This window comes from Cupriavidus neocaledonicus, assembly GCF_000372525.1.
Lineage (GTDB): Bacteria > Pseudomonadota > Gammaproteobacteria > Burkholderiales > Burkholderiaceae > Cupriavidus > Cupriavidus neocaledonicus.
The window spans coordinates 1-111558 of sequence record NZ_AQUR01000088.1 but is presented as its reverse complement, the minus strand read 5'-3'; the positions used below and the strand labels follow the sequence as shown (position 1 = coordinate 111558).

The 111558-nt window shown below is 67.9% G+C and carries 105 protein-coding genes and 2 tRNA genes (1 of these 107 only partly in view); 56 read left to right on the top strand and 51 right to left on the bottom strand.

Annotation, left to right across the window (positions count from 1 at the left end):
• Both A3AG_RS0110730 and dnaG read left to right on the top strand, forming a co-directional pair.
• A protein-coding gene (locus A3AG_RS0110730) for a GatB/YqeY domain-containing protein (RefSeq protein WP_018005400.1) crosses the window boundary here: on the top strand, positions 1 to 123 show its 3' portion. The gene continues 327 nt to the left of window position 1, outside the view; only the last 123 of its 450 coding nucleotides appear in the window; its start codon lies beyond the left edge, outside the window; it ends in the stop codon at positions 121 to 123.
• 199 nt (positions 124 to 322) lie between these two features.
• Positions 323 to 2134 (top strand): DNA primase, encoded by a 1812-nt coding sequence (gene dnaG / locus A3AG_RS0110725; RefSeq protein WP_018005399.1) that lies wholly within the window; start codon positions 323 to 325, stop codon positions 2132 to 2134.
• Positions 2135 to 2240: 106 nt separating this feature from the next.
• Here the strand turns inward: dnaG and A3AG_RS34550 are convergent, their stop codons facing one another.
• Positions 2241 to 2648: a hypothetical protein gene (locus A3AG_RS34550; protein ID WP_240619824.1), complete on the bottom strand. Its 408-nt coding sequence runs from the start codon at positions 2646 to 2648 to the stop codon at positions 2241 to 2243.
• On the opposite strand from A3AG_RS34550, the gene rpoD reads away from it, so the two are divergent.
• Together rpoD and A3AG_RS0110710 are read left to right on the top strand one after the other, a co-directional pair.
• On the top strand, positions 2638 to 4911 hold the full coding sequence (rpoD, locus tag A3AG_RS0110715; protein WP_018005397.1) for an RNA polymerase sigma factor RpoD: 2274 nt from the start codon (positions 2638 to 2640) through the stop codon (positions 4909 to 4911). The two genes, A3AG_RS34550 and rpoD, sit on opposite strands and share 11 nt — an antisense overlap.
• A 10-nt stretch (positions 4912 to 4921) precedes the next feature.
• Positions 4922 to 5000 (top strand) — tRNA-Ile (locus tag A3AG_RS0110710).
• Between the two features lie 70 nt (positions 5001 to 5070).
• Here A3AG_RS0110710 and A3AG_RS33340 read toward each other — a convergent pair.
• Complete coding sequence (locus A3AG_RS33340; RefSeq protein ID WP_018005396.1) at positions 5071 to 6069, bottom strand: phage integrase; 999 nt, start codon at positions 6067 to 6069, stop codon at positions 5071 to 5073.
• 6 nt (positions 6070 to 6075) lie between these two features.
• Positions 6076 to 6567, bottom strand: a complete 492-nt coding sequence (locus A3AG_RS33975) for a hypothetical protein (RefSeq protein WP_147310024.1) — start codon at positions 6565 to 6567, stop codon at positions 6076 to 6078.
• Positions 6568 to 6683: 116 nt separating this feature from the next.
• Here A3AG_RS33975 and A3AG_RS0110705 point away from each other — a divergent pair, with 116 nt between their 5' ends.
• The 10 genes from A3AG_RS0110705 to A3AG_RS33970 all read left to right on the top strand — a co-directional run bounded on the left by A3AG_RS0110705 (position 6684) and on the right by A3AG_RS33970 (position 14336).
• Positions 6684 to 6869, top strand: a complete 186-nt coding sequence (locus A3AG_RS0110705; protein ID WP_018005395.1) for a hypothetical protein — start codon at positions 6684 to 6686, stop codon at positions 6867 to 6869.
• A 373-nt stretch (positions 6870 to 7242) separates the two neighbouring features.
• On the top strand, positions 7243 to 8433 hold the full coding sequence (locus A3AG_RS0110700) for a phage/plasmid replication protein, II/X family (RefSeq protein WP_018005394.1): 1191 nt from the start codon (positions 7243 to 7245) through the stop codon (positions 8431 to 8433).
• 9 nt (positions 8434 to 8442) lie between these two features.
• Positions 8443 to 8769 carry a hypothetical protein gene (locus A3AG_RS0110695; protein ID WP_026164099.1) on the top strand — a complete coding sequence of 109 codons (327 nt, stop codon included), beginning with the start codon at positions 8443 to 8445 and terminating at the stop codon, positions 8767 to 8769.
• 81 nt (positions 8770 to 8850) lie between these two features.
• Entirely contained in the window at positions 8851 to 9156 is a 306-nt protein-coding gene (locus A3AG_RS31570; RefSeq protein WP_018005392.1) for a hypothetical protein, read from the top strand.
• Positions 9157 to 9206: 50 nt separating this feature from the next.
• Positions 9207 to 9446: a hypothetical protein gene (locus tag A3AG_RS0110685; RefSeq protein WP_018005391.1), complete on the top strand. Its 240-nt coding sequence runs from the start codon at positions 9207 to 9209 to the stop codon at positions 9444 to 9446.
• A 160-nt stretch (positions 9447 to 9606) separates the two neighbouring features.
• Entirely contained in the window at positions 9607 to 11136 is a 1530-nt protein-coding gene (locus tag A3AG_RS0110680; protein ID WP_018005390.1) for a hypothetical protein, read from the top strand.
• Positions 11137 to 11143: 7 nt separating this feature from the next.
• Positions 11144 to 11437 carry a DUF2523 family protein gene (locus A3AG_RS0110675; RefSeq protein WP_018005389.1) on the top strand — a complete coding sequence of 98 codons (294 nt, stop codon included), beginning with the start codon at positions 11144 to 11146 and terminating at the stop codon, positions 11435 to 11437.
• A 3-nt stretch (positions 11438 to 11440) separates the two neighbouring features.
• Positions 11441 to 12559 carry a zonular occludens toxin domain-containing protein gene (locus A3AG_RS0110670; protein ID WP_018005388.1) on the top strand — a complete coding sequence of 373 codons (1119 nt, stop codon included), beginning with the start codon at positions 11441 to 11443 and terminating at the stop codon, positions 12557 to 12559.
• Positions 12556 to 13842 (top strand): type II secretion system protein GspD, encoded by a 1287-nt coding sequence (locus A3AG_RS0110665; RefSeq protein ID WP_018005387.1) that lies wholly within the window; start codon positions 12556 to 12558, stop codon positions 13840 to 13842. The genes A3AG_RS0110670 and A3AG_RS0110665 overlap by 4 nt, the downstream gene beginning before the upstream one ends.
• Positions 13843 to 13994: 152 nt before the next feature.
• Positions 13995 to 14336, top strand: coding sequence for a hypothetical protein (locus A3AG_RS33970; RefSeq protein ID WP_147310022.1), 342 nt, complete (start codon positions 13995 to 13997; stop codon positions 14334 to 14336).
• A 93-nt stretch (positions 14337 to 14429) separates the two neighbouring features.
• Here A3AG_RS33970 and A3AG_RS0110660 read toward each other — a convergent pair whose 3' ends face one another.
• Positions 14430 to 14735 carry a hypothetical protein gene (locus tag A3AG_RS0110660; RefSeq protein ID WP_018005386.1) on the bottom strand — a complete coding sequence of 102 codons (306 nt, stop codon included), beginning with the start codon at positions 14733 to 14735 and terminating at the stop codon, positions 14430 to 14432.
• A 411-nt stretch (positions 14736 to 15146) separates the two neighbouring features.
• On the opposite strand from A3AG_RS0110660, the gene A3AG_RS0110655 reads away from it, so the two are divergent.
• Complete coding sequence (locus A3AG_RS0110655; RefSeq protein WP_116344637.1) at positions 15147 to 15725, top strand: DUF6037 family protein; 579 nt, start codon at positions 15147 to 15149, stop codon at positions 15723 to 15725.
• A 259-nt stretch (positions 15726 to 15984) separates the two neighbouring features.
• On the opposite strand, the gene A3AG_RS0110650 is transcribed toward A3AG_RS0110655, so the two are convergent.
• From A3AG_RS0110650 to A3AG_RS0110630, 5 genes are all read right to left on the bottom strand, one after another.
• Complete coding sequence (locus A3AG_RS0110650) at positions 15985 to 16524, bottom strand: glycoside hydrolase family 19 protein (RefSeq protein ID WP_020384448.1); 540 nt, start codon at positions 16522 to 16524, stop codon at positions 15985 to 15987.
• 50 nt (positions 16525 to 16574) lie between these two features.
• Positions 16575 to 17405, bottom strand: coding sequence for a bestrophin-like domain (locus A3AG_RS0110645; RefSeq protein WP_018005383.1), 831 nt, complete (start codon positions 17403 to 17405; stop codon positions 16575 to 16577).
• Positions 17406 to 17409: 4 nt separating this feature from the next.
• Complete coding sequence (locus tag A3AG_RS0110640) at positions 17410 to 18294, bottom strand: hypothetical protein (protein ID WP_018005382.1); 885 nt, start codon at positions 18292 to 18294, stop codon at positions 17410 to 17412.
• A 70-nt stretch (positions 18295 to 18364) separates the two neighbouring features.
• Positions 18365 to 20068: a S8 family serine peptidase gene (locus tag A3AG_RS31565; protein ID WP_051073506.1), complete on the bottom strand. Its 1704-nt coding sequence runs from the start codon at positions 20066 to 20068 to the stop codon at positions 18365 to 18367.
• A 140-nt stretch (positions 20069 to 20208) separates the two neighbouring features.
• Complete coding sequence (locus A3AG_RS0110630) at positions 20209 to 20964, bottom strand: hypothetical protein (protein WP_018005381.1); 756 nt, start codon at positions 20962 to 20964, stop codon at positions 20209 to 20211.
• Positions 20965 to 21473: 509 nt separating this feature from the next.
• On the opposite strand from A3AG_RS0110630, the gene A3AG_RS33330 reads away from it, so the two are divergent.
• The 4 genes from A3AG_RS33330 (at position 21474) to A3AG_RS0110615 (ending at position 23774) form a co-directional block, all read left to right on the top strand.
• The gene (locus tag A3AG_RS33330; RefSeq protein WP_081610716.1) at positions 21474 to 21749 is read left to right on the top strand and encodes a response regulator transcription factor; all 276 of its coding nucleotides are present in this window, start codon (positions 21474 to 21476) and stop codon (positions 21747 to 21749) included.
• Entirely contained in the window at positions 21683 to 21916 is a 234-nt protein-coding gene (locus tag A3AG_RS32205) for a response regulator transcription factor (protein ID WP_018005380.1), read from the top strand. The genes A3AG_RS33330 and A3AG_RS32205 overlap by 67 nt, the downstream gene beginning before the upstream one ends.
• A gap of 158 nt (positions 21917 to 22074) precedes the next feature.
• On the top strand, positions 22075 to 23139 hold the full coding sequence (locus A3AG_RS0110620; RefSeq protein WP_018005379.1) for an extracellular catalytic domain type 2 short-chain-length polyhydroxyalkanoate depolymerase: 1065 nt from the start codon (positions 22075 to 22077) through the stop codon (positions 23137 to 23139).
• Between the two features lie 56 nt (positions 23140 to 23195).
• Positions 23196 to 23774: a hypothetical protein gene (locus A3AG_RS0110615; RefSeq protein ID WP_018005378.1), complete on the top strand. Its 579-nt coding sequence runs from the start codon at positions 23196 to 23198 to the stop codon at positions 23772 to 23774.
• A 29-nt stretch (positions 23775 to 23803) separates the two neighbouring features.
• Here A3AG_RS0110615 and A3AG_RS0110610 read toward each other — a convergent pair whose 3' ends face one another.
• The 3 genes from A3AG_RS0110610 to A3AG_RS0110600 all read right to left on the bottom strand — a co-directional run bounded on the left by A3AG_RS0110610 (position 23804) and on the right by A3AG_RS0110600 (position 26929).
• Positions 23804 to 26047, bottom strand: coding sequence for a phosphocholine-specific phospholipase C (locus A3AG_RS0110610; RefSeq protein ID WP_018005377.1), 2244 nt, complete (start codon positions 26045 to 26047; stop codon positions 23804 to 23806).
• Positions 26048 to 26085: 38 nt separating this feature from the next.
• Complete coding sequence (locus tag A3AG_RS0110605) at positions 26086 to 26280, bottom strand: hypothetical protein (RefSeq protein WP_026164097.1); 195 nt, start codon at positions 26278 to 26280, stop codon at positions 26086 to 26088.
• Between the two features lie 139 nt (positions 26281 to 26419).
• Positions 26420 to 26929 carry a nucleoside deaminase gene (locus A3AG_RS0110600; RefSeq protein WP_018005375.1) on the bottom strand — a complete coding sequence of 170 codons (510 nt, stop codon included), beginning with the start codon at positions 26927 to 26929 and terminating at the stop codon, positions 26420 to 26422.
• Between the two features lie 193 nt (positions 26930 to 27122).
• Here A3AG_RS0110600 and A3AG_RS0110595 point away from each other — a divergent pair, with 193 nt between their 5' ends.
• Positions 27123 to 27476, top strand: a complete 354-nt coding sequence (locus A3AG_RS0110595; RefSeq protein WP_018005374.1) for a DUF1428 domain-containing protein — start codon at positions 27123 to 27125, stop codon at positions 27474 to 27476.
• A gap of 529 nt (positions 27477 to 28005) precedes the next feature.
• Here A3AG_RS0110595 and A3AG_RS0110585 read toward each other — a convergent pair.
• Entirely contained in the window at positions 28006 to 28785 is a 780-nt protein-coding gene (locus tag A3AG_RS0110585) for an IclR family transcriptional regulator domain-containing protein (protein ID WP_018005372.1), read from the bottom strand.
• Between the two features lie 189 nt (positions 28786 to 28974).
• Between A3AG_RS0110585 and A3AG_RS0110580 the strand changes: the two genes are divergently transcribed.
• Entirely contained in the window at positions 28975 to 30603 is a 1629-nt protein-coding gene (locus A3AG_RS0110580) for an acyl CoA:acetate/3-ketoacid CoA transferase (RefSeq protein WP_018005371.1), read from the top strand.
• Positions 30604 to 30777: 174 nt separating this feature from the next.
• Entirely contained in the window at positions 30778 to 31776 is a 999-nt protein-coding gene (locus A3AG_RS0110575; protein ID WP_018005370.1) for a Bug family tripartite tricarboxylate transporter substrate binding protein, read from the top strand.
• A gap of 35 nt (positions 31777 to 31811) precedes the next feature.
• Here A3AG_RS0110575 and A3AG_RS34225 read toward each other — a convergent pair whose 3' ends face one another.
• Complete coding sequence (locus tag A3AG_RS34225) at positions 31812 to 31961, bottom strand: hypothetical protein (protein WP_018005369.1); 150 nt, start codon at positions 31959 to 31961, stop codon at positions 31812 to 31814.
• Positions 31962 to 32284: 323 nt separating this feature from the next.
• Here A3AG_RS34225 and A3AG_RS0110565 point away from each other — a divergent pair, with 323 nt between their 5' ends.
• The gene (locus tag A3AG_RS0110565) at positions 32285 to 33787 is read left to right on the top strand and encodes a DEAD/DEAH box helicase (RefSeq protein WP_051073505.1); all 1503 of its coding nucleotides are present in this window, start codon (positions 32285 to 32287) and stop codon (positions 33785 to 33787) included.
• A gap of 60 nt (positions 33788 to 33847) precedes the next feature.
• Here A3AG_RS0110565 and gluQRS read toward each other — a convergent pair whose 3' ends face one another.
• A complete protein-coding gene (gene gluQRS / locus A3AG_RS0110560) occupies positions 33848 to 34756 on the bottom strand; it encodes a tRNA glutamyl-Q(34) synthetase GluQRS (RefSeq protein ID WP_018005368.1) in 909 nt (302 codons plus the stop codon).
• Between the two features lie 10 nt (positions 34757 to 34766).
• On the bottom strand, positions 34767 to 35687 hold the full coding sequence (locus A3AG_RS0110555; RefSeq protein ID WP_026164095.1) for a LysR family transcriptional regulator: 921 nt from the start codon (positions 35685 to 35687) through the stop codon (positions 34767 to 34769).
• Between the two features lie 152 nt (positions 35688 to 35839).
• Between A3AG_RS0110555 and A3AG_RS0110550 the strand changes: the two genes are divergently transcribed.
• Together A3AG_RS0110550 and A3AG_RS0110545 are read left to right on the top strand one after the other, a co-directional pair.
• Positions 35840 to 36538: a pirin family protein gene (locus A3AG_RS0110550; RefSeq protein WP_018005366.1), complete on the top strand. Its 699-nt coding sequence runs from the start codon at positions 35840 to 35842 to the stop codon at positions 36536 to 36538.
• Between the two features lie 191 nt (positions 36539 to 36729).
• Complete coding sequence (locus A3AG_RS0110545; protein WP_018005365.1) at positions 36730 to 37734, top strand: CobD/CbiB family protein; 1005 nt, start codon at positions 36730 to 36732, stop codon at positions 37732 to 37734.
• A gap of 42 nt (positions 37735 to 37776) precedes the next feature.
• Here the strand turns inward: A3AG_RS0110545 and A3AG_RS0110540 are convergent, their stop codons facing one another.
• The 3 genes from A3AG_RS0110540 to A3AG_RS0110530 are packed head-to-tail and all read right to left on the bottom strand — an operon-like array spanning position 37777 to position 40330.
• On the bottom strand, positions 37777 to 38082 hold the full coding sequence (locus A3AG_RS0110540; protein ID WP_018005364.1) for a putative signal transducing protein: 306 nt from the start codon (positions 38080 to 38082) through the stop codon (positions 37777 to 37779).
• A 32-nt stretch (positions 38083 to 38114) separates the two neighbouring features.
• Positions 38115 to 39086, bottom strand: a complete 972-nt coding sequence (gene rsgA / locus A3AG_RS0110535) for a ribosome small subunit-dependent GTPase A (protein ID WP_018005363.1) — start codon at positions 39084 to 39086, stop codon at positions 38115 to 38117.
• Positions 39083 to 40330: a M48 family metallopeptidase gene (locus A3AG_RS0110530; protein WP_018005362.1), complete on the bottom strand. Its 1248-nt coding sequence runs from the start codon at positions 40328 to 40330 to the stop codon at positions 39083 to 39085. The genes rsgA and A3AG_RS0110530 overlap by 4 nt, the downstream gene beginning before the upstream one ends.
• 218 nt (positions 40331 to 40548) lie before the next feature.
• Between A3AG_RS0110530 and orn the strand changes: the two genes are divergently transcribed.
• Complete coding sequence (gene orn / locus A3AG_RS0110525; protein ID WP_018005361.1) at positions 40549 to 41175, top strand: oligoribonuclease; 627 nt, start codon at positions 40549 to 40551, stop codon at positions 41173 to 41175.
• An 81-nt stretch (positions 41176 to 41256) separates the two neighbouring features.
• Positions 41257 to 42138, top strand: a complete 882-nt coding sequence (locus tag A3AG_RS0110520; RefSeq protein ID WP_018005360.1) for an AEC family transporter — start codon at positions 41257 to 41259, stop codon at positions 42136 to 42138.
• A gap of 45 nt (positions 42139 to 42183) precedes the next feature.
• Here A3AG_RS0110520 and mog read toward each other — a convergent pair whose 3' ends face one another.
• The gene (gene mog / locus A3AG_RS0110515) at positions 42184 to 42822 is read right to left on the bottom strand and encodes a molybdopterin adenylyltransferase (RefSeq protein WP_018005359.1); all 639 of its coding nucleotides are present in this window, start codon (positions 42820 to 42822) and stop codon (positions 42184 to 42186) included.
• Entirely contained in the window at positions 42819 to 43433 is a 615-nt protein-coding gene (gene yjgA / locus A3AG_RS0110510) for a ribosome biogenesis factor YjgA (protein ID WP_276307886.1), read from the bottom strand. Before yjgA ends, mog begins: the two co-directional genes overlap by 4 nt.
• Positions 43434 to 43491: 58 nt before the next feature.
• Here yjgA and pmbA point away from each other — a divergent pair, with 58 nt between their 5' ends.
• Positions 43492 to 44859 (top strand): metalloprotease PmbA, encoded by a 1368-nt coding sequence (gene pmbA / locus A3AG_RS0110505; protein WP_018005357.1) that lies wholly within the window; start codon positions 43492 to 43494, stop codon positions 44857 to 44859.
• A gap of 61 nt (positions 44860 to 44920) precedes the next feature.
• Here pmbA and A3AG_RS0110500 read toward each other — a convergent pair whose 3' ends face one another.
• The 3 genes from A3AG_RS0110500 to A3AG_RS0110490 form a co-directional block, all read right to left on the bottom strand.
• Positions 44921 to 45421, bottom strand: a complete 501-nt coding sequence (locus tag A3AG_RS0110500) for a dihydrofolate reductase (RefSeq protein WP_018005356.1) — start codon at positions 45419 to 45421, stop codon at positions 44921 to 44923.
• Positions 45418 to 46212 carry a thymidylate synthase gene (locus tag A3AG_RS0110495; RefSeq protein ID WP_018005355.1) on the bottom strand — a complete coding sequence of 265 codons (795 nt, stop codon included), beginning with the start codon at positions 46210 to 46212 and terminating at the stop codon, positions 45418 to 45420. The genes A3AG_RS0110500 and A3AG_RS0110495 overlap by 4 nt, the downstream gene beginning before the upstream one ends.
• 141 nt (positions 46213 to 46353) lie before the next feature.
• Positions 46354 to 47061 (bottom strand): TerC family protein, encoded by a 708-nt coding sequence (locus A3AG_RS0110490; protein WP_018005354.1) that lies wholly within the window; start codon positions 47059 to 47061, stop codon positions 46354 to 46356.
• Between the two features lie 571 nt (positions 47062 to 47632).
• Between A3AG_RS0110490 and egtD the strand changes: the two genes are divergently transcribed.
• Together egtD and A3AG_RS0110480 are read left to right on the top strand one after the other, a co-directional pair.
• On the top strand, positions 47633 to 48727 hold the full coding sequence (egtD, locus tag A3AG_RS0110485) for an L-histidine N(alpha)-methyltransferase (RefSeq protein WP_018005353.1): 1095 nt from the start codon (positions 47633 to 47635) through the stop codon (positions 48725 to 48727).
• A 129-nt stretch (positions 48728 to 48856) separates the two neighbouring features.
• Positions 48857 to 50113 (top strand): SUMF1/EgtB/PvdO family nonheme iron enzyme, encoded by a 1257-nt coding sequence (locus A3AG_RS0110480; RefSeq protein WP_018005352.1) that lies wholly within the window; start codon positions 48857 to 48859, stop codon positions 50111 to 50113.
• Between the two features lie 83 nt (positions 50114 to 50196).
• Here A3AG_RS0110480 and A3AG_RS0110475 read toward each other — a convergent pair whose 3' ends face one another.
• The 5 genes from A3AG_RS0110475 to A3AG_RS0110455 form a co-directional block, all read right to left on the bottom strand.
• Positions 50197 to 52074, bottom strand: a complete 1878-nt coding sequence (locus A3AG_RS0110475) for a DEAD/DEAH box helicase (protein WP_026164093.1) — start codon at positions 52072 to 52074, stop codon at positions 50197 to 50199.
• 808 nt (positions 52075 to 52882) lie between these two features.
• A complete protein-coding gene (locus A3AG_RS0110470) occupies positions 52883 to 53125 on the bottom strand; it encodes a hypothetical protein (RefSeq protein ID WP_018005351.1) in 243 nt (80 codons plus the stop codon).
• A gap of 104 nt (positions 53126 to 53229) precedes the next feature.
• Positions 53230 to 53502, bottom strand: coding sequence for a hypothetical protein (locus A3AG_RS0110465; protein WP_018005350.1), 273 nt, complete (start codon positions 53500 to 53502; stop codon positions 53230 to 53232).
• A gap of 90 nt (positions 53503 to 53592) precedes the next feature.
• Positions 53593 to 53862, bottom strand: a complete 270-nt coding sequence (locus A3AG_RS0110460; RefSeq protein WP_018005349.1) for a hypothetical protein — start codon at positions 53860 to 53862, stop codon at positions 53593 to 53595.
• 56 nt (positions 53863 to 53918) lie between these two features.
• A complete protein-coding gene (locus A3AG_RS0110455) occupies positions 53919 to 54188 on the bottom strand; it encodes a hypothetical protein (RefSeq protein ID WP_018005348.1) in 270 nt (89 codons plus the stop codon).
• Positions 54189 to 54596: 408 nt separating this feature from the next.
• On the opposite strand from A3AG_RS0110455, the gene A3AG_RS0110450 reads away from it, so the two are divergent.
• Positions 54597 to 56681, top strand: coding sequence for a serine/threonine protein kinase (locus A3AG_RS0110450; protein ID WP_018005347.1), 2085 nt, complete (start codon positions 54597 to 54599; stop codon positions 56679 to 56681).
• A gap of 48 nt (positions 56682 to 56729) precedes the next feature.
• On the opposite strand, the gene A3AG_RS0110445 is transcribed toward A3AG_RS0110450, so the two are convergent.
• Positions 56730 to 57842 (bottom strand): formylglycine-generating enzyme family protein, encoded by a 1113-nt coding sequence (locus A3AG_RS0110445; protein WP_370866987.1) that lies wholly within the window; start codon positions 57840 to 57842, stop codon positions 56730 to 56732.
• Between the two features lie 422 nt (positions 57843 to 58264).
• Between A3AG_RS0110445 and A3AG_RS0110440 the strand changes: the two genes are divergently transcribed.
• The 10 genes from A3AG_RS0110440 (at position 58265) to A3AG_RS0110395 (ending at position 71346) form a co-directional block, all read left to right on the top strand.
• Entirely contained in the window at positions 58265 to 58690 is a 426-nt protein-coding gene (locus tag A3AG_RS0110440; RefSeq protein WP_018005345.1) for a DUF4399 domain-containing protein, read from the top strand.
• A 58-nt stretch (positions 58691 to 58748) separates the two neighbouring features.
• Positions 58749 to 59177 (top strand): DUF4399 domain-containing protein, encoded by a 429-nt coding sequence (locus tag A3AG_RS0110435; protein ID WP_018005344.1) that lies wholly within the window; start codon positions 58749 to 58751, stop codon positions 59175 to 59177.
• A 340-nt stretch (positions 59178 to 59517) separates the two neighbouring features.
• Positions 59518 to 59787, top strand: a complete 270-nt coding sequence (locus tag A3AG_RS0110430; protein ID WP_018005343.1) for a hypothetical protein — start codon at positions 59518 to 59520, stop codon at positions 59785 to 59787.
• Between the two features lie 56 nt (positions 59788 to 59843).
• Positions 59844 to 60113, top strand: coding sequence for a hypothetical protein (locus A3AG_RS0110425; RefSeq protein ID WP_018005342.1), 270 nt, complete (start codon positions 59844 to 59846; stop codon positions 60111 to 60113).
• A gap of 183 nt (positions 60114 to 60296) precedes the next feature.
• The gene (locus A3AG_RS0110420) at positions 60297 to 61760 is read left to right on the top strand and encodes an efflux transporter outer membrane subunit (protein ID WP_035848343.1); all 1464 of its coding nucleotides are present in this window, start codon (positions 60297 to 60299) and stop codon (positions 61758 to 61760) included.
• A 228-nt stretch (positions 61761 to 61988) separates the two neighbouring features.
• Complete coding sequence (locus tag A3AG_RS0110415) at positions 61989 to 64715, top strand: FHA domain-containing protein (protein WP_018005340.1); 2727 nt, start codon at positions 61989 to 61991, stop codon at positions 64713 to 64715.
• Entirely contained in the window at positions 64712 to 66094 is a 1383-nt protein-coding gene (locus A3AG_RS0110410; protein ID WP_018005339.1) for a beta-barrel domain-containing protein, read from the top strand. Before A3AG_RS0110415 ends, A3AG_RS0110410 begins: the two co-directional genes overlap by 4 nt.
• A gap of 77 nt (positions 66095 to 66171) precedes the next feature.
• Positions 66172 to 66924: a peptidylprolyl isomerase gene (locus A3AG_RS0110405; protein ID WP_018005338.1), complete on the top strand. Its 753-nt coding sequence runs from the start codon at positions 66172 to 66174 to the stop codon at positions 66922 to 66924.
• Positions 66905 to 70018, top strand: a complete 3114-nt coding sequence (locus tag A3AG_RS0110400) for a peptidase domain-containing ABC transporter (protein ID WP_018005337.1) — start codon at positions 66905 to 66907, stop codon at positions 70016 to 70018. Before A3AG_RS0110405 ends, A3AG_RS0110400 begins: the two co-directional genes overlap by 20 nt.
• Positions 70015 to 71346 carry a sigma-54 interaction domain-containing protein gene (locus A3AG_RS0110395; RefSeq protein WP_018005336.1) on the top strand — a complete coding sequence of 444 codons (1332 nt, stop codon included), beginning with the start codon at positions 70015 to 70017 and terminating at the stop codon, positions 71344 to 71346. The genes A3AG_RS0110400 and A3AG_RS0110395 overlap by 4 nt, the downstream gene beginning before the upstream one ends.
• 27 nt (positions 71347 to 71373) lie before the next feature.
• Here the strand turns inward: A3AG_RS0110395 and A3AG_RS0110390 are convergent, their stop codons facing one another.
• Complete coding sequence (locus A3AG_RS0110390; RefSeq protein WP_018005335.1) at positions 71374 to 72150, bottom strand: PP2C family protein-serine/threonine phosphatase; 777 nt, start codon at positions 72148 to 72150, stop codon at positions 71374 to 71376.
• 65 nt (positions 72151 to 72215) lie between these two features.
• Complete coding sequence (locus tag A3AG_RS0110385) at positions 72216 to 72509, bottom strand: hypothetical protein (RefSeq protein WP_026164092.1); 294 nt, start codon at positions 72507 to 72509, stop codon at positions 72216 to 72218.
• Between the two features lie 317 nt (positions 72510 to 72826).
• Here A3AG_RS0110385 and A3AG_RS0110380 point away from each other — a divergent pair.
• Together A3AG_RS0110380 and A3AG_RS33325 are read left to right on the top strand one after the other, a co-directional pair.
• A tRNA-Arg gene (locus A3AG_RS0110380) sits at positions 72827 to 72901 on the top strand.
• Between the two features lie 177 nt (positions 72902 to 73078).
• Positions 73079 to 73357, top strand: coding sequence for a DUF2188 domain-containing protein (locus tag A3AG_RS33325; RefSeq protein ID WP_018005333.1), 279 nt, complete (start codon positions 73079 to 73081; stop codon positions 73355 to 73357).
• Here the strand turns inward: A3AG_RS33325 and A3AG_RS0110375 are convergent.
• The gene (locus A3AG_RS0110375) at positions 73305 to 73637 is read right to left on the bottom strand and encodes a DMT family transporter (protein ID WP_018005332.1); all 333 of its coding nucleotides are present in this window, start codon (positions 73635 to 73637) and stop codon (positions 73305 to 73307) included. The genes A3AG_RS33325 and A3AG_RS0110375 overlap by 53 nt on opposite strands.
• Before the next feature lie 262 nt (positions 73638 to 73899).
• Between A3AG_RS0110375 and A3AG_RS0110370 the strand changes: the two genes are divergently transcribed.
• Positions 73900 to 74424 carry an HlyD family secretion protein gene (locus tag A3AG_RS0110370; RefSeq protein ID WP_018005331.1) on the top strand — a complete coding sequence of 175 codons (525 nt, stop codon included), beginning with the start codon at positions 73900 to 73902 and terminating at the stop codon, positions 74422 to 74424.
• Between the two features lie 20 nt (positions 74425 to 74444).
• On the opposite strand, the gene A3AG_RS0110365 is transcribed toward A3AG_RS0110370, so the two are convergent.
• Entirely contained in the window at positions 74445 to 75623 is a 1179-nt protein-coding gene (locus tag A3AG_RS0110365; RefSeq protein WP_035848354.1) for a benzoate/H(+) symporter BenE family transporter, read from the bottom strand.
• A gap of 351 nt (positions 75624 to 75974) precedes the next feature.
• Here A3AG_RS0110365 and A3AG_RS0110360 point away from each other — a divergent pair, with 351 nt between their 5' ends.
• Entirely contained in the window at positions 75975 to 77909 is a 1935-nt protein-coding gene (locus tag A3AG_RS0110360) for an ATP-binding cassette domain-containing protein (RefSeq protein ID WP_026164090.1), read from the top strand.
• A 92-nt stretch (positions 77910 to 78001) separates the two neighbouring features.
• Here the strand turns inward: A3AG_RS0110360 and A3AG_RS34220 are convergent, their stop codons facing one another.
• Both A3AG_RS34220 and A3AG_RS0110350 read right to left on the bottom strand, forming a co-directional pair.
• Positions 78002 to 78142, bottom strand: coding sequence for a hypothetical protein (locus tag A3AG_RS34220; protein WP_018005328.1), 141 nt, complete (start codon positions 78140 to 78142; stop codon positions 78002 to 78004).
• On the bottom strand, positions 78142 to 79353 hold the full coding sequence (locus A3AG_RS0110350; protein ID WP_018005327.1) for an MFS transporter: 1212 nt from the start codon (positions 79351 to 79353) through the stop codon (positions 78142 to 78144). Before A3AG_RS0110350 ends, A3AG_RS34220 begins: the two co-directional genes overlap by 1 nt.
• Positions 79354 to 79697: 344 nt before the next feature.
• On the opposite strand from A3AG_RS0110350, the gene A3AG_RS0110345 reads away from it, so the two are divergent.
• The 3 genes from A3AG_RS0110345 (at position 79698) to parC (ending at position 85014) form a co-directional block, all read left to right on the top strand.
• Positions 79698 to 81689 (top strand): DNA topoisomerase IV subunit B, encoded by a 1992-nt coding sequence (locus A3AG_RS0110345; RefSeq protein WP_018005326.1) that lies wholly within the window; start codon positions 79698 to 79700, stop codon positions 81687 to 81689.
• 96 nt (positions 81690 to 81785) lie between these two features.
• Positions 81786 to 82595 (top strand): lytic transglycosylase domain-containing protein, encoded by an 810-nt coding sequence (locus A3AG_RS0110340; protein ID WP_018005325.1) that lies wholly within the window; start codon positions 81786 to 81788, stop codon positions 82593 to 82595.
• Between the two features lie 79 nt (positions 82596 to 82674).
• A complete protein-coding gene (parC, locus tag A3AG_RS0110335) occupies positions 82675 to 85014 on the top strand; it encodes a DNA topoisomerase IV subunit A (RefSeq protein ID WP_018005324.1) in 2340 nt (779 codons plus the stop codon).
• 161 nt (positions 85015 to 85175) lie between these two features.
• Here parC and A3AG_RS0110330 read toward each other — a convergent pair whose 3' ends face one another.
• Positions 85176 to 87005 carry an ABC transporter ATP-binding protein gene (locus A3AG_RS0110330; protein WP_018005323.1) on the bottom strand — a complete coding sequence of 610 codons (1830 nt, stop codon included), beginning with the start codon at positions 87003 to 87005 and terminating at the stop codon, positions 85176 to 85178.
• Between the two features lie 179 nt (positions 87006 to 87184).
• Entirely contained in the window at positions 87185 to 88867 is a 1683-nt protein-coding gene (locus A3AG_RS0110325) for an L-lactate permease (protein WP_018005322.1), read from the bottom strand.
• Positions 88868 to 89280: 413 nt separating this feature from the next.
• Here A3AG_RS0110325 and A3AG_RS0110320 point away from each other — a divergent pair, with 413 nt between their 5' ends.
• Positions 89281 to 89934: a LysE family translocator gene (locus A3AG_RS0110320; RefSeq protein ID WP_018005321.1), complete on the top strand. Its 654-nt coding sequence runs from the start codon at positions 89281 to 89283 to the stop codon at positions 89932 to 89934.
• 27 nt (positions 89935 to 89961) lie between these two features.
• Here the strand turns inward: A3AG_RS0110320 and A3AG_RS0110315 are convergent, their stop codons facing one another.
• From A3AG_RS0110315 to A3AG_RS0110285, 7 genes are all read right to left on the bottom strand, one after another.
• Positions 89962 to 90606, bottom strand: a complete 645-nt coding sequence (locus tag A3AG_RS0110315) for a glutathione S-transferase family protein (protein WP_018005320.1) — start codon at positions 90604 to 90606, stop codon at positions 89962 to 89964.
• A 49-nt stretch (positions 90607 to 90655) separates the two neighbouring features.
• Positions 90656 to 91840 carry an aminotransferase-like domain-containing protein gene (locus A3AG_RS0110310; RefSeq protein WP_018005319.1) on the bottom strand — a complete coding sequence of 395 codons (1185 nt, stop codon included), beginning with the start codon at positions 91838 to 91840 and terminating at the stop codon, positions 90656 to 90658.
• A gap of 75 nt (positions 91841 to 91915) precedes the next feature.
• On the bottom strand, positions 91916 to 92383 hold the full coding sequence (locus A3AG_RS0110305) for a RidA family protein (RefSeq protein ID WP_018005318.1): 468 nt from the start codon (positions 92381 to 92383) through the stop codon (positions 91916 to 91918).
• A gap of 11 nt (positions 92384 to 92394) precedes the next feature.
• Positions 92395 to 93393 (bottom strand): DMT family transporter, encoded by a 999-nt coding sequence (locus A3AG_RS0110300; RefSeq protein ID WP_018005317.1) that lies wholly within the window; start codon positions 93391 to 93393, stop codon positions 92395 to 92397.
• 39 nt (positions 93394 to 93432) lie between these two features.
• On the bottom strand, positions 93433 to 94107 hold the full coding sequence (locus tag A3AG_RS0110295; RefSeq protein WP_018005316.1) for a LysE family translocator: 675 nt from the start codon (positions 94105 to 94107) through the stop codon (positions 93433 to 93435).
• A complete protein-coding gene (locus A3AG_RS0110290) occupies positions 94104 to 94817 on the bottom strand; it encodes an alanyl-tRNA editing protein (RefSeq protein WP_018005315.1) in 714 nt (237 codons plus the stop codon). Before A3AG_RS0110290 ends, A3AG_RS0110295 begins: the two co-directional genes overlap by 4 nt.
• A 36-nt stretch (positions 94818 to 94853) precedes the next feature.
• Positions 94854 to 95531 (bottom strand): VOC family protein, encoded by a 678-nt coding sequence (locus A3AG_RS0110285; protein ID WP_018005314.1) that lies wholly within the window; start codon positions 95529 to 95531, stop codon positions 94854 to 94856.
• Between the two features lie 84 nt (positions 95532 to 95615).
• Here A3AG_RS0110285 and A3AG_RS0110280 point away from each other — a divergent pair, with 84 nt between their 5' ends.
• The 6 genes from A3AG_RS0110280 (at position 95616) to A3AG_RS0110255 (ending at position 102365) form a co-directional block, all read left to right on the top strand.
• Positions 95616 to 97166, top strand: a complete 1551-nt coding sequence (locus A3AG_RS0110280; RefSeq protein WP_018005313.1) for an aminotransferase-like domain-containing protein — start codon at positions 95616 to 95618, stop codon at positions 97164 to 97166.
• A gap of 118 nt (positions 97167 to 97284) precedes the next feature.
• On the top strand, positions 97285 to 99186 hold the full coding sequence (gene htpG / locus A3AG_RS0110275; RefSeq protein WP_018005312.1) for a molecular chaperone HtpG: 1902 nt from the start codon (positions 97285 to 97287) through the stop codon (positions 99184 to 99186).
• 100 nt (positions 99187 to 99286) lie between these two features.
• Entirely contained in the window at positions 99287 to 99790 is a 504-nt protein-coding gene (locus A3AG_RS0110270; RefSeq protein ID WP_018005311.1) for a DNA-deoxyinosine glycosylase, read from the top strand.
• 230 nt (positions 99791 to 100020) lie between these two features.
• Positions 100021 to 100458 carry a universal stress protein gene (locus tag A3AG_RS0110265; RefSeq protein ID WP_018005310.1) on the top strand — a complete coding sequence of 146 codons (438 nt, stop codon included), beginning with the start codon at positions 100021 to 100023 and terminating at the stop codon, positions 100456 to 100458.
• A gap of 224 nt (positions 100459 to 100682) precedes the next feature.
• On the top strand, positions 100683 to 101435 hold the full coding sequence (locus tag A3AG_RS0110260; RefSeq protein ID WP_018005309.1) for a membrane protein: 753 nt from the start codon (positions 100683 to 100685) through the stop codon (positions 101433 to 101435).
• 57 nt (positions 101436 to 101492) lie between these two features.
• Positions 101493 to 102365, top strand: coding sequence for a class I SAM-dependent methyltransferase (locus tag A3AG_RS0110255; protein ID WP_018005308.1), 873 nt, complete (start codon positions 101493 to 101495; stop codon positions 102363 to 102365).
• Between the two features lie 246 nt (positions 102366 to 102611).
• Here the strand turns inward: A3AG_RS0110255 and A3AG_RS0110250 are convergent, their stop codons facing one another.
• Positions 102612 to 104231 (bottom strand): ABC transporter substrate-binding protein, encoded by a 1620-nt coding sequence (locus A3AG_RS0110250; RefSeq protein ID WP_018005307.1) that lies wholly within the window; start codon positions 104229 to 104231, stop codon positions 102612 to 102614.
• Positions 104232 to 104349: 118 nt separating this feature from the next.
• On the opposite strand from A3AG_RS0110250, the gene trmB reads away from it, so the two are divergent.
• Positions 104350 to 105036, top strand: a complete 687-nt coding sequence (gene trmB, locus A3AG_RS0110245) for a tRNA (guanine(46)-N(7))-methyltransferase TrmB (RefSeq protein ID WP_018005306.1) — start codon at positions 104350 to 104352, stop codon at positions 105034 to 105036.
• 60 nt (positions 105037 to 105096) lie between these two features.
• On the opposite strand, the gene A3AG_RS0110240 is transcribed toward trmB, so the two are convergent.
• The 5 genes from A3AG_RS0110240 to prpC all read right to left on the bottom strand — a co-directional run.
• Positions 105097 to 106299, bottom strand: a complete 1203-nt coding sequence (locus A3AG_RS0110240) for a DUF2863 family protein (protein WP_018005305.1) — start codon at positions 106297 to 106299, stop codon at positions 105097 to 105099.
• Positions 106300 to 106406: 107 nt separating this feature from the next.
• Positions 106407 to 106562, bottom strand: coding sequence for a hypothetical protein (locus A3AG_RS34215; RefSeq protein ID WP_018005304.1), 156 nt, complete (start codon positions 106560 to 106562; stop codon positions 106407 to 106409).
• 217 nt (positions 106563 to 106779) lie between these two features.
• On the bottom strand, positions 106780 to 109485 hold the full coding sequence (gene acnA, locus A3AG_RS0110230) for an aconitate hydratase AcnA (RefSeq protein WP_018005303.1): 2706 nt from the start codon (positions 109483 to 109485) through the stop codon (positions 106780 to 106782).
• 216 nt (positions 109486 to 109701) lie between these two features.
• Positions 109702 to 110259, bottom strand: coding sequence for a hypothetical protein (locus A3AG_RS0110225; RefSeq protein WP_018005302.1), 558 nt, complete (start codon positions 110257 to 110259; stop codon positions 109702 to 109704).
• 176 nt (positions 110260 to 110435) lie between these two features.
• Positions 110436 to 111558, bottom strand: a 1123-nt coding sequence (prpC, locus tag A3AG_RS0110215; RefSeq protein WP_018005301.1) for a bifunctional 2-methylcitrate synthase/citrate synthase, incomplete at its 5' end; no start/stop codon positions are given.

Genomic DNA, 111558 nt, shown 5'->3' with positions numbered 1-111558 from the left:
ACTGGCGCCGCCGGTCCACAGGACATGGGCAAGGTGATGGGCGTGCTGAAGGGCAAGCTTGCCGGCCGTGCCGACATGACCGCCGTCTCGGCCCTGGTCAAGGCGGCACTTGCACCAAAGTAAATACTGATTTAATCGGTTGCCAGCACAATGAGCGCAAGATCCCTGGGATTCCCGGGAGTTGCACGCAGATGTGAAGCAATCCGGGCGGCCGTTCCGCGCTGCACTACAATATTCCGATAGCAGCCGGGCGCCGCACCGGTCACGCATTCCAAAAAGGCCGCCCGCAGTGGGACGGCCAAGCCTCAGGACGGTCAGTCGGGTGATTCCGCAATCCTTTATTCAGGACCTGCTCAACCGTGTCGACATTGTCGATGTGGTGGGCAAGTATGTGCAGCTGAAGAAGGGCGGCGCCAATTTCATGGGCCTGTGCCCGTTCCATAACGAGAAATCCCCCTCGTTCACGGTGTCGCCGACCAAGCAGTTCTACCACTGCTTCGGCTGCGGCGCCCATGGCTCGGCCATCGGCTTCCTGATGGAGTTTTCCGGCCAGTCCTATCCCGAGGCGGTGCGCGAACTGGCCCAGTCGGTCGGCATGACCGTGCCCGAAGAGCGCGACCGCCTGCCCCCCGGCCAGCGTGCCGAACAGCAGGCGCGCTCGGTGGCGCTGTCCGACGCCATGAGCCGCGCGACCGATTTCTACCGCCGCCAGCTGCGCGGCGCCCCGCAGGCCATCCAATACCTGAAGGGGCGGGGGCTGACCGGCGAGATTGCCGGGCAGTTCGGCCTGGGCTATGCGCCCGATGACTGGCAGGGCCTGGAAGCGGTGTTCGGCAGCTATCGCGACGACAACGTGGCGGCGCCGCTGGTCGAGGCCGGCCTGCTGATCGAAAGCGACAAGCGCGATGCGGACGGCAAGCCGCGGCGCTACGACCGCTTCCGCGACCGCATCATGTTCCCCATCCGCAACACCAAGGGCGCGGTGATCGGCTTCGGCGGCCGTGTCATGGGGCAGGGCGAGCCGAAGTACCTGAACTCGCCCGAGACCCCGCTGTTCAGCAAGGGCACCGAGTTGTATGGCTTGTTCGAGGCCCGCCATGCGATCCGGGAAACCGGCTATGTGCTGGTGGTCGAAGGGTATATGGACGTCGTGGCACTGGCCCAGCTCGGTTTTGCCAATGCCGTCGCCACCCTGGGCACGGCGTGCACCCCCGTGCACGTGCAGAAGCTGCTGCGCCAGACCGACGCGGTGGTGTTCTCGTTCGACGGCGACTCGGCGGGCCGGCGCGCCGCCCGGCGCGCGCTGGAAGCGTGCCTGCCGCACGTGGCCGACAACAAGACCATCCGCTTCCTGTTCCTGCCGGCCGAGCACGACCCCGACAGCTATGTGCGCGAAGAGGGCACCGAAGCCTTCGCCGCGCAGGTGCGCAATGCCATGCCGCTGTCGCGCTTCCTGCTGCAGTCGGTCACCGAGGAACTCGACCTGCGCCAGCCCGAGGGCCGTGCCCGCGCCCAGTACGAGGCCAAGCCGCTGCTGCAGGCGATGCCGGCGGGCGGGCTGCGGCTACAGATTGTGCGCGAACTTGCCGATGCCACCGGTACCACACCCGCCGAGATCGAGGCGATCTGCGGCCTGCGCAGCGATCCGGCACGGGTCGGGCGCTTCGCCCAGCCGCGCCCGCGCGCGCGCCGCCAGGCCCCGACCGGGCTGGAGCAGCGGGTGATCCAACTGCTGATGTGCTACCCGGCACTGTCGGCGCGGCTCGACGAGGACGCGCGGGCGTTGCTGCTGGAAGGCGAGGGCGGGGACAGCGAAGTGCTGGCGCACCTGGTCAGCGCTTGCGACGGCGTCCAGGGCGAGGTGAATTTCGCGGCCTTCAGCGAGCACCTGGCCCAGTCACCGTATGCCGAGGTCTATGCCGCGGCGCGCACGGCGGTATTGCGCGAGGAGATTGAAGAGGCACCTGCAACGCAGGAATTCGATGCGGCCATCACCAAGCTGCTGGCCGAGCCGCTGCGGCGCGAGCTCGACAGCCTGCAGGCGGAAGTGGTCGCCGGCACGGCCGACGAGGCGGCCAAGCAGCGCATGCGCTGGCTGGTGGGTGAAATCCACCGGCGGCGCCAACTGGGCTGAGGCGCCGGCGGGCGCCCTGGCCTTCAACCGGGAGGCGGCAGCACGCGTTGGACAAGCATTGGATCAGGGCCCGGGCCCGGCTGCGCCGAGCTTAAGCCTTGATTTTTCAGGTGAAAACCTCACCTGACAAGGAGCCGGCTAGGTGTGGCGTGCTACAATAGCCGGTTTGGATTGCGAAATCTTTCTCTCCAGTTCTGGTGAAAGTGAGCGTGCCAATGGCAAAGGCCAAAGCAACCGAAAGGGTTACCTCTAAAGCTCCCCAATCAGGGAGCGGCAAGGCGTCTGTGAAAACCACGGCGGCGAAGACATCGACCGCGACCGTCAAGACGCCAGCCCGGTCTGCGCCATCAAAGTCCGTGCGCAGCGCGCAAGCGCCCGCCGTGACGACTCCCACCAGAACCCGCACATCCGAAAGGACAAAGGCCTCGACTTCGGCACGCGAGAGCGGCAAGAGCGCCAGTACGAGCGGCAAGGTCGCCGCATCTGCAGCAGCATCTGCACCAGTGAAAGGCAAGAGTATCACCGTGGCGAAACAGCAGAATACCGAAGTCGAGAGCAAGCGAGCGGCAGCCGCCGGGGCCAAGAGCGGAGGCGCCAAGCAAGGCGCGGCCGCGACGGCCGCCAAGGCGCGTGCCGCGACACCTGCATCCGTTGCATCCGAGCGTCCCGCTGCGCCGGCAATCAAGCCGGAGCCGAAAAAGCGTGGCCGCAAGCCCAAGGCCGAGATGCAGCACGACGACAGCACAACAGACGACGTGACCGAAGAGTTTTACGAGAACGATACGCGCGCGCCGGCAACCCCGGCGGCGCCGAAGACCGAAAAGCAGAAAGCCAAGGACCGCAAGGCCAAGGAAAAGGCCCTGCTCAAGGAGTTCGCCTCGACCCAGCAAGGCACCGAGGAGGAGCTCGAGCTGCGTCGCCAGAAGCTCAAGGCGCTGATCAAGCTCGGCAAGTCGCGCGGCTACCTGACCTACGCGGAAATCAACGATCACCTGCCGGACGACATGGTCGATTCGGAAACGATCGACACGCTGGTCGCCACGCTCAACGACATCGGCATCGCGGTCTATGAACAGGCGCCGGATGCCGAGACGCTGCTGCTCAACGACAACGCCCCGTCCGCCACCAGCGAGGAAGAAGCCGAGGAAGAGGCCGAGGCGGCCCTGTCCACGGTCGACTCCGAGTTCGGCCGCACCACCGACCCGGTGCGCATGTACATGCGCGAGATGGGCACGGTCGAGCTGCTGACGCGCGAAGGCGAAATCGAGATCGCCAAGCGCATCGAGGCCGGCCTGAAGGACATGGTGATGGCGATCTCGGCTTGCCCGGTAACCATCTCCGAGATCCTCGCCCACGCCGAGCGCGTCGCCAACGACGAGATCAAGATCGACGAGTTCGTCGACGGCCTGATCGACCCGAACGCCGAGGAAACCCCTGAAGCCCCGTCGGCCCCGGCCGCGGCGGCCGACGACGAGGACCTCGAGTCCGACGACGACGAGGAAGGCGACGAGGACGATGACGACGAAGGCGGCGCCGGTGCCGGCGCGTCGGCGCGCCAGCTGGAAGAACTGAAGCAGAACGCGCTGGAGAAATTCCGCGTGATCGCCGAGCAGTTCGACAAGATGCGCCGTGCGTTCGAGAAGGAAGGCTACAAGTCCAAGCCCTACGTCAAGGCGCAGGAAGCGATCCAGGCCGAGCTGATGGGCATCCGCTTCACCGCGCGCAACGTCGAGCGCCTGTGCGACACGCTGCGCGGCCAGGTCGACGAAGTGCGCAAGCTCGAGCGCGCCATCCTGAATATCGTGGTCGACAAGTGCGGCATGCCGCGCTCGGACTTCGTCGCCCGCTTCCCGGGCAACGAGACCAACCTCGAGTGGATCCACACCGTGGTGGCCGACGGCAAGGGCTACAGCACCATCGTCGAGCGCAACGTGCCGGCCGTGCATGAGCTGCAGCAGAAGCTGATCGACCTGCAGGCGCGCGTGGTGCTGCCGCTGAAGGAACTGAAGGACGTCAACCGCAAGATGTCGGAAGGCGAGCGCCGCGCGCGCGAAGCCAAGCGCGAGATGACCGAGGCCAACCTGCGCCTGGTGATCTCGATCGCCAAGAAGTACACCAACCGCGGCCTGCAGTTCCTCGACCTGATCCAGGAAGGCAACATCGGCCTGATGAAGGCGGTGGACAAGTTCGAATACCGCCGCGGCTACAAGTTCTCGACCTACGCCACGTGGTGGATCCGCCAGGCCATCACGCGCTCGATCGCCGACCAGGCGCGCACCATCCGCATCCCGGTGCACATGATCGAGACCATCAACAAGATGAACCGCATCTCGCGCCAGATCCTGCAGGAAACCGGCAACGAGCCGGATCCGGCAACGCTGGCCGAGAAGATGGAGATGCCGGAAGACAAGATCCGCAAGATCATGAAGATCGCCAAGGAACCGATCTCCATGGAAACGCCGATCGGTGACGACGACGACTCCCACCTGGGCGACTTCATCGAGGACACCAACACGCTGGCCCCGGCCGAAGCGGCGCTGCACGGCTCCATGCGCGACGTCGTCAAGGACGTGCTGGACTCGCTCACGCCGCGCGAAGCCAAGGTGCTGCGCATGCGCTTCGGCATCGAAATGAGCACCGACCACACGCTGGAAGAGGTCGGCAAGCAGTTCGACGTCACGCGTGAACGGATCCGCCAGATCGAGGCCAAGGCGCTGCGCAAGCTGCGCCACCCGAGCCGCTCCGACAAGCTGAAGAGTTTCCTGGAAGGCAACTAGACGCTTCCAAGGGCCTCTAGCTCATGCCTGGTTAGAGCAGCGGACTCATAATCCGTTGGTGCCGTGTTCGACTCACGGGAGGCCCACCAATATATGTAGTAAAAACAAGGGGTTGCGCGTATGCGCAACCCCTTTTTTCGTCTGAGTGTCAACGGATTGTCAACGGTCGAGAAGCTTCGTCAACGGATTCAAGGTTCTGACCTCCTGTAAATGCTCTGGCGCAAGATGCGCATAGCGCATTGTCATGGTCAACGAGGCATGGCCAAGGATGCGCTGTAACGCCAGGATGTTTCCGCCATTCATCATGAAATGAGATGCGAAGGTGTGGCGCAGTACGTGGGTGAGCTGTCCATCTGGTAATCGCAGTTTCGATTTGCTGACTGCCTTTCGGAATGTGTGATAGCAGTCTCCAAACAGGCGTTCTTCTTCTCGATGGTTGGCATGCCGTCGGAGCGCCTCTTCGAGTCCAGCGGAAATTGGAACGCTGCGATTTCGGCCGCTCTTAGTTGCCGTGTAGTTAAGCGCACCCCCACCGAGTTGACTCTTGGTTAATCCTTCCGCTTCGCTCCATCGCGCTCCTGTTGCCAGGCAAACTTGCGAAACCAGCATTGTTTCTGTTGAGCCCTCCAAGTTGGCCAGTAGCGTTCTGATTTGCTCGAGGGTGAGAAAAGTCAACTCGCGTTCAACTTGCTTGACCTGGCGAACCCCGGCAAGCGGGTTCTCCTTCTTCCAGATGCCTAGTCGGCGGAGCTCGTTGAACACTGCACGCAGGTAGGCGTGCTCCCTGTTTATGCCCCCAGGCGATATCCCGGCCTCCTGGCGGCTAGTTCGATACTCCGCAAACGTCTCCGCAGTGAAGCGATCGGCAGTGGGATCACCCATTGCTTTGCACATTGCAATCAGGCGCGCGTAAGTGTCGGCGCCAGCTCGCAAGCTGCTACCGTGGTGGGTTTTCCAGACGTCTACAAGTTCAGTAAGGCGGCGGGTGTCCCGCTTCTGCGGTTGCCATTCGGGTGTGGTGTTGACCTTCGCCGTTAGCCATGCTTCCCAGGCGAGAGCTTCCGCCTTTGTTGCGAATGTTTTGCGGTATCTCTTGGCTCCTCGGCCTCCTGGCTGGATGTCAGCGAGCCATCCGCCAGGCTTCTTGGAAATGCTCATCCGTGCTTAAGTCTTGGAGGTTGGACCCGGGACCTTTGGCGAGGCCTTAGGGCTTTCACGCAGAGCCTCAGCTAGCTTTTCCCGCCTTGCAGCATTCGTCGCCGAGGTGTCACTGCTGCTTGTTGGAATACCGAAGTCTTCGAGAAGTCTGTCAGCGTAGCGGTGCAGGATATCGGTCTGTGCATTAGTTGCCCCTTCCACGGAAGAAAGCAGCGTTTTGAACCAGCCCGGCTCCGTCGGATCGAGTTGCATGATGGTTTGCGCTTTCCCCATGACCATCCAGGACAGGAAGAATGGATAGATCGATGCTAGAGCGGCAACCATCTCAATGCTCGGTTGTTGTGCTCTATTGCACACATTTTGCCATTTGCGAGCGCTAATACCGAACTGCGTTTCCAGCATTTTGTAACGCGTGGGCTTTCCCGCGAAGTTCTGAATTAGCCAGATCATTCTCTCTCTGAAGTCGTTTGCGTCGCCCGAGAAGCGATCAGGTGTCATCGTTCCCCCAAAAATAGGTGGTTTGCTTACTAAATTTTGGTAAGATTCGTCCTGACCAAATTTTGGTGAGGACAGACTGCATTATGGGTGCCCCTGACTTCGAGATGCAAAGAAGCATGCTGGTCGCTACGCCAGCGCCGCTGATGACACGCGAGGCATTCGCGGCAGCGGTGGGGCTTCCTATCGGCGTGGTTATCGGCTTTTGCAATCGGGGATACCTCCCGACAGTCGCAATAGGCAAGTACAGCCTCATCAACGTGGCTCTTCTGCACAAGCGTTGCATCGAGAAGGAGTTCTCGTGATGCCGCGTATCTTGGCTCCATTTCCAATTCGATCCACTACTGCGGGCACCTCGCTGCCTGACTGGCTTATCCAAGTGCGTGATGAGCGCGCGAAGGCTATTCGAGTCCGTCTGACCGCAAGGGCCTATTTCGAAGCCTCGGGCGGGCGCTCCGCCGCGCCCGCAGCGAAGCGAGGACGGACGGTGCGCCCGCTCGAGGTTTCGACAATGCCCGAATTGGCATTGGACAAAATTAATGCCGCCCTTCAAGAGGCGGTCCTTTCGAATTTCTCGGCCTCGCGCAGCGAGGCTGCTTTCTGTCAGGCGGGCGTGGTAGCACCGCCTGACAGTCTCACGGGCGAGACTCGGTGCGATGGTGGGGAGGGGTTCTGAGCATGGCCTACGACACGGTACGCCTTCGCTCCCCATACCTCGGCATGGAGATCGTCGACCAAATCAAAGCGCAGTGTCTTCTGCGCTCCGGCGTCGACCTGGCGAGCGGCGAGATTCGTTACGAGCTGTACACGGGGGAGCTCTTGGGTTCATGGGATTCCAGAATTGCGGTTCTTCCCATGAGCAAGGAGTGGGCGCTGGATAAGAGCGGCCGGAACGTGGAGGTGCCGTGCGAACCCTACATTGTTATCGAGGCGTCCGTGCACAAGATTGCGCTAGGCCACAACGTGTACGGCGGGCCGACGAACTTCCTCCAAGCATGCCGGGACTTCGTGCAATTGGTTGAAACGCTGTTGAGTACTGAGCTACCGCCTGCCGATTGGTGGAGTGTGCTCCGCGTCGATCGCGCCGAGGTCTTCCGGCTTTCAAGGGCAGCATGCCAAGAGTTCTTTGATGGGATCCAGCTCATCAGTTTTCCTCGGCGCAAGCGCGGTGCGTCGAAATATGCGATGGCCGTGCACTTCAAGGGCAAGACTACAACGGTCAAGTTGTACCACAAGGGTTCTGAGTTCCGGGTACATGACAGAGCGCGGCTGCGACGGTTTTTCGAGCAAGTTTATCGTCATCTGTATGGGCGCGACCATCCCGAGAACAGAGCGCGCGCAGAGCGGAAAACTGAGGCGCTTCAGCGGTTGGCAGATAGGCGATTGCGAGTCGAGGTCGGAATCAACAGGCACAAGCTGCGATACGACTTTGGGAAGGATCCGCGTGTTGATGAGGTCTCGGACGCTTATCTGGAAAGCGTCTTCGATGCGGAGCTGGAGAAGCTGCTGCGAGAGGGGAAGCAGGCTATGACCACGTTGAGACAGAGTAAAGCGGTATTGCATCGTTTGAAGGCGGTGTATGGCGACACGCTTGGTATGCGTCTGTATGGCTTTTGGTCAACGCTGGCGCAGCATGGTGAGGACAGCGCGCGCGATAACTATTCGAGGGCAACGTTCTTTCGATGTCGGAAACAGTTGGAGGACGCCGGCGTGTCGTGGCGTGGGTCCGATGTGCGCGTAGTGGCCAATGATGGCGCATTGCCCCACGACTTCAGTCCGGTCAGGACGGACCCACGGTTGTGCCAGCTCCCGGCGCGCAACCGCGAGGAGTTTCAGGTCAGCCGGGAAACACTGCGGCTTGCCGCTTAAGGAGATTTCATGTCCACAGCAGAAACCACTGTTCGTTCTACGTCGGCTCAGATCAAGCCGATGCATGTGCTTGTGCGCGGCCGAATTGAAGCGCAGCGCTCGCACGAGGGGATCCGCTATACGCGGATCATGACCCCGGCACCCGACGCCTACAGCCGGCCGCAGATCGTAGAGGTACGCGGCAAGAATAAGTTGGGCGAACGCGGTGACGAGGTCACGGTGACTTGCTCGCTGGGCGGATACCAGCGCAAGCCTTACCAGATCAAGAACAAGGATACCGGCGAGTTCGAAACGATCACGCCGGTCGATATGACCCTTGATGTTAAGGATGAGTGAAGCTGCAACGGTCCATGTGGCGGCCGTTGACGGTCGTCACAGCGTTGCGGGCTCCGCCCAGGTGGTCTATCCACATAGTTCATGGGGACTGTCGTGACCGGGTCGGTTCAAAACATCCTCATTTGCGCGCCTTTAGCCGCAGGCGAGACTGTTAATGCGATTGACTCGCAGGCATGTCCGCCGAGTGGCGCGCAGGCATTCAAGCTCCAATCGATGCAAGCTTATGTGCTCGATTCCTCGGCCCAGTCGCTGCTTGAGGCAGCGGCCAAGCCCTTCGATTACGAGTATGCAGGCGTCGTATGGTCCGTGGCATTCACGATGGTCGTTGGTTTGTATCTCGCGAGTGCCAAGGTCGGCGCGGTCTTGGGCCTGATTCGTCAAGGCTGAGGTCGCAATAACAGCCGGGTATTCCGGCGCAACGTGAAAAGGAAGAAGTCATGAAAGCCAAGCTGCAAAACCTGAAGTCCATCGCAACTCGTGCGGCCGCTGGTGCTGTCGCGCTTGTTTGTGCCGGTATCGCTCATGCACAGACCGCGCCGTCGATGGATCAGCTAACCGGTCAAGTCTCGTTCGCAGAGGTCCTGGTGGGTGTCTTCGCCATCGGCGGTCTCCTGGCTGCGCTCTACGCTTCGATTAAGGGTGTGCGCATCGTGCTGGGTATGATCCGCGGTCGCTAAGCGCTCTCGGTTGGGAAGGCAGGGGAGCGTCGTTGACGTTCCCCTTTTCTTTTGTCTATGGGGAGGATGCGGTGAGCACAAACGAGCTTTGGTATCTGTTCATTTTTGCCTGGGGCATTGTCAGCGGATGGGCCGTCGTTACCGGGCTGCGGGGAGGCTGATGGCGCGCTTTCGAAAGTTGATTCTGATGCTGTGTCTCGGCGCGATGCTGGTCAATCAGCAGGCCCAGGCGCAGGCGCTGCCGGTCGCTAACTTCGTGGTCAACCGGGCGGTGTCCAACGTGGTGACGCGGGTAGCGGCTGCTCGCGGCTTCGCCGCGAATGATCCAAGGATTGCCGCGACGCTGACTAGCATGGGAACGGTCAGCACGGGGCTCAATGTCGCCAGCACGGCGGTGGGGGTTGGTATGGCTATTGGGGGAGCACCGGTTTGGATGGGTATTGCGGCGGGATTAGGCGTGGTGGCGCTCGGCCTTGGCATCTCGGCAATGGTAAATGGCAAGCCCGCGCAGTTGTCGATTGCTAGTACCGATACGGGTAATAAGCTGAAGGTGGAAGTGCCCGGCGAAGCCATGCCTGCGTATGTGCCACCAATGCTTGTTGACCAAACGCCGTTGTGGGCAAAGGCGGTGGCCCAGGGCGCCCCAATTTATCGCGACCCAAACAATTGCTATGCGAACGACGCATGCTATGCGTTGCCGCTCAGGCCGGATGTGCCGAGCTATCGCTACGCGGCGGACTACTACGGAAAGACGGTGTTGGTGACGAACGACCTTAACACGTTCGGTAGATGGGTCACGTTCCTCACAAATCCGATCATCAATCCAACACCGGGAGTCACCTATACGTGGCAGTTTGCAGGGGCGCAGCAAGTTCCGAATAGCAACGGCGGAAGCCGAGTGGCGGTGTACATCTACGAAGCACGCTCGGGCGGCGATGATCAAGGCTTGTCCAGCTATTCGCGGACGACCACGAAGAACCTTGATGGGAGCGTGTATGGCGACATCGGGCCGCAGTTCTATAGCGATCTGGACTCGGCCGTGAAGTCGATGCCGCAGACAGTGGGCTCGGCAAAGCTATCTGGCGACTCATTGGCCAGAATCGTGGATGCGCAGTGGCGTCAGGCAGCCGGGCAACCTGGATATGAAGGACTTCCTTACTCTTACAGTCAGCCGATCACAGCCATGGACGTGCAGCCATGGATCGACGCGAACCCTTCCTCTGCGCCGACCGTCGGGGACTTGATGACACCGGCAAACAGCCCGGGATCGCAGATAGTGATCATCAGCCCAACGGTCACGCCGGGCACGAATCCGGGGCCGGATCCCGGAACGAACCCTGGTCCGATTCCAGGCAATAACGTCAATGTGGTCAACACGCCGAACGTGAACGTGACCAACAAGGTGCAGGTTGATCTAGGGGAGGCGCCCAACGTGGGGACGCCGGGGCTGGAATCGACGCCCACCGCACGCTCGATTCTCGATCCCCTGCTGAACTTGATGCCGGACCTCAAGGCGTTCACCACGCCACAACACCAGGGTGAGTGTCCTAAGCCTTCGGTGGACGTGTTCTCGTGGCACGTCACGTTCGATTCGCATTGCCAGCTCGCTGAGAGCACGCGGCAGATGCTCTACCAAACCATGATGGTCTGTTGGGCCCTCGGGGCGCTGCTGATCATCCTTATGGCGTGAGGCGACTATGTGGACGTTTATTCTTGCAGGTGTCAATACGCTGCTGGGCTTCGTGTTCCGGTCGCTGGTGGTCAAATTCGTGGTGTTTTTCGCGCTGTGGTTCATCACGACCGAGTTCGTAAGCGTGCTGCAACAGGTCGGCATCCTGCCCACGTCGGCAAGCCTCAATGCCTCGCTATCGGGGCTGTCGGCCACCACGTGGTACTTCCTCGATCTGTTCGCGGTGTCGCAGGGCCTGCCGATCATCATCTCTGCCATGGTGTCGCGTTTCATCATCCGCCGCCTGCCAGTGATTGGATAAGCCATGTCGATTACGTTCTACGGCGGGGTCATGGGCTCCGGCAAGTCCTACGAGGTGGTCAGTGGTCCGGTGTGTGATGCCGTGGCCGCTGGCCGCCGTGTGGTCACCAACGTTGCCGGGATCAACGAGGAGCGCATTCACGAGTACCTACTGAAGAAGCGGCCTGGCCTGGATGCGGGCAAGCTCGGCACGATCGTGCACGTGACGGATGAGCGCGTGATGGAGCCGGGCTTCTTCCCCGACGAAAAGCAGGCCGAGATTGACTCGGTGGTCAAGGGCGGCGATCTGGTCGCCATTGATGAGGCGTGGCGGTTCTGGGATCAGGACAAGGGCAAGCTGTCGCCCGAGCACATGCAGTTCTTCCGCATGCATCGCCACTACGTGCACCCGGAAACGGGCGTGACCTGCGACGTGGTGATGATGTCGCAGGACATCGGCGGGCTGGCGCGGGCGCTGAAAGCCGTGGTCGAGCTGAGTTTCCGCATGCACAAGCTGAAGAGTATCGGGGTGCCGACTGGCTATCGGGTGGAGATGTACGAAGGCTCGAAGCAGATCAAGGCCAATCGGGTCAGCACGTTCATCAAGAAGTACCAGAAAGACATTTTCCCGCTCTACAAGAGCTATGAAGGCGACAACGCCAGAGAGCTGCGGGTGGACAAGCGGCAGAACGTGCTGCGCGATCCTAAGGTGATTGGTGTCATCGCCCTGATGGTCGCGTTGTGGGCCTTCGGCGGGTTCTTCACGTACCGCTTCTTCGCCAAGCGGGGCGAACAGGCCAAGCCGGCGGCAGCGGAATCGGCGGGCGGCGGTGCGCATGGTCAAGCGGCATCGGCAGCCGCGGCTGTGCCAGCACCGGGTAATGCGAAGGGTGGGGCGCCTGGGTCGTCGGGTAAGGACGACTACAGCGCGGAATGGCGCATCGCCGGGGCCTATGAAGCCAACGGCGAGCGTTATATGGTGGTGTCGGACAGTCAGGGGCGGCTGCGCGTCGAGTCGCCTTCGATGTTTCGCAATGCTGGCATTGCAGCTATCGGGGAGATTGACGGCCAGCGCGTAGCCCTGTGGACCGGCCATAAGGCGGGCGCGGGATCTATTGCTCCCTCGATGGAGACCAAGAGATGAGGCGTCTATTCACGCTGATATTGCTGGTAGCCGGGGCCGTGAATGCTGCCGAGCTGCCACCGCCCATCCCCGCCTCGTTGTCCGGGACGACCGTTCCCGCAGCGAAGTCGCCCGCGCGATTTGATTTTCAGTTCGTCCAGGTCGCGCAAGTGCTGCAGGTGATCTACGGTGAGGCGATCAAGACGCCTTATGTGCTGGCTCCGGACGTACTTACGGACCAGCGCACGGTGTCGTTCCGCTATGACGCCTCCAGCGGCGATCTACGGGCGTTCCTGGGGGCGTTTCTCGACACATTGGGGATGCAGGCGCAGAGCCGGGGCGGTGTGGACTTCGTGACAATGAAGCCGAAGCCCGATGAGTTGCGTGCAGACGAGGAAAAGGAGGTGACAGTGTATCGGCCCAAATACCGCAACGTGTCGTATTTATCCACGCTGCTCCGACCGATTTTCCCGCGCGGCCTGACTCTCAACCGCAGTGTGACGGCCCCCGAAGGTGCAAAGGTCATGAGCAACCCCCCGCCTGGCAGCGCGGCGGCGATGGTCGATCAGGACAGCGATACGCTGGTTTTCGCCGGTACGGCGAAAGAAGTGACGATGCTGAATAAACTGCTGCCCCAGCTCGACGTGCCAGGCGGCGAGGTTGCGGTGCGGGCGGTCGCGTATGAGGTGGCTACGACAAAGGAACAGGGCTCGGCATTTCAGCTCGCGTTGAATCTGCTGGGTGGCAAGCTGTCGTTGGGCCTCGGCCCTGCGGGTGTATTGCCTAATGCGGTGCGCTTCACCAACAACACTATCGATGCAGTTTTCTCTGCGCTCTCCGATGACTCCCGGTTTAAAGTCATCAACTCGCCCAACCTGCGCATCCGCTCGGGTGAAACTGGCCGGCTCAATGTCGGCCAGAAGGTCCCGGTGTTGGGTGCTGTGTCATATCCTCAGGGCGCCGGCCAGGCGGTACAGTCGGTCGAATATCAGGCCTCTGGTGTCATCTTCGAGCTACGTCCGACCGTCAGAGAAGGCAGTATCGATATCACGGTGACGCAGCAGATATCGGACTTTGTGAAGACCACAACTGGCGTCAACAACTCGCCCACGCTCAATACCCGAGAAGTCACCAGCTCGGTGACGATGCAGGACGGCGAAATGATCTTGCTGGGCGGGCTCAAGATGAGGAAGGACACTATAACCAGCAGTGGCATGTCGTTTCTGCCGCGCTTTCTTGACACGACTTCTCATCAAGAGTCGGAGTCCGAGATACTGCTCGTGCTTCAGTTGAATCGCATCTGACGCCTGATCCGGAATAGGCGCCTGCGAAAATCTACCAGCCAGAGGTCGCAGTTTTCGCGCCCGCGAAAATTTCACCAGGGGTGATCGTCCGCAGGTTATCGTAATTTGATAACGTAATTACTTTTTACGTTATCTTATGAATTCGCACGGTGATGAAGAACTCCCAAACTGATGCCTGCGCAACGCAGGTCCGTAGATGCCTGTCCCTGCTCGGCTTGGCATTTCGGGTCGAGCAAGCAGATTTCTCGGCGGATTCGTGGAAGCTGTTGTTAGAGAAGGCTAAGATCGTCGCTGATAGCCTGGTGGAACGGCGGCCAGACAATCCTGCGGCTTGGGTGTATGTCGAAACCGTGAACGAGCCGCCGGATGCGAATGGATGGATTACCGGTGTTCGGCGCGTATCGAATCCTTACTGGATTCCAAAGGCGTGTCTTGATGAGTTGGAAGCTCTAGAGCAGCTTTTGAATGACCTACCGAGCCGATCTTCGGAATAGTTAGATTTGCGCCGTAGGGGTTCTCTTCTAGCTGCTGTCGGAGACGAACGGGTGCGCCAGGTGCCTACTGTGTGATGAAGAACTCCCAGCAACTCAGCGTGCGTGGGTGGACTTCTTTCCAGCGAGATTGAGCAATCCGCGCAGCATCGCGCCGTCATAGTCCATCACTCGGGCAGCCAGGCTGCGCAGGGTCTTGCAGAAGAATTGCTTGCCGTCGGGGCGGGTCCAGATGAAGCCCTTGTTGAAGCGCACCAGCTTCTTGACATAGAGCTTCAAGCGCATCTGCGTCATCGGGCGGAACAGGCCGGTGGCGCGCTTCGCTGCGCGGCGCTTCGGGGTTGCGAACCATAGTACGCCGTTGCACAGGCCACCGATCAGGCTGAGGCTCATCTGTTCCATGGTGTTCTCCTTTCAAGGCATCGGGCCGCTAGATTCTGAGTCCCGGGCGTTATCTGTCTCCGGGCGCTCTGCCGAGGGGATTTCGGCATCAGTCCGCTGAGTTCGTCGTCCCTGCGATCCGATGGGCGAATGATGGCGAAACGTGGAATACCGGAGCGGAGCGGAGCGTAGTGAGGATATGCCGCGAAAGTTCGCCAGCAGTCGGCTATGGTCGCGCTTTGGGACGACGGACTCAGTGGGCTGATGACGCACGGTAGGGCGACCGGAGACGCCGCGCGGCGAGCGCCAATAGCGCGGAGCGCTCTGGCTAGAAGTTGTCGGCGCTCCGGTCACTGAGGGCTTGTCGGTTTTAGTGCTTCTGGCTGCACCTGTCGTAGAATGCGCTGGAACTGTGAAACGATGGAGATGGGGATGCTTGCGGTTGATGGTCTTCGAGCGCTGCACCAAAGTATGCGGACCTTGGATATGGATCGGTATCGATTCCGTTATCGACACGGCCGCGCAGAGTTCGATGTCTTCTTTTTCGTTGACGACGAACCATATCGATTGCTCTTCGGAGCCAGGGGGCACGCGCTTGCGTTCGAGTTCGACGTGTTGCGTGGGTATCAGGTAAGACCGTTCCTGGATAAGACGGACTATCGAGAGCTTTGCAGGATACTGGGACTTGAGTTTGACCCCAGTAATCCTTTCAGCGTTAAGGCATTTCTGAGCGACTTCTCCGCGCACGTTCCTGTTCGAGCGACGGTGGACGGCCGCGTCAGATATCCGGACCTCGTGGCTTATAGGCCGGATGTAGACGAGGCGGACAAAATTCACTTTATTGGTTGGCTAAGTCATGCTGGCCGCGAGACCGATGTGACGGAGCGTAACTTGGAGAAGACGCGGGAACTGCTTGGTCGGCGGGCCTTTGAGACATGCAAAGCTAAACGCATCAGTAGCCGTTGGACAAGCGATGCCGGGAAGGCTATTGAGTTTTATCCGCCGTCCTGAATCGGTGTCGACAAAGTGTCAACGGCGTAGTTGTGCATAGGCAGGCAATGTGACGGACGGCATTTAGCTGCGTTCGTAAGTAACTGATTTAATAGATGTAGTTAGATGATGTGGGGATGTGGTGTTGATGAGTTTGATCTTTGACACGCACTCATAATCCGTTGGTGCCGTGTTCGACTCACGGGAGGCCCACCAATGCAGTGAAAAAAGGGGTTACGGCGAATGCCGTAGCCCCTTTTTTTCATGGTGCCGTGCCGCGTCAGGCCAGCGCCGCGGTGGCGACCTTCCAGCGGCGCAGGCGGTCCTCCAGTCCGTTGGTGCCGCCGTTGATGCGCCGCGTCAGCGCGATGAAGTCGCCGCTGTCGGCCAGTGCATTGCAGCCGTGCGCGCGCCACCACCATGCCGCCGAGCGCGCGGCCCAGGCGTCCTGTTCCAGCAGTTCGGGCGTGGCGGTCAGGTCGGCGCCGAGCGCGGCGCCGCAGGCCGCGTAGTTGGCGCGGCCGGTGATCTGGATCAGGCCCCGGCCGCGGAAGCGCTTGCCGTCGCCGGCCCGCACGTTGCCGAGCGCCATGGCCTTGCGCGACGGCGGCTCGTACAGCGCCTGCGCCGGCGTCGGTCCCCACAGCTCGTGCGTGAACTGGTAGCCCAGCGACTCGTGCCCGGTCTGCGCCAGGAACGCGGCGATGCGCGCCGCGCCGGTGATGTCGTATGCCTGCATCGCTTCGCGCAGGCGCGGGAACCAGCGCGCGCATTGCGGCTCGCTCAGTCCGGTGGCGGCGCGGAATTGTTCCGGGGTCATTTGCATCTTGCGTCTCCTTGTCGTGATGGCGGCCGTTGCGGCGGGGCCCGCTATGGCGCCTGGTATGGCACGGGCTGCGGCGCCGCTTGCGGCTGCGGCCACGTGCCGTTGGCCACCAGGGTGTCGATGGTGTGCTGCAGCGGGTCGGCGCTGACGCTGAATTCGCCGGCGAAGGGCCGGTCGACCGCGAGCAGGAAGAAGAACGCCAGGCCGATGGTGATGGCCCAAGCGGTGATCAGCGCCAGGTTGAAGGGCGTGGCCGGCAGCACGTACAGCAACGCGAACGACAGGGCGCTGACGATCAGGATCACGCCCCACAAGGTGTTCGGCATCGCCGCGTGCAGCGTCAGGATCCGTTGCTGGCGGTACTTGACCATCTCGTTGACGCGCATCAGCACCTCGCCCAGCAGCACCGTCTGGCGGCTGTCGAGCGGACGGATCCGGTTGGCCAGGTTGAACATCGCGTCAAAGCGCTGTTCGGTGTGCGCATCGGGCTTGCCCAGGCGCTGCATGCGCGGCCATTCCTCGTGCACCACCATCACCAGGTAGGTGTGCAAGGCCGCCGCGGCGGCATCGGCGGCGCTGCTGTCGAACGCGGCCAGGTCGCGCGCGAGTTCGCCCGCCGCGGTGGCCTCCGCGGCGACGGTGCGGTCGGCGGCGTTGTAGGTGTCCCAGACGTTGATGGCGGCGAACGCGACCAGCAGCGAATTGATGGTGGTGATGATCGAGACCATCGACACCGCCATCGCGCGCTGCTCGGCGTCGAGCTCGATCAGGGCGAAGCGGCGCGCCGCCGCATAGCCGGCCAGCACCACGGCGACGATGGCGCCGACCACGATGGCGGCCATGCCGGTGCTGGGCAGGCTGTAGAGGAACATCATGGCGCTACGCCTTGTGCGGCTCGCGGGGCGTGCTGCCGCGCACCGCGGTCTCGACGATCTCGACGATGCGCTGCAGCAGGCGATGCACCGCGGTCGCGGAGAAGCCGCCCAGCATCGACAAGGCCGGCTTGCCGAAGCTGCGCATGCCGGCCGAGTCGAACAACTGCGGCGGCAGCATCTCCACCAGGATCAGTCCGGACATCACGCCGAGGATCAGTTGCGCGGCGTAGGCGGCGTCGTACTTAGGGTCGTAGGTGCCTTTGGCGATGTAGCCGTGCACCTGGAACAGCGAGGCAAACGAGGCCCCCAGCCCGGCGCAGAACAGCAGGAACAGCATGTTGAACAGCAGCGTGCGGCCCGACGAGGCGAGGATGCCGGCGCGCATGTTGTCCATCGACACCTCCGCCGGCAAGCCGGTCAGTACTACCGCCAGCAGGCAGCACACCGCGGTGCCGGTCAATGCGCGCACCAGCGGCACGGGACCCAGGCAGGCGAGCGGATGCGCGCGGCGGCGTTCGTCGTCGAGCAGCGCGATGCATTGCGGCGTCGCCGGCGCGATCGCGCGGGCCAGGTCCTGGTGCAGTTGCGCGAGCTGCCGCGCGGCAAGACCCGCACCGGCATGCGGCGGCGACGCGGGCGGGGTCGCCGCGGCGTCAGCCGCGGCCGCTTCGCGATCGCTGCCGAGCAGCATGGTCCAGCCGTCCGGCATCGGTATGCCCAGCCGCAAGGCATGGCTGGCCATGGCCTCGCATTCGCGGCGCAGCTGGTCATCGAGCGGCAACGGCAAAGCCGTCGCCGCGGCAAGCCGGGGCGGTGCCGCGACGGTATCGGCGGCAGCGGCGGCAGCGGCGCGCCGCAACGGCGCGGCGGTGAAGTCAAGCGTGCGCATGATCTATGAAAGGAGGAGGGCGGCCCGGTGACCCGGGCCGCGTGTTTGCCCGCGCGGCGGGAGGCGGGTTTTACTGAGGCCGGCCCAGCAGGCGCTGCAGGTTCTGCAACTGCGGCAGGCCGCCGCCGAAGCGGTTCTCGGGGTCGTGCGCGACGATCGGCGAACTGATGGCACGGATCAGCTGGAACAGCACCGCGACGCGGCCCGGTCCGCGCGGCCCCATCCACGCCGCCAGTTGTGGATCGGACAGCAGCAGCGCGGCCAGCCCCGCGATATGCGGCGCCGCCATCGAGGTGCCGGAGTCGGGCATGAACGCGGCGCCCGGCACGGTCGAGATGATGCCCACGCCGGGGCCGCACACCGCGATCTGCGGGCCGAAGCACGAGAACGTCGGCGCGAACAGCCCGGCGCGCGTGGCCGCATGCTGCACCACCTGGGTACGTTCCCATACGTCATGCGGCAGTTCGCTCTGCAGGCCCAGCGCCGAGACGGCCAGCACCGACGCGGACCCCGCCGGATACTGCACCGGCCCGCCCGAGTTGCCGGCCGCGACGATGCAGGCCACGCCGCTGTGCACGGCTTCGATCAGCTTCTGCTCGACCGCCTGCGACGGCTGGGGTGCGCCGAGGCTCAGGTTGACCACGTCGACATCGTGGTCGATGCAGTAGTCGAGCGCGCGCAGCAGCGTGCTGAACTGCCCCCCGGGAAAGATCTTGAGCGCATGCATTTCCGCCTCAGGCGCGAAACCGAGCATGGTGGCCTGGGCCTCGGCATTGGCGGACGCCGGCGCCCCCGGCTGCGGGCGCGCGCCGATCACGCCGGCACAGTGCGAGCCGTGGCCGATGGTGTCGAGCCGCCAGGTGTCGTTGGCGTTGGTGCCGGCGCCGGTGCCGGTCAGGTCGATGCCGTGGCGGATATGCGCCAGCAGCGGGTGCGCGGCATCGGCGCCCGAATCGACCACCGCGACGCGCACCCCACGACCGCCGAAGCTGCGCGTGAGGCGGTCAAGCCCCATCAGCCGCTGGCCCCAGCCGAAGCGGCCGTGCGGCGGCACATCCGGATTCGGCTGCGACAACGGCGTCACGCGTATCACGTTGGGCTGGCCCGACACCACGTTGGGCGACAGCAAATACTTGTTCCAGTAGCCGCTCAGCGGCCGCACGAACAGCGAGCGCGCCGGCCCGGGCTGCTGCTGCACCAGCGTCAGCGTTGCTTCGCCGCTGGCATCGGTGGTGGCGGTCGCGGGGAAGCCATCGCCTGCCAGGGTAATGGCCACGCCGGGCAGCGGCGCGTCGCCGGTGCCCAGCACGCGCACCAGCACCTCGCGCGATACCGGGCCGTCGAAGGCCGATTGCGGATGCAGCCGGTCGGAGGTCTCGAGTTCGGCCTTGCGGCCATAGCCGAGCGGATGGTCTTCCTCGACGATCATGTGCGGGGGCGCCGTGGCCTGCAGCATCTGCGCGTGCGCGGCGTCGAGCTTGACCACATAGGTGTGGGCGGCCTCGTCGGGCCGCACCGAATGCAGGTGCGTGTTCTTGTGGCCTTCGACCACATGCACCACTTCAACGCCGGGCAGCTGCGTCACCGTGCTGTGCAGTTCGCTGGCCGACATCGGCGCCACGCCCGCCTGCCGGGCCAGGGCGTGGCGCCGCGGCGCGATCAGGTATTGCTTGCGGCCGGCGTCCAGCGCCACCGCATCGCGGGGGCCCGCGCCGGGGGCGGCGCCACGGTCCGCGCCGGCGCGCGTGGCCTCGCCTTTCTTGTCTCGTTCCATTTGCTATCTCCACCGCGGCGCCGGGCGGCGCGCGCATCGATTCGGGCGGGCCGGCGCAGATACGCCGGCCCGCGGCGGCGCCGCAGGGCGCCACGGGTCATGCGCAAAACTTCATGCGCATGACTTCATGCGCCGTGCCTTCAGGCATAGACCACTTGCGGCTGCGCCGAGAACGGCAGCAGGCCGCCGAGATGGCCGGCCACGGTGCCGATCTGCTGGCCCACGTTGGCATTGCCCAGCAGGCCGCCGACGGCATGGCCGAGGGTCGGCGCCACCGCGCCGATCAGCGAGCCGAACACGCCCTGCGGTGCCAGCGCCGCCTGCGGCTGCGCCGAGAACGGCAGCAGGCCGCCGAGATGGCCGGCCACGGTACCGATCTGCTGGCCCACGTTGGCATTGCCCAGCAGGCCGCCGACGGCATGGCCCAGGGTCGGTGCCACGGCGCCGATCAGCGAACCGAACACGCCCTGCGGTGCCAGCGTGACTGCGGGCATGGCGGAAAACGGCAGGTAGCGCGCGCCTTCGCGAACGATGTTGGCGCCATGGATGGCAGCGGTCGGATAGCCCACAGCAGTGCCGGCCGCCTGGATGAATCCCGGCGCATGCACCGAGATCGCGTTGCCGATCGGGCCGGTATGAACGGGCTCGGGGAACGGAATATGCTGGGCCAGCGCGCCGGCGGCGGCGCCGGCCGCATGGCCGATCACCGGGTTCACATAGTGCGTGACCACGGCCTGCACGCCGTCTCGCACCGCCGGAGCAACCGCGTCGGTCATCGCGCTCTGGGGCACCAGCATCGGCTGCGCGGCGAACGGCAGCAGGCTGCCGATACCGCTGACGAGATTGCCGAGCACACCTTGCGGCGCCAGGACGGCGGCGTGGATGGGGTAGGTCATGACGACTCCTTTGAATGACTGCGTGGATTGAGGGAAGCAAGGGCGGCGGGCCACGCGTGGCTGGCCCGGATGCCGCGCCTGCCGCGTTGCTGCGTCATGGCGCGGCAGCGGGCAGGTGGAATCATTCTTGGTTTTCGGTGCGCGCCGCCGCCATTGGGCAAATGCGGTATTGGCAGTGGATAATGCCGGACAACAATCAGAATTAAATATCGCGCAGCATGAATTGGCTTTTAAATATAAAAACCAGCACCTAGAATTCGCCTCTGCTGCCGGCATCCGGAAATTCCGGAGCTCACCGTCGGGAAGTGCGCAATCCCATGCCGGCGCAACACCGCAAGAGTTCGAAAACAAAAGCAGTGATCTGGAGCCCGGCCGGGCTGTCCCCGGTTCCGCTCGTAGGTCCGCACTAGCCTTGCACGAAGGGTCCTGTGATGCACTGATGCACAGATAGACGCGCGGCTGCCGCTCCTGCGACGGAACCACTCGTTCCATCGCATGGAGTCCTCCGCATGAACCTCACCACTCGGGAAGAGACGGTGCTCGCCTTTATTGCCCGCGGCATGAGCGATCGCGAGATCGCCGCACGTCTCGCATTTTCCGTATCCACGGCGCGCAAGCACCGTGAGCATCTGCTCGCGAAAATGCAATTGCGAAAATCCTCGCAATTGACCATGTACTATCTTGCGCGCCAGCATGAGCTGTTTAAAAAAGCGGGCCGTTGGCCGCGCATAATCCATTCTCGGAACGCGAGCGCGAATATCTGGAATGGCTCGGGCGCGGCCTGAGCGACAAGGAAATCGCGCGCGCGCTCGGCATCAGCGACCAGACCGCGCGCACGCATCGGGCCCGGCTGCTGCAGAAGGCGGGCGCCAGCAATGTCTGCGCCCTGCTGTTCCTGAGCGTGCAGCAGGGGTGGCTGGAGCTGCCGCAGCAGCAGGCCTGCGATGCATAGCGGGTGCGGATCAGTGTGGCGCGCTACCGCATTTGCCCAATGGCCCGGCGAGGCGGTGGCTCCCGACAATGGTCCACGCAGCCGCCGCATGGCGACCAGCGTGCTGCCTGCCGCGATCGGTGCGGCGCTCCGATTCCTGTCGCCGTGCTGGAGCCATCATGATTCGATGCAAGCCAACCGCCCGCTACCGGGCACTTGCCGCGGCGTGCGCGCTCGGCGCCAGCGGGGGCGTTGCCGCGCAGGCGCTGCCCGCGCTGGGCGCGGACCTGGCGCAGACCTCGGTGTCGGGGCTGTCGTCCGGCGCGTTCATGGCCACGCAGTTCCATGTTGCGTATTCCGGCACCATGGTCGGCGCCGGCATGGTCGCGGGCGGGCCGTTCTACTGCGCCGGCCTGTTCGCGCCCACGCCGCCCGCGACCGCCGCCGCGACCCAGTGCATGCAGCCGATCGGCGCGACCGGCCCGGATGCACAGGTGGCGCTGGATGCGGCGCGCACCTTTGCCCGCGACGGCCGCATCGACCCGGTGCAGAACCTCGCGCGGCAGCGCGTCTACGTGTTTTCCGGCACGCGCGACCAGACCGTGATGCCGCGCGTCGCCGCGCAGGTGGGGCGGTTTTATACGCTGGCCGGCGTGCCGGCATCGCAGCTGCAATACGTGGCCGATGTCGCGGCCGGACATGCCTTCATCACCAGCCAGGCGGGCGACGCCGCGTGCGCGGTCAGTGCATCGCCCTACATCAATAACTGCGGGCTCGAGCAGGCGCGGCAGATCCTGCAGTGGATCTATGGCGCGCTCAAGCCGGCGGCGCGGCCGACGGGCGAACTGCTGCGCTTTGACCAGCGCGCATTCGATCCGGGCGGCAAGGCGCTGCTCGCCGACAGCGGCTATGTCTACGTGCCGGACGGGTGCGGCGCGGGCGGCGCGGCTGAGGGTGCCGCGGCTTGCCGCGTGCACGTGGCCTTCCATGGCTGCCTGCAGGGCGCGGGTGCCATCGGCGAACGCTTCGTGCGCGGCGCCGGCTACCTGGAGAGTGCCGAGGCCAACCGCATCGTGGTGCTGTTCCCCCAGGTCCTGGCGTCGCGGCATAACCCGCTCGGGTGCTGGGATTTCTGGGGCTATACCAGCGACGACCCGGCCCAGCCGGACTTCTTCTCGCGCGAGGCGCCGCAGATGGCCGCGGTCATGCGCATGGTCCGCCGTCTCGGCGCCGCGCCGCAGTGAGCGCTGCCGCTTCCGTCCCGCCCGATCCACTGCTCCGATCCGCAAGGAGATCCGCCATGCTTTCGATCCTGCAAGCCCAATGGGCAAGCGCCAGCCGCACGGCGCTGGACCTGACCCTGTGCCAGCTGCAAGCCGCCACCGTGCTGGCGCAGTCACCCTTTAGCGCCGCCGATCCCGCCGCGGCCCGGGCGCCGGCGCGCCAGGCGCTGGCCGTGCTGAACCGCTATGCCGAGGAACGCGCCGCGCAGCAAGCGCAATGGTGGCGCGCGCAGCGCGACCGCCTCGACCTGGCCGGCGTCGCGCACGCGTGGCGCGGCCTGGATGCCATCGAGGCCGACCTGGCCGCGCGCGCGGCGCAGGCCAGGGCCGGCTACCACGACGCCGTGCGCGAGGCGCTGGCGCGCTGTCTCGAAGACGTGGGCGAGGCACGCGATGGCAACGACATCGGCCTGGCGCTGCTGCGCGCGCTGACAGACTGGCAGGAGGCCGGCAAGACCTGCGCGGCGCAGCTCGCGGCAATGAGCGCCGCACTGATGCCGGCCTGGACGCAGTGGCTGCAGTCGGCGCTGGCCGAGCCGGGCGCGTCGCGTGCCGTCGCGGGCGCGGCGGGACAGCGCGCGGCGCAGGACGGTTGAACCACGCGCGGCGGCGCGGGCCCGCTGCCTCAGCCCTGCGCCGCGGTCCCCATGGCCGGATCGCTCACCGTATGCCGGCCAGTCTCGACCCGGCCGGCAAAGCGGCGGTAGAAGGCCGGATCGGCGTCGCAGGTCACCGCGAAGTCATACCATTGGCCGCTTTGCTCCAGCTGCCAGTGCTGCGACTTGCTGCCGTGGGCACCGACGCTGGCTTTCCACGGGCCATCGCCGCGGTAGGCCAGCGGCTCGATGTGGAAGTGGCAGGCCTTGTCGCCGGGATTGATCAGGTCGACATAGACGTCGCCGTTGGCAATGTCGTAGCAGACGCGGATCTCGGGGGCGATGCCGGTCTCGCCGATGCGGCGGGTGTCGCCGCGGAAATGGCGATGGAAGCCGTTGGGACCGAGCACCCACAGGTCGTATTGCCCGGCATTGTCCTGGAAGGCATGCCAGGTATCGCTGAGCGACTTGCCGGCCTCCACCATATAGCGGCGCGGGATGCGTCCCAGCTGGAGGCGGTCGTAGACGTGGAATACCGCGGCCTGCGTGCCGGTGTTGGCGAACACCAGTTCGACCTGGCCCACGGCGCTGCAGCGCGCGCTGGTATGCAGCTCATACGGCAGCGCGCGCGACGGGCGCGTGCCGGCAGCCTGCTGCGGCAGTTGCATGTCGGCGGGCAGCGGCACCGCGGGCAGGGCCTGCTGCGCGCGGCGCAACTGGTCGGCGTCGCTGCGCGTGGTGCGGCCGCCGAGCGTGGGCAGCGCCTCGTTGTTGGGCGTGCTGAAGTTGAAGGCGCTGGTCAGGTCGCCGCACACGGCGCGGCGGAACGGGCTGATATGGGGCTCGGCCACGCCGAAGCGCGCCTCCAGGAAGCGCAGCACGGAGGTGTGGTCGAACACCTGCGAGTTGACCCAGCCGCCGCGGCTCCACGGCGAGATCACGTACAGCGGCACGCGCGGCCCCGGGCCGTAGACGCGGCCGTCCGCCGCGGGCTGGGTCCGGCTGCCCGGCGGCGCCGGCTGGTTGAAGTACTCGGCCTGCATCTCGGCATCGCTCAGCGTCGACTTGCCGGCGAAGGTCTGGTCGGGATTCAGCGACGGCGCCGAGGGCGATGGCACGTGGTCGAAATAGCCGTCGTTCTCGTCGAAGTTGACCAGCAGCACGGTCTTGCTCCAGACCTCGGGCACCGCGGTCAGCGCGTCCAGCACCTCCTGCAGGAACCAGGCGCCCTGCACCGGGCTGGAGGGCCCGGGATGCTCGCAGTAGATCGACGGCGCGTTGATCCACGACACCTGCGGCAGCCGGCCTTCGCGGATGTCGCGGCGGAAGGCATCGAGATACTCGTCGGGGCGGGTGCCGGGCAGGGTGTTGGCCACGCCCTTGTAGAGCGGGTTGCCGGGATTGTCGGTGGCGGCATCGTAGGCGTGGTACGGCAGCGGCTGGCCGGTGTCGGCATAGGGCGCGCCCGGCGCGCCGCCGCTGGAGACCGGATAGCCCGACGCCAGGTTGGCCTTGCGGAACTGCTGGAACGCGCCCAGCATGTTGTCGCCCCATTCGTCCGGCATGTTCTGGTAGCAGATCCAGCTGATGCCGGCGTCTTCCAGGCGCTCGGCATAGGTCTTCCAGGTGTAGCCGGTGTTGGCCGAGGCCGGCAGCCCGTCGATCGCGTCCCACTCGTTGTTGACGAAGGCGACGTTGGCCGCGGTCGGGCCGTTGGTGCCGGTCAGGTGGAAGGCGCGGTTGGCATCAGTGCCGGTATGCATCGAGCAGTGGTACGCGTCGCACAGCGTGAAGGCGTTGGCCAGCGCGAACTGGAACGGGATTTCCTGTTCCCTGACGTAGCCCATCGACGTGCTGGTCTTGTACGTCGGCCAGTTGGCCATGCGGCCGTGGTCCCAGGCCTGCTGGCTGTCGAGCCACGCGTGCGGGGTGCCGGCGGCGCGCTGCGCGTTGTTGCTGGTACCGTCGAGGTGGTAGGGCGTCAGCACCGCGCCGCTGGCGCGCTGTTGCTGCCATACCTGGCGCGCGCCGGGCAGCGGGATGGTAAAGCGGTCGCCGAAGCCGCGCACGCCGCGCAGCGTGCCGAAGTAGTGGTCGAAGGAGCGGTTCTCCTGCGTCAGGATCACCACGTGCTCGACATCCTGGATGGTGCCGGTGGCATTGTTGGCCGGAATGGCCAGGGCCTTGCGGATGCTGGGCGGAAACGCGGCCAGCGCGGCGGCGGCGAAACCCGTGCCGGCTGCAGCCTGCAGGAAATTGCGGCGAGAGACCATGGTCTTGTCGGAATGAGCGTGGGGACTGGCGGAGGGGTTCAGGGCGCGCAGCGGATCACCGGATCGGGGCGCTGGTCCGGCTTGCCGGGCTGTCCCGGCTTGACCGGCTCGGCGCTCGGCGCCAACGTTGCAGTGGGCGACAGGGTGGGGCCGCCGTCGCCGCCGCAGCCGGCGAGCAATGCCGCCGCGATCAGCATCGCGGCCAGGGTGGTGGGCAGTCTGCGGGGAAGCATGGAGTCACCTGGCTGGTTGGGGTGGCGGCTGCTGCGAGCCGGAGCCAGGCGAGTGTAGGAAGGCGTGGTGACGTGCCGATGACAGGGTCGGATGCCTTCCCGATGCCGTCCGCCCGGGAGGCGGACGGCGGATACCGCGCTACTGCCAGAAGCCCGCGTGCGATGCCGCGGCTTCGTCTTCCAGCACCGGCCCCACCACCTCGACCTTGCGCTGCCCGCGCGCAAACACTTCGCGGCACGGCAGCGAGAAGGTCGGGTTCTCCGGATGGTCGCCGGTCAGCCCCAGCAGCTTGTGTTCCGACAGCGCATAGACCACGCGCCCGATGCCGGTCCAGTAGACCGCGCCCGCGCACATGCAGCACGGCTCCGCGCTGGTGTAGAGCGTGCAACCGGCAAGCTGTTCGGGCGGCAGCACGCGCGCGGCCTGCGCGGCGGCAACCAGTTCGGCGTGCTGGGTCGGGTCGCCTTCGGGCGGCATCGAATTATTGCCGGCGCTGGCGATGACATTGCCGGCCGCGTCGGCCACCAGCGCGGCGAACGGATGGCGGCCGCGGGCCCTGGATTCGTCGGACAGCGCAATCGACCGGCGCAGCAGTTCCAGGTCGAGCTGCGACAGTTCGGCGCCGGACGGATCGGTGATTCGGGTCATGCGGGGGGCTCCAGTTACTGTGCACGGCCGCCCCGGGCAGTGGCTGCGGCGGCGCTTGCGCGACTCCATGATAGGCGAGGCAGACCGCGCGTGCAGCACATCGCGCGCCGAGGCCGCGGCGATCGACTATGGTAGTCAGACGTATTCGCGTCCGGGCGGACGCGACCGATCACCCTGACCAGGAGGGATGCCCATGTCCTATATCGATGGCTTTGTGCTCGCCGTTGCCCAGGCCAACCGCGACCGATATCGCGAGGTGGCGCAAAAGGCCGCCGCAGTGTTCAAGGAACATGGCGCGCTGCAGGTGGTGGAATGCTGGGGCGACGATGTGCCGGAAGGCAAGGTCACGTCCTTTACGATGGCGGTCCAGCGCAAGGACGATGAAGCCGTGGTGTTCGCGTGGATCCTGTGGCCGTCGCGCGAGAAGCGCGACACCGGCATGAAGGCGGCGATGGCGGACCCGCGGCTGAAGGAGGGCATGGATCCGATGCCGTTCGACGGGCAGCGGATGATCTTCGGCGGCTTCGAGGTGATTGTCGAGGCGTGATCGGACCGGGCGCCGGCATGGCCGCGCGCCCGCAGCGGCGGCTCAGATCAGGTGGAAGACCATGCCCAGGGCGATCGCGCCGCCCAGGGTTTCCACTGCGGCAAGCGCGAGGAGGTTCTTCAGTACGAAAGCCTCTTCTTTTTTCGTCACCATGGTCTGTCTCCCGGTCATTGGACTAGTGTTACAGCACCATCGGCGGTGGCAATCCGGCGTGGGGGCGGTGCCAGGGGCGTCGATGTGAGACCAGTAGACCGCATCCGGCCGCCGACCGGAAGCTGGCGAAAACCCGCTCGGAGAAAACCCGGATTCCTGCAAGCGTGTGACCGGGCCATGATTGACTGGCTTTGCAGGGCGCGCCTGCGGCCTGCCCGCCACGGCGCATGCAATGGCCCGCATTTGGGGGATGCCCGCGCCGGCGCGATGCGCCAAGATCGACGGCGTGGGTGGTCGAACCGATTGCCCCGCTACCGCTTGAGCCCCGCTGCCTTCCCCGGCATGCGGGGCTTTTCTACCTGGGCCGGGCCGCGGCTCAGCGCGCCTGCAGGATGGCTTCGATGCGGGCGGCCGCCTCGCGCAGCGGTGCCAGGAAGCGCGCTTGCAGCAGGGCGGGGTCGCGGCTGCCCAGCACCATGCTGAAGCCCAGCCCGGCCACCACCTTGCCGGCGTGGTCGCGCAGCGGCACCGAGATCCCGGCGTAGCCGTCCACCAGTTCGCTGACCAGCACGCAGTAGCCGTCGGCGCGCACCTGGCGCAGCGTGCGCGCCAGCGTGGTGCGCGAGCTGACCGTGAACGGCGTCAGCTTGCGCAGCGTCGCGCCGGCCAGGTAGGCCTCCAGGGCGCTGTCTTCCAGGCCGGCCAGCAGCACGCGCCCGAGCGAATGCGCATAGGCCGGCATCCGCCGCCCCAGCGCCATGTCGACGCGCAGCAGCTGGCGCGGCTCCTCGCGCGCCACCAGCACCACCGAATCGGCGTCGAGCACGCCCAGCGAGCAGCTTTCGCCCAGGGTCTCGCACAGCTGCTGCAGGTAGGGCCGCGCCATCTGCGGCAGGCTCATCGAGGCAAAGTAGGCGTAGCCCAGCTCCATCACCCGCGGCGTCAGCGCGAAGTGGCGGCCGTCCTGCGCCACGTAGCCGTTGTGTTCCAGCGTCAGCAGCAGCCGGCGCGCGGCGGCGCGGGTCACCTCGAGCTGGTCGGCCACCTCCTGCATGGTCAGGCGCTCCGCGCCCGCGCCCAGCAGGCGCAGCAGCGCCAGGCCCTTGCTCAGCGATTCCAGCAGTTCTTCCTTCTTGGCGGTGTCGGCTTGCGGCATAGGGGTCTGGCAGGGAAGGGTCGTTACATGGACGATCAGGCACGTGCTGGCCCAGGCCGTCGCAGAGGGCTTGCGCCGACCGGCGGCATCTCCGTATGATAGCGTTTTCCGAACAAATGTTCGCAAAACGAATCACGGAAAGCGTGCCGCCAGCGATGCGGGACGGTACGACCAGAACCGGAGACAGCGATGAAGGTGATCACCGCGCGCGAAGCGGCGGCGCTCGTGCAGGACGGCTGGACCGTGGCCAGCGCGGGCTTTGTCGGCGCCGGCCACGCCGAGGCCGTGACCGAGGCGCTGGAACAGCGCTTCCTGCAGGAGGGGCTGCCGCGCGACCTGACCCTGGTGTACTCGGCCGGGCAGGGCGACCGCGGCGCGCGCGGCGTCAACCATTTCGGCAACGCCGGCATGACGGCGACCGTGGTCGGCGGCCACTGGCGCTCGGCCACGCGGCTGGCCACGCTGGCGCTGGCCGAGCAGTGCGAGGGCTACAACCTGCCGCAGGGCGTGCTGACGCACCTGTACCGCGCCATCGCCGGGGGCAAGCCCGGCGTGATGACCAGGATCGGCCTGCACACCTTTGTCGATCCGCGCACCGCGCAGGACGCGCGCTACCACGGCGGCGCCGTCAACCAGCGCGCGCGCCGCGCCATTGCCGAGGGCAAGGCATGCTGGGTCGATGCGGTCGATTTCCGCGGCGACGAATACCTGTTCTACCCCAGCTTTCCGATCGACTGCGCGCTGATCCGCTGCACCGCCGCCGACGCACGCGGCAACCTCAGCACCCATCGCGAAGCCTTCCACCACGAACTGCTGGCACTGGCGCAGGCCGCGCACAACTCGGGCGGCATCGTGATCGCGCAGGTCGAAAGCCTGGTCGATCACCACGAGATCCTGCAGGCCATCCACGTGCCCGGCATCCTGGTCGATTACGTGGTGGTCTGCGACAACCCCGCCAACCACCAGATGACCTTTGCCGAGGCCTTCAACCCCGCCTACGTCACGCCGTGGCAGGGCGAGGGCACTGCCGAAGATGCCGCGGGCCCCTCGCCCGAGGCCGGGCCGCTCGATGCGCGCACCATCGTGCAGCGCCGCGCGGTGATGGAACTGGCGCGGCGCGCGCCGCGCGTGGTCAACCTGGGGGTGGGCATGCCGGCCGCGGTGGGGATGCTGGCGCACCAGGCCGGGCTGCACGGTTTCACGCTGACCGTCGAAGCCGGTCCCATCGGCGGCACGCCCGCCGATGGCCTCAGCTTCGGTGCCTCGGCCTACCCGGAAGCGGTGGTGGACCAGCCCGCGCAGTTCGACTTCTACGAAGGCGGCGGCATCGACCTGGCGATCCTCGGCCTGGCCGAACTTGATGGCAAGGGCAACGTCAACGTCAGCAAGTTTGGCGAAGGCGAGGGCGCGCTGATTGCCGGCGTCGGCGGCTTCATCAACATCACCCAGAGCGCGCGCGCGGTGGTGTTCATGGGCACGCTGACAGCGGGCGGCCTGGAAGTGCGCGCCGGTGACGGCAGCCTGCGCATCGTGCGCGAAGGCCGCGTGAAGAAGATCGTGCCGGAGGTATCGCACCTGAGCTTCAACGGCCCCTACGTGGCATCGCTTGGGATCCCGGTGGTGTACATCACCGAACGCGCGGTGTTCGAGATGCGCCCCGGCGAGGGCGGCGAAGCGCGCCTCACGCTGGTGGAGATCGCCCCCGGCGTCGATCTGCAGCGCGATGTGCTCGACCAGTGCGCCACGCCGGTGGCGGTGGCGCCCGACCTGCGCGAGATGGATGCGCGGCTGTTCCAGGCCGGCACCATGCGGCTGTAACGGCCGCTGCACCAGGAAACCATTCCATCGGACGGGCCGGCCATGACCGGTTCGCAAGGAGGCACGCCAGATCTGTCATGACGTTACGCAAGCGCAGTCGCCTTATCCCGGCGCGGCCTGGGCCGCGCATCGATTCTGATTCAACCGCGATTCACCGCAGGACACAGTCACACCATGCAGAACACCAGCCGCCGTACCTTCCAGCGCCGCCTGGGCGCCGTGCTCCTGAGCGCCACGCTGCCGCTCGCCGCCGCACCGGCTTTGGCCGAGACCTACCCCAGCAAGCCCATCCGGCTGGTGGTGCCGTTCCCGCCGGGCGGGCCGACCGACACCGCAGCGCGCATCATCGGCCAGAAGATGAGTGAAGCACTGAAGCAGCCGGTGGTGGTTGACAACCGCCCCGGCGCCTCCGGAACCATCGGCGCCGAAAACGTCGCCAAGAGCCCGGCCGACGGCTACACGCTGCTGGTGCTGGCCACGCCCACGCTGCTGGCGCCGCACCTGATCAACCGCAAGGGCTATGACCTGTTCAAGGACTTCACGCCGATCGGCGCGGCCTATGACCTGCCGATCGTGATGGTGGTCAATCCCCAGGCGATGCCGGACGTAACCAGCCTGCCGCAGTACATCGCCAGGGCCCAGGCCAAACCGGGTTCGCTCAACTACACCAGCGCCGGCAACGGCAGCTTCGGTCACCTGTCGACCGAGCTGCTGAAGAGCCTGGGCCACTTCGACGTGCAGCACGTGCCCTACAAGGGCAGCGCGCCGGCTATCGCGGACTTGCTGGCCGGCCAGGTGCCGATGATGTTCTCGGACATGATCGCGGCGCTGCCGCATATCAAGGCCGGCAAGCTGCGCCCGATCGCGGTCGGCTCGGGCAAGAGGGTGAGCTTTACGCCGGACGTCAAGACGGTGGCCGAGCAGGGTTTCCCAGGCTTCGATGCCACCGCATGGGGCGGGCTGCTGGCGCCGGCCGGTACGCCCAGAGAGGTGGTGGCGACGTTGTCGGCCGAGCTGAAGAAGGCGCTCGCCGATCCGACCGTGCAGCAGAAGATGCTGGGCGCCGGCACCGTGGCCGCCTACATGCCGCCGGAGCAGCTGGCCGCGCGCATGAAGGCCGACTACAGCAAGTGGGGCAAGGTGATCCAGGACAACGGCATCCGCGGCGACTGAGCGTGCGGACGACAGGCCGGCGGTCCCGCTGCGGTTCAGGCGGGCTGCCGCCCCTGGGGCTGGCTGGCCGGCAGCGTCGGCAGCGTCGGCATCGGCAGCGCGCGGCCGGCCGCGGCCAGTCCCAGGAACTGGCTGGAGGTGCGCAGGAATTGCTGGCAGGTCTGGCGAAACAGCTCGAAATCCATGTCAGTCTCGATGTGAAGAAGCTGCGCGGGCCGGCAGGGCCGCCGCGCCGCCGGCATCTTGCAGGGCCGATATGACAATGTCTTGACAATGCGCACCTCGGTCCGCCGCTGGCACGGGCCTGTCGCGCCCGCCGCACGGCCGCGCCGGAGCGCCCACTGCGCGGACAGAGATGCTAAAATCTAAGTCTTTGATTCTCTTGGCCAAATGCTGTAGCCAGCATGGCCGCGCCGGATCCACCGGCGCCGGGCGAGATTCAGGGCGAGAAGAGTTCCAGACGCGTATCCGTTTGTGCCGGGTTCGCCTCCCGCCAATACCGATACCCATGACCACTACGAACGCACCAGAACCTACCACCGCGGTTGCGACCGCCGTGCAGAACTTCGACAGCTTCGGCCTGGACCCGCGCATCCTGCGCGCCTTGTCCGAGCAGGGCTACAGCTCTCCCACGCCGATCCAGGCGCAGGCCATTCCGGTCGTGCTGCTGGGCAAGGACGTGATGGGCGCCGCCCAGACCGGCACCGGCAAGACCGCGGGCTTCGCGCTGCCGATCATCCAGCGCCTGCTGCCGCTGGCCAATGCCAGCGCCTCGCCGGCGCGCCACCCGGTGCGCGCGCTGATGCTGACGCCGACGCGCGAGCTGGCCGACCAGGTCTACGACAACGTCGCCCGCTACGCCAAGCACACCGACCTGCGCAGCACGGTGGTGTTCGGCGGCGTCGACATGAACCCGCAGACCGATGCGCTGCGCCGCGGCGTCGAGATCCTGGTGGCCACGCCCGGCCGCCTGCTCGACCACGTGCAGCAGAAGTCGGTGAACCTGTCGCAGGTGCAGATGCTGGTGCTGGACGAAGCCGACCGCATGCTCGACATGGGCTTCCTGCCGGACCTGCAGCGCATCATCAACCTGCTGCCGGCACAGCGCCAGACGCTGCTGTTCTCGGCGACGTTCTCGCCGGAAATCAAGCGGCTGGCCTCCAGCTACCTGAAGCAGCCGGTCACCATCGAAGTGGCGCGCAGCAACTCGACCAACGAGAACGTGCGCCAGGCGGTGTACCAGGTCGAGGACGGCCACAAGCAGGCCGCGGTGGTGCACCTGCTCAGGCAGCGCGCCGAGCAGTCGCAGTCGCGCCAGTGCATCGTCTTCGTCAACAGCAAGATAGGCTGCTCGCGGCTGGCGCGGCACCTGGAGCGCGAGGGCATCAATGCCGCCGCGATCCACGGCGACAAGACCCAGACCGAACGCATGCAGACGCTCGACGGCTTCAAGAGCGGCACCATCGATGCGCTGGTCGCCACCGACGTCGCCGCGCGCGGGCTCGACATCCCCGACATGCCGTGCGTGATCAACTTCGACCTGCCGTTCAGCGCCGAAGACTACGTGCACCGCATCGGCCGTACCGGCCGCGCCGGCGCCAGCGGCGATGCGCTGTCGATCTACGTGCCGGGCAATGACGAGCGCCTGCTGTCCGATATCGAGAAGCTGATCAAGCGCAGCATCCCGCGCGGAAAGCTCGAAGGCTTCGACCCCACCGGCGCGCGCGCCCGCCAGGCCGACAGCGAGCGCCGCCGCGAGCGCGGCGAAGTGCGCCGCGCGCGCGGCAGCGCCGACAGCGAAGAGCGTCCGCGCCGCCACGACCACGGCGGCAGCCGCCAGGCCTTCCGCGCTTCGGACGACCCGTTCTTCTCGCGCCCGTACGAGCCCAGCCCCGCCAGCGCGGCGCAGGCCAAGGCCGCCGACGAAGTCGCCGCCGCGCTCACGCGCGGGCGCCAGGCGCCCAAGCGGCCGGTGGCGGCCCTGCTCGGCGGTGTGCCGCGCAAGTCCTGAACGGATCGGCGTCTTGCAGAGCATGGCCCGCTTGCGCGGGCCATTTGTTTTTTTGCGGCTCTAGATCTGTGCCGGCAACGGCAGTGTGGCCAGCCGCTCGCGCCAGCCGTCGGTGGCCCGCGCCAGCCAGTCCTGGACCGTGCCGGCGGGATTCGACAGTCCCAGGTGGGCACCGGCCTCGCGCAACGCATCCAGCGGCGCGCTGGTGTCGATCGGCTGCGCGCCGCTCTGCTTGCTGAGCTTCTCCCCCAGCTGGTTGACCACCACCGGCACGTGCAGGTAGGCCGGCGTGGGCAGGCCCAGCAAGTGCTGCAGGTGGATCTGGCGCGGCGTGGAGTCGAGCAGGTCGGCGCCGCGCACGATATGCGTGATGCCCTGCAGGCCGTCGTCGACCACCACCGCCAGCTGGTAGGCCCACAGCCCGTCGGCGCGGCGCAGTACGAAGTCGCCCAGCTCGGTTTCCAGGTTCTGGCACTGGCGCCCCTGCCAGCGGTCGTCGAAACACACGATGGCGGCGGGCCCGTCCGGCACGCGCACGCGCCATGCGCGCGGCAGCTTGCCGTTCAGGCCGTGGCGGCAGGTGCCGGGATAGCCCAGGGTCTGGTGGCGCTCGCGTACGTGCACCAGCGAATCGGCGATCTCCTTGCGCGAGCAGCCGCACGGGTAGAGCTGCCCCGCGGCATCGAGCCGGCGCAGCGCCTCGGCATAGTGCGGCTCGCGCCGGCTCTGCCACACCGGTGGCTCGTCGGGCGTCATGCCGACGCGCGCGAGCGTGCGCAGGATGTCGTGGTCCGCGTCGCGCACGCAGCGCGGCGTGTCGATGTCCTCGATGCGCACCAGCCATTGCCCGCCATGCGCGCGCGCGTCCAGCCAGCTGGCCAGCGCGGTCACCAGCGAGCCCATGTGCAGCGGCCCGGTGGGCGAGGGCGCGAAGCGGCCGCGATAGCCGGCCGCGGCGATCTCTGCCATCAGCCCACCCTCAGCCGGCGAAGTCGGGCTGTTGCAGCAGCACCTGCGCCAGGCGCGGGTCTTCCAGCTTGCCGGCCCACCACTGCAGCGCCTTGCCGCGGTTGCTGGTGCGCCAGGCCACCTTGAAGTTGCCCGGGGCGCGCACCTCGACGGTTTCGCGCGCCTGCAGCACGCCGCTCTCGATATGCGGCTGCGCCATCGGCGCCGGCAGCCAGCCGCAGCCGAGGCCGCGGATCTGCGCTTCGAGCTTGTCGCGCATGGTCGGCACCACCAGCACGTCCTGGCCGGCCAGCACGCCATGGGTGCGGGCCGGCAGGTTGCGCGAGGTGTCGCCCACCGCGACGATGCGGTGTTTGGCGATCTGGATGGTGGTGAGCGGGCCTTCCTCGGTGGCGAGCGGATGATGCGCGGCCACGGCGAACACGAACGGCATCGAGCCCAGCGGCCGGATCTGGAAGCCCTGCGTGCTGGGCGCGTCGTAGGCGCCGCCGATCACCAGGTCGGCGCGGTTGCTCACCAGCGCGTCCCACGCGCCGCCCAGCACTTCCTTGGAAAAGCGCAGCCGGGTCGCTGTGTTCTCGGCATAGAAATCGTGGATGACCGGCAGCAGCGCGCGGAAGTTGATCAGGTCGTCGACCACGATGGTGAGGGTGGCCTCCCAGCCGGTGGCCAGGCGCTTGACGCGCCGCGCCAGGTCGTCGGCGGCGTGCAGCAGGTGGCGGCCCTCGTCGAGCAGGGCGCGGCCGGCGGGCGTCAGCTCGGCGCGATGGCGGCGCCGGTCGAACAGCAGCACATCGAGGTCTTCTTCCAGCTTGCGCACCACGTAGGTCAGCGCGGAGGGAACCTTGCCCATCTCGTGCGCGGCTGCAGCAAAGCTGCCCTTGCGTTCGATGGCGTCCAGGACTTCGAGGGATTCTAGCGAGAGGGCCATGTTCAGAAATTCTGAATGACTGCTTCTAAGGCGATCCCCGTAAATATACGCCTGAAGGCCTAAACTGCCTAGCATCCAAAGCGAAAACGTATGCCGCGACACGGTTATCCAGACGGTGCTGTCGGCGACAAGGCTCAAGGAGGGCCATCAAAATGATTGAAATCAGAAAGTCCGCAGAGCGTGGGTACGCCGATCACGGCTGGCTGAAGTCCTATCATTCGTTCTCGTTCGCCGACTACTACGACCCGCAGCATGTGCAGTTCGGGCCGCTGCGCGTGATCAATGAAGACCGCGTCGCGCCGGGCATGGGCTTTGGCACCCATGGCCACCGCGACATGGAAATCATCAGCTACGTGCTGGAAGGCGAGCTGGCGCACAAGGACAGCATGGGCAACGGCAGCGTGATCCGCCCGGGCGACGTGCAGCGCATGAGCGCCGGCACCGGCGTGCGCCATTCGGAATACAACCACGCCGCGCACGACACCACCCATTTCCTGCAGATCTGGATCGTGCCGGCCGAGAACGGCATCGACCCCGGCTACGAGGAAAAGCACTTCGACGCGGCCGACAAGCGCGGCAAGCTGCGCCTGGTGGCCAGCGCCGACGGCGCCGACGGCTCGGTGCTGGTGCACCAGGACATCCGGCTCTACGCCGGCCTGTTCGACGGCGACGAGGCCGCCACGCTGGCGCTGGCGCCGGGCCGCCGCGCCTACGTGCACGTGGCGCGCGGCCGGGTCACGGTCAACGGCAAGGCGCTCGAGGCCGGTGACGCGGCCAGGCTGGAAGAGGTGGCCGAGATCTCGCTGTCCGGTGGCGACGGCGCCGAGGTGCTGGTATTCGACCTGCCCTGACAGCGCTGGCAGTCCCATGCCGAAAGCCCGCCGCATGGCGGGCTTTCGCTTTTGCGCGGCGCGCCGGGGTGCCCGCGCGTAGCGCTGTGCTATCTTCTCGCTATGCATTGCGCCTGCGCCGGCACATCGCTGGCCAGTCGCGCCGGCCGGCCCGAACGGGCCGGCGTGCCCTTGGAGCACCCCGTACCAAGATGACCTTTGTTTCCATTCTCCTGGCGCTGATTGCCGAGCAGTTCCGCGCCCTGGGCCGCAACAACCCGATCTACGAGATCGTGCGCGCGCTCGGCGACCGCGCCGAGCACGCCTTCGACACCGGCCGCCCACGCGATGCCGCGCTGGCATGGCTGACCGTGGTGCTGCCGCTGACGCTGGCAGTGATCGTGGTGCACTACCTGCTGGCGTCGATCAGCGTGGCGCTGACGCTCGCGTGGAACGTGCTGGTGCTGTACATGACGCTGGGCTTCCGCCAGTTCAGCCACTACTTCACCGACATCCACGAGGCGCTCAACCGCGACGACCTCCATACCGCGCGCACGCTGCTGCACGAGTGGACCGGGCTCGACACGGTCGAGATGCCGGTGTCCGAAATCGTGCGCCACACGCTGGAAGCGGCGATCATCGCCGTGCACCGGCATGTGTTCGGCGTGTTCTTCTGGTTCCTGGTGCCGGTCGGCCCCGGCGGCGTGGTGCTGTACCGCACCGCCGAATACCTGGGCCGCCACTGGAACCTGCCGTCGACCGAGCGCAGCCCGGCGCTGGGCCGCTTCGCCGCGCGCGCCTTCTACCTGCTGGACTGGATCCCGTCGCGGCTGACCTCGATCGGCTTTGCCATCGTCGGCAATTTCGAGGACGCGGTCTACGCCTGGCGCAACCATGCGCGCAAGTGGAACGATGCCGTCAACGGCATCCTGCTGGCGAGCGGCGGCGGCGCGCTGGGCGTGCGCCTGGGCACGCCGCTGGCCGAGGACGATTCCACGGTGGTGCTGCGCACCAGCGTGGCCGGCCCGGCGGTGGACTACGCGCCCGGCATGGAGGACGCCGACGGCGCCAACGGCGGCCCGGAACCGGCGCCGCCCGAGTTCGGCACCGAGCCCGGCGTGCGCACGCTGCAGTCCGCCGTGGGCCTGGTGTGGCGCGCGGTGGTGTTGTGGATGCTGCTGCTGGCGATGGTGTCGCTGGCGCTGTGGGTGGGGTGAGCGGCGCCTGGCCGGCAAGCGCGGCCAGTTGATCCGGCCAGGTCAGTCGCGGGCCGCCCCGCAGCGCCAGCACGCGCCGAACTGCGCCTCGTGCCATTCGCCGCAATGCCCGCATTGCCAGCTGGGCCCCGGTACCGGGTTGGCCGCGGCATTGAGCACCGCCCACGCCTGCGCCTCCATCTCGTCATCGACCAGCCACACCTGCGGCGCGCTCTCGCGAAACGGGATCTCGCCGGTCGCGCCGGCCAGCCAGGTATTGCGCAGTTCCGCCCGGATGCCGGCCGCGCGCAGCACGTTGCGGCAATGGGCGGCGTGGACGAGGGACGTGGCGGACAGCAGCAGTTTCATGGCAGCGCACCGGGAACCCAGGTGCGCTTACCTTACCACGGCTTCTGCTGGCTGGATTCGTGCAACAGCTGCGTGTAGAGCTGGTGCCGGCGTTCCGAGATGTCGCCGGAGGCCACCGCGGCCAGCACGCCGCAGCCGGGCTCGTTGACGTGGTGGCAATTGTAGAAGCGGCACGCGGTCAGCAGCGGGCGGAACTCGGGGAAGGCGCGTTCCAGCATGCCCTCGCTGAGATGGTAGAGGCCGAATTCCTGGAAGCCCGGCGAATCGATCAGCGCCCCCTGGCGGCCCTCGACGGTACCCCAGTCCGCGGGCAGGTGGTAGAGCCGGGTGAAGGTGGTGGTGTGCTTGCCGGAATCGAGCTTGGCCGAGATCTCGCGGGTCTGCGCATCGACGCCCGGGATCAGCAGGTTCAGCAGCGACGACTTGCCCATGCCCGACTGGCCGATCAGGATGCTGGCCAGTCCCGCCACGCGCGGCCGCAGCGCGGCCAGCGCCTGCGCCGGATCGGCGCGCACCGACAGTTCCAGCGTGTCGTAGCCCAGCCCGCGGTACAGCGCCAGGCGGCCGCGCGCCTCTTCCAGGCGCTCGGGCAGGTCGGTCTTGTTGAGCACCACCAGCGGCCGGATCCCGAGCGCCTCGGCCGATACCAGTGCGCGGCCGAGCAGGTCTTCGGAAAAGCCCGGCTCGGTGGCCAGCACGATGATGACCTGGTCGATATTGGCGGCGAGCAGCTTGGACTTGAACTGGTCCGAGCGGTGCAGCAGGTTCTTGCGCGGCGAAACCCCGGTGATCACGCACTGGTCGGCGGCGGCGCGCTCGACGCTGACGTGGTCGCCCACCGCGCAGTCGCTCTTCTTGCCGCGCGGGAAGGCGTGCATGCGCGCGCCGTCGGCCAGCTCGACCACGTAGTGGCGGCCATGGGCGGCGACGATTAGCGCGGATTCCGTGGGGGTGCCGGCGTGGGTGCCGCCGCCGGCGTTGCGGTGACGCGTGGCGCGGCTCATGCGTGCGCCAGCAGGCGGTCGATCCGCTGCGCCGCGGGCGGATGCGAGTAGTAGAAGGCGCTGTAGAGCGGGTCGGGCGTCAGCGTCGAGGCGTTGTCCTTGTACAGCTTCACCAGCGCCGACACCAGGTGGCTGGCGTTGGTCTGGTCGGCGGCGAAGGCATCGGCCTCGAATTCATGGCGGCGCGACGACTGGCTCGACAGCGGCCCCAGCAGGAAGGTGAAGACCGGCAGCGTCAGGAAGAACAGCACCAGCGCCAGCGCGCTGTTGGACACGCCCAGGTTGGGTGCCACCCCGAGCCCGGTGTAGAACCAGCTGCGCGTGGCCAGCCAGCCCAGCAGCGCTAGGAACACCAGGCTCAGCGCGAAGGTTACGGCGATGCGCTTGGCCACGTGGCGGCGCTTGAAATGGCCCAGCTCGTGCGCCAGCACCGCCTCGATCTCGTCGCCCGACAGGCGCGACAGCAGCGTGTCGAAGAAGACGATGCGCTTGGCGGCGCCGAAGCCGGTGAAGTACGCATTGCCGTGCGCGCTGCGCTTGCTGCCGTCCATCACGAACAGCCCCTTGCTGGCAAAGCCGCAACGCTGCATCAGGCTCTCGATGCGCTGGCGCAGCGAGGCGTCGTCGAGCGGCTCGAACTTGTTGAACAGCGGCGCGATAAAGGTCGGGAACACCACCAGCAGGAACAGGTTGAAGGCCATCCACACCAGCCAGGTCCACACCCACCACAGCGAACCGGCGCGATCCATCAGCCACAGCACCGCCAGCAGCAGCGGCAGGCCCAGCGCGCTCGCCACCAGCAGCATCTTGAGCAGGTCGGCCAGCCACAGGCCGAAGGTCATCTTGTTGAAGCCGAAGCGCTGCTCGATGCCGAACTGGCCGTACAGCGAGAACGGCAGGTCGACCAGGCCGCCGATCAGCGCCACGCTGGCCACCAGCGCCACGCCGTAGGCATAGCCCGGGCCGAATACGCCCAGCCAGAACTGGTTGAGCCACTGCAGCCCGCCCAGCATGGTGAAGGCAATCAGCACCGCGGCGCCGGCCAGCACTTCGAGCATCGACAGCCGTGTGCGGGCGATGGTGTAGTCGGCGGCCTTCTGGTGCGAGGCCAGGCTGATGGTGTCGGCAAAGCGCGCCGGCACGGCATGGCGGTGCTGCGCGACATGGCGCACCTGGCGCGCGGCCAGCCACAGCTTGGTCAGCACCATCAGCACCAGGGCGGCGAGAAAGACAATCGTGAACATCGGCAAGCGCCTTGTGGGTGCGGGCGCCCGGCGTTGCTGGACGGGTGCCCGTGGGGACCGCGCCGCGGGGTGGGGCAGGCGGCGGTCCGGGAATTCCGGAAACGGCGCCGCGCTGGTGCGCGGTCAGCCATCCCGGACGGATATGCGAGAATTATAAATTGTTCGCGCCCGGCGCCGCCGCGGCCGCTTTCCCCAAATCCCTATCTCCCGCAGTCCCGATGACAAGCCAAGCCGCCGCCAAATCCGTTAAAAGCGAAAACAACCTGATCTGGCTGGACATGGAAATGACCGGCCTGCAGCCGGATACCGACCGCATCATCGAAGTGGCGGTGGTGATTACCGACTCCGAACTCAATATCCTGGCCGAAGGTCCGGTGCTGGTGATCCACCAGAGCGATGCCGTGCTCGACGGCATGGACAACTGGAACAAGGGCACCCACGGCCGCTCGGGCCTGATCGACAAGGTCAAGGCCTCGACCCTGACCGAAGAACAGGCCGAGGCCGAGCTGCTGGCCTTCCTCAAGCGCTGGGTGCCGGCGGGCAAGTCGCCGATGTGCGGCAACTCGATCTGCCAGGACCGCCGCTTCATGGCGCGCTACATGCCCAAGCTGGAGGCCTTCTTCCACTACCGCAACCTTGACGTGTCCACGCTCAAGGAGCTGTGCAAGCGCTGGGAGCCGGCCATCCACAAGGGCTTCGTCAAGCGCCAGCTGCACACGGCGCTGGCCGACATCCTGGAGTCGGTGGAAGAACTGCGCTACTACCGCACCCACTTTATCCGCCACGCCGCGCCCGGCGCAGCGCCCGCCGGCGAGGCCCCGGCCGCCGGCACGCCGGCGCAGTAAGCGGAGCGCGGCTCCCGCCAGCCCATCACCATTCCCGGCGCGCCGTCCCGTGCAGGCGGCGCGTTGCCCGTCCGCCCGCCCATGCTCGAGCGCATCGTCTCCATCATCACGCCGGTCATCCTGATCATCCTGGTCGGGTGGCTGTACGGGCGCAAGGCCCATCCGGACATGGCGGGCATCAACCGCGCCACGCTGGACGTGATCGCGCCGCTGCTGGTGGTGTCGGCCTTCGTCAGCAAGGACTTCGTGCTGGCCGACCAGCTGGTGCTGCTGGGTTGCGCGGTGGCGGTGGTGCTGGGCTCGGGCGTGCTGGCGTGGGGGCTGGCGCGGTGGATGAAGGTCGATCCGCGCACCTTCGTGCCGCCGATGATGTTCAACAACTGCGGCAACATGGGTTTGCCGCTGTCCGTGTTCGCCTTCGGCCCGGCCGGGCTGGCGCCGGCGGTGGCGCTGTTCGCGGCGTCGAACCTGATGCACTTCACCCTCGGCATGAAGATCGTCAACCGGCATGCGTCGCTGGCGCAGATCGCCCGTAACCCGATGGTGCTGGCCACCGTGGCGGGCGTGGCGCTGGCGCTGGCGCGGCCGTGGTTCACGCTGCCGGACCCGGTCTACCAGTCGGTCAAGCTGCTGGGCGATGCCACCGTGCCGCTGATGCTGTTTGCGCTGGGCGTGCGCATGAAGGATGTAAGCCTGCGCAACTGGGGCATGGGACTGGTCGGCGCGGCGGTGTGCCCGCTGGCGGGCATCGCGGTGGCGCTGGCGCTGGCGCAGTGGGTGCCGCTGACCGGGCTGCAGCGCGGCCTGCTGTTCGTGTTCGCGGCGTTGCCGCCGGCGGTGCTGAATTTCCTGGTGGCGGACCACTTCCGGCAGGAGCCGGACCAGGTCGCGTCGATCGTGCTGCTCGGCAATATCGCCGCGGTGGTGTTCGTGCCGGTCGGGCTGTACCTCGGGCTGCGCTGAGGCGGCATGCCCGCGCGGCGCGCGCCGGCGGGCGGGCCGTGCGGATCAGGCCGCGGGCCTGGCGCGCACGGCGTTCTTGGGACGCCAGGCCTTGACGACGGCCTCGTCGGTTTCCATGTACGGGCCGCCGATCAGGTCGATGCAATACGGCACCGCGGCAAAGATGCCTGGCACCACCGGCTTGCCGTCGGCGTCGCGCAGGCCTTCCAGGGTTTCGCGGATGGCGCGCGGCTGGCCGGGCAGGTTGATGATCAGCGCCGCGCGGCTGGCGGTCTCGCGCACCACCGCCACCTGGCGCGACAGGATCGCGGTCGGCACGAAATGCAGGCTGATCTGGCGCATCTGTTCGCCGAAGCCCGGCATTTCCTTGGTGGCCACCGCCAGCGTGGCCTCGGGCGTCACGTCGCGGCGCGCCGGGCCGGTGCCGCCGGTGGTCAGCACCAGGTCGCAGCCGGCCACGTCGACCAGCTCGATCAGCGTGCGCGAGATCTGCGCCTGCTCGTCCGGGATCAGGCGCTCCACCGCCTGCCAGGGCGAGGTCAGCGTGCGCCCGAACCAGTCGCGCAGCGCCGGGATGCCCTCGTCCTGGTAGGTGCCGGCCGAGGCGCGGTCCGAGATCGAAACAAAGCCGACGACGAGTTCGTCGGGATGGTGGCGGACAACCGGCTGGGTGGTCTGGGTCATGCCTCGGGCTCCGGATGGTCGGGGGTGGGTGCCTCGGTGGCGCGGCCCTTGCCGTCCTTCAGGTCCAGCGCCGTCTTGATTGCCTGGAACAGCTCGCGGAAATAGCGCGGCGGCTTGCCCAGTTCTTTTTCCTTGCGCGCGTTGCGGATGGTGTTGCGCAGCGCCTGCACGTCGATGCCGGGATGCTCGCCGAGGAAGCGTGTCAGCGCCGCGTCGTCGGCCAGCAGCAGCTCGCGCCAGCGCTCGATCAGATGCATGCGGGCGGTTTCGGCCTTGCTGGTGCCCTTGAAGCCCTCCAGCGCTTGCCGGATCACCTCGACTTCTTCGTCCTCGAGGCCGCGCATGACCTTGCCGACGTACTGCATCTGGCGGCGCTTGCCTTCATGGCTGGTGATGCGGCGCGCCTGGTGGATGGCGTCGGCGAGCGCCTCGGGCATCGGCACGCGCGCCAGGCGGTCCTTGGCCAGCGCCTCGAGCTCGGCGCCGAGGTCCTGCAGGGCGGTCATGTCGCGCTTGCGCTGCGACTTGCTTTTCGGTTCGTCGTCTTCCGGCTCGGGGGCAAAGCCTCCGGGAAAGCGCGCACCTTGGGAGTTACGGGAATTTCGCGTCATGCCCGGCATTTTATCTTGCTATGATTGCCGCTTGGACTTTTGATGACACCCGCCCAGCATGGACCAGATCGCCGAACAGACCGCGCATTTCACCTACACCCAGGCCCAGCTCAGCGAGATGGCCGCCGATGTGCTGCGGGTGGCACGCGAACTGGGCGCAACCGACGCCGCCACCGAGATCTCCGAAGGCAGCGGCCTGTCGGTGTCGGTGCGCAAGGGCCAGGTGGAAACCATCGAGCAGAACCGCGACAAGGTGGTCGGCGTCACGGTGATGATCGGCAAGCGCCGCGGCAACGCCAGCACCTCGGACTTCTCGCCGGCCGCGTTGCGCGCCACTGCCGAGGCGGCCTACAACATCGCCCGCTTCACCGCCGAGGACGACTGCGCCGGCCTCGCCGAAGAGGAACTGCTCGAGCGCGCGCCGCAGGACCTGGACCTGTTCCACCCGTGGGCGCTCGACGCCGAAGCCGCGATCGACATCGCCACCCGCGCCGAGGCCGCGGCCTTCGCGGTATCGCCGCGCATCCGCAACAGCGACGGCGCCAGCGTCTCCGCCCAGCATTCGCAGTTCGTGCTCGCGACCACGCGCGGCTTCACCGGCGGCTATCCGTATTCGCGCCATTTCATCTCGTGCGCGCCGATCGCCGGCAGCGGCAGCGGCATGCAGCGCGACGACTGGTATTCATCCAAGCGCTCGCCGCTGGCGCTGGCCGCGCCCGAGGACATCGGCCGCTACGCCGCCGAACGCGCGCTGGCGCGGCTGCAGGCGCGCAAGCTGTCGACGCGCCGCTGCCCGGTGCTGTTCGAGGCGCCGCTGGCCGCGGGCCTGCTGGGCGCCTTCGTGCAGGCGGTGTCGGGTGGCGCGCTGTACCGCAAGTCCACTTTCCTGTGCGATTCGCTGGGCCAGGCCGTGTTCGCCCCGCATGTGCAGATCCACGAGCAGCCGCATGTCCCCGGCGCGATGGGCAGCGCCCCGTTCGACGAAGAGGGCGTGCGCACGCGCGAGCGCGACGTGGTCAAGGATGGCGTGGTGCAGGGCTACTTCCTCTCCACTTATTCGGCGCGCAAGCTGGGCATGCAGACCACCGGCAACGCCGGCGGCTCGCACAACCTGACGCTGTCGAGCAGCCTGACCCAGCCCGGCGACGACTTCCCCGCCATGCTGCGCAAGCTTGGCACCGGCCTGCTGGTGACCGAGCTGATGGGGCAGGGCGTCAACTACGTGACCGGCGACTATTCGCGCGGCGCGTCGGGCTACTGGGTCGAGAACGGCGTGATCCAGTATCCGGTCGAGGAAATCACCATCGCCGGCAATATGGCCGAGATGTTCCGGCAGATCGTCGCGATCGGCGCGGATGCGCTGGTACGCGGCACCAAGGAAACCGGCTCGATCCTGCTCGAGCAGATGACCATCGCGGGCAACTGAGCGGCATCGACCTCCAAAAAAAAAGCGGGCCAGGGCCCGCTTTTTTCAATTCAAGCGCCGGTCACGATTCTTCCGAAGGCGGCCGCTCGTAGGTGACGAAGGCGTAGTCGAAGCCGTTCGCTGCCGAATGGTGGGTCTCGCGCGCGGTTTCGATCCATTGGGTGCGATCGATCTCGGGGAAGAAGGCGTCGCCCTCCACGTCGGCATCGATCTCGGTCACCACCAGCCGGTCCGCGCACGGCATGGCCTCGGCATACAGCTGCGCGCCGCCGATCAAAAAGATCTGCTCGGCGCCTATGCACAGGCGCTGGGCGTCTTGCAGCGAGGGCGCCACCTCGGCCCCTTCGAGGCGCAGGTCGGGGTTGCGGCTGACCACGATATTGCGCCGGCCTGGCAGCGGGCGGCCGATCGAATCCCAGGTCTTGCGCCCCATGATCACGGGCGCGCCCATGGTGGTGCGCTTGAAGTGCGCCAGGTCTTCCGGCAGGCGCCACGGCAGCGTGTTGTCGCGGCCGATGGTGCCGTTGCGGGCGCGCGCTACAACCAGTGTCAGCAGCGTCATACGGCCACCGGTGCCTTGATCGCGGGGTGCGACTGGTAGCCGGCCAGTTCGAAGTCTTCGTAGCGGTAGTCGAAGATGCTGTCGGGCTGGCGCAGGATCTTCAGTTGCGGCAGCGCCAGCGGCTCGCGCGCCAGTTGCGTCTGCACCTGCTCGAAATGGTTGTTGTACAGGTGGCAGTCGCCCCCGGTCCAGATGAAGTCGCCCACTTCCAGCCCGGTCTGCTGCGCCATCATGTGGGTCAGCAGCGCATAGCTGGCGATATTGAACGGCACGCCCAGGAAGATGTCGGCGCTGCGCTGGTACAGCTGGCACGAGAGCCGGCCGTCGGCCACGTAGAACTGGAAGAACGCATGGCAGGGCGGCAGCTTCATGCGCGGGATGTCGGCCACGTTCCAGGCCGACACGATCAGCCGGCGCGAATCCGGGTTGGCGCGGATCTGCGCCACCAGCTCGGAGATCTGGTCGATATGGCGGCCGTCCGGGGCGGGCCACGAACGCCATTGCGAGCCGTAGACCGGGCCCAGTTCGCCCTGCTCGTCGGCCCACTCGTCCCAGATGGTGACGCCGTGCTGCTGCAGCCAGCGCACGTTGGTCGAGCCCTGCAGGAACCACAGCAGTTCATAGATGATCGACTTCAGGTGCAGCTTCTTGGTGGTCACCACCGGGAAGCCTTCGCGCAGGTCGAAGCGCATCTGGTAGCCGAACACCGAGCGCGTGCCGGTGCCGGTGCGGTCGGCCTTGTCGGTGCCATGCTCGTAAACATGGCGCATGAAGTCGAGGTACTGTTTCATCGGCGCGGGGCGGGATGGAAGTTGGCGCGGGCGCCTGGGCCCGCGAAGCTGGCATTTTAAAGCAAGACGGGCCGCCCCTCAGGGGCGGCCCGTCCTTTGCGGCAGGGCCAGGGCACCAGACCCTGGCGCCGGGAGGCAGGCTCAGTGGCTGCCGGCCGGCTCCTGCTGCTGCTCGCGGCGCTTCTGCACCAGGTAGCCGGCGCCCAGCACGCCGCCGACGATCAGCACGTACAGGGCCCAGTTGACCACCGGATTGGCTTCGAAGAACGCCTTGACCATCGGCTCGTGCACGATCATCTTGACCGCCGTGAACGCCAGCACGCCGGCACCCAGGTAGATGATGACCGGGAAGCGGGCCATCAGCTTGAGCACCAGGCTCGAGCCCCACACCACGATGGGGATGCTGATCAGCAGGCCCAGCACCACCAGCAGGAAGCTGCCGTGCGCGGCGCCGGCCACCGCCAGCACGTTGTCCACGCCCATCACCGCGTCGGCGATGATGATGGTCTTCATCGCGCCCCACAGGGTCGAGGCCCCGGTGCCATGCTCGTCGCCGTCGCCTTCGTCGGACAGCAGCTTGTAGGCAATCCATACCAGCGCCAGGCCGCCCACCAGCATCAGGCCCGGGATCTTCAGCAGCCAGACCACGCCGATCGTCATGGCCGAGCGCACCACCACGGCACCCACGGTACCCCAGATAATGGCCTTCTTCTGCAGGTGGGACGGCAGGTTGCGTGCCGCCAGCGCGATCACGATGGCATTGTCCCCGGCCAGCACCAGGTCAATGACGACGATGGACAGCAGCGCCGTCAGGAATTGCATCGTGAACAGATCGGTAAACCACTCCATGAACTCTCCTCAGGTACGAATCAGCGCAAGCGCGCGCATTGGGTTCGCCTGGATTCACGTGCACGGGAGCGTGGGGGCGCCTTTGCAAACCATGAAGTCCAGGTTGCAAAGGTCTTGCTCGACCACTGGCGCGGTATGCGCGCCGGTGGTCAGCACAACCGGGGACTGCGGTCCCGGAATGACGATTGTGCTAAGGGCAAAGCCCCGGAGCTACTCCCCTTTGAGGGACACGACCCTTCAGAGGTCGCGCTGGGCGGGATTATAAACGAACTGCAAGCGACATGCGGCATTAGGAAAGATACTGACTCAACTTCGAGGTGCCGTAATCGTCTCGCCCAGGGGCGGCCTGCGGCCACCCGGCCGCGACGGCGGCGTGACGGCAACTTGTATCGGCGCGCCATGGGGCTGCGCGATCGGCCGGATCGGCCTATCCTTGAAGTTCGGCTCCGACCGGTGCGTCCCGGACAGCACAGGCACGCATTGCGGAGACCGGCGCGCACGACATGCACAGCGCGGCCTTGGGGAATACGCAGTGAAGCAGTGCCCATTTGCGACCACACAAGGAAACGACATGCCGGTTGTCCCGAACCCGCCCAACCCGCCCACACACCAAAAAGCCCCGCAGACCCCCCTCCCGCCCCTGAACCACCATAACGGCCATGCCGTGGCGCCGCCGGCGCTGGTGGCGCTGGCCAATGGCCGCGCGCCGCGTCCGCCGCAGCCCGAGTTCGTGCAGCAGTACCGCGAAGACAGCGGCGCGCTGCGCGAGCAGGTGCTGTCCGGCCTGCGCGCCCCGCAGGCCGCGATCAGCCCCAAGTTCTTCTACGACGTGCTGGGCTCGCGTCTGTTCGAAGCCATCACCGACCTGCCCGAGTACTACCCGACCCGCACCGAGGCCGCGATCTTTGCCAGCGCGGCGCCCGCCATCGCGGCGCGCGCGGGCAGCGGCTGCGTGCTGGTGGACCTGGGCGCGGGCAACTGCGAGAAGGCGGCGCGGCTGTTCGGCAGCCTGCGGCCGGCGCAGTACGTGGCGGTGGATATCTCGGTCGAGTTCCTGCGCGCGACGCTGTCGTCGCTGCAGCAGCAGCATGCCGAGATCCCGATGCTGGGGCTGGGCGCCGACCTGTGCGCGCCGTTCGACCTGCCGGCCCAGGTCAGGCGCGGCAGGCGCCTGTTCTTCTATCCGGGCTCGAGCATCGGCAATTTCGCGCCGGTCGAAGCCCTGGCCCTGCTGCAGCGCCTGCGCGGCGCGGCCGGGCGCGGCGACGGCGTGCTGATCGGCGTGGACCTGCACAAGGACGAGGCCACGCTGGTATCGGCCTATGACGATGCGCTGGGCGTCACCGCCGCCTTCAACCGCAACGTGCTGCGCAACGTGAACCGCATCGTCGGCACCGATTTCGCGCTGGACGACTGGCGCCACCAGGCCAGCTTCGACCGCGCGGCCTCGCGCGTCCAGATGCACCTGCAGGCATGCCGCGACGTGCGCGTGCAATGGGACGGCGGCGCGCGCGAGTTCGGCGCCGGCGAGCGCATCCATACCGAGGACTCGTACAAGTACCGCCCGGAGGACTTCGCGCTGCTGCTCGAAGCCGCCGGTTTCGACGACCCGGTGTACTGGTCTGACCCGCGCGGCTGGTTCGCGGTCTTCCACGCGCGCGGCTGAGCAGCCTGCCGGGCGGGTAGTGTCATAATGGCCGCAGCCCGGCGTGGCGTGCCACGCGCGGGCCGCGGCGTGCCCGCGGCTGTCCCGATTGCTGCCTGTCCACCCTCCATTCCCTGCGCGGATTTCCCGATGAGCGGCTTTCCCATGCTTCCCGATCTCTACTTCACCGGCGGCAAGGCGACGTGGTCGGACCCGCGCCGGCTGCCGCGCGAAGGGCTGGCGCAGGCCCTGGTCGACACGCGCAGCCGCACGCTGGCGTGGCTGGCGCCGTTCGGGCAGACCCGCCGCGCCTGGGACGTGCCGCGCCAGTACGATGCCGACCCGCCGCTGTGGACGCTCGGCCACGTCGCCTGGCATGCGGAGTGGTGGTGCCTGCGCGGCGTGCGCCAGGTCGATCGCGGCGGCGTGCCGGTGCCGGTGGCGTCGGAGCCGTCGCTGCTCGACGGCGCCGACGAATGGTTCGATCCCGACCGCATCGGGCCCGACGAGCGTTGGGAGGTCGCGCTGCCCGACGTTGCGGCGGTCAAGCGCTATGCCGCCGAGGTGCTCGACGGCGTGCTGCGCCGGATCGCATTGCTGCCCGACGACGCCGACCTGACCCTGTACCCGTTCCGCCGCGCGCTGCTGCACGAAGACGCGCAGGGCGAGGGCGTGGCCGCGCTGCTGCAGGCGCTTGGCATGGCTCCCGCCGAGGCCGCCGGGGCGGCACCGGCGCCGGCGGCTGGACATGGCGGCACGCTGCATTTCCCCGGCGGGCGCTTCACGCTCGGCTGGAGCGATGCCGACGGCTTTGCCTGGCCCGACGAACTGCCGCCCCAGCCGACCTACGTGCCCGCGTTCGAGATCGACATGGCGCTGGTCAGCAACGCCCAGTTCCTGGAATTCGTCGAGGACGGCGGCTACGAGCATCCGGCCTGGTGGTCGTCGGCGGGACGGCAATGGCTGATGACGCAGGAACGCTCCGCGCCGCGCTACTGGTCGCGCCATCCGGAATCGCGCGCGTGGATGCTGGAGCGCTTCGGCACGCTGCGTACGCTCAATCCCGACGAGGCGGTGCGCCATGTCACGCTGTACGAGGCGCAGGCGTGGTGCGTCTGGGCCGGGCGGCGCCTGCCGGCGGAATCGGAATGGGAGCTCGCCGCGACCCAGAACCGCGGCCTGCAGTGGGGCGCGCTGCGCGAGTGGACCGCCACGCCGTACGAGCCGTATGCCGGCTTTGTCGCCGCGCCGTCCGACGGCGACATGGTGGGGCGCTTCGGCACGCACCAGGCGGTGCGCGGGGTGTCGTTCGCCAGTCCGGCGCGGCTGCGCCATGTGCGCGCGCGCTGGGCGCGGTTGCCCGAGGACGACCTGGCCTTCATCGGCTTCCGCACCTGCGCGCTGTAGCGCGGCACCAGCAACAAAAAAAACAGGGCACCCGAGGGTGCCCTGTTCTGTCATGCGGCAGGTGCGTTCAGCGCACCGCGCGCTCAGCGCTCGTAGCGCGAGCGGCTGTTGCGGTTGCCGCCGTTGGCGCCGCCGTTACCGCCATAAGCGCCGCCAAAGCCGCGGTTGCCGTCGCGGTTGCCGAAGCTGCGGCCTTCGCCGTTGGCGCCATTGCCACGGTAGCCGCCGCCGTTGCCACGGCCTTCGCCGAAGCCGCGGTTGCCGTCACGGTTGCCGAAGCCGCCGCGCGGATCGTCGCCGAACGGACGGCCGCCGTCACGGTTGCCAAAGCCGCGGGCACCGTCGCTGGCGCCGCGGTAGCCACCGCCCTGGCCACGGTAGCCGCCTTCACGGTTGCCGAAGCCGCCACGGTTGTCGTCGCCGAACGGGCGCGCGCCTTCCGCGCGGTTGCCGAAGCCACGGCTCTCGCCACCGAACTTGCGCTCGCCGAAGCCGGTACGGGTGTCGCCACCGAACTTGCGCTCGCCGAAGCTGCGCTCGCCGCCGCGGTAGCCGCCGCCGTTGCCACGGAAGTCACCGCGGCCGCCGCCCGGCTTGCCGCCGAAGCCGGCGCGCGGCTTGGGCGCGCGGCGCGGCTCCAGGCCCTCGATCACCGACGCGTCGACGCGCTGGTTGGTAAAGCGCTCGATCCGGCGCCACTGGAACATGTCGTTGTGGTTGACCAGGTTGATGGCGATGCCCGAGCGGCCGGCGCGGCCGGTACGGCCGATGCGGTGCACGTAGTCCTCGGCCTGCTTGGGCAGGTCGAAGTTCACCACGTGGGTGATATCGGGCACGTCGATGCCGCGCGCGGCCACGTCGGTGGCCACCAGCACGCGCAGGTTGCCGCGGCGCAGCGCGGTCAGGGTGCGGTTGCGCGCGCCCTGGGTCATGTCGCCGTGCAGCGCGCCGGCGGAGAAGCCGGTGTCGGACAGGCGCTCGGCCAGCGAATCGGCATCGCGCTTGGTCGCGGTGAAGACGATCGCCTGCTTGAGCGAGGCGTCGCGCAGCAGGTGGTCCAGCAGGCGCTCCTTGTGCGACATGTCGTCGGTGAAGTGCAGGCGCTGCTCGATATGGCTCTGGTCGGCGCGGGCCGCGGCGATCTCGATGCGCTGCGGGTCCTTCAGCTGGCGCGAGGCCAGCTGGGCGATGCGCGCATCCAGCGTGGCCGAGAACATCAGCGTCTGGCGCGAAGCCGGGGTGGCGTTGACGATGGCGTCGATGTCGTCGGCAAAGCCCATGTCGAGCATGCGGTCGGCTTCGTCGAACACCAGCATCTGCAGCGCCGACAGGTCGATGCGGCCGGCGTCGATATGGTCGAGCAGGCGGCCCGGCGTCGCCACCAGGATGTCAGGCATCTTGGCCAGCATGGCCAGCTGCTTGGGGTAGGGCATGCCGCCCAGGATGCTGGCGCAGACGATGCGGCGCAGGTTGCGGCCGTACTTGGCGGCGGCCTCGGTCACCTGCAGCGCCAGTTCGCGCGTCGGCGTCAGCACCAGCAGCGCCGGCTGGGCCGGGGCCGGACGGGGGCGCTTGCCCTTCATGCGCTTGGCGGGCTCGGTCGAGCGCTGCGGCGCCGGCATTTCGCTGATGCGCTGGATCGCCGGCAGCATGAAGGCCGCGGTCTTGCCCGAGCCGGTCTGGCTCGAGACCAGCAGGTCGCGGCCGGCCAGGAAGGCCGGGATGGCCTGGGCCTGCACCGGCGTGGGCGTGTTGTAGTTCAGGTCGGAGAGCGCGCGCAGGATGGCCGCGTCGAGGCCAAGTGCGGCGAAACCGCTTTCCACGGCCGGGGCTGCCACTGCCGGGCTGGGGTTGAGCAGGGCGTCGAGCTTGTCGAGCGGGCTCTGGGCAGCGTCGGAAGTGATCGAAGCGTCGGTCGCGGAGGCAATAGCTTGCTCCGCACGAAGGTCGTGCTGGGTCATGTCGAAAGGTCAAATAAGTGCATGGCACCCCGAAACGCAGAATGGGGTGGGCGCAGTGCAAAGTCTTAAAAAGGCTTCGGCGCCAATCGGTGAGGCCGTTACGACAGACACAGCTGGCAGTACGGCGGCAGGCAGGGTGGTGGCTGGTTACCGCGGGGCGGTCCGGCCATGTCCCTGGCAGGCAAACAGCTCAATTCAGGCTGTTCAACAGGATCGGAGACGAGGCGACGTCAGGTGAGCGGTGCGTTCTGCTGGGCGGCTGGGGCCATTTGTGATGACTAGGCGTCCGGCAGCGAGGAAACAGAGCTTGGGAGGGCAGCGGATTCGCCGCGGCAGCATGCCGGGCGCTTGGCGGATCTCACAGTTGCGAAACTCACGGCGCGGATTATAGCAGAGTGCCAGAATTTTGTTGCACTGCGAAAACGTAACCGGATATGTCAGCGCTGCGCCACCTGCGCCGCAGCCGCCGGCCGTTTGGTTGAAAGCGGAAATGCCCCGCCTATACTGTAGGCGCGAGCACACAGGATGCCCGCACGGGGCGGACGAAAACGCTCCCGACTTGACCTCCTCCAGCGGCATTGCGCCGCTGTTCGCGGCAAGCACTGCGGTCATTGACTCCAGGCGCCAGGTCTTCCTGCGACTCTCCGGGTGGTCCGGATGGGCGTCCGCGTCATGGGCGGAATCATGGGAAGCCTGCATGGATACAGAATGACCGAACTGCTGACCGCGTGACCCAGGCGGTCCGGGCCCGTCCGCATCCAAAGCCCGCCAGAGATGGCGGGCTTTTCATTTGGGCCGGCGGGTCGCTTCAGCCCCCGGCGTCCTTGCCTGCCGACTTGCGCGGAAGCCGGCCAAGCGGTGCCTCGCGCGGCATCACCTGGCGCTTGCCGGGCAAGCCACCGGGGTAGTCGACGATGCGCACGGCGCCCGGGCGCCGCAAGCCATGCCATGCCTGGCCGCCGGCGGTGCGCCCGCCACCGAGGATGGTGGTCATGGCCTGCCGGTCGAGATCCATGCTGTCGGGCAAATCCTTGATGACGATCACTGCCATGGCTGTCTCCGGTCAAGCGGGACCACGGCCTTGCGGCCGCGGGACCGCTTCAGTATAGGCGAGGCGGCCCCGCGAGCCTGCCCGCGGGCCGCCGCGCGCTGCGCTCAGACGGCGGCGAAGTTGCCGGCCCATTGCGACGGGTTGACGTTGACGCGCACCGGGCCGGCGCCGGGGCCGACGAAGCTGTTGTTGAGCGTGTTGACGTTGATGCTTTGCAGCTGCGCGATGTTCTGGTTGACGTTGACGGTGACATTGGCGAGCGGGCCGACATCGCCGACGCCGCGGCTGAGCCACGAGCTGCCGCCGCGTACGGCGCCCAGCGAGGCACGGTCGAGTTCCTTGCTCAGGGCGAGGTCGCGCACGAGGATGGTTGACATGATGGTGCTCCTTTGAATCGGTGTGGGTGGCGGTTGGCGCGGAGATTGCTGCGGTCGGGCAGGCTCTCCGCGCGCGTTGCGCATCGGCTTTCAGCCGAAGATGTTATTGGTGGCGTTCTGGTTGGTGTGCACGTCGGACTTGACGTGGTCCAGGAAGGCCGAGCCGTTGCCGTTCAGGTTGGTCACGGACTGCATCTGCGCGATGCTCTGCACGGCGCTGATGCTCTTGTCGACCGAGGCCTTGATCGGCATGTAGACGGCGGCGAAGGGCAGGTACGAGGTGCCGCCGCGCACGGCGTGCATGCGCTTGCGGTCGAGGGTTGCGGCGGCGGACAGGTCCTGGATGGTCAGCGTGGTCATGATGGTCTCCGGTATCGGTNGTCAGTGTGCGGGTTCGGNNNGNNCGGNNGNNNNGCTCAGCCGNAGATGTTGTTGGTGGCGNTCTGGTTGGTGNGCACGTNNGACTTGACGTGGTCCAGGAAGGCCGAGCCGTTGCCGTTCAGGTTGGTCACGGACTGCATCTGCGCGATCTCCTGCACGGCGGTGATGCTCTTGTCGAGCGACAGCTTTACCGGGCTGTAGACAGCGGCGAACGGCATGTAGGCGATGCCGCCGCGCACGGCGTGCATGCGCTTGCTGTCGAGGGTTGCGGCGGAGGACAGGTCCTTGATGGTCAGCGTGGTCATGATGGTCTCCAGTAGAGGAAGGTATTGCCTTGGGTTTGGGATTCGAGCATCGGGTTGGTGTCGCGCTCGGGAGGGACAAACGCAGGGACTGTGCCAGGGCCCCGGGCATTCGCGCTGCGCAGGCGCAAGTGCCTGAAAACAAGGGAATTTCGCCGCCGATGCGGGCTCGCTGCCAGGGCCTGCGCGGCGCCCCCGGCAGCCCGGTGTGACGGGCCGCGGCCAACACCGGCGGCGCTGGTGTTGGTGCCGCCGCGACAGTGCCGCGGGCGCGCGGCAAGCGCGCATGCAAAGCGCGCCGACGCGCGCCCTCACGCCGTCCTCGCATGGTTTGCGCATGCCTTGGGTGCGCACTAGTATCCAGCGAGGAGAGGGCGTATCCGCAGGGTGGGACAGGCCCTGCCAGCAACCATGTCAGGGCATCCCGTGGCCAGTCTCAAAGACCTGATCCGCAAGTTCCAGAACGGTGGTCTCTCCGACGACGAGTTCGTCGCGTCATTCGAAACGGCCCTGGCGCAAGACCCCACCACGCCTAGCCAGGCGGCACGGGTGGTGATCGAGGAAAACACGCGCTTTCCGTTTCCGCCCGCGGTCTATGCCGAAGTCATGCGGCGCATCGAGCGCCGCGGCGCCACCCAGTACGATGGCGCCACCGACGCCACGCGCCTGGCCGGCACCGAAACCGGCTCGATGTATGCGGCCTCGCCCGAACCCGGCACGCTGCCGCAGACGCCGGCCACCAAGGGTGTGGGCGATACGCTCAACGGCCGCTTCGTGCTGGAGGAATGCCTGGGCGTGGGCGGCATGGGCACGGTCTACAAGGCGCTCGACCTGCGCAAGCTGGAGGCCTCTGACCGCCGGCCGTACATCGCCATCAAGGTGCTGAACCTGCAATTCAGCGGCCATCCCAAGTCGCTGATGGCGCTGCAGCGCGAGGCGCGCAAGGCGCAGACGCTGGCGCACCGGAACATCGTCACGGTCTACGACTTCGACCGCGACGGGCCGGTGGTCTTCCTCACCATGGAGTACCTGTCGGGCTCGTCGCTCAATCATGTGCTCAAGGCCCCGGGCTTTGCCGGCATGCCGATGGCGCGCGCCATGCCCATCATCCAGGGCATGGGCAATGCGCTGGCGTATGCGCACGAGCGCGGCTTCGTGCACTGCGACTTCAAGCCCGCCAATGTCTTCCTGACCGCCAACGGCGAGGTCAAGGTGATCGACTTCGGCATCGCGCGCGGCTTCCTGCCGCCGGCCGACGAATCCGACCGCACCGTATTCGATCCCGGTTCGCTGGGCGGCATGACGCCGGCCTATGCCAGCCCCGAGATGTTCGAGCATCGCGAGCCCGACCCCCGCGACGATATTTACGCGCTGGCCTGCGTGACGTACGAACTGCTGAGCGGCAAGCATCCCTACCAGCGGCTCTCGGCCAACCAGGCGCGCGAAGCCGGGCTCAAGCCGGCGCCGCTGCCGCAGCTGGGCCGCACGCAATGGAAGACCCTGCGCGAAGCACTTTCGCTGGACCGCGAGACGCGCACGCCGACGGTCGCGCGCTTCCTGCAAGGCATGAGCGCGGCGCCCGCCGCCCTCGGCGGCCCGGCGCGCCGCTCCGCGCCGCTGGTGGCGGGCGGCGTGCTGACCGCGCTGGCCGGCGTTGCGGCGCTCGGCTACTTCGCCTGGCAGTCGCAGCGCCAGGCCGAGGCCCCGACCGCGGACGCCGGCGCGCGCGCGCCGGTCAGCGCTGCGGCGCCGGCTGCGGAACCGCCCGCCGCACCCGTGCCGAAGCCGCCAGCGCCTGCGCCGGCCGCTGCGGCGGAGTTGTCGATGGCCGAGGTCGGCAAGCTGCTGGCCGCGGTGCCGTGCTCGCTGCTTGCCGGCGCGCGGCAGGACCAGACCCTGCACGTGCGCGGCTACCTGGCGGAAAGCGTGGGTGCCGCGCGCCTGCGCGAACAGCTCAGCGGCTTGCCGGGAGCCAAGGCGCTGCGCGAGGTGGTGGTCGACGCCCAGCCGCTGGCCGCCGACAAATGCGAGGTGGCCACGATGATCGCGCCGTACTGGTCGGGCCACCGGCAGGGCGCGACGGCGTCGTCGCTACAGCTGCGCGGCAAGGGCACGCAACTGACCGAGGGCGCGCCGATGGTGCTCGACCTGCGCACGCCGGCGCAGGATTCCTACGTTTATGTCGATTACTTCGCCGCCGACGGCAAGGTGGCGCACATGGTGCCGAGCCAGCGCATACCGGCCCACCAGGCGCCGCCGGCATATCACGCCACGATCGGGGACAGCGGCGACTGGATCGTCTCGGCGCCCTTCGGCAACGAACTGGTGGTGCTGCTGACCACGCCGGCGCCGCTGTTCGCGGCGCGCCGTGCCGAGGTGGAGTCGCGCCAGGATTATTTGCGGGCGCTGGAAAAACCGCTGGCGCAAATGGCGCGCACGTATGGCCGCGACCGCATCAGCGCGGACCTGGTGCAGATTTCCACGCGCGCACGCTGACGGCGTCGGCCACCCGCCCCAGCTTGCGCTTCGCGCCGCCGCGGCGTGCTACTTCATGTCGCGCGCCACGCGGAAGCCGTTCTGCGACTGCCGCACGCTCGGGCTGTACTTGAAGCGCGTCGACGACACCATGTAGCTGGCGCCTTCGCGCCACGAGCCGCCGCGGATGACGCGCGCCCCGCAGGCGTTCTCGTTCCATGCGCGGCCGTCGGTGGGCGCGCCCTTGTAGGAGCTGTGCCAGCAATCGGCCACCCATTCCCAGACGCTGCCGTTGACGTCATGCAGGCCGTAGGGGTTGGCCGCGAACGAGCCCACCGGCACCGGCGCATCCTGGTTCCACGGATCGCCGCAGTCCTTGCAGTTGGCATTGCCCTTGCGCATCTGGTCGCCCCACCAGTAGGCGGTGGCACTGCCGCCGCGCGCCGCGTATTCCCATTCCGCCTCGGTGGGCAGCCGGTAGCTCTTGCCGGTGGTCTTGCTGAGCCAGGCCACGTACTGCTGCGCGTCGTCCCAGCTGACGTCGCGGACCGGCGCGTTCTTGGCGCTGTCGGCGACGGTGGGAATGCGCTGGCAGCCGCCGGCGTCGGCACAGGCGTTCCATTGCTCGACCGTGACTTCATAGCGGCCGATGGCAAAGGGCTGAGCGATCGAGACCTGATGCGGCGGTTTTTCGGCGGGGTCGCTGGCGCTGCTGCCCATGGTGAAGCTGCCGGCCGGCACCGTGACCAGCGCCGGGCAGGCCGGACAATCGCGAATCTCGGCGGTGCGCAGCGTGGTACTGACCACGCCGTCGCCGGCGCTGCCGGCGCGCGGCGCCGCTGGCGCTGGCGCAGGTGTGGGCGCAGGTGCGGGCGCTGAAGGACGCGCGGCCGCGGGCGCGGCCGGTGCAGCCTTGGCGGGGGGCGCCGAAGCCGTGGCAGGCGCCGGGGCGCGCGCGGCTTGTCCGCTGGCGGTGGCGCCGGCACGCGGCGGCGGCGCGGGCGCCTGCGCCTTGGGCGCGGGGGCGCTGCCTGCCAGGCGCTCGAGCCGCGCTTTGGCCAGTCCCGCGAATCGGCCGTTGGGGTACTGCTTCAGATAGGCCTCGTAGTCGGCGGCGTAGTTGCTGTTCTTGATCGATTCCCAGAAGCTCAGCTCATACTGCTCGTCGGTGTTCTTCGGCATGATGCCGGCCAGCAGTGGCGGGGCCTGCGCCGATTCGCCGGCCGCGGCGGGCATTGCCGTGGCGAGCAGCGCTGCCGTGGCGGCCATCGGAATCATCGCAGCCACGCGTACGACTGGTAGGTTGCGCCACATCTTCACACCTCGCTGGAGCCGCCGCGATTCCATTGCATGCCGTAGCCGCCGGCATGCGCTGGGCACATTGGGGTATGGCCAGGACGTCGACCGGCTTGCTTCAAGATAGCACAGCGCGTGTGGATGCGGCGGAGCATTGCGAGGCCGCCGCCGCACGCCGGGGTCGCCTTTTCCGCGCTTGCGTTCTAACCTGAATGACGAATCGCCGAGCGCTGACCAACAAGCAACAACAAGGGGCTTTCGGGACAACGTGATCGGGTTTCGGGATAGATCTCGGGGAGGCGACGCGTATGTCCAGACGATTCCTGCTGCGCCTGCTGGCGGCCACCGCGCTGGCTGCCGCGCCCACGCTGTCGTTGCCGACGGCAGCTCCGCCCAATGCCGAGGCTTATATCATCTGGCCGTACGACGGCGCCGTCATCGGCGGCGGCAAGTTCTGGGTGCGCATGGGCCTGCGGAATATGGGCGTATGCCCCAAGGGCGTCGAATCGCCGCGCTGCGGGCATCATCACCTGCTGATCGATACCGAGCTGCCGCCGCTCGACAAGGAAATCCCCTCGGACAAGAACCACCTGCACTTCGGCGCGGGCGAGACCGATGCGCGCATCGAACTGCCGCCAGGCAAGCACACGCTGCAATTGCTGATGGGCGACGCCAAGCATGTCCCGTTCGAGCCGCCGATCTATTCGAAGAAGATCACGATCACGGTGAAATAGCGACGCGGCGTACGCCGCGCATGCCGGCGGAGGCCGATCAACAAACAGGGAGAGCGCCATGTCCCGACTACTTGCCGCGGCTGTCTTCGCCGTCAGCCTGTTGCTGTCCGCGTGGGTGCAGGGCGGCCCCACGGCTGCGCCGCCCAATGCCTATCTGTACATCGGCTGGCCCAATGACGGGCAGACCTTGCCCGCCGGCAAGCCGTTCAAGGTGTGGTTCGGGCTGCGCAACATGGGGGTGGCGCCCAAGGACGTGAAGTTTCCCAATACCGGGCACCATCACCTGCTGATCGACGTCGAGCTGCCGCCGATGGACAAGGAGATTCCCAACGACCGCAACCATCTGCATTTCGGCGCGGGCGAGACCGAGACCATGGTCGAGCTGGCGCCGGGCAAGCACACCCTGCAACTGCTGATGGGCGACGACAAGCACATACCGACCAACCCGCCGGTGTATTCGAAGCGGATCACGATCTACGTGAAGTAGCTCCGCTGCACGCGGGCAGGGGAGCAACCCGCCACTTGCCCCGCCAGCCGGGTCCACTGGCTGAGCCCACCAGCCGGGTACGCTAGTTGGCCCGCTCCCAACACGCATCCCCGGTTCTGTTGGCGGCGTCCCGCCACCACACTCCGCCTTGATCCCGCCCGCGCGCCTCCCCGGCCGCGCGCCGGCAGCGAAAAACCCCGTGTTTACAGGCACTTCCGCCCTCCGGCCAGGCATCACCGGGGCGCTGGCACAGTCCCTGCGTTTGTCCCTCCCGAGCGCGACACCTACCGATGCTCGAACCCAAGCCCAAGGCAATACCTTCCTCTACCCGGAGACCATCATGACCAAGCTGACCCTCACCGACCTGACCACCGCCGCAACCCTCGACAGCAAGCGCATGCACGCCGTGCGCGGCGGCCGCGCGCTGATGCCGTACGTGGCCGTGTTCCAGCCGCTGAACCTGTCGTTCGACAAGAGCATCACCGCCGTGCAGGAGATCGCGCAGATGCAGTCCGTGACCAACCTGAACGGCAACGGCTCGGCCTTCCTGGACCACGTCAAGTCNNACGTGCNCACCAACCAGANCGCCACCAACAACATCTNCGGCTGAGCNNNNCNNCCGNNCNNNCCGAACCCGCACACTGACNACCGATACCGGAGACCATCATGACCACGCTGACCATCCAGGACCTGTCCGCCGCCGCAACCCTCGACCGCAAGCGCATGCACGCCGTGCGCGGCGGCACCTCGTACCTGCCCTTCGCCGCGGTGTATGCGCCGATCAAGCTCGCCTTTGACGGCAGCATCAACGCGCGGCAGGAGATCGCGCAGATGCAGTCCGTGACCAACCTGAACGGCAATGGCTCGGCCTTCCTCGACCATGTCCGCTCGCACGTGGATACCAACCAGAACGCCAGCAACAATATCTATCGTTGAGAGGATGGTTGAGATGGCGCCGCGCCGCGGGGGCGTCCCCGCGGCGCTTTTGCCGGCCCCGTGCTGATCGGGGTTGGAGCGCGCGCCCGCGCGCACCACAATACAGACAGACGCGGTGGCCCCGCTGGACCGGCGAACCGGTACCGCCTTGCCGACCACCGCCGTCGCACGCAGGAAGACATCGTGCCCGCATTGCCCCTTGCCCCGTCCGCGCTTGCGGTGATCCGCGCGCCGCGCCGTGCTGCCTGGCTTGCCGCGCTGGCGGCCGGCCTGGCGCTGCTGGCGGGATGCGCCGATTTCCGCCCGCCGGTGTACCAGCGCCCCGAAACGCCCGCCAAGGCGGAATGGTCGCGCCAGGAATCGATCACGGTAGCGCCGGCCGAAGCGGTGCAGCCCAACTGGTGGCTCGGCTTCAAGGATCCGTACCTGAACCAGCTGATCGAACGCGCGCTGGCCGGCAACTACGACATCAAGGTGCTGGCGGCGCGCATCCGCGTGGCCAGGGCGCAGATCGGCGAGGCCCGCGCCGGCGGGCTGCCGGTGATCGACGTCGGCGCGGGCGCGAGCTTCGAAAAAAGCACCGGGCAGAAATCCACCTGGACCTATAGCGCCGGCGCCCAGCTGAACTGGGACATCGATATCTGGGGCAAGGTCGAGAAGGGCGTGCAGGCGCAGACCGCCGAGTTCCGTGCCACCGAGGCCGACTGGCGCGCCGGCTACCTGACGCTGGTGGCCAACGTCTCGACCACGTACTTCCAGATCCTGCAGTTCGACGAGCAGATCGAGCAGCAGGCGCGCACCGTGGCCAAGAACCAGCAGATCCTGTCCACCTACCAGGCCATGTACCAGAACGGGCTGGTGCCGAAGATCCGCGTGATGCAGCAGCAGGCCGAAATCAATCGCCTGAACAAGGACCTGCTCGAGCTGCGCCGTTCGCGCGATGTGGCGGAGAACGCGCTGGCGACGCTGGTAGGCGTGCCTGCCGGCAATCTCAAGGTGCCGGCCGGGCGCCTGCAGGACCGCGTGCAGCCGCCCGCGGTGCCGGCGGGGCTGCCGTCGCAGCTGCTGGCGCGGCGCCCGGACGTGGTGGCGGCGGAGTACCGCGTGCTGGCCGCCTACAACATCGTCGGCCAGGCGCGCCTGGCGCAGCTGCCCAGCATCAGCCTGACCGCGCGCGGCGGCACCGCCAGCTTCGCCTTGAGCGACCTGCTCAAGTCCTTCACCTTCGGCTTCATGCCGAGCATCAACCTGCCGATGCTGGACCCGAACGTGCGTGCGCGGGTCAAGACCACCGAGGCGCAGGTGGGCGTGGCGGAAAACGAATATGGCCGCACCGTGATGACCGCGTTCGAGGAAGTCGAGACCGCGCTGGTCAACGTCGACGCCCACAAGAAGCAGCGCATCGAACTGCAGCAGCAGGTAGAACAGCTGCGCGTGGTGTCCACGCAGATCGAGGCGCAGCTCAAGGAAGGCGTGGTCTCGCAGCTCGAAGTGTTCGAAACCGAGCGCTCGCTGCTGGCCGCGCAACTGCAGTTGTTGGCGGTCCACCAACAAATCCTGGGCGACACCATCACGCTCTACAAGGCGCTCGGCGGGGGCTGGCCCGAGGCGGATGTGCGCAACACCGCGCTGAATCCGCCGCAGTAAGTGGTGCCGGCGATGCCGCCCCCGCGCCAGGGTGATGCCGGCGCAAGCAACGCGTTGCGCAACGCCCGTGCGCGCGCCGGCCGCTGGCTTCGACCCGATGCCGCTGCCACCCCAACCACGCCTGCCGTGGCCGATTGACTAGCCTAGGCGGTCGCCTACTATGTTCTTAGTCGCTTCATCCCCCCTGGCCTGCCGCCGCGGCAGCCGCGCTGTTGGCTCGCTGGAAACATGGCTCCTGACGAAGCACTGATCATGGAAATGCCGGTGAAAATGGCCCAGGGATCCGCACGGGAACTCGCGCAGCATGCGGCAAAGGACGTGCCGCAAGACGTGGCGTCGCATGTGGCGCAGGAATTCGATGTCTTCCTGACGCCGGTGGCGCGCCCCGAGCTCGGCGAGATCCGCATCGACGAAGCGCTGTTCGCGGTCGGCCGCAGCGAGCTGCCGTTCGCTGCCTACCCCGAAGCGCTGGCTGCGCCGCTGTCGCGGCGCCATGCGCGCATCTTTGCCGAGCATGGCGCGGTCTACGTGGCGGACCTCGGCAGCAAGAACGGCACGCGTGTCAACGGCACGGCCGTGGCGCGCCAGCCGGCGCGGCTCGGCGATGGCGATGAAGTCGCGTTCGGGCCGGCGCTGTCGTTCCGGGTGCGGCTGTCGCCGCGCGCGCCGCAGCCGGAGCCGCCGCGCGTGGCGCTGACGCTGGTGCCGGAACGCCATGACGTCGGGCTGCAGCCGCTGCACATCGAGCAGTTCCCGTACCTGATCAGCAAGGGCGACGATGCCTTCGCGCGCTTTCGCGACAGCTATCCGCACCAGGTCAACTACCTGTCGCGGCGCCATGCGCATGTGTACCTCAAGGGCGGCATCCCCTTCGTCGAGGATCTCGGCAGCACCAATGGCACCTTCGTCAACGGCAAGCGCCTGGCCGACCACGGCGTGCCGCTCGACGATGGCGACCTGATCGCGTTCGGCGGCAACCACTTTGTCTACCAGGCGCAGGTGCGGTACGAGGGGGCCGGCGATGCCACGGCAACGCGTTCGCTGCTGCAGCCACCAGACACACCTGACGCAACAGACACGCCCGGCACGCCTGACCAGCCCGGCACGCCCGCATCGCCTGCCGCCGTGGCTGCCACCGCCGCCACGCCGCCCGCCCGCGACGACGGCGACCGCACCACCTTTGTCGGCGCGCCCGATTCCTTCCTCGACATCTTCTGCGTCGACTACGCCGCCCATCAGGAGGACGAGGTCAACACCGAGGCCGAGGCCCAGGCCGCGGCGGCCACCGCTGCCGGCGACGGCGCGCGGGGGGGCCACCGTGCGCGCGGCCGTGCCGCGCTGCTGCTGGCGGAAGCGGTCCGGCTGTTCGGACTGGACCAGCCGGGGCGTGCGCGGCGCACGGCGCGCTGGGGCGGCGCCTTGCTGCTGCTAGTGCTGGCGGCGGGCGCCGCGCTCTACTGGCGTGGCGCGCCGGAGCGCGCGGTGCAGTCGCGCTTTGCCGCGGGCGACCACGCGGGCGCGGCGCAGGCGGCCGACAGCTACCTGGCACGACATCCCGACGATATCGAAGTCCAGGCCATCGGCACCGAGGCCCTGTTGCGTGCCTATGTGCCCGATTTTGCCGCCAGGCTCAGGGGCGGCGACATGGCCGGCGCCGATGCCGTGCTGGCGCGCCTGCGTCAGCTCGGCACGCATAACGCGGAGGCCCGGCCGCTGGTGGCCGAACTCGACTGGATCGGCAGGCTCGAGCGCTTCACCGCGCCGCGCGGCGCCGATGCGCCGATCCGGCTCTACACCGACGAAACGCCGATGCGCCAGCTGCTGGCGTACTGGAACCAGGACACCGCCGCGCACCAGCGCGCGCTCGGGCGCATCGCGGCCGACGTGCCGGCGTTCCGCGACCTGTATGCCGATGCGCTCAGCGATGTGCGCCGGCTGCAGAACGACGCCTCGGTCTATCTGGCCGCGATCGACCGGCTCAATGCCACCATCGCGGCCGAACTGGGCCGCGACCGCCCCGAGGCGTTGCAGCCGGTGCTTGCCGAGTACCGCGACAAGTATCCGCGCCTGGCCGGCCTGGAGCGGTTGCAGGCGGACCTGGACCGCTACACCGGCCTGCTGCAGGCATTGCGCGCGCGCCGGCCGGGGCAGCTGGTGGCGCGGCTGGCCGACAGCCGCTTTGCCACGCCGCCGTTCCAGGCGCAGCTGGCCAGCCTGGGCGCGCGCCTGCCGCCGCCGGAGGTGGCGCGCGCGTATGCCAGTGCGGCCAGGGCGTGGCGGCAGGGCGACAGCACCGCCGCGCTAGCCGCGCTCGGTCAGATCCGCGGCGGGCCGTGGGCCGACGACCTGGCGCGCGACCTGGCGCACAAGCAGAAGGTCGCGGCGCAGTACGCCGCGCTGCAGTCCGCGCGCGGCAGCCGTGGCTACGAGGATCGCCTGCTGGATTTCTACGCCATGCTCGAGGCCGAGGAAGACGGCTATTTCGCCAGGGCGGTCGAGGCCGATGTCAACGGCGTGCGCGACAGTGCCCTGCGTCGCGCGCGCGAGCTGATGGCGAGCGCGCTCGCGGCCTGGAAGCAGTATCGCGCCAACGGCGTGATCGGCGGCGAGCAGCGGCTCGAGCCCGGCATCTCGCCGAAGTTCCGGGCGCAGGCACGGCTGCTGTCGCAGGCGCAGGACGACGCGCGCCAGGGCATGCGCATCTTCACGCAACTGCGTGCCGGCGAAAGCGCCGACCTGGCGCAGCTCGCCAAGGTCGAGCAGGAGATCCGCGCCGAGGCCGAGCAGCAGCGGCACGCGCTGCGCGAACTGGGCACGGTGCTCGACCCCGCCGTGCTCAAGGCCAAGCTCGAGCTGATCGGCGGTGAAGACACCGGCAAGGCGCCGGCGTCCGTCGCGGCTGCGGCCCCGGCCCCGGCCCCGGCCGCGCCACCGGCGCCAGTGGGGAAGCCATGAAGGACGATGCCCGCCACGCCGGCCTGAAACCCCTGGCCGAGGCGCTGGAAGACCACGGCGCCGAAGGCATCGGCCTGCTCAGCGCCGAGCCGTCGCGCCTGGGCCTGCTGACCATCGTCACCACCTTCGCCCTGGTGTTGTGCGGGCTGGTCTGGTCGTTCGTCGGCCACGCCGATGTCATCGTCACCGCGCAGGGTACGCTGGCGCCGGAGTCCGAGGTGCGGCGCTTCTATGCGCCGGTGGACGGCGAGCTGGCCGACCTGTACGTGGCCGAAGGGCAGCCCGTGTCCAAGGACGATGTGCTGGCGCGCCTGAATGCGCGTGGCGCGATCGAGGCCGCCGCCAACGCGCTGGAGGCCCAGCTCAAGCTGGAAGACTCCGAGCGCGAGTGGAAGCAGTTCCCCGACAAGAAGGCGCTGATGGAGCGCCGCGCGGCAGCGCTCAAGCAGCAGATCGACGTGGCTACGCGCCAGCACGAGACCCGCATCGCCGAAGGCACCACGCGGCTGGCCGAGCAGCAGCGCGCCCAGCTGCAGGAAGCGCGCAGCAACCTGGAGAATGCGCGGCGCGCGCGCGAGTTCGCGCGCCAGGAGCAGGACCGCTATGCGCGCCTGCTGGCGCTGCCCGGTGGCGGTGGGGTGTCGCAATCGCAGGTCGACGCCAAGCGCGCCGCGGCGCAGGACGCGGACAACAACCTGCGCGTGGCGCAGTCTCGACTGACCGAACTGGAGGCGCGCCTGGGTCGCGAGCTGACCCAGGCCAGCTCCGAGCTGGAAAGCAGCGGCCAGGACCTCGCCGGCCTCCGCGTGCAGTATGACGCGGCCCTGCGCGAGATCGCCAATACCGAGGACAAGCTGCGCCTGCAGGTGCAGACCGCCCGCCTGGTGGCGGACGCCGCCGCGCGCATCCGCTTCGAGAACATCGACAAGGACAATTTCCTGCTGATCCTTGCGCCGGTGTCGGGCGTGATCACCGACGTCACCTCGACCCAGCGCGGCGACAAGGTGCAGGCCAATACGCCGCTGGGCGGCATCGCGCCCAAGGATGCGCGACCGGTGGTGAAGATCGTGATCGCCGAGCGCGACCGCGCCTTCCTGCGCGAGGGGCTGCCGGTCAAGCTCAAGTTCAATGCGTTTCCGTACCAGCGTTACGGAATCATCGACGGCACGCTGGAATTCATCTCGCCCGCGACCAAGCCGGGCGGGCCTGACAAGCAGCCGGTCTACGAGGGCCGCGTGCGCCTGGCGCGCGACTATTACACCGTGGCCGACAGCAAGTATCCGCTGCGCTATGGCATGACCGCCACCGCGGAGATCGTGGTGCGCGAACGGCGCCTGATCGATCTCGGGCTCGACCCGTTCCGCGAGGTGGCCGGCTAGCGCCGCGGCGGCACACACCAACAGTATCTGGGCAGACGGGCGCGCCGCCGCGCCGGGCCGCCAAAGGAGTCGGGAATATGACTGGCATCGTGCGTATCGACGACGAGGTGCTCGGGGTCGAGGAATTCGTGCGCCTGCTCAAGCTGACCGGGCAGTTCGAAGGGCTGGTCGAGCAGATCGTGCGCGACAAGCTGACCGTGCACGCCGCCAGGCGGCAGGGGCTGGTGGTCACGCCGGAAGAGATCCAGGAACGCGCCGACCAGTTCCGCCGCGTGCAGGGCCTGCACCGCGCCGCCGACATGAACCACTACCTGGATGCGCTCAACGTCAGCCTGGACGAGTTCGAGGCCTTCATCACCGACAGCCTGTACCAGGAGCGGATGATGGCGCAGGTGTGCAGCGATGCGGCGGTGCAGGAATACTTTGCGCTGAACTCGCCGCGCTTCGACAGCATCGAGGTCAGCCATATCGTGGTCGACAGCGAGGGCAAGGCCAGGGAGCTGATCTCCTACCTGCAGGACGACCCCGACGCCTTTGCCGAGATGGCGCGCGAGCACTCGATTGCCGACACGCGCGAGCGCGGCGGCGAGATCGGCAAGGTGCTGCGCGGCTCGCTCAAGACCGAGATCGAGGCCAAGGTCTTCAACGCCGAGCCGGGCGACCTGCTGGGTCCGTTCCCGGCCGCCGACCGATCGTTCTTCGAGGTCTTCCTGGTGCGCGCCAAGCACCCGGCCACGCTCGACAGCGAGGTCGCGGTCGAAGTGCGCCGCCTGCTGCGTGAGGACTGGCTGATGGCCAGGGCGCAGGAACATGTCATCGAAGCCCGCTAGCGAGGCCGGTCCGGCCGACGCCGCCACCGCCGCGCCGCAGCCGCAGGAGGCGGGCCCGGCGCTGGCGGCTTTCCTTGCGTCGGTCGAGATCCTGTCGGTACTGACGCCGGAAGAACTGGCGCGCCTGGCCGACGCCGCGCAGGTGCTGAGCTTCGGCTTTGGCGATACCGTCTGCAATGCCGGCGACACCGCGCCGGGCCTGTTTATCGTCAAGTCCGGCTCGGTGCGCGTGTTCAACGAGGAGCACGGCAAGGAAATCAGCATGGGGGTGCGCAAGACCGGCGAGGTCTTTGCCGATCTTGCGCTGCTGCGCGAATACCGGCACGAGTCGTCGGTGCGCGCCTCGGGCAAGACCGAGTTGCTGATGATCCCGCGCAGCGTCAGCGAGGCCGTGGTGGCGGGCAATCCTGCGGCGCTGGCCTTTATCACCAGCTACGTCGCGATCAGCTCGGCCGGCGGCTTTGTCGCGCGGCTGTTCGACCTGCGCGGCAAGCTCGACAAGCAAGAGCTCGAGGACGCGGTGCGCAGCGTTGGCGTCAAGCGCGTCGCGGCCGGCCGGGAGATCCTCAAGCAGGACGGTCGCGAGGACCGGCGCCTGTACGTGGTGCGCCAGGGCACGGTGCGCATCGTGCGCAGCGAAGAGGGCAGCGAGTTTCCGCTGGCGACGCTGGGCCAGGGCGATATCTTCGGCGAGCGCGCCTGCGTGCTGCGGCAGGAGCAGCTGGCCTCGGCCATTGCCGAGACCGACGTGCGCCTGCTGGTGATTCCCGAGAAGACCGTGCAGCTGATCCTGGAGCGCAATCCGCGCCTGCGCGAGGTGCTGGAGGAGCGCATCCGGGTGCTGGACCGCGAGCTGCACCGGCAAAAGAAACTGGCCGAGCGGCGCAAGCGTCCGGTGCTGCTCGACCTGGCCTCGCGGCCCGAACTGGGCGAGAAGCTGATCCGCCGCTTCGCGCTGGTCGAGCAGGCCGAGGAAATGGATTGCGGCGCGGCGTGCCTGGCGATGATCTGCCGGCACTACGGCATCCCGATGACGCTGGGCAAGCTGCGCGAGCTGGCCAACGTGACCACGCAGGGCGCCACGCTCGACAGCCTGGCGCGGGCGGGGGAAACGCTGGGCTTCACCACGCGCGGGGTGCAATGCACGCGCGATTCGCTGATGGGTTTCGAGCTGCCGTTCATCGTCCATTGGGAGGGCTACCACTACGTGGTGGTGTACGGCATCTCGTCGCGCTGGGTCTGGGTCGCCGATCCCGCGATCGGATTCCGCAAGATGAGCGCCGAGGAATTCGAGCGCGGCTGGAGCGGCACCTGCCTGCTGTTCACGCCGGGCGAGAGCATGACCCAGCTGTCGGTGCAGCGCTCGCCGTGGCTGCGCTTCATCGGCTACCTGGCGCCGTACAAGAAGATCCTGGCGCACCTGTTCCTGGCGACCTTCGTGATCCAGATGCTGGGGGTCGTGCCGCCGCTGATCATCCAGAACATCCTTGACGGCGTGGTGGTGCACCAGAACGTCGGGCTGCTGCACCTGCTGATCGCGGGGCTGATCATCTCGAGCGTGTTCTCGCAGCTGATGTCGACGATCCGCGCCTACCTGGCCAATTTCATGGTGCGCAACATGGATTTCGCCATGATGTCGCACTTCTTCCGGCACACGCTGTCGCTGCCGCTGTCGTTCTTCGCCAAGCGCAAGACCGGCGACATCTTCGCGCGCTTCCAGGAGAACCAGACCATCCGCGCCTTCCTGACCGAATCGACGGTGACCACGGCGCTGAACCTGCTGATGGTGTTTATCTACTTCACCATCATGTTTCTCTACAACGTCAAGCTGACGCTGCTGCTGATCGCCTTCGTGATCCCGATCGCCGCGCTGACGGTGGTGGTGACGCCGCGGGTCAAGGCCTATGCGCGCGACGTGTTCGCGAGCTCGACCGATGCCAAGGCCTACCTGATGGAAACGCTGGGCGGCGCCGAAACCGTCAAGGGCATGGGCATCGAGCGCCCGGTGCGGCTGCGCTGGGAGCGCAAGTACACCAAGGCGCTGGAGTCGCAGTACAAGGCGCAGCAATTCCATATCCTGGTGGGGCTGGCGAGCCAGCTGCTCAATGCCGCCACCACCATCGCGGTGCTGTGGGTGGGCGCGACGCTGGTGCTGGAGCGCGAGCTGACCATCGGCCAGCTGATCGCCTTCAACGCCTTCATGGGCAGCGTGCTGGCGCCGCTGATGGGGCTGGTGGCGCTGTGGGGCCAGCTCAACGACGCCGGCGTGGCGATGGAGCGGCTCGGCGACGTGCTCGATCTCGAACCGGAGCAGAAACCGCAGGACGTGCTGTCGCGCGTGATGCTGCCCGATCTGCAGGGCGAGATCGTGATGAAGGACCTGTACTTCCGCTACGGCGGCGACGACACGCCCTATGTGCTGGAGAACATCAGCTTTGCCATCCGGCCCGGCGAGATGGTCGCCATCGTCGGCCGCAGCGGCTCGGGCAAGACCACGCTGGCCAAGCTGCTGGTGGGCTTCTACAAGCCCACCGAGGGCTCGATGACGGTCGACGGCTACGACGTCAACGTGATCGACGCGGCGTTCTACCGCGCCCAGGTCGGCTACGTGATGCAGTCCAACCTGCTCTTCTCCGGCACCATCGCCGAGAACATCGCCTGCGGCGACGACAGCCCGGACCGGCGCCGCATCGAGGAGGTGGCGCGCATGGCCGACGCGCATGCCTTTATCAGCAAGCTGCCGCTGGGCTACGAGCAGGTCGTCGGCGAGCGCGGCATGGGCCTGTCTGGCGGGCAGATCCAGCGGCTGTGCATTGCGCGCGCGCTGTACCACGACCCGCGCCTGCTGGTGTTCGACGAGGCCACCTCGGCGCTGGACACGCAGTCCGAGAGCAACATCCTGGCCAATATGCAGGAGATCCTGCGCGGGCGCACCGCGGTCATCATCGCGCACCGGCTCAGCACCATCATGCAGGCCGACAAGATTCTGGTGCTGTACGAGGGCGCCATCGTCGAGCAGGGCCGGCACGAGGAGCTGCTGGAGCGCAAGGGCATGTATTTCCAACTGGTGCAGAAGCAACTGAGTGCCGCATGAAGCTATACAACCAGGGTGCCACCCCCGCCTCGGCGACTTCGCCGGTGTCGTTCGCCGGGCTGATCGAAAAGATCGAGATCCTGCGCTCGACGCTGCGCTGGGCGTCGAAGCTGGACCGGCCCGAGATCGAGAAGCTGCTCAAGCAGGCCACCACGCTGCGCGACGAGGTCATGGGGCTGTCGCACAAGGAGCGCTTCGTGCAGGCCGCGGCATCCGCGCAGGTCGCGGCCGACGCCGCGCCGCCGCAGCAGGAAGTCGAACGGCTGCCGCGCGAGCGCCGCCAGGCGCTGATGGAGCGCAGCTTTATCTTCGAGGGTACCTTCGGCGACAACCCCAGGCTGCTCGAAGCGCTGGAGATTGCCGAGAAGGCCGCGCCGACCGACCTGCCGGTGCTGATCGACGGCGAAAGCGGCACCGGCAAGGAACTGATGGCCAAGGTGATCCACGCCAACGGCGCGCGCACCGACAAGCCCTTCATCTCGGTCAACTGCGGTGCCATTCCCGACAGCCTGCTCGAATCCGAGCTGTTCGGCCACAAGAAGGGCGCCTTCACCGGCGCCAGCAACGACCGGCGCGGCAAGTTCGAGAGCGCGCATACCGGCACCATCTTCCTGGACGAGATCGGCGAGTTGCCGCTGACCGGGCAGGTCAAGCTGCTGCGCGTGCTCGAGGCGCACGAGATCCAGCGCGTCGGCTCCGACGAGATCATCTCGGTCGATGCGCGCATCGTCGCGGCGACCAACAAGGACCTGCGCCGCATGAGCCAGGCCGGCACCTTCCGCGAGGACCTGTTCTACCGCCTGAGCGTGATCCATGTCAGCCTGCCGGCGCTGCGCGAGCGGCGCGACGAGATCCCGTTGCTGGTGTCGTACTTCAGCGACGAGGCCGCCGGCATGCTGCGGCGCGCGCCGGTGCGGCTGACGCCGCGGCTACGCGACTTCCTGCTGCACTACGACTACCCCGGCAATATCCGCGAGTTGCGCAACCTGCTGTACCGGCTGAGCTGCCTGGCGGGCGACACCGCCGACCTGCCGCACCTGCCGCAGGACATCCGGCCGAAACCCGCCGCGCTGGCGGTGGTCGGCGCCGGCGCGTCCGGCGCCGACATCGCCATGGCAACCTCGCTCAGCGAAGCCAAGCGCGCCGCCAGCGACGAAGCCGAGCGCGCCTTCCTCGAGCGCGGACTGCAGGAGGTGGGCGGCACGGTCGCCGAACTGGCGCGGCGCTTCGACATGAACCGCTCGCACTTGCAGATGCTGCTGAAGAAGCACGGCATCCACTCCAAGGATTTTCGCGCCAGCCGGCAGGCCGAAGCCGGCAAGGGCTAGGGCGGGGCGGGTTTCAGGCGTCAGGCCTCAGGTGTCGAGCTCGGGGTTGACCAGGGTGCGATCCGTGCCGCAAGGGTCGGCCGCGCGCAGCACCACCACCGAAATATTGTCGCGCCCGCCGGCATCGAGTGCCTTCTGCACCAGCGTCAGCGCGGCCTGTGCCACGTCCTGCTGCGCCAGCACCGCGGCGATCGCGTCGTCGTCGACTTCATTGCTCAGGCCGTCGCTGCACAACAGGTAGACGTCGCCGTCGGCGACGTCGGTCAGCAGCTGCTCCGGCGCCAGCGTCGGCGCCGCGCCGACCGCGCGCGTGATGGTGTTCTGCGCGGGATGGTGGCGCGCCTGCTCCGGCGTGATCAGGCCGCGCGCGAGCAGGCGCTCGACCTGGTTGTGGTCGCGCGTGAGGCGCGCCAGCTCGCCGCCGCGCAGCCGGTACAGGCGGCTGTCCCCGGCCCACAGGCAGGCACAGCGGCTGTCGCCCGCCAGCAGCACCACCACCGTGCTGCCGATGCAGCGCACCCCCAGGCGCGCGGCCTCGTCGACCAGCGCCAGGTTCACGCCCTGCAAGGCCGCGCGCGTGGCGTCGATCCGGTCTTCCAGCCGTGCCTGCGGCGGCAGCGCCGCCAGCGCCCGCACCACCGCCTGGCTGGCGAAATCCCCCACGGCATGGCCGCCCATGCCGTCGGCCACGGCCCACAGTTGCTGCCCGGGCAGGTCGAGGCAGGCGTCCTCATTGCGCTCGCGCACGCGCCCGACGTCGGTGCACGCCGCCGAGGTCCACCGGAAATGCGAGTCGAAACCCAAGCTGGTCTCCGCTGCGATCCGCAACCATCCACGCCAGCGCCGGCGGGCGTCCAGGTACGCCCGGATCAGACCAGCCGGCCGTCGTTCCTGGCACCCTGGTCGCCCCGGACATTGATGTTGGCGTTCGGCGCGTTGTTGCGGATATCGATGTTCTGGAACTGGTTGTTTATCTGATCAGCATAGAAGCTGTAGTTGATCTCGTAAAAGTTGATCACCGTGCCGAGCGGCGCCGGCGACGACGGCACGAACGGGCGGATCCAGCCGAACACCCACTGTCCGCCCGCGCCGCGTACGCATGCCATGGCGGCGGGAGCCAGTTCGTGGCAGCTGGCGAGGTCATGGATCGAGAGGGTGGCCATATGCGGACTCCGGTGGAAGGCGGCGATGCGCCGGGGGCGGTACGGCTGGTTGAGCAAGCGGCGTGCCACCGCGGTGTACCGGACCGGCGCGGGCCGGCGCCCCATGCCTGACGCCGGTTTCAGGCCGGGCGAGGACCAGCCGCCACTTGCAGCCGCCGCCGCAGCGTTGGATGCGTGCCGACACTCCACGCATGCCGGTGTCGGTCAGCACCCACCACCGGGGCGGCGCCGGGCCGCGGGCGTGCGGATTTTGATATACTCCCGCCCGTCTCCAGGATCACCGCGCCCGCGGCTTACCGGTCCTGGCAGTCCTGTCCCTCGCCGTAGTTCAATGGATAGAACGAGCGCCTCCTAAGCGCTAGATACAGGTTCGATTCCTGTCGGCGGGACCACAGACATTTGGCAACCTTATGCCAAAGTCCTTCCCCGCATCATTCCAGGCTTCTTCAGCAGCATTACCGTCTGCCCCATCTCGTCCTCCGCCGTTGCAAATCCGCCTTGTCGGACAAAATCCGATACCGACCAGCGGGCCGACTGCCGATACTCACTGCGTCAGTTTTGGAGCAGCCATGTCGGACGTTCACGTTTTGCGGATCGAGGGACTTCAGTGGGTGGTGGAACGCGCGTGCGGCAGCGAGGGCCGTCTGCTTTTTCCCAGCCGGGAAGCGGCTATCGCGGCCGGCACGGCGAAGGCCGAGCAGGCGCGCGTCGACCTGGTCGTCCACACGCGCGATGGCCGCGTCGGCCGGCGCATTTCCTTTGGCAAGGATGGGAAGGATCCGCGCGTGAGGCTCGTCAATGCGCGCTCGTCCGCGAAAACAGCTGGATCACCGCCACCCCGGCAATGATCAGCCCGATGCCGACGCACGCCGCCAGGTCCGGCACCTGCCGGTACAACACCACCGCGATCAGCGAGACCAGCACGATGCCGGCGCCGCTCCAGATCGCATAGGCGATGCCGACCGGGACCGTGCGCATCACCAGCATCAGCAGATAGAAGGCGGCGACGTAGCCGGTGACCACCAGCACGCTGGGCAGCAGCCGGGTAAAGCCCTGCGAGGCTTTCAGGCTGCTGGTGGCGATGACCTCGGCGACGATGGCGAGGGCGAGAAGCAGATATCCGTTCATGGCATGCACAGGAGGCTGGCCGGCAATGGGCCTGAGCCGGCATCTTAGCGTCCCGCGCATGTTGCGCCAAAGCCGCGTCCCTCCCTCGCGGTGGTTGTGCGCGGCGGCAAGCGCGGGTTGAATGTGGCGATCAGAACCACAACAAGCGGGTGCACGCTGGCCCGCGGCAACAGGGTCGTCGAGGCAGTCGCGGTAGTTTTGCCTGACCAGGCCGGCGCGAGATTGGCGATGCCGGCGGCGGGCACGGGGATAGGGGAGCGGTATGCAGCACACTGGCATCGACGGCGCGGCCGTGCCGGCATCGTCGGCAACCTCGGGGTCACCGGCACCGGCCCCGGCCAGCGCGCCGGACGCGAATCCATGGCAGGACACCATTGCCGCGGCGGACCAGGCGCTGGAAGAGGCCGCGCGCCTGCAGCGCGGCGTCCAGCACAACCTGAAGCTGATGCAGGACGTGCGCGCGCTGCGTGAAGAACTGCGCAAGGCCCATGCGGAGATCGACCGCTACCGCGGCATGCATGCCCGTGTGGTGGTGAGCATGCGCCAGCTCGAGGAAGCGCACACCAGCGCGATGAGCCGGCTGCATGCCGACAGCGAGATGCTGCGGGTGCGGCACCGGGTCTACCGGCTGCTGGCCGAGCACTACGCGCGCGTGGCGCTGCGGCTGGATCCGCAAACCTTTGCCGCGGACCGCGACCGCGTGCTGCAGCACATCCTGTTCCAGCGCCGCAAGGGCGTGCCGCCCGAGGACATCGGCCTGTCGGACCTGGCCTTCCTGCTGCTGTAGCCTTCGCGCCAGGCCCGCCGTCAGGCTGACCGGCGGCGCAGCACGTGGTAGGCGAGCATGCCGCCCACCACGCCCCAGAACGCCGAGCCGATGCCCGCCAGGGTCATGCCCGAGGCCGTGATCATGAAGGTCAGCAGGGCGGCTTCGCGCTCGGCCGGGACCTGCATGGCGACGGTCAGGCCGTTGGCGATCGAGCCCAGCAGCGCGAACGCGGTCACGCCCACTACCAGCGCCTGCGGGAAGGCGGCGAACAGCGCGGCGATACTGGCGGCGAGCGTGCCCGCGACCAGGTAGCCGATGCCGCAGACCACCGCCGCGGTATAGCGGCGATGGCGGTCGGGATCGGCCTGTGGGCCGGTGCAGATCGCCGCGGTAATGGCGGCCAGGTTGATGCCGTGCGAGCCGAGCGGCGCCAGCGCGGCCGAGGCCAGCCCGGTGACGGTGATCAGGCGCGAGGCCGGCACGTGGTAGCCATCGGCCTGCAGCACCGCCAGCCCGGGAATGTTCTGCGACGCCAGCGCGACGATGAACAGCGGAATGGCCAGGCTGATGAAGGCCGGCATCGAGAACACCGGCGTGGTCCACACCGGCACCGCCAGTTCCAGCCGCACGCCCGAGAAATCGAGTTGCCCCAGCGCGCCCGCCACCACCACGCCGGCCAGCAGCACCCCCGGCACCGCATAGGCCGGCCACAGCCGCCGCCCCAGCAGGAAGGCGGCGAACATCGCCAGCAGCAGCACGGTCTGGTGCTGCGCCTGCACGAACACGTCCACGCTGATGCGGAACAGGATGCCGGCCAGCAGCGCCGAGGCAATGCTGGCCGGGAGGGCGCGCATCAGCTTGTCGAACCAGCCGGTCATGCCGGCCGCGGTCATCAGCAATGCCGCCAGCAGGAAGGCGCCGATGGCCTCGGCATAGGGCACGCCGGGCAGGCTGGCGATCAGCAGCGCCGCGCCGGGAGTGGACCATGCCACCACGATGGGCACGCGCAACGCCAGCGACAGGCCGATGGTAGTGATCCCCATGCCGATCGACAGCGCCCAGATCCACGACGAGATCTGCGCATCGGTCAGGTGGGCCGCGTGCCCCGCCTGGATCATCAGCACCAGCGAACTGGTGTAGCCGGTGAGCGTGGCGACCAGCCCGGCGACAAGCGCCGACACGGACAGATCGGAGAATTTGAGGGAGGCGGTGGTCATGGGGACGGGCAGCAGGCACTTGGGTACGGCCGCCATCTTCGCATGAGTGCCTTGGCCGTACCAATTTGGCCACGCGCGGCGTGGCCTTGTCGCGGAAACCGACGTTGACGGGGCTTTCCCTTACGGACTTGTCCGACTGGAGCGGGCCGCGGCCCGTTGTTATGCTGAATCCGTGCCTTGCGAGCAGGGCACCGAGGAGAGACTCTTGGGCCCGCAGTGCGCGGGCCCTTCTTTTTGCCCGGCCACTTGCACGGCCAGCTGCCGCTGCCGGTCGTCTACAATGCGGGCTGCCGCCAGGCACCCGAGCTGCCGGCCCGTCCCTTCTTTCCTCGCTGTCTCGCCTTCCTTCCCATGGCCCTGTTTTCCATTACCGATGCCCAGCTTGCCTTCGGGCACGTGGCCCTGCTCGACCACACCGACTTTTCGCTGGAGGCCGGCGAGCGCGTGGGGCTGATCGGGCGCAACGGCTCGGGCAAGTCCTCGCTGCTGAAGATCGTGGCGGGGCTGGCGGCGCCGGATGACGGGCTGATCGCCCGCCAGAGCGGCGTGACCAGCGCCTACGTGCCGCAGGAGCCGCAGTTCGCGCCCGGCATCACCGTGTTCGACGCGGTGTCGCAGGGCATGGGCGACGCGCACGACCTGCTGGTGCGCTACGAGGCCGCCGCCGACCGCGTTGCCGAGCACCACGACGACGAAGCGGCGCTGGCCGAGCTGCACCGGCTGCAGTCCGAGCTCGATGCCGCCGGCGCCTGGCAGCTGCGCACCCGCGTGGAAACCACGCTGGCCCGGCTGGGGCTGGATTCGCATACGCGCGTCGATGCGCTCTCGGGCGGCCTGCAGAAGCGCGTGGCGCTGGCGCAGGCGCTGGTGGCGGAGCCCGACATCCTGCTGCTGGACGAGCCCACCAACCACCTCGACGTGGAAGCGATCCGCTGGCTGGAAGACCTGCTGCTGCAGTTCCGCGGCAGCGTGCTGCTGATCACCCACGACCGCGCCTTCCTCGATCGCGTCGCCACGCGCATCGTCGAACTGGATCGCGGGCGGCTGGTGTCCTTCCCCGGCAACTTCGCCGCCTACCAGGCGCGCAAGGCCGAGATGCTGGCCGCCGAGCAGGTCGAGCAGGCCAAGTTCGACAAGCTGCTGGCGCAGGAAGAAGTGTGGATCCGCAAGGGCGTGGAAGCGCGCCGCACCCGCAGCGTGTCGCGCATCCAGCGGCTGGTGGCGATGCGCAACGAGCGCGCCGCGCGCCGCGAGGTGCAGGGCAACGTCAGGCTTGAGGTGTCGCAGGCCGACCGCTCCGGCAAGATCGTGGCCGAGCTGACCGACGTGAGCAAGGCTTACGGCGACAAGGTGGTGGTGCGCGACTTCACCGCCACCATCATGCGCGGCGACAAGGTCGGCCTGATCGGGCCCAACGGCGCCGGCAAGACCACGCTGCTGCGCCTGATCCTGGGCGAACTGGCGCCGGACAGCGGCACCGTGCGCAACGGCAGCAACCTGCAGGTGGCGTACTTCGACCAGATGCGCACCGCGCTGGACCTGGAGAAGTCGCTGGCCGACACCATCAGCCCGGGCAGCGACTGGGTCGAGGTCAACGGCCAGCGCAAGCACGTGATGAGCTACCTGGGCGACTTCCTGTTCGCGCCCGAGCGCGCGCGCTCGCCGGTCAAGTCGCTGTCGGGCGGGGAGCGCAACCGGCTGCTGCTGGCGCGGCTGTTCGCGCGGCCGGCCAATGTGCTGGTGCTGGACGAGCCCACCAACGATCTCGATATCGATACCTTGGAACTGCTGGAGGAACTGCTGCAGGACTACGGCGGCACCGTGTTCCTGGTGTCGCACGACCGTGCCTTCCTCGACAACGTGGTGACCTCGACGCTGGCCGCCGAAGGCGATGGGGTCTGGCGCGAATCGGTGGGCGGGTATTCCGACTGGGTCGAGCAGTCGGCGCGCAGCGCGGCGCTGCAGGCTGCGCGCAAGCCGGTGGAGCAGAAGGTGGCGGAGCCGGCCCGGGGCAAGGAGTCGCGCGAGGCGCGCGGGGCCAATCGGACGGTCAAGCTGTCGTACAAGGAACAGCGGGAGCTGGATGGGCTGCCCGAGCGCATCGCAGCGCTGGAGACCGAGCAGAAAACGATTTCGGCGCAGCTGGCGGACGGCTCGCTTTATGTCAGCGATGCGGCCAAGGCCGCGCAGCTGGGCACGCGGCACGACGAGATCGAGATGGAACTGCTGGAAGCGCTGGAGCGCTGGGAAGTGCTGGAGGCGAAGTCGAAGGGCGAAAGCGCCTGAGGGCTCTCGCATACTGCCGGTTTGCTCCCTTCTTCCGCCTGCGGGAGAGGGAGCGCACAGTGGGCATGGGCAGACGTGTCAGCTAGCGACCCTCACCCACACCAAGCCAACACCATATTCGTCAGATCCACGATGAAGCCCGGCCGCAGGTAGCCCACGAACCCAAGCGCCAGCACCCCGGCCAGCACCGCCAGCCCGGCTGCCTTCCCCATGCGCGCCTGGGCCGTGCTCATCAGGCCGCCGCCGGCTGCGCCCGCACCACCGCCTGCTCGCGGATCGGCAGGTTGACCAGCGCCGCCAGCACCCCGAGCGCGATCGCGATCAGCCACACCGTGTGGTAGCCGCCGGTGCGGTCATACAGATAGCCCCCCAGCCACGCGCCCAGGAAACTGCCGATCTGGTGCGAGAAGAACACCACCCCCGACAGCATCGAGAGGTATTTCACCCCGAACACCTGCGCGATGATGCCGTTGGTCAGCGGCACGGTCGACAGCCACAGGAAACCCATCACCGCCGCGAACACCCAGGTGCTGGCGACCGTCAGCGGCAGCAGCAGGTAGGCGGCGATCACCACCGAGCGCGCCAGGTAGATTGCCGCCAGCAGGTAGCGCTTGGGCAGGCGCTGGCCCATCGCGCCGGCGGTATAGGTGCCGAAGACATTGAACAGGCCGATCAGCGCCAGCGCCACCACGGCCACCTTGGGATCGGTCAGGCCCTGGTCCTTCAGATACGGCGCCAGGTGCACGCCGATAAAGACCACCTGGAAGCCGCACACGAAGTAGCCCAGCGTCAGCAGCTGGAAATTGCGGTTGCCGAAGGCTTCGTGGATGGCCTGGCCGATGGTCTGGTGGTGGCCGCCGGTGTGGGCGGCCTCGCGCGGCTCGCGCAGGGTCAGCGCCAGCGGCAGCATCACGCAGGCCATCAACGCCATCACGTACAGCGCGTTCTGCCAGCCCAGGCCGGAGATCAGCCCCTGTTCCACCGGGATCATCAGGAACTGGCCGAACGAGCCCGCCGCGGCGGCGATGCCCATGGCCCAGACCCGCTTTTCCGGGCTGGCCACGCGGCCGATCACGCCATAGACGATGCTGTAGGTGGTGCCGGACTGGGCGATGCCGATCATCACCCCGGCGCCGGTGGCGAAGGCGGTGCCGCTGGTCGCCAGCGCCATCACCACCAGCCCGGCAACATACAGCGCCACGCCCACCAGCATGATGCGCAGCGCGCCGAACTTGTCGGCCAGCGCCCCGGCGAAGGGCTGGCTGGCGCCCCACATCAGGTTCTGCAGCGCCAGCGCAAAGGCGAAGGTCTCGCGGTTCCAGCCATGGGCCTGGGTGATCGGCAGGTTGAACAGGCCGAAGCCGTGCCGGATGCCCATCGAAAGCGTGACCAGCAGGCCACCGCACACAAGCACGGTGGTCAGGGAGAGTTGTCGGTTCTGCATGTCTTGGCTCGGTGTGCGGCGGCCGCGCCGGGTGGGGCGACGCCGACAGGATTGTCTGTGCTTGTTGTTTTGCCGCGCCGGAACGGCAATCAGGCTTGCCGGGGCCGGGTGTTGGGGAGTTTACTCCGCCTCGGGAAAACGCGTACGGCGCCGCACCCGGCCGCGGCGCCCGGGCAATAAGTGCCGGCGGCACGGCAAGCCGGGTCGGCGCAGGCCGCGGCGTGCGGGCGTTTTTCCGCGGGATTGGCGTCGCGCGCTTCCATTACAATGCAGTGCCCGGTGCCCCGGCGCGTGCACAGTTGTGCGCCTCGCGGCAGCCGGACCATCACTTTCGTAGCGACTCCATGGCGAGCAAAACCAGTCAGTACAGCGAATCTTCCATCCGGGTCCTGAAGGGCCTGGAGCCGGTCAAGCAGCGCCCCGGCATGTACACCCGGACCGACAACCCCCTGCATATCGTGCAGGAGGTGATCGACAATGCCTCGGACGAGGCCCTCGGCGGCCATGGCTCCGAGATCCTGGTGACCCTGCATCGCGACGGCAGCCTCAGCGTGGAAGACGACGGCCGCGGCATCCCGGTGGGCATCCACCCGGAAGAGGGCGTGCCGGTGGTCGAGATCGTCTTTACCCGGCTGCATGCCGGCGGCAAGTTCGACAAGGGCAAGGGCGGCGCCTATGCCTTTTCCGGCGGTCTGCACGGCGTCGGCGTGTCGGTGACCAATGCCCTGTCGACGCAGCTCGACGTGACCGTGTGGCGCGACGGCATGTGCTCGACGCTGACCTTCTCCGGCGGCGACGTGACCGTGCCGCTGGCCTCGCGCAAGCTTGAGCGCGGCGAGAAGAAGAACGGCACGCGCGTGCAGGTGTGGCCGGACGCCAAGTATTTCGATTCGGCCGCGATCCCGCTGGCCGAGCTGCAGCGCCTGCTGCGCAGCAAGGCCGTGCTGCTGCCGGGCGTCAAGGTCACGCTGGTGACCGAAAAGACCGGCGAGCGCCAGACCTGGCAGTACGACCAGGGCCTGAAGGGGTACCTGGTCGAGGCGCTGGCGCAGGGCAGCGGCGCCGAGCTGGTGATCCCGATGTTCGAGGGCGAGCACTTTGCCGACCCCGACGCCAATCCCGGCGAGGAAGGCTTTGCCGACGGCGAGGGCGCCTCGTGGGTGGTGGCCTGGACCGAGGACGGCGCGCCGGTGCGCGAGTCCTACGTCAACCTGATTCCCACGCCGGCCGGCGGCACGCACGAGTCCGGCCTGCGCGAAGGGCTGTTCCAGGCGGTCAAGAGCTTTATCGAGATGCACGCGCTGCAGCCCAAGGGCGTCAAGCTGATGAGCGAGGACGTGTTCGCGCGCGCCTCGTTCGTGCTGTCGGCCAAGGTGCTGGACCCGCAGTTCCAGGGCCAGATCAAGGAGCGCCTGAACAGCCGCGACGCGGTGCGGCTGGTGTCCACCTTCAGCCGCCCGGCGCTGGAGCTGTGGCTGAACCACCATGTCGAGTACGGCAAGAAGCTGGCCGAGCTGGTGATCCGCCAGGCCCAGGCGCGCACGCGCGCGGCGCAGAAGGTGGAGAAGAAAAAGGGCTCCGGCGTCGCCGTGCTGCCCGGCAAGCTGACCGACTGCGAGTCCACCGACGTGACCCGCAACGAGCTGTTCCTGGTCGAGGGCGACTCCGCCGGCGGCTCGGCCAAGATGGGCCGCGACAAGGAGTTCCAGGCCATCCTGCCGCTGCGCGGCAAGGTGCTCAACACCTGGGAGACCGAGCGCGACCGCCTCTTCGCCAACAACGAGGTGCACGACATCGCCGTGGCGATCGGCGTGGACCCGCATGGCCCCAACGACGAGCCCGACCTGTCCAACCTGCGCTACGGCAAGATCTGCATCCTCTCCGATGCCGACGTCGACGGCGCGCATATCCAGGTGCTGCTGCTGACGCTGTTCTTCCGGCATTTCCCCAAGCTGATCGAGACCGGCAACGTCTATGTGGCGCGTCCGCCGCTGTTCCGCGTCGATGCCCCGGCGCGTGGCAAGAAGCCGGCGCAGAAGCTGTACGCGCTCGACGAAGGCGAGCTCGAGGCCATCCAGGACAAGCTGCTCAAGGACGGCGTCAAGGAAAACTCATGGCAGATCTCGCGCTTCAAGGGCCTGGGCGAAATGAGCGCCGAGCAGCTGTGGGAAACCACCATGAACCCCGACACGCGGCGCCTGCTGCCCGTGATGCTGGGCGAATACGACCTGCCGCAGACCGTCGAGATGATGAACATGCTGATGGGCAAGGGCGAGGCCGCCCAGCGCCGCAGCTGGCTGGAAGAGAAGGGCAACGAGGTCGAGGCCGACATCTGAGCCCGGGCGCCGCGCCGCGGGCGCGGCAGCTCCGGTGCCAGCCCGGCCCGATTGGCGCATAATGCCCGCTCCGGTCCGCCTACTCTGGAACGCACGATGAAGACGAGAACCCGCGGCAACCCCTGGCGCAAGGCAACGGCAGTCCTGCTGGCGCTGGCCGGGCTCGCCTGCGTGCCGGCGGCGCATGCCGAGCTGTGGGGCTTTATCGATGCCGACGGCGTGGCGCACTTCGCCGACCAGAAGCTCGACGCGCGCTACAAGCTGTTCATGAAGGACGGCGGCAAGCTCGACACCGGGCGCCTGGCCGCGCGGCAGGCGCAGGCGGCGGGCGGCGCCATCGACCTCGAGCAGCACAAGCTGTACCGCTACGTCCTCAACCATCCCAATATCAAGACCGTCGAGCCGCTGATCCACCAGATCGCCGGCAAGCAGGATGTCGATCCGGCGCTGGTCAAGGCGGTGATGGCGGTGGAATCCGGCTTCAACCCGGCGGCGGTGTCGCCCAAGGGCGCGATCGGCCTGATGCAGGTGATTCCCGACACCGGCGCGCGCTTTGGCGTCAGCGCCGATGCGCGCCGCACCATCGAGCAGAAGCTGGCCGATCCGCGCACCAACATCACCGCCGGCGTGCGCTACCTGAGCTGGCTGATGCAGCAGTTCCCCGACAACCTCGAGCTGGTGCTGGCGGCGTACAACGCCGGCGAGGGCGCGGTGCAGCGCTACAACAACCGCATCCCGCCCTATCCGGAGACGCGGCAGTATGTCAGCACCGTGCTGCAGTTCTACCGGCTGTACCAGCCGCAGCAGGGCGTGGTGCTCAGGCGCGCCAGCGCCGGCGCCGGCCCGGGCGATGGCGACGGCCCGCGCGTGAAGATGGTGCTCGGCGCGCGCCGGCCCATGCCCTGAGCGGCACCCACGAATCACAAGCAACCGGTGCGCCGGCCGTCGAGGTCCGACGCGTGGCGCGCCGAATCCTTGCCTATCCATGGAACAACAAGACATCACGTTTCAACCTGAAGAGCCGGCCGATTCGCTGACGCTGGCCCGCTACGCCGAGCGCGCCTACCTGGACTACGCCGTCAGCGTGGTCAAGGGCCGCGCGCTGCCCGAGGTGGCCGACGGCCAGAAGCCGGTGCAGCGGCGCATCCTGTTCGCGATGCACGAGATGGGGCTGCGCGCCGACGCCAAGCCGGTCAAGTCGGCGCGCGTGGTCGGCGACGTGCTGGGCAAGTTCCACCCGCACGGCGACCAGTCCGCCTATGACGCGCTGGTGCGGCTGGCGCAGGACTTCTCGCTGCGCTACCCGCTGATCGACGGCCAGGGCAACTTCGGCTCGCGCGACGGCGACGGCGCCGCGGCGATGCGCTACACCGAAGCGCGACTGACGCCGATCTCGCGGCTGCTGCTCGACGAGATCGACGAAGGCACGGTCGACTTCATCCCCAACTACGACGGCTCGATGCAGGAGCCCAGGCTGCTGCCGGCGCGGCTGCCGTTCGTGCTGCTCAATGGCGCCTCGGGCATCGCGGTGGGCATGGCCACCGAGATCCCGCCGCACAACCTGCGCGAGGTCGCCGCCGCCACCGTGGCGATGATCCGCAACCCCAACATCGCGCTGGCCGAGCTGCTGGCGCTGATGCCGGGGCCGGACTATCCCGGCGGCGGGCAGATCATCTCGCCCGCATCCGATATCGCGCAGATCTACGAGAACGGCCGCGGCAGCCTGAAGGTGCGCGCGCGCTGGACCATCGAGGAAATGGCGCGCGGCCAGTGGCAGCTGGTGGTGACCGAGCTGCCGCCGAATACCTCGGCACAGAAGGTGCTGGAAGAGATCGAGGAAATCACCAATCCCAAGATCAAGACCGGCAAGAAGGCGCTGACGCCGGACCAGCAGCAGCTCAAGGCCACCGTGCTGGCGGTGCTCGACGCGGTGCGCGACGAGTCCGGCAAGGACGCGCCGGTGCGGCTGGTGTTCGAGCCCAAGAGCAAGAACATCGACCAGCAGGAGTTCATCCAGACGCTGCTGGCGCATACCAGCCTGGAATCCGGCGCGCCGATCAACCTGGTGATGATCGGCACCGACGGCCGTCCGCGCCAGAAGGGCCTGCGCGAGATCCTGGGCGAGTGGATCGCGTTCCGCTTCAACACCGTCACGCGCCGCACGCGCCATCGCCTGGGCAAGGTCGAGGACCGCATCCACATCCTCGAAGGCCGGATGCTGGTGCTGCTCAATATCGACGAGGTGATCCGCATCATCCGCGAGAGCGACGAGCCCAAGCCGGCGCTGATCGAGGCCTTCGGGCTGAGCGACCGCCAGGCCGAGGACATCCTGGAAATCCGGCTGCGCCAGCTGGCGCGCCTGGAAGCGATCCGCATCGAGAAGGAACTCAAGGAGCTGCGCGAGGAGCAGGCCGACCTCGACGTGCTGCTCAAGTCCGAGACCATGATGCGCCGTCGCATCATCAAGGAGATCGAGACCGATGCCAAGCAATACAGCCCGGAAGACAAGGACCCGCGCCGCACGCTGATCCAGGAAGAACGCCGCGCTGCGGCCGAGGTGCGCGTGATCGACGAGCCGGTGACGGTGGTGATGTCGCAGAAGGGCTGGGTGCGCACGCGCCAGGGCCACGGCCACGATCCGCAGCAGTTCACCTTCAAGGCGGGCGATGCGCTCTACAACACCTTCGACTGCCGCACCGTCGACGTGCTGCTGGTGTTCGGCACCAACGGCCGGGTCTATTCCGTGCCGGTCTCCAGCCTGCCGGGCGGGCGCGGCGACGGGGTGCCCATCACCACGCTGATCGAGCTGCAATCGGGCAGCCAGGTGGCGCACACCTTTGCCGGCAGCGCCAGCCAGCGCGTGCTGATCGCCACCGCCAACGGCAACGGCTTCCAGACCACGGTGGGCGACATGACCGGGCGGCAGAAGGGCGGCAAGTCGTTCCTGACGCTGGACGACGGCGATGCCCCGCTGCCGCCGGCGCCGATCGGCGACGAGGCCACGCACGCGGCCTGCCTGTCCGGCAACGGCCGCCTGCTGCTGGTGGCGCTGGATGAGGTGAAGGTGCTGTCCGCCGGTGGCCGCGGCGTGATCCTGATGGAGCTCGAACCCAAAGAGAAGCTGCTGCAGGCGGTCGCCGTGGGTGCTCCGGGGCTGGTGCTGTCCGGCGCGGGCCGCGGCGGCAAGCCGTCGTCGCAGAAGCTGGCCGGGCAGTCGCTGCTGCCGTACGTGGGCAAGCGCGCGCGCAAGGGCAAGCCACTCGAGGCGAAGCTGAAGGAGCCGAGGATCGAGCCGGTGCGGGTGGAGGCGCCTGCGGGCAATTGAGTGGCGCGCTGGTTTGCTTGCCTCTCCCGCTTGCGGGAGAGGGACAGGGGGTGAGGGCAGGCGGTGGCATACCGCAGGCCTGACTTCGAAGAGACTCCCGCCCTCACCCCAACCCTCTCCCGCAAGCGGGAGAGGGAGCCCCCAAGCTGGCGGGCAACGTCTCAATCCACCCCCACGAACCCTCCCGTCTGATGCGCCCACAGCCGCGCATACAGCCCCCCATGCGCCAGCAGTTCCGCATGCGTGCCGCTTTCCACGATATGCCCGCGGTCCAGCACCACCAGCCGGTCCATCCGGGCGATGGTCGAGAGCCGGTGCGCGATCGCGATCACGGTCTTGCCCTGCATCAGCGTTTCCAGGCTTTCCTGGATCGCGGCTTCCACTTCGGAGTCGAGCGCGGACGTGGCTTCGTCCAGGATCAGGATCGGCGCGTTCTTGAGCAGCACCCGCGCGATCGCGATGCGCTGGCGCTGGCCGCCTGACAGCTTCACGCCGCGCTCGCCGACCTGCGCCTCCAGCCCGGTGTTGCCGTGGGCATCGACCAGGTGCGGAATGAACTCGTCGGCGCGGGCACGGTGCAGCGCGGCGGCGAGCTCGGCTTCGGTGCTGGAGGGCTTGCCGTAGAGCAGGTTCTCGCGGATCGAGCGGTGCAGCAGCGAGGTGTCCTGCGTGACCATGCCGATCTGCGCGCGCAGGCTCTCCTGCGTGACCGAGGCGATGTCCTGGCCGTCGATCAGGATGCGGCCGCGCTCGACGTCGTAAAGCCGCAGCAGCAGGTTGACCAGGGTCGACTTGCCGGCGCCCGAAGGGCCGACCAGGCCGATCTTCTCGCCCGGCCGCACCGTCAGGTTGACACCCTCGATCACGCCCGAGCCCTTGCCGTAGTGGAATCCCACCTGCTCGAAGCGGACTTCGCCGTGCGTGACGCGCAGCGGTTGCGCATTGGCGCGGTCGGTGACCTGGCGCGGCACCGCGATGGTCTTCATGCCGTCCTGCACCTGCCCGACATTCTCGAAAATGCCGTTGACCACCCACATGATCCAGCCCGACATATTGTTGATGCGGATCACGAGCCCGGTGGTCAGCGCGATCGCGCCGGTAGTGACATGGCCGGTGCTCCACAGCCACACCGCCAGCCCGGTGGTGGCGGCGATCAGCGCGCCATTCATCGCGGTGATGGTGACGTCCATGCCGCTGACCATGCGCCCGGCCTGCCGCGTCTTCTCGGTCTGCTCGGCCATGGCGTCGCGGGCGTAGTCTTCTTCCTGCCGGGTATGGGCGAACAGCTTGAGCGTGGTGATGTTGGTGTAGCCGTCGACGATGCGGCCCATCAGCCGCGAGCGCGACTCGGTGGCGACCACCGAGCGCTGCTTCACGCGCGGCACGAAGTACAGCAGCGCGGCCACGTAGCAGACGATCCACAGCAGCAGCGGGATCATCAGGCGCCAGTCGGCCTGCGCGAACAGCACCAGCGAACTGACCGCGTAGATCACCACGTGCCACAGCGCATCGACCGCCTGCACCGCGGAGTCGCGCAGCGAGAAGCCGGTCTGCATGATGCGCTGGGCGATGCGCCCGGCAAAGTCGTTCTGGAAGAACGACAGGCTCTGCTTGAGCACGTAGCGGTGGTTCTGCCAGCGGATCAGGTTGGACAGGCTGGGGCTGATCACCTGGTGCACCAGCACGTCGTGCAGGCCGAAGAAGATGGGGCGCAGCAGCACCGCCACCACCGCCATCCACACCAGCTCGTTGCGGTGCCGGCTGAAGAACTCGGCGCCGGGCGTGGTCTGCGCCATGTCGACCAGCCGGCCGAGGAAGCTGAACAGCGCCACCTCGATCAGCGCGCCGACCAGGCCCACCAGCAACAGCAGCACGAACACGCCCCAGACCTCGCGCAGGTACCAGGTGTAGAAGCGCAGCACCTGGCCCGGCGGCTCGCGGTCGGGCATATGGCGGAAGGGGTCGATCAGTCTTTCCAGGCGACGCAACATGGCGGGTTTCCCGTTGTGTGCCACGGCGCGCCCGCTCGTCCTGGTGGGATGCCGGGCGCTTGCGGCGGAGCAGACGCAACATGATACGCGCCTTGACCAATGGAAAAGCCCCGCCTGGGGCGGGGCCTTTTCCGGAACGCCATGGGAAAACCGCTGCGGCGGCAGCGGCGTCGGCCGCGTCAGGGGTGGTGGATCACCATATGCGTGAACGGCGGCACGTAAGCCTGCAGCGTCACGAACAGGCCGACCAGGATTGCCAGCACGATCGAATGGAAGAACACGTAGCGCAGGATGTCGCCTTCATGGCCGTACCACTTGGTCGCGGTCGAGGCCACCACGATCGACTGCGCGTCGATCATCTTGCCCATCACGCCGCCCGAGCTGTTGGCCGACGCCATCAGCACCGGCGACAGGCCGAGCTGCTCGGCGGTGGTCTTCTGCAGGCCGCCGAACAGCACGTTCGAGGCCGTGTCCGAGCCGGTCAGCGCCACCCCCAGCCAGCCCAGCATGGTGCCGAACAGCGGGTAGAACACGCCGGTGTGGGCAAAGGCCAGGCCCAGCGTCGCATCCAGGCCCGAGTAGCGGGTCAGGTAGCCGACGCCGAACATGGCGCAGATGGTCAGCAGCGAGTAGCGCACCAGCTTGATGGTTTCCCAGTATTCCTTGAACAGCCGCGGCACCGAGTAGCCCATCAGCAGGCCGCCGGCGATGGCTGAGACGAAGATGCCGGTGCCGGCCATCGACAGCACGTTGAAGTTGAACACCGCGCCTTCGATGACTTCCTTGGGCACCACCGGCGGCACCTTGACGATGGCCTTGTCGAGGCCCGGCACCGGGAATTTCCAGGCCCACAGGCTATCCATCAGCTTCTTGAACTCGGGGATGCCCCAGACGAACACGAACACCGTCAGGATCACCCACGGCATCCAGGCCTTGGCCACCGAGATGCCGGCCGAGGCGGCGCTGGCGCGGGCGTCGGCGGCCAGGGCCTCGGGGTGGTCGACCCTGGAGTCGTCGTGGCGGCCCAGGATCTTGGTCGAGGTCCAGATTTCCTTCGGATGCCAGACCTTCAGGAACAGCGTCAGCGTGCCCATCGACACCAGCGCGGCAATCACGTCCACCAGCCACGGGCCGTGGAAGTTCGAGACCAGGTATTGCGGGATGGCGAAGCTCACGCCCGCAACCAGGATCGCCGGCCAGATCGCCAGCATGCCGCGGAAGCCGGCGAAGGCCCAGATCAGCCAGAACGGCACGATCACCGAGAAGAACGGCAGCTGCCGGCCGATCATCGCCGACAGGTCGAGCAGGTCCAGCCCGGTCACCGACGCCAGGCCGATGATCGGCGCGCCCAGCGCGCCGTATGCCACCGGCGCGGTGTTGGCGATCAGCGCCAGGCCCGAGGCCGCCAGCGGCGAGAAGCCGAGCCCGATCAGGATCGCCCCGGTCACGGCCACCGGCGTGCCGAAGCCGGCCGCGCCCTCGAAGAAGGCGCCGAAGCTGAACGCCACCAGCAGCAGTTGCAGGCGGCGGTCTTCGGTGATGCCCGAGATCGAGTTCTGCAAGACCTTGAAGGATCCGTTCAGCGTGGTGAGCCGGTGCAGGAAGATGATGTTCAGCACGATCCAGCCGATCGGGAACAATCCGGACACGATGCCCAGCCCCGCCGCCTTGCCCGCCATGGCCGCCGGCATGCCGAACACGGTGGACGCGACCACGATGCCGATCAGCAGCGCCAGGCCCGCCGCCAGGTGCGCCTGCATATGAAAGAACGCCAGCGCTGCCAGCAGCACGGCGACGGGGATGCCCGCGGCAATGGTCGACAGCGCCATATTGCCTAGCGGGTCATAGACTTGACTCCACACGATCGAAATCCTCCTCTGGTTGGCTCGGGCGCCCGGGCGATCTGCGTGCCCTGGAACTCCCGCATGCGCTTTGCCCGGGCGTGCGGTATCCGCCGCGCCGGCAAAGAACAAGGATTTTAAAAAAGCGCCCGCCTGCGACCGCCGTACATCGCGTCATGATCGCGATGAGCCACATTCAAGGATCAGGGTTTGCCCGGAGAGCACGGCGGCGCCAATGGGGCCCTTGCGGCACACCCGGCCAGAGTACTCTAAACGGCGCCCGTTGCAAAAGTCTGCAAGCCAGCGGCGCGCCAGCATGACCGGGGCTGGCGACGATTGCTGCGCCGCTGGCGCGGGCGCCGCCATGGCGCCATACTGGCGGGCAGCGCGCCGGCATACCGCCGACGCCATCCCACTTCGAGGCGAGGTTTCCCATGACTGAATTCCTTCCGCCGTGGCCTCTGCTGACGGCCTTCGTGGTGGCCAGCCTGGCGCTGGCAATCACGCCGGGCCCGGCCGTGGTCTATATCGTCACGCGCACGCTGGCGCAGGGACGGCAGGCCGGGCTGGCCTCGATCGGCGCGGTGGCGCTGGGCAACCTGGGCAATGCCATCGGTGCCTCGCTGGGGCTGGCGGTGCTGTTCTCGGTCTCGGCGCTGGCCTTCACGGTGGTCAAGTACGCCGGGGCGGCCTACCTGATCTGGCTGGGTGTGCGAGCCTTGCGCGGCGGCGGCAGCGGGGCCGATGGCGGCGCCCCCGAGGTGTCGCCGCGCAGCCTGCGCCAGGTGGTGCGCGATGGCTTCGTGGTGGCGTTGCTCAACCCCAAGACCGCGATTTTCTTCGCCGCCTTCCTGCCGCAGTTCATGAACCCGGCGGGCTCGGCGCTGGCGCAGAGCCTGGCGCTGGGCGTGGCCTTCGTGCTGATCGCCGCGACCACGGATGCCTGCTACGTGATGGCCGCCGCCGCGGTGATGCCGGCACTGCGCCGCGCCGGCCGGGCACGCGCGCTGGGCCGCTACCTGACCGGCGCGGCCTTTATCGGGCTGGGGGTGTTCACGGCGGCGTCGGGCTCGCGCGCGCCGAAGTAGGAGGGCGGGTGAAAAAACTGCCGCGGCTCAGCGCAGCGGCAGTTCCAGGATGCCGCCGGCGGCGGGGCGGGCGCGCATGGCGTTGAGCCAGCGCTCCAGCTCGGGGCGCGGCTGGTGCTGGCGCGGCAGTCCCATCCAGCGGTGCGCGGCGCAGGCCAGCGAGATGTCGGCCATGGTGAAGCGGTCGCCGCCGATGAACTCGCGCCCGGCCAGCGCCTGGTCCAGCAGCGCGGCCAGCGGCTCGGTGCGCTCGCACGAGGCCTCGATCGCGGCCGGGTCGCGCTCGGCTTCGGGCTTGCGCACCAGGTTCAGGAACGCGGTCACCATGGCCGGGCTGAAGGCGGTGGTCTGCCAGTCCATCCAGCGGTCGGCCGAGGCGCGCGCCTTCACGTCCTCGGGCCACAGCGTGCCTTCGCCGTAGCGCGCGCACAGGTAGCGCACGATCGCATTGGACTCCCACAGCACGAAGGGCTCGCCGCCCACATCCGTGCCGCGGAAATCCTCGATCACGGGGATCTGGCGGTTGGGGTTCAGGCGCACATAGGCCTCGGTGTCGAGGTCGCCCTTGGTCACGCCGATATCGATGCGCTCGTGGTCCAGGTGCAGCTCGCGCGCGCACCAGACCACCTTCTGCACGTTGATGGAGGAAAGCCGGCCCCAGATACGCAACATGTCGTCTCCCAAGTCAGGTGCGCCCGCGTTTACCCGTTTATCCGTGGCTTCAGGCGGCGCGCGGCTGCCGTGCCGCGGCGATGGCTTCGCGGAACAGCTCGCCGAGGATCGCCACGCCCTGCTCGATGCGCTCCGCCGGCACCGTGACAAAGGCCAGGCGCAGCGCGTTGCGCTTCGGGTTGTTGGCGTAGAACGGCGCGCCCGGCACGTAGGCGACGTTGCGCCTGACCGCTTCTTCCAGGATCACCATGCTGTCGAGCCCCTCGGGCAGCTCCATCCAGATGAACATGCCGCCTTCGGGCGTATTCCAGCTGACGCCCTCGGGCATGTGGCGCGCGAGCGCGTCCAGCATGGTCTGGCACTGCTTGCCGTAGAGCTCGCGGATGGTGGGGATATGGGTGTCGAGCAGGCCGTCGCGCACGGTCTCGTAGGCCACGCGCTGCGTGAACGTGGGCGTGTGCAGGTCCGAGGCCTGCTTGGCCTGGCACAGCTTGAAATGCAGCTCGGGCGGGGCGATCACGTAGCCCAGGCGCATGCCGGGGGCCAGCACCTTCGAGAACGAGCCCATGTAGATCACGCCGTCCGGGTTCATCGACAGCAGGCTCGGCAGCTGGTCGCCGGTGTAGCTGAGCGCGCCGTAGGGATCGTCCTCGACCAGCAGCACGCCCAGTTCCTGCGCGCGCGCCACCAGCGCCTGGCGGCGCTCCAGCGGCAGGCGGCGCCCGGTCGGGTTCTGGAAGTTGGGCAGGGCGTACAGGAAGCGCGCGCCGGCGGTCAGCTCGGGCGTCAGCGCCTCGGGCAGCAGGCCCTTGTCGTCGCTGGGAATCGAGACGAAATCCGGCTCGAACAGCGAGAACGCCTGCAACGCGCCGAGGTAGCTGGGGGTTTCCACCATCACCTTGCTGCCCGGGTCGATCATCACCTTGGCGATCAGGTCCAGCGCCTGCTGCGAGCCGGTGGTAATCAGCACGCGCTCGACCGCCACGTCATGGCGCCGGGCGACGAACTCGCGCAGCGGCAGGTAGCCTTCGGTGGCGGCGTATTGCAGCGCCGCCTGCGGGTTGTCGGCAAAGACGCGGGCCGTCGCGGCTTCCATCGCCGCTACCGGGAACGACGCCGGCGACGGCAGGCCGCCGGCGAACGAAATGACTTCCGGACGCTCGGTGACCTTAAGGATTTCGCGGATGGCCGAGCTGGTGAGTTGCTGCGCCCGGCGGGAAATGGCCCATTTCATGATGTGTCTCTAGTCTGCGGTGATTCTTGGGAGAGCGGCACGGCAACGGCCGGCCGCTCGGTCGACGGTAAGGATTCAGCCCTGCACTTCGGCGATCAGCTCGATTTCGACGCACGCGCCCAGCGGCACCTGCGCCACGCCGAACGCGCTGCGCGCGTGCTTGCCCTTGTCGCCGAAGACCTCGGCCAGCAGCTCGGAGGCGCCGTTGGTGACCAGGTGCTGCTCGGTGAAGTCGGTGGTCGAATTGACCAGGCTCATCACCTTGACGATGCGGGTGACGCGGTTCAGGTCGCCGACATGCGCATGCAGCGTCGCCATCAGGTCGATGGCGACGGCGCGCGCGGCGGCCTTGCCGGTTTCGGTGTCGATGTCCTGGCCCAGCTTGCCGGTCCACACCTTGCCGTCCTTGCGCGCGATATGGCCGGACAGGAACACGGTGTTGCCGGTCTGCGCGGCCATCACGTAGGCGGCGGCGGGGGCGCTGACGGCCGGCAGTTCGATGCCGAGGCGGGCAAGGGTATCGTAGACCGAGGTTTGGGACATGTAGGCTCCAGTCAGTGAATGCGTCCGGGAAGGATCGGTGAGGGTTCCGGGGCGGGTGCGGATTGCTGCACGGCGGCGCGGCGGCCCAGGGCCACGATGGCAATCACCGCCACCGCGAAGGCGATGGTGGCAGCGTCGAGCGGCTCGGACAGGATCAGCGCGCCGCCCGCCAGCGTCAGGAACGGCTGCAGCAATTGTATCTGGCCGACGCGGGCCACGCCGCCTTTTGCCAGGCCGGCGTACCAGAAAAGGAAGCCCACGAACATCGAGAACACCGAAACATAGGCCATGCCGCCCCAGGCGCGCGGCGACGCCGCCACGATCGCCGGCAGGTCGCGCAGCGTCAGCCATGCCACCACCGGCACCAGCACCGGCAGCGATACCACCAGCGCCCAGCTGATGGTTTCCAGCCCGCCCAGCTCGCGCGACAGCTTGCCGCCCTCGGCATAGCCCAGCGCGCCCAGCAGCACTGCGCCGAACAGGAACCAGTCGGCATGCTGCAGGCCGCCGGCCCCCTGCCACACGGCAAAGCCGACCACCAGCGCGCTGCCGGCCACCGCCGACAGCCAGAACGCCGGCGACGGCCGCTCGCGCCCGAACCACGCGGCGAACACCGCGGTCGCCAGCGGCAGCAGCCCGATCACGATGGCGCCGTGGCTGGCCGGCACCTCGCGCATGGCCAGCGATGAAAACAGCGGAAAGCCCGCCACCACGCCCAGCGCGGTCACGGCCAGCCGCGCCCATTGCCCGCCGCGCGGGCGCCGGCCGGCGCGCAGCGCGCCGCGCCAGGCCATCAGCGCCAGCGCCAGCAGCGCGGCCAGCACGGCCCGCGCCAGCGCGACGAAGACCGGGTCCAGTTCGGCCACCGCCATGCGCGTGAACGGCAGGGTCTGGCTGAAGATCGCCACGCCGACCAGGCCCAGCAGCATGCCGCCGGAGGCCGGCGCGGCCGGAGCCGGAGGTGTGGTCGATGACCAGGGCGTTGGCGGAGCGGGGCGGCTGGCGGGCATGGTTGGCCTCTTTGTGGTCAGGGGGTGTCGATCGCGTGGTCAGGCGGCCACGGGCACGCCGGGACGGGCCCCGAGCGCTATCCACAGCGCCGTCAGCGCCAGCGCCGCGCCCATGGCACGGTTGAACCAGCGCACGCGCTGGCCATGCTGCAGCCACTGCCGCAGCGACGCGCCCACCGCGCCATAGACGCCGTTGCTGACGAAGCCGAGCACGCCGAAGACGCCGCACACCAGCAGCACGCGCTGCACCGGCGACGCCGCGCCGGCCATGTACGACGCCGCCACCGCCAGCGCCAGCATCCACGCCTTGATATTGGCGTACTGCAGCGCCGCCGACTGCCACACGCTGAGCGGGCGCAGCACCTGCTTTTCGGCCAGCGCGGTGCTGCGCGCGATCTTCCACGCCAGCCACAGCAGGTAGGCGACGCCGGCCGCGTGCACCGCGGCGGCCAGCGCGGGCTGGCCCAGCACCAGCGCGCCCACGCCCAGCGCGCACAGCGCCAGGATGCTGGCAAAGCCGAAGGCGACGCCGACGCAATGCGGCAGCGTGGCGCGCAGGCCGAAGTTGGCGCCGCTCACTGCGGCGATGGTGGTGTTGGGTCCCGGCGTGAACAGGCCGACTGTCAGCAGCGCCAGCAGCGCCGCGAACTGCGCCGCGCTCAGGCCGGTGAGAAGGCCGGTGAGCAGGCCGCCGAACAGTGCCGAGGCGCTCATGCGAACGCCACCGCCACGCGCCGGTTGGTGCGGCTCTTCTTTTCGATCCTGGTCACCACCACCGCGCCGATCTCGCCGGTGTTGGCCACGTGCGTGCCGCCGCACGGCTGGCGGTCGACGCCGGGGATCTCGATGATGCGGATGCTGGCCGTGCCCGCCGGCGGCGCGGCGCCGATGGTGCGCACCAGGTCGGGCTGCGCGGCCAGCTCCTGCGGCGTGATCAGGGTGGTGCGCACCGCCGTGTTGGCGCGGATCAGCGCGTTCAGGCGCTCGGTCAGGTCGGCCTTGTCGAGCGTGGATTCGGGCAGGTCGAAGTCGATGCGCGCGGCATCCGGCGAGATGCCGCAGCCGGTTACCGGCACCGGGATCAGCGAGCCCAGCAGGTGCAGGCAGGTGTGCAGGCGCATCAGCCGGTGGCGGCGGTCCCAGTCGATCGCCACGGTGACGCGCTCGCCGACGCGCGGCAGCGGCGCCCCGGCGGCCGGCACGTGCAGGATGCGGCGGCGGTCGTCGGCGTAGACGGTGTCGACGATGGCCACGGTGTCGCCGTCGGCCCGCGCCAGCGTGGCGGTGTCGCCCGCCTGGCCGCCGCTGCGCGCGTAGCACACGGTCTCGTCGAGCTCGATGCCCTCGGCGCCGGCGGCCACCACGGTGGCGGCGCAGTGATCGAGGTACGGATCTTCGTCGAAACGCTTGCGGGTGGCGGACATCGTGGGCTCCTTGCTTGGGGCTTGTTGCGGGGACGGCTAGCGCAGGGTGCGGATGCCCTGCGCGGTCTCGATCTCGGCCATCAGTCCGGGCGGGCCGTCGTCCTGCTCCACCGCGAGCAGGTGGTCGGCGCCCAGCCAGGCCAGCCCCTGGCGCAGCAGCTCGGCGCGCGGATGGCGCGCGCACAGCCGGCGCAGCGCCAGGTCCTGCCGCGGCAGGCTGGCGCCGGGGGCGGGGGTCACGTCCCACTGGATCAGGCTGGGCAGCGCGCCGTCGCCGGCGCTGCCGGCTTCGCCGGGCCAGGCCGGCAGGCTGCCGTCGGCCGGCACGGTGATGCGCCAGTGCAGGTTGCCGCGGCGCATCGGGATGACCGGGGCGATGCGCTCGGGATACTGCGCCTGCCAGCGGCTCAGGTCGGCGGGCCGCTCCACGCGCGCGGCCCAGTGCAGCAGGAACGGGCCATCGCGCAGGCGCTGCCTGACCGCATCGGTGTCCAGGCCGAACCAGCGTGGCCGCGCCGGCGCCGGGGCGGCCGGATCGATCGCGATGACTTCCAGGTAGAGGCCGCCGAACAGGCCCAGCACGCGGTTGTGCGTGCCCATGGCCGCATGCGCGCCGCCGCCCTGGGGCGCAATGCCCAGCACGCCGGCAACGTAGTCGGTGCCGGCGTCGAGGTCGGGGGCGGCAACGACGAGGTGATCGAGGGCTAGCTTCATCTTGGCTTGATGGTAGACAAGGTACTCGGTACAGTACCGGTACAGTTGCACGGATCGTCTTCAGTACAGTTGCAGGAGCAGCACATGGATGCCCAACCCAGCAAGGGCGACGCCGGCGGCGATAGCGCCGCCGTGGCCCCCCAGAAGGATAGCCGAGGCGGCGCGCAAGCCACACCCAACCTGACACCCGCGCGCGCGCTGCAGCTGGTGCTGCCGTCCACCGCGCGCTTGCCGGATCCGGTGCCGTCGGCGCAGATGACGCTGGTCGAGCAGCTGACCGAATGGGCCCGCATGCGCATCGACGAGCGCGTGTTCCGCGCCGGCATGCGCATGCCGTCGATCCGGCAGCTGGCGCAGGAAAAGGGCATCTCGCGCTTCACCGTGGTCGAGGCCTACGAGCGGCTGGTGGCGCTGGGCTACCTGGAATCGCGCCGGGGCTCGGGCTTCTACGTGCGCGAGCGGGCCCCGGCCGCGCCGGCGGCGCCGGTCTCGCGCGACGCGCCGGCGGCGCGCAAGATCGACGTAACCTGGCTGCTGCGCAGCATGTTCCATACCGCCGAAGCGCACAAGGCGCCCGGGCTGGGCTTCCTGCCCAATGACTGGCTCGACGGCGAGCTGATCGCCAGCGCGCTGCGCGGGCTCGGCCGCCAGCCCGGCAACCACTTCCTCGCCAGCGGCACGCCGCAGGGCTTCCTGCCGCTGCGCCAGCAGCTGCGCACCCGGCTGGAAGAACTGGAGATCCGCGCCGGCGCCGAGCAGATCGTGCTGACCTCGGGCATCACCCAGGCGCTCGACCTGATCGCCCGGCTCTACCTGCAGCACGGCGACGCGGTGCTGGTGGGCGACCCGGCGTGGTTCGTGATGTTCGGCCGCTTTGCCGCGCAGGGCGCGCAGGTGATCGGCGTGCCCTACACCGGCGAAGGGCCGGACCTGGAGGCGCTGGAGCGTATCGTGCAGGCGCGGCGCCCCAGGCTGTTCGTGATCAACTCGGTGCTGCACAACCCGACCGGCACCTCGCTGTCGGCCGCCAAGGCGTTCCAGCTGCTGCGCCTGGCCGAGCAGTACGACTTCCTGATCGTCGAGGACGATATCTACTGCGACCTGTGTCCGCCCGGCCACGCCGCCACGCGGCTGGCCAGCCTGGACCAGCTGCGCCGGGTGATCTACCTGGGCAGCTTTTCCAAGACGCTGGCGGCCAACCTGCGCGTCGGCTTCGTCGCGGCGCATCCGGAGACGGCCGCGGCGCTGACCGACAGCAAGCTGCTGGCCGGGCTGGCCACGCCCGAGATCAACGAGCGGGTGCTGTACAAGGTGCTGACCGAAGGGCATTACCGCAAGCACGTCGAGCGCGTGCGCAGCCGGCTGGACCGCGCCCGCGACGACACCCGGCGCGAGCTGGAGCGGCTGGGCCTGCGCCTGTTCCCCGGCCAGCATGCCGGCATGTACCTGTGGGCCGACACCGGGCGCGATTCCAACGCGATCACCACCGCCGGCCACGAGGAGGGCTACCTGTTCGCCCCGGGCAGCCTGTTTTCGCCGTCGCAGATGCCGTCGGGGTGGATGCGCTTCAACGTCGCCAGCAGCGGCGATCCCGACATGCTGCGCTTCCTGGCGCGGCAGCTCGAACGGCTGTAGCCGCGGCTCGCGACGCGCCGCCGGGTCTTGAAAATGGCCCGGGCGTCCCTATTTTTGCCGGCACGGCCCCGGCGGCCACCCAACCCATCCCGATTCGCCTGTTTTCAAGAGGAGAACCATGACCGCACCGCACGAGACGATGAGCTTCCAGGCGGAAGTGAAGCAGCTGCTGCACCTGATGATCCACTCGCTGTACAGCAACAAGGAAATTTTCCTGCGCGAGCTGGTCTCGAATGCTTCGGACGCCACTGACAAGCTGCGCTTCGAGGCGATCGCGAATCCGTCCCTGCTCGAGAACGACGCCGACCTGGCCATCCGCATCGAGGCCGATGCCCAGGCGCGCACGCTGAAGATCACCGACAACGGCATCGGCATGAGCCGCGACGAGGCCATCCGCAACCTCGGCACCATCGCCCGCTCGGGCACCAAGGAGTTCTTCCAGCAACTGTCCGGCGACCAGCAGAAGGACGCCGCCCTGATCGGCCAGTTCGGCGTGGGCTTTTACTCGGCCTTCATCGTCGCCGACAAGGTCACGGTGGAAACCCGCCGCGCCGGCCTGGGCGCCGAGGAGGCGGTGCGCTGGGAAAGCACCGGCGACGGCGAGTTCACCGTCGACGCGATCGCGCGCGCCGAGCGCGGCACCACCATCACGCTGCACCTGCGCGAGGGCGAGGACGATTTCCTGTCGGCGTGGCGCCTGAAGAGCATCATCCAGAAGTACTCGGACCATATCTCGCTGCCGATCCGGATGCCCAAGGAAGTGTGGGATGCCGAGGCCAGCAGCTACAAGCGCACCGACGAGTGGGAGAGCGTGAACCAGGCCAGCGCGCTGTGGACCCGCGCCAAGTCCGACATCACCGACGAGCAGTACACCGCGTTCTACCAGCACATCGCGCATGACAACGAGGCGCCGCTGGCGTGGACCCACAACCGCGTCGAAGGCCGCAGCGAATACACCCAGCTGCTGTACATCCCGGCGCGCGCGCCGTTCGACCTGTGGGACCGCAACCACAAGGCCGGCCTCAAGCTGTACGTGAAGCGCGTCTTCATCATGGACGATGCCGAGCAGCTGCTGCCGGGCTACCTGCGCTGGGTCAAGGGCGTGGTCGATTCCGCCGACCTGCCGCTGAACGTGTCGCGCGAACTGCTGCAGGAAAGCCGTGACGTCAAGGCGATCCGCGAGGGCTGCACCAAGCGCGTGCTGTCGATGCTGGAAGCGCTGGCCGACAGCGAGGACGAAGCCGAGCGCGCCAAGTACGCTACCTTCTGGCAGCAATTCGGCCAGGCGCTCAAGGAAGGCGTCGGCGAGGACCAGGCCAACCAGGAACGCGTGGCAAAGCTGCTGCGCTTCGCCTCGACGCAAAACGACACCGCCGAGCAGAACGTGGCGCTGGCCGCCTATGTCGGCCGCATGAAGGAAGGGCAGGACAAGATCTACTACGTCACGGCCGATACCTGGTCTGCCGCCAAGAACAGCCCGCACCTGGAAGTGTTCCGCAAGAAGGGCATCGAAGTGCTGCTGCTGACCGACCGCGTCGACGAGTGGATGCTGTCGTTCCTGCGCGAGTTCGACGGCAAGGAGCTGGTGTCGGTGGCGCGCGGCGACCTCGACCTGGGCAAGCTGGCCGACGAAGCCGAGAAGGCCGAGCAGGAGAAGGCCGAGGCCGACTGGAAGGACGTGATCGAGCGCGCCAAGGCCGTGCTGGCCGGCAAGGCCAAGGACGTGCGCGTGACGCTGCGCCTGACCGAGTCGGCATCGTGCCTGGTCTCGGACGAGGGCGACATGAGCGGCTACCTGCAGCGCCTGCTCAAGCAGGCCGGCCAGAAGGCGCCGGACGCCCAGCCGATCCTGGAACTGAACCCCGAGCATGCGCTGGTGAAGAAGCTGCGCGACCTTCCGGAAGGTGAGGCCTTCAGCGACCGCCTGCAGGTGCTGTTCGACCAGGCGCTGCTGGCCGAGGGCGGGATGCTGGAGGACCCGGCGGCCTACGTCCAGCGCGTCAACAAGCTGCTGGCCTGAAGATCGCGATTCGGGCTTGCACGGCGCTGGTTTGCTCTCCTCTCCCATAAATGGGAGGGGGGACAACAATCGCGGTTTTTGCTCGGCCTGCGTACTCGTCATGCCCGACACCTCCCCGCCTCAACCCGACTTCCACCAGGGCCTGCCGCCGGTCATCGACGCCCACACCCGCGTGCTGGTGCTCGGCAGCTTCCCCGGTGCCGCGTCGCTGGCCGCGCGCCAGTATTACGCGCATCCCCGCAACCAGTTCTGGCCGCTGCTGGGCGCGCTGACCGGCGAGCCGCTGGCGGAGCTGCCCTACGGGGAACGGCTGGTGCGGCTGCTGGCGCATCGGATCGGCGTGTGGGACGTGCTGGGCGCGTGCCAGCGCGAAGGCAGCCTGGACAGCAATATCCGCTATCCCCAGGCCAATGATTTCACGCGCCTGCGCGCGTTGGCGCCGGCGCTGCGGCGCATCGGCTTCAATGGTGGCACCTCCGGCCGCTTTGCGCCGCAGTTTGCCGCGCAGGGCTACGAGACCGTGGTGCTGCCGTCGTCCAGCCCGGCGCATGCGGCGCGCAGCTTCGAGCAGAAGCTGGCGTTGTGGCGCGGTCTGCTGGACTGAAGCGCCTGCCGCCGGCATTGCGCGTATCGGATCGGCCCTGACCGGAAGTGACGCCTTCCGGATTGCCGTGGGCCATCGCGCACCTATACTGGAATCGGGCCGGTCCCTATTCCCAACCGGGAGTATCGGCCGCTCCTTGTGCGCCTTGCGGGCTCGCACTTTCGGACGCTTGGCGCGAATGCACCGGAAGTGTTGCCTGGGCCGGTGAACCTGCCGGCAAGGAGGCAATCATGTTCAAGCATCTCCTGCTGGCGGTCGATGGCTCCGACCTGTCTGAATCGGCGTTCCGCAAGGCGCTCGCGCTGGCGCGCGACATGGGCGCGCGTACCACCGCGGTGCGCGTCTGTCCCAACTACCATGTGCTGACTTACCAGGTCGAGATGCTCGAGGACACGCGCGAAAGCTACGTCAAGGAAGCGGCGGAGGGCGCCTCGCAGTACCTGCGCGAGCGGGCCGAGGAAGCCAGCGCGGCGGGCGTGCCGTGCGACACCACCTACGCCGTCAACGACCATCCCTATGAGGCCATCATCAAGACTGCCGAGGACAAGGGCTGCGACCTGATCGTGATGGCGTCGCACGGGCGGCGCGGCATCCAGGGCATGCTGATCGGCAGCGAGACGCTGAAGGTGCTGACGCACAGCAAGATTCCGGTGCTGGTCTATCGCTAGCACGGCGACGCGCGGCAACGAGCAGGGCCCCGGCGGCACCGGTTGCGACACCGGCGCTGCCGGGGCCGCTTTTTTGCCGTCCTCAGGCGCTTCTGGCATCCTGAGGGACGGTTCGCGGCCCTGCTCGCTGCCTTGCCCGAGGCCTGCTCGGGTCCGCCGCCACGTCTTTCTGTCACAATGCCGGCGGCTGGCGCGCCCGCCATGGCCTCAAAGGTGATCTTCCTATGCGTATCTTCGGCATCAGCATCCATATCATCGTCGCACTGTTCTTTGCCGTGCACGCGGTGCGCACGCACCAGAACATGTACTGGCTGCTGATCCTGTTCCTGTTCCCCGGCCTGGGCAGCGTGGTCTATTTCTTTGCGATCTACCTGCCCGAGCTGCGCCAGTCGCGTGGGGCGCGCGCGGCAACGCGCGCCATCACGCAGCTGGTCGATCCCAACCGCGCCGTGCGCGAGGCACACTCGGATTTCGACCGGGCCCCGACGGTGGCGCACCGCATGCGCCTGGGCGCGGCGCTGCTGGCCGCCGGCGCGCCGGCCAAGGCGCTGCAGCACTACCAGGCGGCCGCCAACGGCCCGTTCGCGACCGATCCCGCGCTGTTGCAGGGCCTGGCGCAGGCGCAGTTCGCCACCGGCGATGCGCCCGGCGCGCTGGCGACGCTGGAGAAGCTGTTCGCGGCGCAGCCGCACGCGCGCCAGCAACCGGAGCCGGCCCTGCTGTACGCGCAGGCGCTGGCCGCCACCGGCGCGGCCGGCACGCGCGCCGCCTTCGAGCAGGCGCTCACCAGCGCCAGCGACGCCGCGCCGCGCTGCCTGTTCGCCGACTGGCTGTCCGCCCAGCCCGACCCGGCCGACCGCGAGCGCGCGCAGCAGCTCTATGCCGATATCATCCACGATGCCCGCCACTGGCCGCGCCACGCGCGCGACCACAACCGCGCCTGGCTGCAGCGGGCGCAGGCGGCGCTGGGCAAGTAAATCCGCGTTCGTTCGCGCCGCCGGCCGGTGCGGGCGGCGAACGCCTTTCTCGACGACATGACCCTACTGAAACGCAAATCGATTGAAGCCGTGGCCTCGCGCCGTCCGGCACGCGGCACCCGTACCCGTGGCGAGGCGTCGGCCCGCGAAGAAAAACGCATGACGCCGCGCTTCGCGCCGGTGACGTTCTCGGAAATGGAAGGGGTGCGCTACCTGCACTTCGGCACCGAGTGGGTGCAGGGTGCGATGCGCCTGCGCAAGCCGGACGCGATCGAGCTGGAATACGCGCAGCAGATGATGGCCTGGCTGCTGTTCCTGTCGCCGTCGGTCGATGAATTCCACGTGGTGCAGCTGGGCCTGGGCGCCGCGGTGCTGACCAAGTTCTGCCATCGCCAGTTCAGCCGCGCGCGCGTGACCGCGGTGGAGCTCAATCCCGCCGTGATCGTCGCCGGGCGCAGCATGTTCGGCCTGCGCGAGGACGACGCGCGCCTGACCGTGCGCGAGCAGGACGCCTGGGACTACGTCATGGACGGCGCCCACGCCGGCGCCATCGACGTGCTGCAGGTCGACCTGTACGACGCCACCGCGCGCGGCCCGGTACTCGACACCACCGCGTTCTACCGCGCCTGCCGCCGCACGCTGAAGGCCCCGGGGGTGATGACGATCAACCTGTTCGGCGACCACGACAGCTTTCCGAAGAACATCGAACGCATCTGCGATGCCTTCGACAACCGCGTGCTGGTGTTTCCGGAGGTGCATGACGGCAACATCATCGCGCTGGCCTTCAGCGGGCCGGAAATCGATGTGGCGTGGGAGGTGCTGGAAGCGCGCGCCGACGTGGTCGAGAACACCACGGGGCTGCCGGCGCGGGACTGGGTCAAGAAGCTGCGCGCAGCGAATGCGCGGCAGGAAGAGCGCCTGAAGATTTAAGCGACAACGCAAAAAGGGGAGAGTGGTGTTGGATGCGCCCAAGGCGCCCGAGCTGGCCCAGGCAAGGTGTTCTCCCTCTCCCCTCATGGGGAAAGGGCCGGGGTGAGGGGTGGTTTAGCAAGGCACCACATCGAGCGAAGCCCTCGGTTTTTTCCAGCACGACGCCCGTTGAAACGCCGGCCCTCACCCCCGCCCCTCTCCCGCAAGCGGGAGAGGGGCGCGAACCGCCAGCAAGACGGTACGCCTTCACTCCTTGTGAAAGAACTGCGCCAGCGACCACTCGTCCGTCCGCGCCTCGTACTTCAGTCCCTTCCTCATCGCCCACATCGCCAGCTGGCTGTGCGACGGAATGATGGCGTGGTCGGCCAGCGCGAATTTTGCCGCGGCGCGGGCATTTTCCTCGCGTGCCTTGTCGCTGCTGACCGTGGTCAGCGACTTCTCGATCAGCTGGTCCAGCTGCGGGTTGCTGTACTTGCCCCAGTTCCAGGTGCCGTAGCCCGTCTTCGGGTTGGGCGTGCCGGTGATCGAGCGCAGCGCCACGTCGGCGGCGGCCGAGCCCCAGCCGAGCATCTGGAAGGCAAAGTCGCCCTGGCGCGCGCGCGTGAAGTAGGCTGCCACCGGCATGGTTTCCACCTTGGTCTGGATGCCGATGCGGGTCAGCATGCTGGCGGTGGCCTGCGCCACCGCGGCGTCGTTCAGGTAGCGGTTGTTGGTGGCGTGCAGCGTCAGGCCGAAACCATCGGGGTAGCCGGCCTCGGCCAGCAGCTTCTTCGCGCCTTCCGGGTCATAGGCCTCGGGCTTGGTGCCGGGATGCCCGAAGATCTGCGGCGACACGATCGACGAGGCCGGCACCGCCAGCCCCTCCATGATGCGGCCGACGATGGCGTCGCGGTTCAGCGCCTTGCTGACCGCGGCGCGCACGCGCGCATCCTTGAACGGGTTCTTGCCCAGCGGCTTGCCGGCCTTGTCGGTGACGAAGGGCGGGTTGTCGCGCGACTGGTCCATCTGCCAGAACACGGTGCGCCACGACACCTGCTGCTCGATCCTGAACTTCGGGTTCTGCTTGAGCTTGGCGACGTCGGCCGACGGCACGCTCTCGATCACGTCGACATCGCCCGCCAGCAGCGCGGCGCTGCGCGCGCCGTTGTCGGTGATGATGCGGAATACCGCGCGGTCCCACTCGGGCTTGGGGCCCCAGTAGTCGGGATTGCGCGCCATCACGATTTCCTGGCCGCGCGCAAAGCGGACGAACCGGAACGGGCCGGTGCCGATCATGGCCTTGCCCGAGTCGAAATCGTTCTGCGTCAGCGTGGCCGCGACCTTTTTCGGCATGATCGGCACGCTGTTCAGGTCGTTGGCCAGGTTGGCGTAGTTGGGCACGCTCATGGTCAGGCGCACGGTGAGCGGGTCGGGCGTGTCGATGCGGGCGATCGGCTTGGTGTAGCTGGTGAACGAGCCCGGGCTGTTGACCAGTTTCTCCGGCCGCTCCAGCGAGGCCTTGACGTCTTCGCTGGTAAAGGGCGAGCCGTCGTGCCACTTCACGTTGGGGCGCAGCTTGATTTCCCAGGTGATGGCGTTGACCGGCTTCCACGACAGCGCCAGCCCGGGGATATAGCGGGCGTTCTTGTCCATGAACACCAGCGACTCGAACACGTGCAGGGCAATGGCGTTGTTGGGACCGGCATTGTTCCAGTGCGGATCCATCGACGTGACGTCGGCCGCAAGGCCGATGCGCAGGTCTTCGGCCTGCGCGGCGCCGGCCGGCAGCAGGGCGAGGGCGGTGCCGCCGAACACCAGCGCCGCGGCGGCACGGAGTACCGCGCGGCGCGGCGGACGTTGCGGCGGCAAGGCATGGAGGGTTGTCATCGGGCAGGCTCCTCGTACGGGTCCACGCGAACGCGGACAGGTTCTCAGGCGGGGTTGTCCCGCATTGTGCCGCTAAAGTGGCATGGGTGCAGCCTCGCCGGCAAGGCTGCCCGGTAAAATGGCGTCCATGTTCGCCAATTCCCGCACCATCGTCTCGGCGCAGTCCGAAGTCCATGAACACCTGGCCGCGCGCGTCGCGCGCCATCTCGCCGAGCCGTTCCGCAAGCCCATCGGCGAGCCCAGCCGGCGCGAGCTGGCCGCGGCGCTGCAGCGCTGGCAGCAGGCCGGCGGCCCGGCGCTGATCCTCGATGCCGGCTGCGGCGTGGGGGAAAGCACGCTGCGCCTGGCCACGCAGTTCCCCGACCATTTCGTCATCGGCGTCGACCAGTCCGAAAAGCGCCTCGCCGCCGGCAAGGACTGGTGGGGCGATGCGCCGATGCCGGTCAATTTTTGCTGGGCCCGCGCCGACCTGGTCGATGTCTGGCGCCTGCTGCAGGCGGATGCGGTGCCGGTGGCGCGCCATTACGTGCTGTACCCGAACCCATGGCCGAAGATCGGCCACCTGGGGCGGCGCTGGCAGGGGCACGCGGTGTTCCCGGCGCTGGCGGCGTGCGGCGATTACCTGGAGTGCCGCAGCAACTGGCGCATCTATATCGACGAGTTCGCGCAGGCGCTGGAACTGGCGGGACGCCCGGCCCGGGTCGAGGCCTGGGCGCCGGCGCAGCCGATGACGCCGTTCGAGCGCAAGTACGCGGCCTCCGGCCATGGCTTGTGGCGCTGCGTCAGCGAGCGCCGGCCCGCCTGAGCAACCACAATGAAAACGGCCCGCATCGCGGGCCGTTTCGCTGTCCGGGGACCGGGCGTGTCAGTGGAACAGCGGCTGCTGCGTAGGCGCGTCCTCGGGCAGTTCGGCGTGCACGATCTCGCCGTTGCGGTCGGCGTACAGCGGCGTGCCGCAGTCTTCGCAGTATTCCGGATCGAACAGCGCGGCGTGGCGGAAAATGTCCTCGACGCCGGCATTGCGCAGCTCTTCGCAGATCTGCTCGAGCGGGTTGCCTTTTTCGTCGGCATCGACCTCGCCGGCTTCGCGGCCGTAGACCGGCCAGACGATGCCGTAGATGACGTCCTTCTCGCCGCGCATGGTGAAGCCGACGCGGTATTCCTCGACCACTTCCTCGCCGAAGGCGGCCACCACCGCGGCCAGCTGCCCCGCGGAGATGTCCAGCGTGCCGCACAGGTAGTTGACGGCGGCGCGCACGGTGAGCGGGCGGATGCTCTTGTCGGATTCGCGGCAGGACAGGAAGAACGCGTCCGGCAGCAGCAGCTCGAACTCGCAGCCCGGCAGCAGCAGCGCCACCGACGGCTGCACCTGGCTGCGCCATTGTTCGAGGCAGGTCGAGCGCTCGGCGTGGTGGTCCTTGGCGTCTTCCTGCCAGCGGAACAGCGCCTGTTCGCGCGGCGCCACCACCACCGCCAGCAGGTAGCGCGGGTCGGCCAGGATCGGCGCGGTCTCGGGCAGGTCGCGCAGGTCGACCTTGGGCACCGCGCCGGCCAGCGCCGCCGCGGCCAGCTTGTGCGTCAGCGCGAAGGTGTCGCTGTGGGTGCGCGGCAGCTGGTCGATGCTGTACAGGTAGGGCGACAGCGCGACCTTGGTGCCGTTGGCGAGCACATGTGCCTGCAGGTGCACGGCCAGCGTCTGCGCCAGTTCCGGCTTGAGCGCGCCGGACGGGATCGCGTAGCGGGTGTGTGCGAGGATGGGCGCGGCGATCAGCAGCGCGTCATACTGCTGGCCGTCGACCTCGATCGAGGCGGATTCGGCCAGCGTCTCGGCCTGCTCGGCAAGCACATCGGAGGCGTCGGCATTGTGCTTGAACAGGTGCTCCAGCGCCGCGTCGAGTGCGGTCTGGCTACCGTTCTTCAGCAGGCGGCCAAGGCGCTGCGAAAGCCGCCGCTCCCAGTATCCGTCCTCCATGCGGCTGCCCGATGCGTCGAGGGCGAGCGCATCGGCCACCAGACGCTCGGCGTCGGGAGAGAGTCGCGGGGAAGCCTTGGGGCGAAAACCTGCCATAGAAAGAAACCGTCCGTTTTTTGCGTAAAACGGTATTCTACTCGCTGCGTTGACAGGGAGACCGCTATATGCGGGCGGCCGGTGTGGACGCTACGGCTCGCAGCGACTTATTTTTCGGCGGCAGCGGAAGCCGGGGCAGCGGCGGGCGCGTGGCTCTCGACGCTGTGCGACTCGCCGGAAATGGAAACGTCGCTGCCGCCCTTGGTCAGCAGGTAGAGGGCCGCGCCGGCGACCACGATGAATGCGATGAGGATCTTAGCCATGGTGTCTCCTGGTTCTGGGTGATGCCGGTGTCCGGCTTGCGGTCGTTCGACCGCGTTCTTGTGCGACACAGTTTGGCAGCCATGGCTTGCGTCAAACTTACACGCGCCGGGCGGCGCCGCAGGTGATTCCCGGGTCGCAAGCGCCAAATAAAAAACGCCGCCTTGCCACGCTCCTGGAAAGGGCGGGACGGGCGGCGTCGATGGCGCGAAAGGGCGCTCAGGCGGCCAGCAGCTGGCGCAGCACGAACGGCAGGATGCCGCCGTGGTTGTAATAGTCGACCTCGATCGGCGTATCGATGCGCAGCAGCACCGGCACGCGCTGCACGTCGCCGTTGGCGCGCCTGATCACCAGCACCACGTCCTGCTGCGGCTTCAGTTCGCCCTCGATGCCTTCGATGTCGAAGGTCTCGTTGCCGGTGATGCCGAGCGTCTGCGCGCTGTCGGCGCCCTTGAACTGCAGCGGCAGTACGCCCATGCCGACCAGGTTGGAGCGGTGGATGCGCTCGAAGCTGCGCGCGATCACGGCCTTCACGCCCAGCAGCTGCGTGCCCTTGGCGGCCCAGTCGCGCGACGAGCCGGTGCCGTATTCTTCGCCGCCGAACACTACCGTGGGCGTGCCCTCGGCGACATACTTCATCGCGGCGTCATAGATCGACATCTGCTCGCCGGTGGGCTGGTGGATGGTGATGCCGCCTTCCACGCGCGCGCCGTCCGCCGTCGGCGGGATCATCAGGTTCTTGATGCGCACGTTGGCGAAGGTGCCGCGCATCATCACCTCATGGTTGCCGCGGCGCGAGCCGTAGCTGTTGAAGTCGGCCTTGAGCACGCCGTGCGACAGCAGGTACTTGCCCGCCGGCGAGGTGTCCTTGATCGAACCGGCCGGCGAGATGTGGTCGGTCGTCACCGAATCGCCGAAGATGCCCAGCGCGCGCGCGCCGCGCACGCTGGCCGAGGCCGCCGACGGCTCCATGCTGAAGTCCTGGAAGAAGGGCGGCTCGGCGATATAGGTCGAGCGGGGCCAGTCGTAGACCTGACCCTTGGTGCCCTGGATCGCGCCCCACAGCTTGCTCGGCTTCTTGACCTGCTCGTAGTTGCCCTTGAAGGTCTTGGCGTCCATCGCGTACTTCATCAGGGCGTGGATCTCGTCCGAGCTTGGCCAGATGTCGCCCAGCCAGATGTCGCGGCCGTCCTTGCCCTTGCCGACCGGCTCGGTCATCAGGTCGCGCGTGACGTTGCCGGCGATGGCGTAGGCCACCACCAGCGGCGGCGAGGCCAGGAAGTTGGCGCGGATGTTGGGGTGGATGCGGGCCTCGAAATTGCGGTTGCCCGACAGCACCGCGGCGGCGACCAGGTCGTTGCTGGTGATGGCCTCGTTCAGCTCGGGCGACAGGTCGCCCGCATTGCCGATGCAGGTGGTGCAGCCGTAGGCGGTCACGCCGAAGCCGAGCTTTTCGAGGTAGGGCAGCAGGCCCGCGGCCTTCAGGTATTCGGTGACCACGCGGCTGCCAGGCGCCAGCGAGGTCTTGATGTGCGGCGCCACGCTCAGGCCGGCTTCGACCGCCTTCTTGGCCAGCAGGCCGGCGCCCAGCAGCACGCTGGGGTTGGAGGTGTTGGTGCAGGAGGTGATGGCGGCGATCAGCACGTCGCCGTTGCGCACTTCGATGCCGTCGGCGGTGCTGTAGCTGCGGTTCAGCTCGGCGGCATCCTTGTTGAAGCCGTTCTCGGCCACCGGCTTGCTGAACAGCGAGGCAAAGGTGCTCTTGACGTTGCCGATCTCGATGCGGTCCTGCGGACGCTTCGGCCCCGCCAGCGACGGCGCCACCGTGCCCAGGTCCAGCGTCACCACCTTGCTGTAGTCGATCTCGCCGGCGCGGGGAATGCCGAACATGTTCTGTGCGCGGAAATAGCCCTCGAACGCGGCGATTTCCTCGTCGGTGCGGCCGGTGCCGCGGAAGTATTCGATGGTCTTCTCGTCCACCGGGAAGAAGCCCATGGTGGCGCCGTATTCAGGCGCCATGTTGCCGATGGTGGCGCGGTCCGGCAGGGCCAGGCTGGCGGTGCCTTCGCCGAAGAATTCGACGAACTTGCCCACCACCTTTTCCTTGCGCAGCATCTCGGTGATGGTCAGCACCAGGTCGGTGGCGGTGACGCCTTCGCGCAGGCGGCCCTTCAGTTCCACGCCGACCACGTCCGGCGTCAGGAAGTACACCGGCTGGCCCAGCATGCCGGCCTCGGCCTCGATGCCGCCGACGCCCCACCCGACCACGCCGATGCCGTTGATCATGGTGGTGTGCGAGTCGGTGCCGACCAGCGTGTCAGGGTAGTAGACCCCATCCTTGCTGTGCACGCCGCGGGCCAGGTATTCCAGGTTGACCTGGTGCACGATGCCGAAGCCGGGCTGCACCACGCCGAAGGTGTCGAAGGCCTGCATGCCCCACTTCATGAACTGGTAGCGCTCGTTGTTGCGCTGGAATTCCAGCTGCATGTTCAGGTCCAGCGCCTTCTTTTCGCGGAAGTGGTCGATCTGCACCGAGTGGTCGACCACCAGGTCGACCGGCACCAGCGGCTCGATCTGCTTGGGGTTCTTGCCCATCTTCTCGGCCACGTTGCGCATCGCCGCCAGGTCGGCCAGCAGCGGCACCCCGGTGAAGTCCTGCAAGACCACGCGCGCCACCACGAACGGGATCTCGTCGACGCGCTCCGCGTTGGGCTTCCAGCTGGCCAGCTGGCGGACGTGTTCCTCGGTGACCTTCTTGCCGTCGCAGTTGCGCAGCACCGATTCGAGCACCACGCGGATCGACACCGGCAGGCGGCCGATGTCCAGGTCCAGTGCCTTGCCCAGCTGGGGCAGGGAGTAATACTGGCCCTTGCCGGAAGGGCCGATGCTGAATTCTTTTAGCGTGTTCTTGAGGTTGTGGGGCATTGCCGTACTCCGATCGAAGGATGATGCGATGGCATTGGCTCGGACCTGAATCGAGACCCCGGTGCGCCGCCACGGCGTTTGACCGCGGTCCGAGGCAGGCAGCGCACTGCAACTGCATACTCTAACCGGGGCGCGGCTTCGCCGCCACCCGGCACGGCAAGGCAAAAAGGGCGCTGGCGGCCGCCATGCAGCGGCCGCCAGCGCCCCGGTACGGATTTACTGCTTGGGCGCGGCGGATTGCTGGGTGCTTCCAGGCTGAATCGTCTGGCCGTCCGGCGGGGTCACCAGCAGCGGGGTCGTGGCCGGCGCGCGCAGGCCGCCGGCCTGGGTGGGGGCCGCGGCGCCGGCCTGCATGGCGGCGCTCTGGCAATCGTCGGCGAGGCGCTGGCCCAGGTTCTTGTTGAACAGCATGGCCTTGCTCGGGATCACCACCAGGTCCAGGCCGGTGCGGGCGTCGTAGTAGCGGTCGGCGCCGGTCACGGTGGCCTGGCGCGGCAGCTTGTAGTCGCGGCCTTGCCAGTGCACGGTCAGGACTTCGTCGCGCAGCATGTCGCCGGCGATATACAGGCTGTTGCCCAGCTCGCACTGCCACTTCTCGCCGCTCGGGGTCACCGCCGCGGCAGTGCCGGCCGCGGCGGCGGCGCCGGCGGCGGCCTTCTTGCTCGACGACTTCTTCTTGGTCGTGGTCTTCTTGGCCGGCTCCTGCGCCATCACGGCGGTGGCGGTGGTCAGGCTGAAGGCGCCGATGCAGGCGGCAAGGACAAGATGTTTCATTTTGTGAGTGCCTTTCGGATACTGAAATCGATTTATGGTCATGTGCCCCCGGCACGCGGGCGGCGCTGGGATCATTGCCGCCGCTATTCTCTACGATTTGGCCGGGGCGGCGTAGTGCTCTGGGCTTTGGTTACATAATCGGCGCCGCTGTTGGGCCGGCTTCACTTGGGCTGGCTTCACTTGCGCTTGCCGATCGGCACGAACTTCCGGTTCTCCGGCCCGGTGTAGTTGGCGCTGGGGCGGATGATCTTGTTGTCGATGCGCTGCTCGATGATGTGCGCGGCCCAGCCGGAGGTGCGCGAAATCACGAACAGCGGTGTGAACATCGCGGTGGGCACGCCCATCATGTGGTAGCTGACCGCACTGAACCAGTCCAGGTTGGGGAACATCTTCTTGATGTCCCACATCACGGTTTCCAGCCGCTCGGCAATGTCGAACATCTTCATCGAGCCGGCGTCCTTCGACAGCTTCTTCGCCACTTCCTTGATCACCTGGTTGCGCGGGTCGCCGGTGGTGTACACCGGGTGGCCGAAGCCGATCACGACTTCCTTGTTCTCGACGCGGCGGGTGATGTCGGCCTGGGCCTCGTCCGGGTTGTCGTAGCGCTTCTGGATCTCGAACGCGACCTCGTTGGCGCCGCCGTGCTTGGGGCCGCGCAGCGCGCCGATCGCGCCGGCGATCGACGAGTACATGTCGGAACCGGTGCCGGCGATCACGCGCGCGGTGAAGGTCGAGGCGTTGAACTCGTGCTCGGCGTACAGGTTGAGCGAGGTGTTCATGGCGCGCTCCCACAGCGCCGACGGCTTCTCGCCGTGCAGCAGGTGCAGGAAGTGGCCGCCGATCGAGTCGTCGTCGGTTTCCACCTCGATGCGGCGGCCGTTGTGGCTGTAGTGGTACCAGTACAGCAGCATCGAGCCCAGGCTGGCCATCAGGCGGTCGGCGATATCGCGCGCGCCCGGGGTGTTGTGGTCTTCCTTCTCCGGCAGCACCGTGCCCAGCACCGACACGCCGGTGCGCATCACGTCCATCGGGTGCGCGCTGGCGGGCACCCATTCGAGCGCCGCCTTGACGTTGGCGGGCAGGCCGCGCAGGCTCTTGAGCTTGGCCTTGTAGGCGGCCAGCTCGGATTTGGTCGGCAGCTTGCCGTGCACCAGCAGGTGGGCGATTTCCTCGAATTCGCAGGTCTCGGCGATNTCGAGGATGTCGTAGCCGCGGTAGTGCAGGTCGTTGCCGGTGCGGCCGACGGTGCACAGCGCGGTGTTGCCGGCGGTCACGCCCGACAGCGCGACGGATTTCTTG

Bases quoted from the DNA above. Each gene is read 5' to 3' on its own strand.
- A3AG_RS0110585 (WP_018005372.1), bottom strand. From the start codon at position 28,785: ATGCCGCAAGCCGACACCGCCAAGAAGGAAGAACTGCTGGAATCGCTG.
- A3AG_RS0110595 (WP_018005374.1), top strand. From the start codon at position 27,123: ATGTCCTATATCGATGGCTTTGTGCTCGCCGTTGCCCAGGCCAACCGC.
- A3AG_RS0110365 (WP_035848354.1), bottom strand. From the start codon at position 75,623: ATGACCACCGCCTCCCTCAAATTCTCCGATCTGTCCGTGTCGGCGCTT.
- egtD (WP_018005353.1), top strand. From the start codon at position 47,633: ATGCCGGTTGTCCCGAACCCGCCCAACCCGCCCACACACCAAAAAGCC.
- A3AG_RS0110350 (WP_018005327.1), bottom strand. From the start codon at position 79,353: ATGCAGAACCGACAACTCTCCCTGACCACCGTGCTTGTGTGCGGTGGC.
- A3AG_RS0110250 (WP_018005307.1), bottom strand. From the start codon at position 104,231: ATGACAACCCTCCATGCCTTGCCGCCGCAACGTCCGCCGCGCCGCGCG.
- A3AG_RS0110470 (WP_018005351.1), bottom strand. From the start codon at position 53,125: ATGGCAGTGATCGTCATCAAGGATTTGCCCGACAGCATGGATCTCGAC.
- A3AG_RS0110600 (WP_018005375.1), bottom strand. From the start codon at position 26,929: ATGACCCGAATCACCGATCCGTCCGGCGCCGAACTGTCGCAGCTCGAC.
- A3AG_RS0110610 (WP_018005377.1), bottom strand. From the start codon at position 26,047: ATGGTCTCTCGCCGCAATTTCCTGCAGGCTGCAGCCGGCACGGGTTTC.
- A3AG_RS0110480 (WP_018005352.1), top strand. From the start codon at position 48,857: ATGAGCGGCTTTCCCATGCTTCCCGATCTCTACTTCACCGGCGGCAAG.
- A3AG_RS0110450 (WP_018005347.1), top strand. From the start codon at position 54,597: ATGTCAGGGCATCCCGTGGCCAGTCTCAAAGACCTGATCCGCAAGTTC.
- A3AG_RS0110270 (WP_018005311.1), top strand. From the start codon at position 99,287: ATGCCCGACACCTCCCCGCCTCAACCCGACTTCCACCAGGGCCTGCCG.
- A3AG_RS0110435 (WP_018005344.1), top strand. From the start codon at position 58,749: ATGTCCCGACTACTTGCCGCGGCTGTCTTCGCCGTCAGCCTGTTGCTG.
- A3AG_RS0110500 (WP_018005356.1), bottom strand. From the start codon at position 45,421: ATGACGCTGCTGACACTGGTTGTAGCGCGCGCCCGCAACGGCACCATC.
- gluQRS (WP_018005368.1), bottom strand. From the start codon at position 34,756: ATGGCAGAGATCGCCGCGGCCGGCTATCGCGGCCGCTTCGCGCCCTCG.
- A3AG_RS0110495 (WP_018005355.1), bottom strand. From the start codon at position 46,212: ATGAAACAGTACCTCGACTTCATGCGCCATGTTTACGAGCATGGCACC.
- A3AG_RS0110605 (WP_026164097.1), bottom strand. From the start codon at position 26,280: ATGCTTCCCCGCAGACTGCCCACCACCCTGGCCGCGATGCTGATCGCG.
- A3AG_RS0110405 (WP_018005338.1), top strand. From the start codon at position 66,172: ATGACTGGCATCGTGCGTATCGACGACGAGGTGCTCGGGGTCGAGGAA.
- A3AG_RS34225 (WP_018005369.1), bottom strand. From the start codon at position 31,961: ATGGATTTCGAGCTGTTTCGCCAGACCTGCCAGCAATTCCTGCGCACC.
- A3AG_RS0110445 (WP_370866987.1), bottom strand. From the start codon at position 57,842: ATGCCGAAGAACACCGACGAGCAGTATGAGCTGAGCTTCTGGGAATCG.
- A3AG_RS31570 (WP_018005392.1), top strand. From the start codon at position 8,851: ATGGGGACTGTCGTGACCGGGTCGGTTCAAAACATCCTCATTTGCGCG.
- A3AG_RS0110530 (WP_018005362.1), bottom strand. From the start codon at position 40,330: ATGTTCACGATTGTCTTTCTCGCCGCCCTGGTGCTGATGGTGCTGACC.
- A3AG_RS0110565 (WP_051073505.1), top strand. From the start codon at position 32,285: ATGACCACTACGAACGCACCAGAACCTACCACCGCGGTTGCGACCGCC.
- A3AG_RS0110360 (WP_026164090.1), top strand. From the start codon at position 75,975: ATGGCCCTGTTTTCCATTACCGATGCCCAGCTTGCCTTCGGGCACGTG.
- orn (WP_018005361.1), top strand. From the start codon at position 40,549: ATGACAAGCCAAGCCGCCGCCAAATCCGTTAAAAGCGAAAACAACCTG.
- A3AG_RS0110300 (WP_018005317.1), bottom strand. From the start codon at position 93,393: ATGCCCGCCAGCCGCCCCGCTCCGCCAACGCCCTGGTCATCGACCACA.
- A3AG_RS0110260 (WP_018005309.1), top strand. From the start codon at position 100,683: ATGCGTATCTTCGGCATCAGCATCCATATCATCGTCGCACTGTTCTTT.
- A3AG_RS0110460 (WP_018005349.1), bottom strand. From the start codon at position 53,862: ATGACCACGCTGACCATCCAGGACCTGTCCGCCGCCGCAACCCTCGAC.
- A3AG_RS0110520 (WP_018005360.1), top strand. From the start codon at position 41,257: ATGCTCGAGCGCATCGTCTCCATCATCACGCCGGTCATCCTGATCATC.
- A3AG_RS0110575 (WP_018005370.1), top strand. From the start codon at position 30,778: ATGCAGAACACCAGCCGCCGTACCTTCCAGCGCCGCCTGGGCGCCGTG.
- A3AG_RS34220 (WP_018005328.1), bottom strand. From the start codon at position 78,142: ATGAGCACGGCCCAGGCGCGCATGGGGAAGGCAGCCGGGCTGGCGGTG.
- parC (WP_018005324.1), top strand. From the start codon at position 82,675: ATGGAACAACAAGACATCACGTTTCAACCTGAAGAGCCGGCCGATTCG.
- A3AG_RS0110425 (WP_018005342.1), top strand. From the start codon at position 59,844: ATGACCACGCTGACCATCCAGGACCTGTCCGCCGCCGCAACCCTCGAC.
- A3AG_RS0110305 (WP_018005318.1), bottom strand. From the start codon at position 92,383: ATGTCCCAAACCTCGGTCTACGATACCCTTGCCCGCCTCGGCATCGAA.
- A3AG_RS0110665 (WP_018005387.1), top strand. From the start codon at position 12,556: ATGAGGCGTCTATTCACGCTGATATTGCTGGTAGCCGGGGCCGTGAAT.
- A3AG_RS0110295 (WP_018005316.1), bottom strand. From the start codon at position 94,107: ATGAGCGCCTCGGCACTGTTCGGCGGCCTGCTCACCGGCCTTCTCACC.
- A3AG_RS0110345 (WP_018005326.1), top strand. From the start codon at position 79,698: ATGGCGAGCAAAACCAGTCAGTACAGCGAATCTTCCATCCGGGTCCTG.
- A3AG_RS0110465 (WP_018005350.1), bottom strand. From the start codon at position 53,502: ATGTCAACCATCCTCGTGCGCGACCTCGCCCTGAGCAAGGAACTCGAC.
- A3AG_RS0110280 (WP_018005313.1), top strand. From the start codon at position 95,616: ATGGATGCCCAACCCAGCAAGGGCGACGCCGGCGGCGATAGCGCCGCC.
- A3AG_RS0110400 (WP_018005337.1), top strand. From the start codon at position 66,905: ATGTCATCGAAGCCCGCTAGCGAGGCCGGTCCGGCCGACGCCGCCACC.
- A3AG_RS0110320 (WP_018005321.1), top strand. From the start codon at position 89,281: ATGACTGAATTCCTTCCGCCGTGGCCTCTGCTGACGGCCTTCGTGGTG.
- A3AG_RS0110375 (WP_018005332.1), bottom strand. From the start codon at position 73,637: ATGAACGGATATCTGCTTCTCGCCCTCGCCATCGTCGCCGAGGTCATC.
- A3AG_RS0110240 (WP_018005305.1), bottom strand. From the start codon at position 106,299: ATGGCAGGTTTTCGCCCCAAGGCTTCCCCGCGACTCTCTCCCGACGCC.
- A3AG_RS0110645 (WP_018005383.1), bottom strand. From the start codon at position 17,405: ATGATGTTCCTCTACAGCCTGCCCAGCACCGGCATGGCCGCCATCGTG.
- A3AG_RS0110285 (WP_018005314.1), bottom strand. From the start codon at position 95,531: ATGAAGCTAGCCCTCGATCACCTCGTCGTTGCCGCCCCCGACCTCGAC.
- A3AG_RS0110705 (WP_018005395.1), top strand. From the start codon at position 6,684: ATGCTGGTCGCTACGCCAGCGCCGCTGATGACACGCGAGGCATTCGCG.
- A3AG_RS0110675 (WP_018005389.1), top strand. From the start codon at position 11,144: ATGTGGACGTTTATTCTTGCAGGTGTCAATACGCTGCTGGGCTTCGTG.
- A3AG_RS0110630 (WP_018005381.1), bottom strand. From the start codon at position 20,964: ATGACCTACCCCATCCACGCCGCCGTCCTGGCGCCGCAAGGTGTGCTC.
- A3AG_RS0110700 (WP_018005394.1), top strand. From the start codon at position 7,243: ATGGCCTACGACACGGTACGCCTTCGCTCCCCATACCTCGGCATGGAG.
- mog (WP_018005359.1), bottom strand. From the start codon at position 42,822: ATGACCCAGACCACCCAGCCGGTTGTCCGCCACCATCCCGACGAACTC.
- A3AG_RS0110415 (WP_018005340.1), top strand. From the start codon at position 61,989: ATGGCTCCTGACGAAGCACTGATCATGGAAATGCCGGTGAAAATGGCC.
- A3AG_RS0110310 (WP_018005319.1), bottom strand. From the start codon at position 91,840: ATGAAATGGGCCATTTCCCGCCGGGCGCAGCAACTCACCAGCTCGGCC.
- acnA (WP_018005303.1), bottom strand. From the start codon at position 109,485: ATGCCCCACAACCTCAAGAACACGCTAAAAGAATTCAGCATCGGCCCT.
- A3AG_RS0110640 (WP_018005382.1), bottom strand. From the start codon at position 18,294: ATGCGCACGCTTGACTTCACCGCCGCGCCGTTGCGGCGCGCCGCTGCC.
- A3AG_RS33340 (WP_018005396.1), bottom strand. From the start codon at position 6,069: ATGAGCATTTCCAAGAAGCCTGGCGGATGGCTCGCTGACATCCAGCCA.
- trmB (WP_018005306.1), top strand. From the start codon at position 104,350: ATGGCGTCCATGTTCGCCAATTCCCGCACCATCGTCTCGGCGCAGTCC.
- rsgA (WP_018005363.1), bottom strand. From the start codon at position 39,086: ATGAGCCGCGCCACGCGTCACCGCAACGCCGGCGGCGGCACCCACGCC.
- A3AG_RS33325 (WP_018005333.1), top strand. From the start codon at position 73,079: ATGTCGGACGTTCACGTTTTGCGGATCGAGGGACTTCAGTGGGTGGTG.
- htpG (WP_018005312.1), top strand. From the start codon at position 97,285: ATGACCGCACCGCACGAGACGATGAGCTTCCAGGCGGAAGTGAAGCAG.
- A3AG_RS0110340 (WP_018005325.1), top strand. From the start codon at position 81,786: ATGAAGACGAGAACCCGCGGCAACCCCTGGCGCAAGGCAACGGCAGTC.
- A3AG_RS0110685 (WP_018005391.1), top strand. From the start codon at position 9,207: ATGAAAGCCAAGCTGCAAAACCTGAAGTCCATCGCAACTCGTGCGGCC.
- A3AG_RS0110290 (WP_018005315.1), bottom strand. From the start codon at position 94,817: ATGTCCGCCACCCGCAAGCGTTTCGACGAAGATCCGTACCTCGATCAC.
- A3AG_RS0110440 (WP_018005345.1), top strand. From the start codon at position 58,265: ATGTCCAGACGATTCCTGCTGCGCCTGCTGGCGGCCACCGCGCTGGCT.
- A3AG_RS0110395 (WP_018005336.1), top strand. From the start codon at position 70,015: ATGAAGCTATACAACCAGGGTGCCACCCCCGCCTCGGCGACTTCGCCG.
- A3AG_RS31565 (WP_051073506.1), bottom strand. From the start codon at position 20,068: ATGGAACGAGACAAGAAAGGCGAGGCCACGCGCGCCGGCGCGGACCGT.
- yjgA (WP_276307886.1), bottom strand. From the start codon at position 43,433: ATGACGCGAAATTCCCGTAACTCCCAAGGTGCGCGCTTTCCCGGAGGC.
- A3AG_RS0110330 (WP_018005323.1), bottom strand. From the start codon at position 87,005: ATGTTGCGTCGCCTGGAAAGACTGATCGACCCCTTCCGCCATATGCCC.
- A3AG_RS0110370 (WP_018005331.1), top strand. From the start codon at position 73,900: ATGCAGCACACTGGCATCGACGGCGCGGCCGTGCCGGCATCGTCGGCA.
- A3AG_RS0110550 (WP_018005366.1), top strand. From the start codon at position 35,840: ATGATTGAAATCAGAAAGTCCGCAGAGCGTGGGTACGCCGATCACGGC.
- A3AG_RS33970 (WP_147310022.1), top strand. From the start codon at position 13,995: ATGAAGAACTCCCAAACTGATGCCTGCGCAACGCAGGTCCGTAGATGC.
- pmbA (WP_018005357.1), top strand. From the start codon at position 43,492: ATGGACCAGATCGCCGAACAGACCGCGCATTTCACCTACACCCAGGCC.
- A3AG_RS0110410 (WP_018005339.1), top strand. From the start codon at position 64,712: ATGAAGGACGATGCCCGCCACGCCGGCCTGAAACCCCTGGCCGAGGCG.
- A3AG_RS0110620 (WP_018005379.1), top strand. From the start codon at position 22,075: ATGATTCGATGCAAGCCAACCGCCCGCTACCGGGCACTTGCCGCGGCG.
- A3AG_RS0110490 (WP_018005354.1), bottom strand. From the start codon at position 47,061: ATGGAGTGGTTTACCGATCTGTTCACGATGCAATTCCTGACGGCGCTG.
- A3AG_RS0110385 (WP_026164092.1), bottom strand. From the start codon at position 72,509: ATGGCCACCCTCTCGATCCATGACCTCGCCAGCTGCCACGAACTGGCT.
- A3AG_RS33975 (WP_147310024.1), bottom strand. From the start codon at position 6,567: ATGACACCTGATCGCTTCTCGGGCGACGCAAACGACTTCAGAGAGAGA.
- A3AG_RS0110475 (WP_026164093.1), bottom strand. From the start codon at position 52,074: ATGACCCAGCACGACCTTCGTGCGGAGCAAGCTATTGCCTCCGCGACC.
- A3AG_RS0110545 (WP_018005365.1), top strand. From the start codon at position 36,730: ATGACCTTTGTTTCCATTCTCCTGGCGCTGATTGCCGAGCAGTTCCGC.
- A3AG_RS0110680 (WP_018005390.1), top strand. From the start codon at position 9,607: ATGGCGCGCTTTCGAAAGTTGATTCTGATGCTGTGTCTCGGCGCGATG.
- A3AG_RS0110265 (WP_018005310.1), top strand. From the start codon at position 100,021: ATGTTCAAGCATCTCCTGCTGGCGGTCGATGGCTCCGACCTGTCTGAA.
- A3AG_RS33330 (WP_081610716.1), top strand. From the start codon at position 21,474: ATGAACCTCACCACTCGGGAAGAGACGGTGCTCGCCTTTATTGCCCGC.
- A3AG_RS0110225 (WP_018005302.1), bottom strand. From the start codon at position 110,259: ATGAAACATCTTGTCCTTGCCGCCTGCATCGGCGCCTTCAGCCTGACC.
- A3AG_RS0110255 (WP_018005308.1), top strand. From the start codon at position 101,493: ATGACCCTACTGAAACGCAAATCGATTGAAGCCGTGGCCTCGCGCCGT.
- A3AG_RS0110315 (WP_018005320.1), bottom strand. From the start codon at position 90,606: ATGTTGCGTATCTGGGGCCGGCTTTCCTCCATCAACGTGCAGAAGGTG.
- A3AG_RS0110580 (WP_018005371.1), top strand. From the start codon at position 28,975: ATGAAGGTGATCACCGCGCGCGAAGCGGCGGCGCTCGTGCAGGACGGC.
- A3AG_RS0110615 (WP_018005378.1), top strand. From the start codon at position 23,196: ATGCTTTCGATCCTGCAAGCCCAATGGGCAAGCGCCAGCCGCACGGCG.
- A3AG_RS0110655 (WP_116344637.1), top strand. From the start codon at position 15,147: ATGCTTGCGGTTGATGGTCTTCGAGCGCTGCACCAAAGTATGCGGACC.
- A3AG_RS0110650 (WP_020384448.1), bottom strand. From the start codon at position 16,524: ATGACCCCGGAACAATTCCGCGCCGCCACCGGACTGAGCGAGCCGCAA.
- A3AG_RS0110660 (WP_018005386.1), bottom strand. From the start codon at position 14,735: ATGGAACAGATGAGCCTCAGCCTGATCGGTGGCCTGTGCAACGGCGTA.
- A3AG_RS0110540 (WP_018005364.1), bottom strand. From the start codon at position 38,082: ATGAAACTGCTGCTGTCCGCCACGTCCCTCGTCCACGCCGCCCATTGC.
- A3AG_RS0110670 (WP_018005388.1), top strand. From the start codon at position 11,441: ATGTCGATTACGTTCTACGGCGGGGTCATGGGCTCCGGCAAGTCCTAC.
- A3AG_RS0110555 (WP_026164095.1), bottom strand. From the start codon at position 35,687: ATGGCCCTCTCGCTAGAATCCCTCGAAGTCCTGGACGCCATCGAACGC.
- A3AG_RS34215 (WP_018005304.1), bottom strand. From the start codon at position 106,562: ATGGCTAAGATCCTCATCGCATTCATCGTGGTCGCCGGCGCGGCCCTC.
- A3AG_RS0110695 (WP_026164099.1), top strand. From the start codon at position 8,443: ATGTCCACAGCAGAAACCACTGTTCGTTCTACGTCGGCTCAGATCAAG.